The following is a 115343-nucleotide window of genomic DNA, read 5'->3' as shown; positions in this document are numbered from 1 at the left end:
GCCGCCACGGCGTTCGAGTTCCAGCTCGTACGACACCTGGCGGCCGGTGCCTGCGGGCAAGGTCCAGGTCAGCCGGGGGGAGGCGACTCCGATACCGAGTCCGTCCGGCAGGTGTTCGAAGCTGACCGGGGAGGGCTGAGGGGGGAGCAAGGGGCGACCCTTCTTTCACGTGTGGTCACAGTCGGGAGCGTGACGGGTGGGCGCGGCGAACTCCCCGGAGCCGAGGGCCGGGGAGACGGCAGGCCGGGGCGAGGACCGGGTCAGCCCTTCAACGCTCCCGAGGTGAGGCCCTTCATGACCTTCTGGTTGAGGAAGAGGTAGATCAGGAGGGTGCCGAAGACGTTGATGCAGATGGCCGCGAAGAGGGGGCCGTACTGGGTGGCGCCGAAGTCGCCGGTGAAGTTGAGCAGGCCGACCTGGATGGTGCGCAGGTCCTGGTTGTTGGTGAAGGTCAGCGCGATGAGCAGGTCGTTCCAGATGAAGAAGAACTGCACCAGGCCGACGGTGAGCAGGGCGTTGCGCACCAGGGGGAGGCTGATGGTCCAGAAGGCGCGCAGGATGCCGGCGCCGTCGATCGTGGCGGCCTCGAACAGCTCGCGGGGCACGCTGCGGTAGTAGGTGGCCATCATGAAGACGGTCAGGGGCAGGCCCGTGCCGGTGTAGGTGAGGATCAGCGGCCACAGGGTGCCGGACAGGCCAGTCTGGAAGTACACCGTGAACAGGGGCAGCAGGATCATCTGCGGCGGGACCATCATGCCCGCGAGGAAGACCAGCAGCGTGAGGCTGCGGCCCTTCCACACCATGACCTGCAGGGCGAAGCCGGCGGCGGTGCCCAGCAGCAGCATCAGTGCGAGCGCGGGGACGACGGCGAGCAGGCTGTTTTGTACGTAGAGGCCGATGTTGCCGGTCGTCCACGCCTCGGTGTAGTTGCTCCACTCCCAGGTGGTGGGCAGGCTCCAGGTGGAGTTGTTGAGGTAGTCGTCGTTGGACTTCAGGGAGGTGAGGAACATCCAGATCATCGGGTAGACCTCGACGACCAGCAGGAGAGCGACGACGACCTTGACCCAGAGGCGGCTTCCCGGACGGCCGCGCCGGGCCCGCGGGGCACGCACGGGCGCGTGCCCGGAGCCGCCTGCGGAGGTCTTCACGGGTGTGTCGATGGTGGCCATGTCTCTCAGCCCTCCGTGAGGTCGCGCCGCGAGACGCGGTAGACGACCAGGCTCACCAGCAGGCACACGACGGTCAGCAGCAGGGCGATAGTGCTGCCGTAGCCGTAGTCGCTGTAGGTGAACGACGTCTGGAACATGTACAGGGTCAGCGGGGTGGTGCCCGTGCCGGGGCCGCCGTTGGTCAACGCGACGATCGAGTCGAAGACCTTCAGCGTGCCGTTGATGCTGAAGATCAGCGAGGACATCAGGACCGGCAGGGACAGCGGCAGCACGATGTGGCGGACCAGCCTGAGTCCCGTGGCTCCGTCGAGGCGGGCCGATTCCAGGACCTCGTCGGGGATGTCGACGAGACCGGCGAAGAGGAGTACCGCGTAGAAGCCCATGGAGCGCCAGATGTCCATGGCGATCAGGACCCAGAAGGCGCTGCCGGCGCTGCCGAAGAAGTCGATCGAGTCGATGCCGACGGCGTTGAGAAGGGAGTTGACCGGGCCGGTCTGTGGGGCGACCTGGAAGAACTTCTGGAAGAGCAGGCCGACGGCGACGGTGGGCAGCACGACCGGGAAGAACACCAGGGTGCGGACGAGCGCCGAGGCGCGCTTGAGGAAGAAGACGTAGAGGAGCGCCAGGAGATACCCGGCGGCCACCTGCCCGGCGGTGACGACGACGGCGTACTTCAGGGTGAACCACAGGGCGTCGTGGACGGCCGGGTCGTCCAGGAGGCGGGAGAAGTTGGCGACGCCGTTTCCGGTGAAGCCGTTGATCGTGTTGCCCTTGGTGAAGGAGTACCCGAGCGACCACACCATGGGGACGAGCATGATCAGGGAGTAGACGAGGAGGGCGGGACCGAGCAGGAGCGCGATGGCCCTGCGGTCACCGAGTACGCGGTGCATGGGTGGGTGTCCACTTTCTTCGGAGGGACGGGGACGGCCCGCGCGCGGCGGGGCGGGCAGGAGCGTGCGTGCCGTCCCCGGCCGGTCACTGGGCGGCCAGTGCGTCCTGAACGGTCTGCATGAACTGCTCGGGGCTCGTGCTGCCGCTGACCAGACCCGCCGCATTCTGCTGGCTGACGGTGGTGGCCTTGGTGCTGAACAGGGCCTCGAACCACAGCACGTTCTGCTTCGAGGAGCTGATGGTGTCGCGCACCTGGGTGGTGACCTCGTTGGCGTCCTTGACCTCGGTGTTCACCTTGAAGCCGGAGATGGAGCCGTGGTCCTTCAGCGCGGTGGAGCCGTAGTTCTTCGCGATGCAGGACACCCAGTCGCCGGTCTTCTTGTCGAAGGACTTCGAGGCGAAGGTGATGCCCAGGCCGACGTTGGACGGGTACTGGTCGACAGAGCCCTTGCCCCCGGTCACGGCCGGGAAGGGCATGAAGCCGGTGTTCTCCGCGCCGATCTTGTTCTGCTTGTCGTCGGAGATGTTCGCCAGTGCCCAGCTGCCCATGTAGAACATGGCGGCCTTGCCCGTGAGGAACTGGTTCATCGCCGTGTCGTAGTCGATGGAGCCGACGCCCTTGCCGAAGTAGCCCTTCTTGCCGAGGGCGGCGACCTCCTCGGCGGCCTTCACGTACTCCGGGTCGGTCAGCTTCGCCTTGCCGTCCGCCACCTGCTGCAGCGCGTCGGGGCCGAGGCTGCGGTAGAGGTAGCCGCTGATCAGACGGGTGAGCGGCCAGCCCTGCTGACCGGAGGCGGAGAACGGCTGGACGCCCTTCGACTCCAGCTTCGCCGCGGCCGACACCAGCTCCTCCCAGGTGCCCGGCACCTTGATCCCGTTGTCCGCGAAGACCTTCTTGTTGTAGAAGATGCCCTCGATGTTGTACTCGTACGGCAGGACCTGGAGTTCCCCGCCGTACAGGGCCTTGATGGTGGAGACGGCGGCCGGCTCCAGCTGGTCGAGAACGCCCAGCTCCTTGAGCTTGGCCTCCAGGTCGGCGACCTTGCCGGACTTGGCCAGCTGCTGGGTGAGCGCGGGGGCGTTGCCCGCGGCGAACTGCACCGGCAGCGCGTCCTGGCCGGCCAGCAACTGGAGCTTCTGGTCCAGGCTCGCCTGCGGAACGGTCTCCACCTTCAGCGGCAGAGCGTCGTTCGCGGCCTTGCAGGCATCCTTGGACATGGTGGTCAGCGCCGTCTTCACGGTGGTGTTCTCGGTGACGCTCAGGTAGTCGAAGTTCTCGGGGGCGGAGGAGGAGCCGCCGGCCCCGCTGCCGCCGCACGCGGTGGCGAGCAGCGCGAGCGAGGCGGTGCCGGCGGTGAGCAGGCTCAGTCGCGCACGACGGGCGCGGGAGGTACGAAGGGGCACGGAGGACTCCCAAGGATCATGAGGAGCGGGCGAGGTGCGGGAAACAGCGCCAGGGGTGAAGTACGGGGCCCGGCAGCACGCGGGCAGCGACCCGGCAGAGCCGTGTAAAACGTTCTTCACAGCGAGTGGGCAACACCCTGCACCGCTCCCTCGCCACCGTCAAGACACAAGCAGGTAACACCGCGGTGATCAACCAAGGGCTTGACGGATAGCGGGGAGTAGCGTGTAGACCGTTATACCTACGACTACTCACTTCGGGACGTGGACCATGGACGGGGCTTCCGCAGCCAAGCCGAACAAGCGCGTAACCATCACCGATGTCGCCCGGCACGCCGGGGTGTCCACGGCCGCCGTCTCCAAGGTGATGCGCAATGCCTACGGCGTGAGCGAGGCCATGCGGGAGAAGGTCCAGGCGGCCATCGCCGACCTGGGGTACCGTCCGCACGCGGCGGCGCGAGGGATGCGCGGCCGGACCTACACCATCGGTGTACTGCTGGACAACGTCCGCAACGCGTTCTTCGCCGACATCCTCGACGGCATCCGGGACGAACTCCGCCACACCGACTACACGGTGCTGATCGGCGCGGCCGGCTTCGACCCCGATGAACAGGCCAGGACCATCCGTTCCCTGGTGGACCGGCAGATGGACGGGCTGATCCTCATCGCCCCGGGGACGCCGCGCGCGGAGGTGCTGGACACGGCCGCGTCGACGCCGACCGTGGTCATCGGGCACCACGACGCTTCGGACACCTACGACTCGGTCGTCGACGCCGACGACCTCGGCGCCGGTCTGGTGGTGGATCATCTGGTCTCGCTCGGCCACCGTGACATCGCCCTGGTCTCGGCCCCGGGCACCCGGGCCAACAAGTGGAAGCGCACACCGGAGGCCGTGCTGAGCGAGGGCTATCTGCACGCGATGGAACGGCACGGCCTCGACCGGTTCGCGCGGGTCCACCACACCGCCTACTCCGACGACGGCGGCTTCAAGGCGGGCATGACGCTGCTGACGGCCGACCGTCCGCCGACCGCCGTGATGACCGGTGCGGACGTCGCCGCCCTGGGCGTCTACCGCGCCGCGCATGAACTCGGCCTGCGCATCCCCCGGGACCTGTCGCTCGTCGGCTACAACAACACCGCGCTCGCCGCCCTGGCGCCCGTGCAGCTGACCAGCGTGGACCAGGCGGGACACACCATGGGGTCCGCCGCGGCCCGGATGCTCGTCGAGCGCGTCGAAAGCCGAAGGGACAGACCCATGCAGACCACGATGACCCCCCGTCTGGTGGTGCGCTCCACCACCGGCGCTCCGCAGGGACGCTAGGCCGTGGACTGGCGACCGACTGCCACTCCCACAGCTCACCGCGAACGTGGCTCCGGCGGAGCAACGGCGGTGGCCGGACCCGCTGGCCGCACACGTCCCCGGGTCGGCATCAAGGACGTGGCGCGGGAGGCGGGCGTCTCGCTCGGTACCGTCTCCAACGTCCTCAACCGGCCCGAGATCGTGTCCGAGGGAACGCGCTCGCGCGTCCTGGAAGTGATCGACTCCCTCGGCTACGTCCGGGCCGAGGGCGCACGGCAGTTGCGCGGCTGGGCCTCCCGGGTGATCGCCGTCATGGTGCTCGACATGGCGAACCCGTTCTTCACCGCGCTCGCCTCCGGGGTGGAACAGGCCGCCCGTGAGGCGGACCTCGGCGTCATGGTCTGCACGGGCGCCCACGATCCGGCAGAGGCGGCACGTCACCTGTCGCTGATCACTTCGCACCAGGTCCGCGGCGCCGTGCTGACCTCCGGCGAAGGAGTCGGGCGCACCGTCGCGGCTTTCCGCCGCAACGCCGTGCCCTTCGTCGTGGCCGACCAGTACGCGCCCCAGCCCGCAGCCTGTTCCGTCGGAATCGACGACGTGGCGGGCGGCCGGGCCGCGGTACGGCACCTGCTCGAACGGGGCCACCGTTCCCTCACCTACGTCAGCGGCCCCGACCGCCTCCAGCAGGTGCGGGACCGCCGCCGCGGCGCCCTCACCGCGATCGGCGAGTCCGGCCTGCCGTCCACCGCGCTGAGAGAACTGTCCTGCGACGCCCTCACCGTGACGGCCGGCAAGGACGCCGGGCACCGCGTCCTCGGCCTGCCCGAGCGACCCACCGCCGTCTTCTGCGCCAACGACCTGCTCGCCCTCGGTGTCCTGCAGGCCCTGTACGAGGCCGGTCTGAGAGTGCCGGACGACATCGCTGTGGTGGGATACGACGACATCGAATTCGCCGCGTCCGCCGTGGTACCGCTCACCTCGGTACGACGACCGGCATCTGCCATGGGACGGCAGGCCGGCCGACTGCTCATCGAGGACACGGCCCACGGAATCAGGCACACGCACCGCCACGTCGTGCTGCAACCCGAACTGGTCGTACGGCGGTCGACGCTGGCGGCTCCCGCGCGCTGACCGGGTCGGCTCGGGGCCGTGGGGAACGTGTGCGGGACCGATCACGGGTACGGCATGGAAAACGAGCACGGCGAAACTCCGGCCGACGGTACGGGAGGGTCGACCGCGGAGACGATGATCATCTCCGGCTGTCGGAGAGAGACGTCGAGCGAGAGCGCACCGACGGGCCCCGTCCGAGCATGCGTCCTGCCGGGCTGCCCTGCCCACCCCCACCGTCATTCACGTTACGGATGGAGTCCATCCGTAACGCGGATAGGTCCTCCGTTCACGTGCGGGGCCTCGCTCATCCCCCGGGCTCGTCGGTCATCCGCCTGCCGACCCGGGCGGCCGTCTCCCGCAGCCAGATGTGGGCCGCGTCGTGGGTGTGCACCGGGTGCCACCACAATGCCTCGCTCAGGGGCACCGCCTCGTAGGGCGGCTCCACCACGCGTACGGCGGCGAGCGGGACGAGGAGCCGGGCGAGGCGGGCCTGGATGAGGGCGATGCGCCGGGTTCCGCTGACCAGCAGGGGCATGATCTGGAAGCTGTCGACGGAGACCTCGACGCGGGGCTCGATGCCCAGCATGCCGAGCTGGCGGACGGCCGGGGCGTCGTAGGTGCGCTGGTAGGTGACCCAGGGCAGCCGGGCCAGGTCTTCCCGGGTCAGCCGGTCGTCGACGCTCGGGTGGTCCTCGGCGACGAGGAAGACCCAACGGTCCTGGTAGAGGTCGGTGGCGGGGAAGTCGCTGATCACACCGTGCGGCATGAGCAGACCGTCGGTGGTGCTCAGCAGGGTGTCCGTGGCGTCCACCACGGTGGTCGGCGTCTGGGCGAAGCGCAGTCGGATGCCGGGGGCCTCCTGATGCACGACCCGGGCGAGTTCGGCGCCGAAGACGGCGACCGCGTAGTCGGACGCCACGAGCTTGAACTCACGGCTCTCCTTGGCCGGGTCGAAGTCCGCCTGGCTGGCGAAGAGACGTTCCAGCAGGTCGTAGGCGGTGGACGCGCGGTCGAGGAGGACCTGGCCGAGGGCGGTGAGTTCGTAGTGGCCGCCGACACGGGCCAGCAGGTCGTCGTCGAAGTGCCGGCGCAAACGGGAGAGTGCCGCGCTCATCGCCGGCTGGCTGAGGCCGACGCGCTGTCCGGCGCGGGTTACGTTGCGCTCTTCGAGGAGAGCGCGCAGGGCGACGACGAGGTTGAGGTCCAGGCGACTGAGATTCACGGCGACTTTTCTCGTTGTTCGGCGATGACCTGCGGAAATTTGACCCATGGATGACTGTCATCCATGGAATCTATTTCCCTGATCGCAGGGGGCGAGTCCAGATTAGTGCCATCGCAATCAGGAGGACATGTCCGTGAAACCTGAAGCCGCGTCCGCCCTTTTCGCCGGACCCTTCGCCCTCGCCACCCTTTCGGCCCTCGAGGGGGCCGCTTTCCCCGCACTCGTCACCTCCGACGCCCAGGTGATCGACCTGCGGGACGCCCTGGACGACGCCGACTTGAGCGTGCGGGACCTCCTGAACGACTGGGAGGCGGTGCTGCCCCGGTTGACGGCCCTGGCCGGCGACAGCGCGCCACGACACGCGCCCCTGGCGGACTTCCGGGTGCATGCACCGGTCGAGCCGCGCCAGGTGTTCCAGTCCGGCGCCAACTACCGGCAGCACGTCATCGACCTGCACGTCGCGCACCGCGCGCCGGGTGACGAGCGGCCGGAGGCGGAGCGGCGCGCGGAGGCCGCGGAGATCATGGACCGGCGGGCGGCCGAGGACCTGCCGTACGTGTTCATCGGCCTGCCGAGCGCGATCACCGGCCCGTACGACGACGTCGCGCTGCCCGCGTGGGCCGAGAAGCCCGACTGGGAACTGGAACTGGCCGCGGTGATCGGCCGCCCTGCCTACCAGGTGTCCGTCGAGGAAGCCCTGGACCACGTCGCGGGCTACACGATCGCCAACGACCTGACCGACCGGGCCACCGTCTTCCGCCGGGACATGCCGCAGATCGGCACCGACTGGCTGCGCAGCAAGAACGCCCCGGGCTTCACGCCGCTCGGGCCCTGGATCGTGCCCGCCGCCTCGGTCGGGGACACGGGCGACCTGCGTCTGACGCTGAAGCTCAACGGCGAGACCATGCAGGACGAGTCGACCAAGGACATGATCTTCGACGTCGCCCGGATGGTGTCCTACGCCTCGCAGACCGCCCGGCTGCTCCCCGGCGACCTGGTGCTCACCGGCTCCCCGGCCGGCAACGGCATGCACTGGGGCCGGCTGCTGCGCGACGGCGACGTCATGGACGCCTCCATTACCGGGCTCGGCGCCCAGCGCACCCGGTGCGTGGCGGAGGTGGCCCGATGACGCTGGACCGCACGGACCCCGAGGGCTCGATCGCCCAGACCGCGAAGGCATGTTCCAACTGGGGCCGCTGGGGCGCGGACGACGTGCTCGGCACCCTCAACTTCCTCGACGAGGCCAAGCGCCGCGAAGGTGCCGCACTGATCCGGCGGGGCGTCAGCTTCTCCCTCTCGCAGCGGTTCGACATCGACGGCCCGCAGAAGGGCTGGCGGCGGCGCACCAACCCGGTGCACACCATGCTGGACACCGGCACGGACGCGGCCCTCGGCAACCAGGGCCTGCCGCACGGCATCGGCGGCGCCGACGACGTGATCGCGATGCCGCTGCAGTGCTCCACCCAGTGGGACGGGCTCGGCCACATCTTCGACCACGGCAAGGCGTGGAACGGCCGCCCGGCCGAGCAGGTCGTCACCTCCGACGGTGACCTGGTCACCGGCATCGAGCACATGGCCCCGCACGTCGCCGGACGCGGCGTGCTCCTGGACGTCGGCCGGGTCGTCGGCGAGGACGGGCAACTGCCGGACGGCTTCGCGATCACCGAGGAGCACCTGGCCGCGACCGCCGAGGCCCACGGTGTGCGGGTGGGTCGCGGCGACATCGTCCTCGTCCGCACCGGCCAGCTCACCCGGGTGCGCCGCGACGGCTGGGGCGACTACGCCGGCGGGCCCGCGCCCGGGCTGTCGTTCACCACGGCCGGCTGGCTGCACGGCACCGAGATCGCCGCGCTCGCCACCGACACCTGGGGCTTCGAGGTCCGCCCGAACGAGTTCGAGCACGCCTTCCAGCCGCTGCACCAGGTCGCCATCCCCCACATCGGCCTGCTGATCGGCGAGATGTGGGACCTGGACGCCTTGGCCGAGGACTGCGCGGCCGACGGGGAGTACGCGTTCTGGCTCACCGCCGCGCCCCTGCCCATCACCGGGGCCGTCGGCTCACCCGTCAACCCGATCGCCGTCAAGTAACCAGCGGAACGAGGGAGTTCCCCATGAGCGAAGCCCGTAAAGTCCTGGTGATCGGCGGGGGTGCGGCCGGCAATGCCGTCACGATCCTGCTGCGCCGCGCCGGCCTCACCGTGGACCTGGTCGAGGCCAAGGACGACTGGAACGCCACCGCCGGCTCCGGCATCACCCTCCAGGGCAACGCCCTGCGCGTCCTGCGCGAACTCGGCGTCTGGGAGCAGGTGGAGGCGTCCGGCTTCGGCTTCGGCTCGGTCGGCATCACCGCCCCCGACGGCACCGTCCTGCACGCCCAGGACGACCTGCGCACCGGCGGCGACGACCTGCCCGCCACCGTGGGCATGCAGCGCCCCCGGCTCCAGCAGATCCTCATCGACGCCGTGCGCGCCGGCGGCGCCACCGTCCGTCTCGGCACCACCGCCGAGATCCTGGACCAGGACGCCGACGGTGTCTCCGTGCGCCTCTCCGACGGCACCGAGCACCGCTACGATCTCGTGGTCGCCGCCGACGGCCTCGGCTCCCGCACCCGCGCCGCGATCGGCATCACGGACAAGCCGGAACCGACCGGCATGGCCATCTGGCGCATCGCCGCCCCGCGTCCGGCGGGCGTCGTCCGTACCGACCTCGCCTACGGCGGCCCGGCCTACATCGCCGGCTACTGCCCCACCAGCGAGACCACCCTGTACGCGTACGTCGTAGAGGCCAACCGTGACCGCGCGTCGATCCCGCCGGAGTCGTACGCCGACGAGATGCGGCGCCTGACCTCCTCCTACGGCGGCCACTGGCCGGAGATCACCGAGCACATCACCGACCCGGCGAAGGTCAACTACACCTGGTTCGACCGGCTGCTGGTCGAGAACTCCTGGCACCGCGGCCGGGTGGTGCTCGTCGGCGACGCCGCGCACTGCTGCCCGCCCACTCTCGCCCAGGGCGCCGCGCTGTCCCTGGAAGACGCCTGGGTGCTCTCGCAAATGCTGACTGGGGCCGACGAGTGGGACGACGTCCTGTTCCAGGCGTACTACGAGCGGCGGATCGCCCGCGTCCGCCCGGTCGTGGAGGCGTCCGTGCAGATCGGGCAGTGGCAGCTCGACGGGGTTCGCGACGCGGACGTGCCCGGCCTGATGGGCCGCACCATGACCATGCTCCGGGAGCTGCCGTGACCGCCGAGAACGCGCCCGCCGAGAACACGGCTCTCGTGAACGCCACCGCCGCGAACACGCCCACCGTGGACGTGCACGCCCACGTCCTGCTGCCCGAGGTCGAGGCGCTCGTCGCCGGCCTGCCCGGCCACGCCGAGGCCAAGGAGCTGGACGCCCGCCGCAACGGCCCCGCCGCCCTCGCCGTCAGCGGCCCCATGGTCCGCGAGCGCATCCCCCGCCTGACCGACCCCGCCGTGCGCCTGGCCGCGATGGACGCCCAGGGCGTGGACGTCCAACTGGTCAGCCCCTCCCCCTCGCACTACCACTACTGGGCCGACGAGCACACCGCCGAGAAGCTGTACCGGCTCGCCAACGAGGCCACGGCCGCGCACTGTGCGGCCGCCCCGGACCGGCTGCGCGGGCTCGGGCTCGTACCGCTCCAGCATCCGGAGCACACGGTGCCCGCGCTCGACCACGCCCTGGGGCAGGGGCTGGCCGGAGTGGAGATCTCCAGCCACGCTCCGGGCCGTGAACTGTCCGATCCGGCCTACGAACCCTTCTGGAGCCGGGCGGAGGAGACCGGCGCGCTCGTCTTCCTGCATCCCTTCGGGTGCACGCTGGACGAGCGGCTGGACCAGTGGTACCTGTCCAACACGGTCGGCCAGCCCACCGAGAACGCCGTCGCCCTGTCGCACCTCATCTTCTCCGGGGTCCTGGACCGGCACCCCGGGCTGAAGCTGATCGCCGCGCACGGCGGCGGCTACCTGCCCACCCACATCGGCCGTTCCGACCACGCCTGGTCGGCCCGCTCCGACGCGGGCGCCGGCTGCGCCCACCTGCCCAGCAGCTACCTCAGGCGGCTGTACTTCGACTCGCTCGTCCACGACCCGCACGTGCTGCGCGAGCTGATCCGGGTCGCCGGGGCCGACCGGGTGCTCCTCGGCTCGGACTTCCCCTTCGACATGGGCACCGAGGACCCGGTCGGCGCCCTGCGCGCCGCGCGCCTGTCCGACGCCGACTTCCACGCCGTCCGGGGCGGCAACGCCGCCGCCCTCCTCCGGAAGGACTGACCATCATGCGCCTGCTCACCCATCTGCGGCACGTCGACCTCGCCGTGCCCGACTACGACAAGCAGCTCGACTTCTACTCCGGCGTCTGGGGCCTGACCAAGGTCGCCGAGGACTCCGGCATCTCCTTCCTGGCCGCCGAGGGCTCCCCCGAGCAGTACGTCGTACGGCTGCGCAAGGCCGACGAGAAGCGCCTCGACCTCGTCTCCTACGGCGCCGCGAGCGCGGCCGACGTCGACACCCTCGCCGAGCGACTGCTGGCCGGCGGCGTGCAGTTGATCTCCCGGCCGGGGAAGGTCGACACCCCCGGCGGCGGCTACGGCTTCCGCTTCTTCGACGTCGACGGCCGCACCATCGAGGTCTTGGCCGACGTCGAGGTCAGGCAGCACCGCAAGATCGAGGAGAAGGAGTCCATCCCGGTCAAGCTCTCCCACGTCGTGCTCAACTCCCCCGACCTGAACCGCACCCGCGAGTGGTACGAGCGTCACCTCGGCTTCGCGCTGTCGGACACGCTCAGCTCGCCGCACATGGGCGAGGTCATGCACTTCATGCGGATCAGCAGCCAGCACCACTCCATGGCCCTCGCGAAGGGCCCGCACACCGCGCTGCACCACATCTCCTTCGAGATGCGCGGCATCGACGAGTACATGCGCGGCTCCGGGCGCGTCATCCGCGCGGGCTTCAAGAAGATTTGGGGCCCGGGCCGGCACATGGCGGGCGACAACACCTTCACGTACTTCCTCGACCCGCACGGCAACACCGTCGAGTACACCACCGAGCTGGAGAACCTGGACGAGGACACCTGGCACCCTCACGTCTACGACTTCTCCCAGCCCGAGGTCACCGACCAGTGGGGCACCGCCAACCCCATGAACGAACTCGTCGCCAAGGAGTCCTTCAACGACCCCGACCGCGGCGTGTTCGTCGCCCCGCCGGTCTGATCCGCTCCCCGTACGCCGGGGACGCGGCAGCGGCGTCCACGCCCTGACTCGCGCCGCCGCGTCCCCGGCCCCGCTCGCCCCCCTTCCTTACCCCCCACGGCTCCCGCATCAACGACGATCGAAGGAACCGCCCCGATGAGCCCTCGCACGACCCCGCTGTCCCGTCGCGGCCTGCTGGCCGGCGGCGCGGCCGCCACCGCTCTCGCCGTCACCCCGCAGGCCGCCGCCGCGCCCCGCGCCGAGCCGCGGGACAAGTCCCGGCCGGGAAAGGGCACGGTCGTGCACCTGCTGGGCACGGCGGGCGGCCCCCCGCCGTACGGCGAGCGCATGGGCATCGCCTCCGCCGTGACCGTCGGCACCGACACCTACCTGGTGGACTGCGGCCGGGGCGCCGTGACCCAGTACCTGCGGGCGGGACTGTCGATGCCGTCGCTCAAGGGGATCTTCCTCACTCACCTGCACGCCGACCACATCGTCGACTACTTCGACTTCCCGCTGCTGTGCGCCGGCGTCATGCCGCCCCAGCCCGGACTCGGCGGCATCGTGCGCGTATGGGGGCCGGGGCCGAGCGACACGGTCACCGCGGGTCCCGTCACCCCCGAACAGCCCGCGCCCGGCATCGTCGAGACCACCCGGCGCGCGAACGCCACCTTCGCCGCCTCCACCAACGCCTTCGTCGCCGAGGGCTTCGGCATCGACCCCGTCTCCATGCTCGACGTGACCGAGCTGTCGGCGCGGCCCGGCACGGTTGTGACCGTCCTCGAGACGGCCACCGTGAAGGTGACGGCGACCAGGGTCCCGCACGGCAACATGTCCCCCGCGTACGCCTACCGGTTCGACACCGCGGACGGCTCCGTCGTCTTCTCCGGCGACACCAGCCGCAGTGACGACCTCATCGCCCTGGCCCGCGGCTGCGACCTGCTGGTCCACGAGGCCGTCGACGCCGCGTGGTTCGAGGAGACCGGCCTGCCCGCCACCGTCGTCGAGCACATGCGCGAGGTCCACACCGACATCGCAGAGGTGGGCGGGATCGCCGCCGCCGCGGGGGCGCGCCAAGTAGTCCTCAGCCACCTCGCGCCGGCCGACCCGACCCAGTTCCCCGACCGCGAGTGGGCCGCGGCGGCCCGCGCCTCCGCCCGGGCGGCCGGTTACCGGGGCCGCGTCACCGTGGGCCACGACCTCATGCGCATCCCACTCTCCTGATCACACTCCGATGGAGCCGCACCATGCGTTTCGCCGCATACGAACACCGACACCACCACCGGGTGGCGGTCGTGGAAGAGGACGGCACCCTCTTCCCCCTGCCGGGCGTCACCTCGCTCACCGCACTGATCCAGCAGACCGACGGGCTCCCCGGGTTGCTCGCCGCCGGCGCCGCGGCCCTGGACGTCCCCCCGGGCCCGCATGTCTCCCAGGTCCGGTTGCTGCCTCCGCTGCAGCCCGCGTCTGTGCGGGACTTCGTGACCTTCGAGGAGCACGTGGAAGGGGTGCGCCGGTCCGTGGAGGGCACCGGCGGCGTCCCCGAGCAGTGGTACGCGGCCCCGACCTTCTACTTCACCAATCCGCACGCGATCTACGGCCCCGGGGACGGCATCCCCGTACCCCCCGGTTCGGCCGTGCTCGACTTCGAACTCGAAGTGGGCGCCGTGGTCGGCCGGGAGGGCCGCGACCTCACCGCCGAACAGGCCCGCGACCACATCCTCGGCTACACCGTCTTCAACGACTGGTCCGCGCGGGACCTCCAGGGCGCGGAGATGAAGGTGGGCCTCGGCCCGTGCAAGGGCAAGGACACCGCCACCACCCTCGGCCCGTACCTGGTCACCGCGGACGAGCTGGAGCCGTACCGTGACGTCGAAAACTTCCTGCGCCTGGCCCTGACCGCCGAGGTCAACGGCGAGAAGGTCGGCGAGGACCTGCTGTCCAACATGAGCTGGACGTTCGAGGAGATGACCGCCTACGCCTCCCGCGGCACCCGCGTCGTCCCCGGCGACGTCCTCGGCTCCGGAACCTGCGGCAACGGCGGCTGCCTCGCCGAACTCTGGGGCCGGCGCGGCGAGCAGACCCCGCCGCCGCTGAAGCCCGGCGACACCGTCACCCTCACCGTCGAGGGCCTCGGCACCCTCACCAACACCGTCGTCCCCGGCGCCGAGCCCGTCCCCCTCCCCACAGGCCGGCGCCGCTCCCGGGAGCGGCCGTGAGTGACCTGCACCCCAAGAGGCTGCTCGGCAAGGTCGTCGTCGTCACCGGCGCCGCACGCGGACAGGGCGCCGCCGAGGCCGAGGCCCTCACCCGGGAGGGCGCCCGCGTCATCGCCACCGACGCCACCGAAGCGCCGGGCTGCCGGCGCCTGGACGTCACCCGCGAGCAGGACTGGGCCGAACTCGCCGCCGAGCTGCGGGAGGCATACGGGCACGTGCACGGCCTGGTCAACAACGCCGGCATCACCTGGCGGGCCCGCCTCGGCGACGTGCGCCCCGAGGATATGGCCCACGTCCACGCGGTCAATGTCACCGGTCCGCTCCTCGGCATCCAACACCTGGCTCCCCTCATGCCACCGGGCTCCTCGGTCGTCAACGTCGGCTCCTCGGCGGCCCTCACCGCGCACTACCCGGTCGCCTACACGACCAGCAAGTGGGCGCTGCGCGGCCTGTCGAAGACCGCCGCCCTGGAGCTGGGCCCGCGCGGCATCCGCGTCAACACGATCCACCCCGGCTACATCGAGACGGAGATGACCGCCTCCGCCGCGCCCGCCTTCCGCGAGGCCAACATCAAGGAGACGCCGCTCGGTCGCACCGGCTCCGTCGGCGAGGTGGCGCCCCTGGTCGTGTTCCTGCTGTCCGACGACGCGTCGTTCATCAGCGGCGCGGAGATCCCGGTGGACGGCGGCATGACCGCGCACGGCGGCGTCAAGTCCGTCTCCGACGCCCTGCGGGAGGGGGCGCCGTGAAGCGACTGGAAGGCAAGGTGGCGCTGATCTCGGGGACCGCGCGCGGCCAGGGCCGGGCCGCCGCGCTGCGGTTCGCCGCCGAGGGCGCCCTCGTGGTCGGCGGTGACCTGCTGCACGAGGAGGCCGTGGAGACCCAGCGGCTCATCGCCCGCGAGGGCGGCACCGCTCTCACCCCCGGCCCGCTCGACGTCACCGACGAGGAGGCCGTCCGTGCCTGGGTGGAGGAGGCGGTGGACGCGTTCGGCGGCATCGACATCGTGTACGCGGCCGCGGGCGCCGTGCGGTTCGGCGCGATCGACAGCCGGCCGTACGAGGACTTCGCGTTCACGATGCGGGCCGAGCTGGACTCGGTGTGGCTGACCGTGCGGGCGGCCTGGCCGCACCTTCTGCGCAGCCGCGGCTGCGTCCTGACCGTCGGCTCGACCGCGGGACCGGCCGGTTCCCTCACCGACCACCGGACGGCGCATTCGGAGTCGGACGGCGCCGTCATCGCGCTCACCCGCCGACTGGCCGCCGAAGGAGCACCGCACGGCGTCCGGGTGAACTGCGTGAGCCCCGGGGTGATCGACACCGAGGGCTCGCGCGGCAACCTGCTCGCCGACGACCACCCGACGAACGACATCCGCGGTCACATCCCGCTCGGGCGGCTGGGCCACCCCGACGACGTCGTCGACGCGGCCGTCTTCCTGGCCTCCGACGAGGCCGCACACATCACCGGCGCCCACCTCGTCGTGGACGGCGGCTGGTCCGCCGTCCTGCCCGGCGCCCCGAACCGAAAGGCAGTCCGCACGTGAACAAGGTCCGCGCCGGCGCCGCCGAAGCGGTCGCCGACATCCCCGACGGCGCCTCGCTCGCCGTCGGCGGCTTCGGCCTCAGCGGCGTCCCCGAAGTCCTGATCCGCGCCCTGTACGAACGGGGCACGAACGGCCTGAAGGTCGTCTCGAACAACTGCGGCGTCGACGGCCGGGGACTCGGCATCCTGCTCTCCGCGGGCCGCATCGCCCGAGTGACCGGCTCCTACGTCGGCGAGAACAAGGAGTTCGCCCGCCAGTACCTCGGCGGAGAACTGGAAGTGGAACTGACCCCGCAGGGCACCCTCGCCGAGCGGCTGCGCGCCGGCGGCGCGGGCATCCCCGCCTTCTACACCCCGGCCGGCGTCGGCACGCAGGTCGCGAACGGCGGGCTGCCGTGGCGCCACACGCCCGACGGCACCGTGGCCGTCGCCTCCCCGCCAAAGGAGACGCGCGACTTCGCCGGCCGCCCGTACGTCCTGGAGCACGGCATCACCACCGACTTCGCCCTCGTACGGGCCTGGCGCGGCGACCACCACGGCAATCTCGTCTTCCGCCGCGCCGCCGCCAACTTCAACCCGCTCGCCGCCATGGCCGGCCGCATCACCGTCGCCGAGGTCGAGGAGCTCGTCGAACCGGGCGCGCTCCGGCCCGATGAGATCCACGTGCCCGGGGTCTACGTTCAGCGGGTGGTGGCGCTCACTGCGGGCCAGGCCGCCGACAAGCCCATAGAGAAGAGGACCGTACGCCCATGAGCTGGACCCGCGAGCAGATGGCCGCCCGCGCCGCCGCCGAACTCACCGACGGCTCCTACGTCAACCTGGGCATCGGCCTGCCCACCCTGATCCCCGGACACCTCCCGCGCGGCGTCCACGTCGTCCTGCACTCCGAGAACGGCATCCTCGGCACCGGCCCCTACCCGTACGAGGACGAAGTCGACCCCGACCTGATCAACGCCGGCAAGGAAACGGTCACCGTCCTGCCCGGCGCCTCCTTCTTCGACTCCGCGCTCTCCTTCGGCATGATCCGCGGCGGCCACATCGACACCGCGGTCCTCGGCGCCATGCAGGTCTCCGCCCGCGGCGACCTCGCCAACTGGATGATCCCCGGCAAGATGGTCAAGGGCATGGGCGGGGCGATGGACCTGGTCCACGGTGCCCGCCGCGTCATCGTCCTCATGGAGCACACTGCCAAGGACGGCACTCCCAAGATCGTCGACGAGTGCACCCTCCCCCTCACCGGCGAGCAGTGCGTGCACCGGATCATCACCGACCTCGGCGTCCTCGACGTCACCCCCGACGGCCTCGCCCTGGTCGAAACCGCCCCCGGCGTCACCGTCGAGGACATCACCGCCCGCACCGGCACCGCCCTGGAGGTGGACAGCGTCTCCGCCGCGTGCTGACCGGCGGCCGGGAGAGTTTGTCCACGAACCATTGACACGGGGGAAACACTCTCGGAATATAGTCCGTACGCCAATGATTGGTGTACGGACCATCGGAGGCCAGGTCTGACCGCCTCCGCTCCCGATGTCCTCCCGAGCTGACTTTTGGAGGCCAGATGCCCGTCCTCACCTCTCCACTCCACATCGCCGTAGTCGGAGGCGGTATCGGCGGACTGGCCGCCGCGCTGGCGACTGCCCGCGCCGGCCATCGCGTGACGCTCGTGGAGCGGGCCGCCCGCTTCGGCGAGATCGGGGCCGGCCTGCAGCTCGCCCCGAACGCCTCCCTCGCCCTCGACGAACTCGGCGTACTGCCGGCCGTCCGGGCATCCGCGGTAGCCCCGCCCCGGCTGGTCATGATGGACGCCCTGACCGGCGACGAGGTCACCTCCCTCGATCTGCGCAGCTCGGCCTACACCGACCGCTTCGCACACCCTTACCTGGTCACCCACCGCACCGACCTGCACGCCGCACTCCTGACCGCCTGCCAGGAACACCCCGCCGTCACGCTGCGCACGGGACACACCGTCACCGAGGCAGACCAGGACGGATCCGGGGTACACCTGCGCTTCGCGGAGGGCCACGCCCCGCTGACCGCCGACGCGGTCGTCGCGGCGGACGGACTGCACTCCCGGCTGCGCCAGGTACTGGTCGGTGACGGCGAACCGGTCTGCTCGCGCTACGTCGCCTTCCGCGGCGCCCTGCCCACCGGGAAGATGACCGGCCGGATGTCCCAGCACGCCGCCTCGGAAGCGGTCATGGTGTGGGCCGGGCCGCGCATGCACCTGGTGCAGTACCCCGTACGTCGCGGCGAGCTGTACAACCAGGTCGCCGTGTTCGAGAGCGACCACTACACGCCGGATTCCGACGACTGGGGCACCGAAACCGAGCTGGAGGAACGCTTCGCCGGCGCCTGCCAGGCCGTGCGCGACGCGCTGCCGCTCGTCTCCCGCGACCGTCGCTGGCCGCTGTACGACCGCGCCCCGATCAGCACCTGGGTGCACGGGCGGATCGCGCTTCTCGGAGACGCCGCCCACCCCATGCTCCAGTACCTCGCGCAGGGCGCCTGCCAGGCGCTGGAGGACGCCGTGGCGCTCGGCCAGGCTCTCGGCCAGCGCGCGGACCCCGCCGAAGCCTTCGCCGCATACGCGGACCGGCGTCGGGAACGGGCGACTCTCATCCAGACCAACGCCCGCCGCTTCGGCGAGATCTGCCACCTCGAAGGTATGGGAGCCACCCTGCGCAACATGCTCCTCTCGTCTCGCGGCCCCGAGGCGTTCGACGACATCTCCTGGGTGTGGACCCCCACCCCCGCACCTGCTCCCGCCCTGTGATCCGGCTCGCGTAGGAGGACACCATGACAACCGACGAACTCGCCTACAAGGCCCTGGAGGGCCTGGGAGCCGCCCCGCTGTGGCGCTTCTACGGCAACCTGTTCCCCGCCCAGCCCAAGAGCCGCGCCGTCCCCTACCGCTGGGACTGGCGCGAACTCCGCCCGCATCTGCTGCACTTCTCCAAGACTCTGTCCCTGGAGGAGGCCGAACGACGGGTCCTCATGCTCGTCAACCCCGGCCTCACCGACCCCCCGGCCACGGTCAACACCCTCTACGCGGGCCTCCAGATCATCCTGCCCGGCGAGACCGCACAGGCCCACCGGCACACCTCCAACGCCTTCCGCTTCATCCTCGAGGGCGACGGCGCCTGGACCACCGTCAACGGCGAGCGGGTCTTCATGGCCCCCGGCGACCTCCTGCTCACCCCCGGCTGGCACTGGCACGACCACACCCACGAGGGCGACGCGCCGATGATCTGGCTCGACGCCCTCGACTACCCCCTGGTCAACGCCCTGGAAGCCGGCTTCTACGAGCAGTACCCGCAGCGCCTCCAGCCCGTGACCAAGCCCGACGACGCCGGCAGCCGCCAGTTCCTGCACGGCCGGCTCACCCCCGCCTGGCTCACCCAGGACGGCCCCAACTCCCCCGTCACCCGCTACACCTGGCAGGAGACGGAGCGCGCTCTGGACGCCATCGCCGACACGGCCGACGGCAGCGACGTCGACGGCGTCGTCCTGGAATACACCAACCCCTGGACCGGCGGCCCGGTCATGCCCACCATCGGCTGCCGCGTCCAGCGGCTGCGCCCCGGCTTCGAGGGAGCCGGCCGCCGCCACACGGCCTCGACCATCTTCAACGTCGTCCGCGGCGAAGGCGCCACGATCGTCGACGGCGAACGGCTGGAGTGGTCCGAGCACGACACCTTCGCCGTCCCCGGCTGGGCCTCCTACCGGCACGTCAACACCTCGGCCTCCGCGGACGCCGTCCTGTTCTCCTACAGCGACGAGCCGGTCATGCGCTCCCTCGGCCTCTACCGCACCGAAGACGCCGACCCCGGCGCCTGACCCTCCCACCCGACACCCACAAGGAGGCCAGCATGCGTCTGGCACTGTTCAACAAGGGACGCCTCGGACTCGTCGTCGGTGACGACCTCGTCGACGTGACCGACCAGGTCGCCGGAGCCGACACCGCCGGCCCCGTCGGTGCGCTCCAGCGCTGCATCGAGACGGCTACCGACGAGGGCACCGTCCGCTTCGACCTCGCCGGCCGACCCCGGATCCCGCTGGCCGAAGCCGCCCTGGAGGCCCCGCTCCCCCGCCCCGGGAAGATCATCGGCGCGCCGGTCAACTACCTCGACCACAAGGCCGAGATGGAGTACACCACCTCGGTGGCCGACCTCGGCGTCTTCCTCAAGGCGAACTCCTCCGTCATCGGCCCGGGCCAGGACATCCTCCTCCCCTACTCCGACAAGCGCACCGACCAGGAAGGCGAACTGGGCGTCGTCATCGGCCGCACCGCCTCGCACGTGAGCACGGACGAAGCCCTGGACCACGTCTTCGGCTATACCTGCGTCCTGGACATCACCGTCCGCTCCGGCGAGGACCGCTCCACCCGCAAGTCCTTCGACACGTTCACCCCGCTCGGCCCCTGGATCGTGACCGCCGACGAGATCCCGGACCCGGACGCCCTCGACCTGCGCTGCGACGTCGGCGGCACCACCCGGCAGCGCACCAACACGGCGGACCTCATCTTCGGCGTCCGCGAACTGATCGCGTACACCTCCTCCGTCATGACCCTGCACCCGGGTGACGTGATCGCGACCGGCACCCCGGCCGGAGTGGGACCGCTCAGCCACGGTGACCGGGTGGTCCTGGACATCGAGAAGGTCGGTCGCCTGGAGGTCGGTGTCGACGGCTCCCGTGCCCTTCCCTACGACCAGCGCCCCGGCCGCCGCAGCCGCTGACCACCCGGTCACCGCCGGGGTGGTGCCCGCACTCGTAGACTCCCCACACCGGCCGTCCCCGGCCGGCACCACCCCGGCGACAGACGGACGGAAGACTGTGGCGCACGCACTGGAACTGCACAACTACGTCGGACACCTGATCCGGCGCGCGGAACAGGTGCACACCGCCCTGTGGTACCGGCACGTGTCCAGGGAGATCACCTCCCAGCAGTTCGCCGTCCTCAACACCCTCAGCCGGGACCCCGGCATCGACCAGCGCACCCTCGCGCACTTCACCTCACTGGACCGCTCGACGGTCAACCACATCGTCCGCCGGCTGACCGAGCAGCACTACGTCAGTCAGGTCCGCGACGAGGAGGACCGCAGGCGGACCCTGCTGAGCCTCACCGATCAGGGAGCCCAACTACTCGACTCCCTGATCCGTCCGGCCGAGGCCGTCAACGAGCAACTGCTCGACGCGCTTCCCGGTGACGAACGCAAGCTCGCCGTCGACGTCCTCCGCAAGATCGCGTCGCTGGACGCCGAGGCACTCAGCGACGGCCCGTGAGTCGGTGAAGCGCGGGACGTCCAGGCAGCGAGGAAGGACTCACGCCTTGACCCGTCACGCCCTGCGCAGCGCGCCTCCCTCCGCTCCCCCGCAGGAAGCCGGTACCTCGGCCGCCACCACAACAGGGCCCGTCATCGGCCGGGCTCTGCGCATCCTCGGTGCCTTCAGCGCACAACGTCCTCACCTGTCCCTGAGCGAGCTGGCCCGGCGATCAGGTCTGCCCGTCTCCACCGTGCACCGCATGCTGGGCGACCTGCTCGTGTGGGGCGCTCTGGAACGCGACGCGCAAGGCCGCTACCGCATCGGGCTGCGACTGTGGGAGGTCGCGTCCTTGGCTCCGCGCAGTCAAGGACTGCGCGAGCGTGCACTGCCCTACCTGGAAGACCTCTCCACCCTCGTCCGTGAGAACGTCCAGCTCGCCGTCCGTGACGCAAGCGAGGTGGTCTTCATCGAACGCATCGCGCCGAGCTGTGCCGTGCCCACGCTGACACGAGTCGGAGGACGGCTGGGCATCACCACGACAGCAGCGGGACTGGTGCTGCTCGCCCACGCACCGGCAGCCGTTCAGGAGGAGGCTCTCGCGCGGACGATACCCCGGCACACACCGCTCACGCTCACCGACAGCGGCCGGCTCAGGGCGGTCCTCGCCCAGGCACGCACGTGCGGCTACGCGGTCAGCGACCGGCAACTGTCCACCGACACCCTCTCCGTCGCCGCGCCCGTCACCACCGGCGACGGCGAGGTGACCGCAGCTGTCTCCGTGGTGGTCCGGCACGGGTCCACGTCCGTCGGAGCGCTCGCCGATCTGGTCCGCTCATGCGGCCGCGCCATTTCCCGAACTCTTGATACACCCGACCTCTGAAGGACATCGGCCCGCAACACTTGTTTTCCGGCATCCGGGAAACCACCTGGCCGCGCGAGACCGCCGCTCGCACCATGACTGCTCCCACTGCCGAACCCGAGGCTGCCGCCCACGGCGCGCCGACGAGTCGGTTCGGCCATCCCGCAGTCGACAACGGAGTGCTGCCATGGAGAAGTGCCCCCACCGCCCCACCGCCCCGCAGGCCGTCCGGTGACCGCCCGCCTCACGCAGGCCCTGGACGACGGGCCCATGAGCCGTTTCCAGTGGGGTGTGATTGCTATCTGCGTGCTGCTCAACACCCTTGACGGTTTCGACGTGCTGGTCATGTCCTTCACCGGAAAAACGATCTCCGGCGAGTGGCACCTCGACTCCGGTACCCTCGGGCTGCTGCTGAGCAGCGGGCTGGCGGGCATGGCGTTGGGCGCCTTGCTCATCGCTCCCCAGGCCGACCAGATCGGCCGGCGGCCTGTCATCCTGGCGGGCCTGGCCCTCGCGGCCGTGGGCATGCTGCTGTCCTCGGTCAGTCAGAACTGGCAGCAGTTGGGGGCGCTGCGCCTGCTCACCGGTGTCGGCATCGGCGCCGTTCTCGCCTGCAGCAACGTCATCGCCGGTGAGTTCGCGTCCCGCCGCTGGCGCGGTCTGGCCGTCAGCCTCAACTCCACCGGATACGCCGTGGGCGCGACGATCGGCGGCGTCTCTTCTGTCGCCCTCATCGACCGCTACGGATGGCGCTCGGTGTTCCTGGCCGGCGGACTCGCCACCCTGGCCGTCATTCCCCTTGCCTCCCGTCTTCTGCCGGAATCGCTCGACTTCCTCCTCAGCAGGAGACCCGCCAATGCCCTGAGCCGTGTCAACGAGCTGGCCCGCCGCATGGGACAGCCAGATCTGTCCACGCTCCCGGGCAGGGAGCCGACGACGCTCACCTCCGCAAGCGGTTTCCGCCTTCTCCTGGCGCCGGATCTCCGCCGCCCCACCCTGGTGTTGTGGGGTGCCTTCTTCCTCGTCATGGCGGCCTTCTACTTCGTCACGAGCTGGACGCCGACCCTCCTCGTGGAGGCCGGGATGTCCGCGGCACAGAGCCTGACCGGCGGAACGCTGCTCAACCTGGGCGGCGTCTTCGGCACCGCACTCCTGGGCGCACTGGCCGCGCGGTACGCGCTCGGCAGCGTCCTGCGTACCTACCTCTTCGTGTCGGCAGCACTCGTCGTGGCCTTCGCGTCGTCCACCGACACACTCGTCCTGGCCTTCTGCATCGGCGCCGCCATCGGAGTCGCGGTCAACGGCTGCATCGCCGGCCTCTACGCCCTGACCCCGAGCGTCTACCCGGCACCGCTGCGGGCGACAGGTGTGGGAGCGGCGATCAGTGTCGGCCGCGTGGGTGCCATCATCGCACCCACCACGGCGGGCTGGCTGCTGGACGCGGGCTGGACACCGCTGGCCCTGTACGTCACGACGGGTGCTGTGTTCTGCGCGGCCGGCTTGCTTCTGCTGGCCATGCGAAGGAATCAGCCAGCAGTGAAGGCGGCGCGTGACACCAGGCCAACACCGTCGTCTGCTTAAGCTCCCTGACCGCCCCCCTCGCAACAAGACGGGCCCCAGTAAGTCTGGCGAACCTGAGGTTAGCACCACGCGAAACACTTTGTTCCGTCCCGCCGAACGTCGTCCGTGAACGGGAGACCAGACCGACAGGCACTTGGCGATGACCTGTACGTCGATGTTGGCCTGCGCGATTTCTTCGACGAAGCTGCCCCTGGGAGACGGGCGGCGGGACGGTACCGGCATTAGCACTGCTCAACCGAGAGAACGCGCATGGCAAGCCGGCCAGTGCCTTCGTTGCCGTCAATCAGTGCGTATTTGCGGCCAACAGGATGCAGCGCTCACACCACCTCATCGCGCAGTCTGGGGCCGGCCGTGCCCCTCTCAGCTCGTGGCCCGGTGCCAGAACGTGATGCACGGAGGAACTCCCGACCTTGCCTGTCCGCGATGAGAGCGGGCGGACGATGTCTGCTTCTTCAGGATGTGGCTTCCACCGGTGGGCGCATCATGTCACCGTAGTATCCACAGTCCCCTGAAACCTCACCGAATTCAGGGACATAAATAAATCCCAGCTTGAGCCATACCTCGTACAGCTCCCTGTCCCACGCAGACAACACGATCTCCTGATCGGGCACCCGAGCAAACAACTCATCGACCAAGGCGCGCGCCACTCCCATTCGCCGGAACTCGGGAGGAACGTAAAGCTCATAAAGCCTGACGTAGCCGGGCTCGTCGCCTACCGCGCGCTGCAGACTGGAGTGAAGCCATCCCATACACACGCCTTGGTCGGGATCCTCTGCGATCAGGGCATGCAGCGCCTCCGCCAGGGAGGCGGACCCCTCCTGCTTCTCGACCGTGACCGTCCAGCCCTCGGTGTTTCCGCTCATCCATTTGACGTCGGCTGGACGAGCGTCACGGACTCTGATCTTCATACTTCCTAGCGTACGACCGGCCTTCTGGTGGGTGTCATGGCCGAGTGGGCCTGACCAAGCGGCCGACCTCTCGGGCAAGGCAGCGATTAAGGCATGGGCCTATCTCGCAGATTCCCGATGCGGCGTTCGTAGTAGTTACGGGAGTGCGGATCGACGCCCACACGGACATCCCCCGCGACAGTGACGCAGCCGTGACTTCGCCACAGGCCGGGATCGCCAGTTCAGATGCCGATGGCCAGCTGGTCGATCCTGTCTCCCGTACTCACGCAACCCGGTCCACGCGGAGGGGCACGCACCCTCGCACGGACGGATGAACGCGTGCGATCGCAAATCAGGCATCCGGGAAAGTCACGTCCCTACGAACTGCACGGGCCGCCGACCGCATCGTGCGCGCCAGCGCGTTCGATCTCACAGAGAAGCCGCACCGGACTGCTCCGATGCGGCTTCGCCGTCTCACCGATCCGCACAGAGATCCCGTCACGACGGACCCCGATGGGGCCTCGCCGTATCACCCTCGTGTCACACCGCAATCACCAACTGGGCGGACCGTCGCGGACCAAGACGCTCTGACCTGCAATTTCCTGCCCGCGCTGGACTGCCGTGGAGGTCCCTGGACGGTCTCTACAACCTGTGCCAGGTGGTACCCAGTGAGGGACCGAGGATCAGGACCGGGGCCTCTTCCGGCCCGTCAAAGCGGTATTGCAGGGTGTTCGACGGTGTCTCACTCACGCCCCAGACCCTCTCACGTCTCACGGACGCCCCTATAACGCGGGGGCGCGGGAAACCGGTCTGACCAGGTTGAAGACCTCGCGGGCGGCATACCGCTTGATGCATCTGATGCTCTCACGCCGGGTCTTGCCCTCCCGGGTGCGGCGTTCGTAGTACTCCTGGGCGCGCGGGCCGTGACGCAGGCGGGTGAACACGATGCGGTGCAGGGCAGCGTTGACCTGGCGGTCTCCGCCGTGATTGAGCCGGCGCGTGCTCCGCCGGCCGGAGGAGCACGCGATGGGGCAGGTCCTGCGGACCCAGGTCCTCACCGTCTCTGCTGAACCGATCCCCAGCTTGGCCGCGACCGCCTTCATCGCGGCCCACTCGGGGGCAGTTCGGGCGGATCTCCGCAACCATGCGCACCGCGCGCTCGCGAAGCTCGGGAGGGTAAAGGGACGGACGTGCCATGACTCGATCCTCTCAGGGAATCGAGCCTCCATCAGGCCCGGAGCAGTTCAAGCAGCCGGTTCTTTCGTTTCATGCCCGCTGCCTCCTCTTATCTCTCCGTCAAAGGTCCGTTTACCCGCCCCACCTGCAAGGAGTACTACGCCTGGGTCTTCCTCAACAGCGCCGACGGGACGTCGAGTCCGGGCGGCACCACCTCGCCGCTGGTTGAGGCTGGGCCTACGACCCGTTCGGTACCCGGGTCCTGGGTACCGTCACCGGCGGCGCCCCCGCGAGCCCTCCCTCCTACACCGGCGCCCGCTACGAGACCACCACCGGCAACCTCGACCTCCACGCCCGCCAGTACGACACCGCCACCGGCCGCTTCACCCGGCCCGACCCGGCCACCCGCGCCCGGACGACCCCGCACATATCGCCCTATGCCTACGCCGACAACGTCCCCACCCTCCTGACCGACCCCAGCGGACTGACCCCCGACGACCCCAACAACGACCGCGTCGACAGCCTCGGCGAAGCAGCGGGCATCTTCGGCGACGCGTTCGTCGACGTCTTCAAGTCCCCCTTCGTCTTCCTCGGAGACGCGTACGACGCATTCACCGGCCAGAACGGCGGCGCCGGCGCCTTCGTCGACAAGTACCTCCCCGTCCGCCCCGCCTACCGCCTCTACCGCGCCGAATACATGCTCCGCCAGCAGGGCTGCGACGCCCTCGCCGACCTGTACGCCGAAACCGCCGAAGAACTGACCCAGCAGATCGCCCTCGTCGGAATCGGCGGACTGACGGGATGGCGCAGAGCCGCGGTCGAGCCGGGCGGGGGACGTTACTACGGGGAACCGAGTTCGACGCGGTTCGGACTCCCCTACTACACACCGGAAACCCCGTCGTCCATGAGCCGCATCAACCCGGAGGGCGGCCGAAGGAACTGCGGACTGTGTGCGACCGCCGGCGACGACCTCATGGCCGGCCGGAATCCGAACGGGGTGTCCGGAGCAGACCGCCCGCTGACGCGGGCCGAGGTGTCAGCGATGACGGGGCTACCGTTCCGGAAGGTCGGCGGCCTCAACGTCATCGTGAGCGACATGCTGCGCTGGGGACCTGGTGCTCGGGCGATCATAGGAGCATGGGCCGAGGAAGGGCGTGGGCCACTACTTCAATGTCGCGAACATCGAAGGAAAGGTGGTCTTCCTCGACTTCCGGTCGGGCAAGGCCAATCCGGCGCACAAGAAATACCGCGACTAGAGTCCGTCTTCAAACGGATCTTGCCCAGAGCAGGAGCGACGCGAGACTGACCGCTGCCTCGTATGAGGTGGCGGTCTTGTCGTATCTGGTCGCGATGCCGCGGAAGCCCTTGAGCCGGTTGAAGCAGCGCTCGACGAGGTTGCGCCGGCGGTAAGTCTCCCGGTCGAACCCTGGCGGTCGACCGCCGCGGCTCCCGCGCCGCAGTCGGTGCCGCCGCTGGTCGGCCTTCTCGGGAATGGTGTGCGCGATGCCGCGTCGCCGCAGGTAGGCGCGGAAACCGCGGGAGCTGTAGGCCTTGTCCGCGATGACCTGGTCGGGTCGGCAGCGTGGCCGGCCGAGGCTGCTGCGGGGAACGCGGATGCGTTCGAGCAGGATGCGTGCGCAGACACTGTCATGGCGCTGGCCCGGCGTGACGAGGAGGGCCAGAGGACGGCCCTTGCCGTCGCACGCGAGGTGGACCTTGGTGGTCAGTCCGCCCCGGGATCGGCCGAGGGCGTGATCGTCCGGTTCGTCCGGCCGCTGATTCCCCCTTTTCGGCCGGTGGCGGCGGCGTGCTGGTGGGCGCGGACGATGGTGGAGTCGATCTGGACCAGCCAGTCGATGTCACCGGCGGCGTCGGCCCGGGCCTGGATCTGCTGCAGGGCCCGGGTGAACACCCCGTCGATCGCGTAGCGGCGGAAGCGGGTGTAGACCGTCTGCCAAGGCCCGTAGCGTTCGGGCAGGTCACGCCACGAGATCCCGGTGCGGATCTTGTAGACCATCCCGTTGATGACCTGCCGGTCCGACACCCGGGGCCGGCCCGTCGCGGCCCGCGGTATCAGCGGAGCGAGCAACTCCCACTCCTGGTCAGTGAGTTCATGACGACGTACCACTCCACCATGATCCACCACCTGAATGATCTTTGAAGACGGACCCTAGTACGTGATGAGGACCAACTGACATGCTCGACCCGGAAGAAGCCGAGCGCAGGGCCGCGGAGTTCCTCACGGAGGAAAGCAGAGCATGGGGGCTGTCCTCCAATGCGAGGATCATTCCCGAGTACTGCTTCACGGACAAGGGACGGTTCATCGCTCCCTACGACCATGTCGAGTACCTCGATCACGGACGTCAGGACATGCAGCTCGGCGGGAACCTGCCCGTGGCCGTCGACCTGAATACCGGAGCGTGCTCCTTCGTCACCTGGGAGGAAGCGGATGACCTGATGGAGCGTGACCTGCTCTGAGTCCGAGCAAGCGGGTCAGCCCGGTGAAGTAGCGGATGTGCCGTGCCTTCTGGTCTCAACAGCCGAGTGAGCACCGCTGTAGGACGACTGGAAGGCACGGCAGTCCGCATGCACGAAGTCCGGCCCGGGTGATCGCGACGCTGCCGCGTGCGAGCCCCGGCCGTCGACCATAGGGGAAGCCCTCTTCGATGTCGTGCCCTCCTGGGTGCGGCCTTCGCAGTACGCATGGGTGCGAGTGTTCCCGCTCCAGCTCACCGGCTTCCTTTTCCATGGCCGTGGTGGTGGCCCCGGCCGCGGCGCGAATCCTGTCGCGGGCCGCCAGACCCAAGGCGGCGGCTCCGGCGGAGTACCCGCACGCCAGCGCTGCCGCAGCCCTGCCTTTCGGCAGAACCGACTCGAGTGCCCGCAGCATCGTCTCGTGCGCGGCCAGAGCGCGAGCACCCGCACGTGCCCGTACCTGCGCCGCCAGGCGCCGGCAGCACCGGCTGCCGTGTGGGTGAAGGACGACGTGCAGGGTACGCGGATGCGGCGAGGTGGGCGCACCCGGTGCGCGGACGGCCGCTCGCCGTGCCCACCTCCGCAGAGCCGTCGTGGCCCCCCAGTCACCTCAGGAGGACGCCGATGACCACCCCGCCGCCCGGCCAGGACACCGAACGCCCCGTCGTCGGCTCCTACCCGACCTACGGAGGAGCCCAGCAGGCCGTCGATCTGCTGTCCGACAGCGGCTTTCCCGTCGAGCACACCGCGATCATCGGATGTGACCTGCGGATGGTGGAGACGGTGCTCGGCCGTCTCACCCGCGGGCGGGCCGCGTTGGCCGGCGCGGGGTCCGGAGCGTGGTTCGGTCTGCTCATCGGCCTGCTGTTGTCGATCTTCGCCGCCGGCTCCGGCGGCGCCCTCGTTCTGCTCCTGAGCGGCATCGCCTATGGCGCTGTCTTCGGAGCCGTCTTCGGTTTCGTCGGACACGCACTGACGGGTGGCCGCCGCGACTTCGCCTCCCGGAGCCGGATCGTCGCCGCCCGTTACGACGTAGTGGCCGATCCAAAGGTGGCCGAGGACGCCAGGAAGCTGCTGACCGACGAGCGAGGCCGGCGGGAAAGCCGGTGATCCGACCGGGTACGCCCGGACGGATCCGCCTCGTTTCCGAGATTCCTGCCCGAGTGACCCCAGCCGACAGGAGCGCGCCGTGTTCTTCCTGGACCGCACCCATAGCCCTGCTGTGCCTCTCGCGTCCCCCGTACACCGGAGCCGGACGCGCCGGAGGCGCAGCGGTGTGGCGGCGGGACTGCTCGTGGTGCTGGCGGTGTCCTGCACCAGTGGTCCCGACTCCCCGAAGAGCACAGCAGGCAGTTCCCCGCCGAGCCAGGAGCGTTCGGCGAGCAGCGAACTGCAGAGCGACTACATAGATGTCGTGAACGACGTCCTGCCCTCGGTCGTGGAGATCACGACCGAGGGTGGCCTGGGCTCGGGCGTCGTCTACGACAAACAGGGTCACATCGTCACCAACGCCCACGTCGTCGGCGAGCACCGCCGCTTCACCGTCAACCTCGCCGACCACCAGCAGCCCCTTCAAGCCGAACTGGTAGGCCGCTATCGGGTCAACGACCTTGCCGTCATCCGCCTGGAGGACCCACCGTCCGGACTGCGCCCGGCAACGTTCGCCGACAGCAAGGAGGTCGAGGTCGGACAGATCGTGCTCGCCATGGGCAATCCCCTGGGGCTGTCCAGCAGTGTCACCCAAGGCATCGTCTCCGCCCTCGGCCGGACCGTCTCCACGCCCGCCGACGGCGGCTCGGCACCCGGCACGATCCCCAACATGGTGCAGACGTCGGCCGCCATCAACCCCGGCAACAGCGGTGGTGCGCTGGCCGACCTTTCCAGCCGGGTGATCGGCATCAACACCCTGGGCGCCGTCGACGAGCGACTCGGCGGCGCCGCTCCCGGCATCGGCTTCGCCATCCCCAGCTCCGCCGTCACCCGCATCGCGGACCAGCTGATCGAGGACGGCAGGGTGACCAGCAGCGGACGCGCCGCGCTCGGGGTCACGGTCCGTACCGTCCTGGAAACCGACTCCGCTCCGGCGGGCGCGGCCATCGTCACCGTCGCGGAAGCCGGCGCCGCGGACGAGGCCGATCTGCGGCCCGGCGACATCATCACGGGCCTCGGCGACGCGCGGATCTCCTCCGTGCAGACGCTCGCCGAGGCACTGGCCGCCCACAGTCCCGGCGACAGGGTCTCCATGACCTACTACCGGGCGGGAAGCTCTCACACCGTGCAGTTGACTCTCGACACTCTCAGGAGCCCCTGATCATCACGGGCCGTCGAGGCGTTTCCCCCCTTGCCGGGGTGGCACCCACGCTCTTGTTGTGGACAGCACGCCACCAACTCCGCACCGAGGGTTCTTCTGACATGTCACTCACTTGTGGCTCGACGTGTCGCTCATCGGGTTCATGGTGGCCTGTTCTCTTGCCCTGTCCTCGGGTGCGGGGCGAGTGGCCCACCAGCTGGCCGCGGTCCACGCCCCGGTCAGGAGCAGTGCGGCCAGCACGTCGCTGGGGTAGTGGGCGCCCGCGTACAGCCACTCCAAGGCCACCGCCGCCGTGATCGCCACCGCCAGGACCACGGAGATCAGGCGCCACCAGGCGTTCCCGGTTGCCCGGAAGACGATGATCGCCGTACAGGTCGTGAGAGCCAGGGTGGCGGTGACATGACCGGACGGGAAGCTCGTCGTGGGCGGCAGGTCACCGGCCAGGTGCGGCACGTCGGGGCGAGTGCGGGCCACCAGTGCCACGGCCCACGCCGGACGACTGGCGGTTGCTCCACGGGGAACTCGCCCATCGTGTCCCTCGTCCGCCCTCGTGTCCTGCGACTGACCGCCGACACGATCCGGATCCTGGAGCTCGGCAGCGTCGCCTACGTGCTCTTCACCTCTCACGATGGGGCCGTCATACTGACGCTGCTGTTCCTTGCGCTGCTCGTGCCCCGCGCCGCCCGGCTTCCCGCCCTGCTGGACGTGCTGCTGTGCGCCGCGCTGACCTGGGCGGCCTGGTCGTCGGTCTTCCACTGGTACCGGGTGGTCGACTGGTACGACACCGCCGTGCACTCCGTGACCCCGGGCGTCGTGGCAGCCGCCTTGCATCTGCTGCTCGCACGCGCGCGCCTGCTGCCCTCACCGCGCGACCGAACCCTGCGCCGCTCCGCCGTCCCCTTGATCACTACGGCTCTGGGCGCCACGGTCGCGTCCTTGTGGGAGATGTACGAATGGCTGGCCACGGACGTCTTCGGAGCACACCTCCGGGTCGGCTACGAGGACACCGTCGCCGACATGGCCGCAGGTGTGGCCGGATCCCTGGCAGCGGGGCTGATCCTCGCCTGGCGAAGCGCCCGCGACGGCGCTCAGGACCCTGGCAAGGGCCTATAAGGTGCTCGCGGATCCCCCGTTCAGCCTGGGTGACACGCCGCTGGATGCGCAGAACCTGCCGCGTACGCGGCCCTAGCGATGCGCTCGCCCGGCCGGCTCGACGTCGCCCTGCAGGCATGTGAGAGCGCAAGCCACGTACACGATCGCATCGGTCGTCGTTCTCCGCCCAGCGCACCCAGCCGAGGCGCACGAGAACTCGGCGCGAGCGAGTCGGGCCTGGGCACCGCCCGAACCAGGCAGCGGCAGAGCCGTTTCGCGTCCGAGTGGTGATTGTGCTGCTGGCGCACGTCACCGGTGGCAGTCCGTTCTCACGGAGGCGCCGCCCCTGCCGGGGCGTGTCCTGTCGGCAGAGGTGGCGAAGCCTCCGACCGAGGCTTCGGCGCGACGACTGCCATCATCTGCCCGCAGCGGACTTCTGGCGTTTGCCCAGTACGTCGCGGTTTGTAATATGATCTTGTGTTGATTCCGAAATGCTCCGCCCTTTTCCTTGCGCCGGTGACCGCCTCGGCTCTGGCCGGACTCTGGACCCGCATTGCTCGCGCGGATGCGTGACACGCTCCGGGTCCAGTTGTGGCCGCTTCCGACGCTGGGTGTCACACTCGCCGTCGTCGCGGGTGTGGGACTGCCTCGGCTGGACGGTCGGATCCGGCACGACATGCCGCCCTGGCTGGCCGACTACTTGTTCGGCGGTAGCGCCGACGCCGCACGCTCGGTTCTGGGGGCGATCGCCGGTTCCCTGGTCACGGTCACGGCGCTGACCTTCTCGCTCACCGTGGTGACGCTACAACTGGCGAGCAGTCAGTTCTCCCCACGGCTGCTGCGGACTTTCAGCGCGGACCGGTACGTTCAGACGACCCTGGCCCTCTTTCTCGCGACGTTCACCTACGCCCTGACCGTGCTGCGCACCGTACGCACCGGCGAGGACGGGCGGACCGGTTTCGTCCCACAGGTGTCGGTCAGCGTGGCCTTCCTGCTCACCCTGGCGAGCGTGTTCGCGCTGGTTCTGTTCCTGTCGCATCTGGCGCGTGAGATCCGGATCGAGACGATGATGAGCAGCGTCCACTCCGCCGCCGACCGCACCCTTCACCGGCTCCTCGCGAAGAGGCAGGACACCGCTGACGGGGACACCTCTGCCGAAGATCCTCCTGCCGCGCTGCCGGACCCGCCCGCGAACGCGCTGACCCTGACCGCCGGCGCCTCCGGCTTCCTCACCTCCGTGGACGAGGAGGCCCTGGTGAAGGCAGCCGTCGAAGCCGACGCGCTGGTGCTCATCGATCGCCTCCCCGGAAGCTCGCTGATCGCCGGCACACCCATGGGAGCCGCCTGGCCGCGCACCGAAGAGCCCCTCTCCCCCGCCGCACGGACGCACCTGGCCGAAGCGGTCTCCGAGGCGGTACGGACCGGCCCCGAGCGCACCGACCTCCAGGACGTCGCCTTCGGGCTCCGGCAGCTCACCGACATCGCCGCCAAAGCACTCTCCCCCGGAATCAACGACCCCACCACCGCCGTACACGCCCTGTCCCACTCCGCCGCCCTGCTGTGCGAGCTGGCGCGCCGGGACCTCGGCCCTCGGCTGCTGCGGGACGACGACGAGCAGGTGAGGGCCGTGCTGCGGCGCCCGGACCTGGGGGACCTGCTGGATCTGGCGGTGTCCCAGCCTCTGCGCTACGGCGCCGCCGAGCCCGCCGTCCTCACACGCATCGCCATGCTGCTGCGCGAGCTCTCCTGGTGCAGCGCACCCGACCAGCACCCGCCCATCGCCACCGCACTCGCCCGGCTCCGTTCCACCATCGACACCCAGAACTTCCAGGCCACCGAGCACATGCGGCTCACCGAGCTGATCGCGCTCGTCGACGAAGCCCTGGCCGGGCGATGGGCTCACGGCCACACGCGCTGACCGCACGGCCTGGCGGCGGCCGGTCACAAACATGCTTCGAGGACCGGCCGTGACTCCTCCTCCGTGGTGTTGAGGCCGCCATAGGAGCCGAGTACTTCGATACGCGGCGCCCGTGTGCCCGTCGCGGGCGTCGTGTGTTCATGAGGAGTCGATCCCTGCCGGGGCACCCCGGCTGGCCGGCGGTCGTCATCGGACGGGAGCCTTTTGACGGGGCTGGGCCGGCGGCGCTCCACCCGGTCAGGACTTGTTGCCCGGTTCGTTGCGGCGAGTCTCGAACTCCTTGTGTCCGTTCGGGCAGGAGGGGATCTTGTCCCCTTCTCGACATGGACTTTCTCGCTGCAACCGGCGCAGTGGAAGTCACCCGTCTTCTGCGCCTTCTCACCTGCCTTTGCCGTCACGGCCGGTCGCCTCCGCCTTCATGATTCATCTCCACCCGGCTCTGCGTGCCCGCTGTGGTCGCCGCCCCGGTTCCCGCCGCCTCACCGAGACCGGGTGCGACGGAGCCGTCATCCGCGACGCCGAGGGCCACCTTTGTCCAGCCGGACTCGCGCCGGTCGAAAGTCCGGTACGCGTCCAGTGCGTCCTCGGTTCCGACCCAGCGGGTGATCAGCGGCGTGGGGTCGAGACGGCCGGCGGCGACCATCGACACCAGATCGGGCACATAGCGGCGGTGGTTGCAGTTGCCCATCTTGACGGTGAGGTTCTTCATGAACGCCTCACCGAACGGGTAATGCTGCACCTGCGGCGGATAGACCCCCACGGTGCCGATCGTGCCGGCCTTCGCCACCATCTGCACCGCCCAGCGGGCCGCCAGCGACGGCGCGTCGCCAGGCACCCACGTGTCTCCGTCCGGGTTCCGCTCCGGAGCCGCCTCGTCCCGTTCGTGGTCGAACTGCTCGCCCTGACTGCGCAGGGCTTCTGCCGCCGGCCCGTGGGACGGGCGCTGGGCGTCCACGCCCACGGCGTCGATCACCCGGTCCGCGCCGATGCCGCCGGTCAGCTGCACCACGGCCTCGACCGGATCCTCGGCGTTGAAGTCGATCGTCTCGGCGTGCTGGTCGCGGGCCAGCTCCAGCCGGTCACCCACACCGTCGACGACGATGACGCGCCCGGCGCCCTGGAGACGGGCGCAGGCGATGGCGGCCTGCCCGACCGGTCCGGCCCCGACGATCGCCACGGTGTCCCCGGCGCCGATCTCAGCGAGCCGCGCCCCGAACCAGGCGGTGGGATAGATGTCGGAGAGCAGGACGGCCTGGGCGTCGTCGACGGTGTCAGGCAGCGGGACGAGGCCGACGTGGGCATACGGGATCCGGGCGTACTCGGCCTGGAGCCCGTCCAGGCCCCCGGCGGCCTGTGGACCGCCGAAGAAGACGGTACCGGCCCGCGGTCCGCCGGGGTTGGCGTTGTCGCACTGCGCGTAGTAGCCGGCGCGGCAGTAGCTGCACGTTCCGCACGCGACGGTGGACGGCACCACCACACGGTCCCCTGGCCGGAGGTTGCGCACTTGCGGCCCGACCTCCTCCACGACGCCGACCGCCTCGTGGCCGAGGATCCGGCCCTCCTGCATGCCGGGCATGGTGCCGCGGATGAAGTGGAGGTCCGTGCCGCAGATCGCGGACGCGGTGATGCGCACGATCGCGTCGTGGGCGTCTTCGATCTTCGGCTCCGGCACGTCGTCCAAGCGGATGTCTCCCAGCCCGTGCCACACGACAGCCTTCATGCGTGCCCTCCGTCCATCACGTCCGCGGCCGGCCGGCCGACGGATGGTGGTTCCACACCCGGCCACAGGGGCCGATATAGGCGATTGCTCCCGGAGTTTCCTTCCTGCCCGGCTCGAAACGGTGCCCGGCACCGGGCCACGTGGCCCCGTGGCGGAGCGCCCCGCCCGCTGCATCGAGGAGTGCGTCGCCTGCGCCCAGGCGTGTACCGCGTGCGCGGACGCCTGTCTGTCGGCACGCCTGACCGACCGCATCCTGGACGCCACCAGGTCGCGCCGCGTCCATCCCGACGGTCACTGGCAGCGTGCCGACGACGACGCCGGTCCGGAGGCGGCCCCGGACGGCCCCACGACCAGCGTCGTCCTCCGCGTCCACCAAGCATGCCGGGACCTGGGCATACTCCTCTCCGTGGCCAGCACCAGCGCGCCCGTCCGGCGGCTGCTCGAGGCCCATGCCGACACAGCCGGCACTCATCTCGTCATTCACGCTCGCGCCGATACCGCTGTCACCGCAGCCGCCCGATATGGGGATCTCTCGGAATCGCGACGTCCACGACCGGGGTGAAGAAGTCGGCGGTCGACACCACGGCCTGGGCCGGGGCGCGGACCTGGACATCTTCATCACCTACGCACGCCGCCCGGACCTGCGCGACCAGGACGGCCGGCCGCCGGCAGAGTGGCAGGACTTCTCGCACCGGCTGCGTGAGGCGGGGCATCAGCCGTATTTGTCGGAGGCGCTGATGTGCCCCGGGTGGCGGCCGGTCCGCTCGCTCGGTTGACCCAACAGAGGGAACCAGGCGGCTTGCGGGCGTGAGCGGTGGCTGGAAAGCACCGATGCCGAACAGACTGGGAGCCACGTCTGCGCTCGTCGCCCGAGAACGGGGTACCCCGGCGGCGCCAGTCCCCTTCGGCCTCTGGAGGCCCCGCCATGACGTTCAATCCGCTGGAGCAGCGGGGTATCCCGCTGGACCGCCAGTTGCGCAACTGGCGTGAGCTGAACGTGGATCCGATCGACCCGGACCACTGCGACCCGTACACCCGCTGCCGGATCATCACGATGAACGGGATCGAGGTGGAGGCGATCCTCTTCAGCCACCAGCTCGCCCGGCACACGGTCGATCCGGAGGTCAAGCGGCAGCTGGCGCGGGTGCGCTACATCGAGGCGCAGCAGCAGAAGGTGGTGAACTGGTTGCTCCCGGGCGTCTCCTCCGTGCTGGAGACGACGATCGCGTACGAGCAGGTCGCGGTGGACCTGACGGCGTGGGTGGCTCGGATGGAGCCGGACCCGTACCTGAAGCAGGCGTACCAGTTCGGCGTGCTGGAGGACTTCGACCACCTGTACCGGTACGCGAACCTGTACGAGATGATCGAGCACCGCAAGGCGGAGTCGATCGTCGACGGCCTGACCGAGGTCATGCCCGGCAGGCCCACCAGGCTCCACCACCGCAATCCGGTCGACAACGTCCGCGACCCGTACGCCAAGGACGAGACGAACCCGCTGTCGAAGCTCCACGCGCTGACGATCATGTCGGCGGAGCAGCAGACCATGAACTTCTACATGAACACCGGCCCCACCTACATGGAGCCGATCGCCCGCCAGCTCTACCAGGAGATCGGGCTGATCGAGGAGGAGCACGTCACCCACTACGAGTCCCTCGTGGACCCGGGCGAGACGTGGTGGGAGCAGCTCGTCAACCACGAGTACAACGAGTGCTACCTCTACCACTCCTTCATGGAGCAGGAGAGCGACCCCAGGGTGAAGGCGATCTGGGAGCTGCACCTGAACATGGAGCTGGAACACCTGCATGTCGCGTGCGACCTGATGCGCCGCCACGACGGCCGCGACCCCGCCTCCGTGCTCGCCCCCGAGCTGCCCAACGTGCTCACCTTCGAGCCGAACAAGGGCTATCTGCGCGAGCTGCTCGACACCCAGATGGACCTCACGACACTGGGCGCCGGCTACGTGCGTGAGGCGCACGAACGGTTCGAGCAGATGCAGGAGCAGATCCACGGCGGTGAGGCACCGCCGAGCGACCGGGTCATGACCGAGCACGACGAGATGTTCGGCCGCGAGTACCGCGTCCAGACCGAGGGCGAGCACCCCGACCCCACGCAGCGCGAGAAGTGAGGAGGCCGGGGTGTCCGAGCTGAAGACCCCGCACGCCGGGCAGGACCAGGCCAAGGACGACGACGTCGTCGCCCTTCTGATGCGCCAGCACGGCGACATCCGCAATCTCTTCGACGAGGTCGAGGCGGCCAAGGGCGAGGAGCGCCGCGATGCCTTCCGGCGCCTGGTACGCCTGTTGGCCGTACACGAGACCGCCGAGGAAGAGGTCGTCCACCCCTTCGCACGCAAGGGGTTCCCCGGCGGCGAGCAGGTCGTGAAGGACCGCCTCGCCGAGGAGAAGGCGGCCAAGGAGACCCTGTCCGCCCTCGACGAGCTGGACACCGACGACCCGAAGTTCATGCCCCAGCTGCTCAAGCTGCGCAAGGACGTCCAGGAACACGCGCGGGCCGAGGAACGCTACGAGTTCACCCACATCCGCCGCAGCACCGACGCCGCGAACCTCGCCGCGATGGCCAAGGCGATCAAGGCCGCCGAAGCCATGGCACCCACTCGGCCCCACCCGGGCGTCGAGTCTGGGGCCAAGAACATGGCCCTCGGTCCGGTCGCCGCCCTCATGGACCGCACCAAGGACGCCGTCCGCAAAGCCATGGGCAAGTAGGCCCGGAACAGCCACGTCCCGGGCCGGGCTCATGGGCCCGGGACGCGTGGTCCGCGGCCGGCACCGACAAGGGGAGAGCGTATGAAGATCGACGAGGCCCTGGTCAGGGGGCTGCTGGACGCTCCGTCGGACGACACCGTCCTGGTGCTCCTGGAGGGCCGTGCGCAGGTGGTCGAGCAGGCTGCCCTCAACAGTGAGCAGTACCACGGAGCAGCCGTACTCATCTCCCGCGCAGAGCTCGTGGAGCGGCTTGGCACACAGTCACCCGCCGAGGGGGACGTCACACGCCTGTCGGCGTCTTTGCAGAACGCCGTCGACAAACTCGGCGCCTGACTCCACCCCGGGCCACCGCGACACACGTGCACCGCCCCGGGGGGGGACGGGCGCCTGGGCCGGCCTGACGGGTGCTGGGAGTTGTCGTCACATGTCACGCCCACATCAGCGGGGCTGCGGGGGTGTGCTTGTTGAAGGCCGGCGGACGTCCGCCACGGCTGCCGCGCCGGGACCTGTCGCGGACCTGGTCGGACCGTTCCAGGAGGTGTGCCGGATGTTGCGCCGCCGCAGCCAGCCGCGTACGGCTTTGTCCTGTAACCCTCGTCGCCGATGACGTGGTCCGGGCGGACCCGGGGCCGTCCCGGCCCCGGCCGGGGCACCCGGATCGCCTGCATCACGGCGGTGAACTGCGTGCAGCCGTTGGCGTTCCCGCCGGTGACGGCGAAGGCGAGCGGTCGCCCCACAGCGTCGCAGGGCAGATGGATTCTGCTGGTCAGGCCGCCTCTGGACCGGCCGAGTCCCGGGGCGCGGAGCCTTCCTTCCGCGCTCCGGCTGCCTGCTGGTGGGCATCGCGGCCCACTCGGTTGGGTAGTTGGGGCGGACCTCCGCGACCATGCGCACCGCACGCTCACGAAGCTCGGCAGGGTAAGGGGACGGAGGGGCCGTGACTCGATCCTCTCAGGGAAGTCCGTCGCCGGCCGCAGGTCACTTCCTGGCCCCTCGCCATGCATGCGGGCACCCAGGGAGTCAAACGGGCGTCACGGCCGACAGTCCGCCCTTTCAACCCGGTCGCTCCAGCCTTCGCCAACACCCTGCTCGACGCGACCGGCACCCTCCTCGGCCAACTCCCGCTCGAGCGCGACCGGGTGCGGCTGGTCGTGGGAGACGCGGGCCTGACGGATCGGCAGGTGGGCGACTCGTGGTGGAACGCTCCCTGTCAGCCGACCTGCTGCACCTGGATCGCGTTGCTCACCCGACCGGTCCCGGCTGCAAGGACGTCCAGGTGGACACCGAGCACGATGCCGGAACCCGCCAAGAGTTCGTGGACGGAAGAAGTACGCGTCAACTGGCCCGAAGACCGACCGCCAGCGTCAGTTCAAGGACCCGGTGTGGCGATGCGAGATCCGGAAACAGCTCCCGCAGCTGCGCCATCCGGTACCGGACGGTCTGGGGATGGACGAACAACGCCGCCGCCACCTCGTCCCGCCTGCCCTGGTGCAGCAGCCACTCCCGCAACGTCTCCTCCAGCCGCCGTGCGGTCGCGACAGGCAAGGTCCTGAGCGGTGCGAGGGCTCGGGCACGCAGGTCTGCGTACGCGTCCACGTCGGCGCTCAGCACCAGCTCGGGCAGGTGGTCCTCCGTGTCGCGGATATCGGAGGAGAGGGAGCGCGCGCGTACGGCTCGTGCGTACGAGGCGGACGCACGGGTCCATGGCCGGGCCGGGCCGACCACGGCGGTGCGGTCGGTCAGCTGCCGCAGGAGATGTGATCGGTCGGCATCGGGGACGAGCAGCACACCGGTGGCGTCCGGCAGATCGTCGAGGACGAGGGTGCCCGGGTCGAGCGTGCGGTAGGCAGGCCGGGCCTGGGCTGCGGGCAGCAGGACCGCGGTCAGCGAAACCGGAGGCTGCCACCCGGCACGCTGAGCAGAGGCCAGCAGTACGTCCGGGCTCGCGCCGGCGAGAAGGTCGCGGGCCAGGTGTTCCAGGTGGAGCTCGTGGGCCCTGCCCCGGGCAGCCAGTTCGTCGGCGTGGCCCGCGGCGCTCGCGGCGGAGAGCTCGTCGATGTAGGCGAAGGTCAGCTCGGCGAACTTGGCGACCTCCGCGGCGGGCAGACCTGCGGGTACGGCACCCGCTGCCAGGCATCGCCAGGCCACGCGGGCGCCGACGCGGTAGGCGCTGAGCAGGGCGTCCATGGAACGGCCGTCGCGCACCTCGCCGCGGCCCAGCTCGTAGGCCGCGTCACCGCCGTCGCCGCCCGTGGCGTTCCCGCTCGCGAGGTCCAGGTAGTGCCCCAGGGCGGTGCGGACGGCCCGGCGGATGGTGGCGCCCATATGGCCCGACAGAGCGTTGGCATAGGGAGGGACCTCGTCGATGATCGCCTGAACGACCTCGTCGGCGGTGGTCTTCAGCGCGGCCCTCAGTGCGGTGACCGTCGCCTCGTCCAGGGCCAGTTCGCTGGCCCTCCTGATTGCATAGCTCATACTTTTGTTCCCTGCGAACAAATCAGCCGACCAGATTCACGTCCTGCGGTCAGGACTTTACGCCTCGCGGCGCAGCAAGCTGGAACCATGACGAGTGCAGCCCTCCGCAGCAGGGCGTGGAAACTGCTGGAGATGGTCACGACGCCGCTGCTGCCGTCGGACTACCTCGACCTGGTCAGCCCCCTACGTGCGGGCGCTGACCTGCGTGGGCGCATCGAGGCCGTGCGCCCCGAGACGGGTGACGCCGCGACCCTCGTGATCAGGCCGGGACGTGGCTGGCGCGGCCACACGGCCGGTCAGTACGTGCGGATCGGGGTCGACGTCGACGGCGTGCGCCTGTGGCGTGCCTACTCCCTCACCTCGCCGACGAACCGTCAGGACGGCCGCGTCACGATCACCGTGAAGGCGATCCCGGACGGCAAGGTCAGCAACCACCTGGTCCGCAGGGTGCAACCGGGCACGTTGATCCAGCTCGACCAGGCGACCGGTGATTTCGTGCTGCCGCGGGCCAAGCCCGCCAAGGTGCTCTACCTGACGGCGGGAAGCGGCATCACACCCGTGATGGGCATGCTGCGCGACACCGAGTTCGACGACGTCGTCATGGTCCATTGCGCGCCACAGCCGCAAGACGTGATCTTCCGCAAAGAACTGCACGACCTGGTCGCGGCCAAGAAGCTGCGGCTCACCGAGGTGCACACCGCCACGGACGGCATGCTCGACATCGCCCGTCTCGACGAACTCGTGCCCGACTGGGCCGAGCGCGAGACCTGGGCTTGCGGGCCCGCGGGCCTGCTCGACGCCGCCGAAGAGCACTGGACCGGGCACGGCGTCCAAGAGCGCCTGCACACCGAACGCTTCCGCCCCGGCATCGTCGTCGCCGGCGACGGCGGCGAGGTCACGTTCAGCGCCACCGGCAAGACCGTCGACGCGGACGGCGCCACTCCGTTGCTGGACGTAGGCGAGGAGGCCGGCGTGCTCATGCCCTCCGGGTGCCGCATGGGCATCTGCTTCGGCTGCGTCTCGCCGCTCAAGACGGGTGCCGTCCGCGACCTGCGCACCGGCGAGGTCACCGAGGCCGAGCCGGGCGTCCTCATCCAGACCTGCGTGTCCGCCGCGGCGGGCCCCTGCGACATCGAACGATAGGAACACCTTGAACGCAATCGACCCCACCGCCCACCTGACCGCGGAGCAGATCGAGGAACTCGGCCGCGAGCTGGACGCGATCCGCGACGAGGTGATCGCCGGCCGTGGCGAGAAGGACGCCGCCTACATCCGTAAGGTCATCGCCGCCCAGCGCAAGCTGGAGCTGGTCAGCAGGGGCGTGCTGCTGTTCTCGATGTTCCCGCCCGCGTGGCTGATCGGCACCGCCGGTCTGTCCGTGGCGAAGATCATGGACAACATGGAGATCGGCCACAACATCCTGCACGGCCAGTGGGACTGGATGCGGGACCCGAAGATCCACTCCACCACCTGGGAGTGGGACCACGTCTCACCGGCCGACCAGTGGAAGCACTCGCACAACGAGCTGCACCACACGTACACCAACGTGATCGGCAAGGACAACGACCTCGGCTACGGCATCATGCGCGTCGACGAGGACCAGAAGTGGCACCCGTTCCACCTGGGCCAGCCCCTGTGGAACTTCATCAACGCCTGCTTCTTCGAGTACGGCATCGCGGCGTACGACCTGGAGCTCGGCAAGAACCTGCACAAGCGCCGCCGCAAGAACCCGGAGTTCCGCGCGCGGGCCAAGGCCGTGGGCCGCAAGATCCGCAAGCAGGTGCTCAAGGACTACGTGATCCACCCGCTGCTGTCGGGCCCGTCGTTCCTCCCCACGCTCGCCGCCACGTTCACCGCGAACCTGGTCCGCAACATCTGGTCCCACTCGGTGATCATGTGCGGACACTTCCCGGAGGGCGTACAGGTCTTCGAGCGCCGGTCGATCAAGGACGAGACGCGCGGCCAGTGGTACCTGCGCCAGATGATGGGCTCGGCGAACATCAGCGGCAGCAAGGCCATGCACTTCATGACCGGCAACCTGTCGCACCAGATCGAGCACCACCTGTTCCCCGACCTGCCGAGCAACCGGTACGCCGAGGTCGCGGTGAAGGTGCGCGCCCTGTTCGAGAAGTACGAGCTGGAGTACGTCACAGGGCCACTGCCCAAGCAGGTGTTCTCCGCGTGGCGCAAGGTCTTCCGGCTCTCGCTGCCGAACAGGAAGCCCGAGGTCGGAGCGCCGGACCGCGAGCAGGAGCTCGTCGCCGCCTGATTGTCACGAGCGCCTGGCTCACGGCCCCGAGGTCGGGTTGCTCAGGCGTCGATGATGACGGGGATGATGAGGGGCTTGCGGCGATGGGTGCGGAACGCCCAGTTCGCCACGGCGCGGGCCACGAGCTGTTCGAGCTGACGCGCGTCCCCGACTCCTTCCTCGGCAGCGGTGGCCAGCGTCTTCTCGATGACGGGGATGACCGGCTCGAAGGTAGCGTCGTCGTGGACGAAGCCCCGGGCCAGGAAGTCGGGGGCCTCGGCGAGGGCGCCGGTGTCCGCGTCGACGATCGCCACCACCGTGACCACGCCTTCGGCGGCGAGGGTGAGACGGTCCTTGAGGGACGCCTCGGTGGCACCGCCGACCTCCATGCCGTCCACGTAGACGTTGCCTGCGGGAACCTTGCCGGTGACGGACGCGCGCCCGTCGACCAGGTCGACGACGACGCCGTCCTCGGCGATGACCACCCGGTCGGGGTCCACACCGGTGCGGATGGCGAGGTCGCCGTTGGCCCGCAGGTGACGCCATTCACCGTGCACGGGCATGACGTTGCGGGGCTTGACGATGTTGTAGCAGTAGACGAGTTCGCCGGCGCTGGCATGCCCGGAGACGTGCACCTTGGCGTTGCCCTTGTGGACCACGTGGGCACCCCACCGGGTGAGTCCGTTGATCACCCGGTAGATGGCGTTCTCGTTGCCGGGGATGAGGGAGCTCGCGAGCAGGACGGTGTCGTCCTTGCCGATGCGGATCATGTGGTCCCGGTTGGCCATCCGGGACAGCGCGGCCATCGGTTCGCCCTGGGAGCCGGTGCACACCAGAGCGATCTTGTGATCCGGGAGCTTCTCCAGCTCCTTCGTGCTCACGACCAGACCGGAGGGGACCTTCAGATAGCCGAGGTCACGGGCGATGCCCATGTTGCGGACCATCGACCGGCCGACGAAGGCGACCTTGCGGCCGTGCTGGTGGGCGGCGTCCAGGACCTGCTGGATGCGGTGCACATGGCTGGCGAAACTGGAGACGATGACCCGGCGCGGCGCGGTGCGCATCACCTGCTCGATCGCCGGGTTCAACTCACGCTCGGAAGTGGTGAAGCCGGGCACCTCGGCGTTGGTGGAGTCGGTGAGGAACAGGTCCACGCCCTCCTCGCCGAGACGGGCGAAGGCACGCAGATCGGTGATGCGGTCGTCGAGAGGGAACTGGTCCATCTTGAAGTCGCCGGTGTGCAGCACCATCCCGGCCCGGGTACGGATCGCGACCGCGAGGCTGTCGGGGATGGAGTGGTTGACCGCCACGAACTCGCAGTCGAAGGGCCCGAAGCCGCGCCGGTCGCTCTCCCGCACCCGCACCGTGCGCGGCCGGATGCCGTGCTCCTTGAGCTTGGCCTCCAGGAACGCCAGCGTCAGCTTGGAGCCGACGACCGGGATGTCCCGCCGCTCGCGCAGCAGGTACGGCACGCCGCCGATGTGGTCCTCGTGGCCATGGGTGAGGACCACGGCCACGATGTCGTCCAGCCGGTCCCGGATCGAGGTGAAGTCCGGCAGGATCACGTCCACGCCGGGCTGGGTCTCCTCGGGGAACAGCACCCCGCAGTCGACGATGAGCAGCTTGCCCGCGTGCTCGAAGACGGTCATGTTGCGGCCGATCTCACCCAGGCCGCCCAGGGCGACGACCCGCAGCCCTCCTTCGGGAAGGGGTGGGGCGGCTTTCAGTTCGGGGTGTGGATGACTCATACCCTGACGGTACCCGGAGAGCGGGAAAGGTGATCCATTACCTCCTCCCGACAGGGTCGGGGCACCACAACGGGTGTCCGGGGACGATGGTGGGCTCCAGTCGGTGGCGGGCCGGGAGCGTCGTCCGTGTCTTCGTGCCGGCGTCCGGTCAGGCTGAGGTCCTCGACTGCGGCTCGGGGCCTTGTGTGCGCATTTGCTCGTTGATGCGCTGTGCTTCTTCGAGTTGGTCTTCGAGGACGATGATGCGGCAGGCAGCTTCGATGGGGGTGCCCTGGTCAACGAGTTCGCGGGCACGGGCAGCGATGCGCAACTGGTAGCGGGAGTAGCGGCGGTGGCCGCCTTCGGAGCGCAAGGGGGTGATCAGGCGGTGGTCGCCGAGGGCGCGGAGGAAGGCGGGGGTGGTGCCGAGCATGTCGGCGGCCCGGCCCATGGTGTAGGCGGGGTAGTCGTCGTCGTCGAGAGGGGTGACGGCGCGGGAACTGCCAGGGGGCATAGACCTCTTCTTTCGGGGGACGCGTCGGGGGGTCCGGGCGCCGTACCGGCACCCGGACCCCGAGCTTTCAACACCATCTACCGGCGCACTGCGCCGGCCTTGTATGTCCGCAGGGGCCGCCCGGGAGGGCGGGGCTGCGGGGATCGCGGATGCGTGACCGGGGACCACCTTCCAATCCGGGGCCTGCGGTACCCGGGCGGACTGCTTCCTCGCCCGGGCGATCCTGATGGCGTCTCGCTCCTTACCTTCGGCTACTCGGTGATACTGCTGGATACCGCGGGTACTGCTCACGACCCTCCTGGGCCGTGTCCTGCTCGACCTGCCGGCACGGCAGTTCGTGTCCGCCGTGCCCACTTCGACTTTTTGGGTACGACAAGACAGTAACCCTGCGACGAGCCAATGTCTACTGTCGTCACGACAGGTTTTCTCCATCGTCAGCGTCTGGAGTTCTTCCGCGAGGACACTCGGAAGAGTGCTGTCCCGGGTTGCTTCCCGGCTCGGCGACCGCGTGCCGGGCCTGGAGGCACACGCCCGATCCGGGTGGGGTGACGGCGCATGACCGCCATGCGGACCGGCCTCTACATAGGTGCAGCCGTTGGCGCTGATTGATCATGGCCCTGAGTTGAGGGCTGCCGCCGCCCCCGGGCCGCCGAGGTCCGCGCAGACACCTGCGGCAGGTTCCGGCGCCCGGGGACGCTCACAGCAGGCGGCCGACCGGATCTCCGCCCGGGCCGTCGGCCAGCACGATGGCGGCCCTGACTCGCTCGCCCACCGGCTCGCGGCGCACCTCGAAGCTCTGGCACACGGCCATGACGATCCCCAGGCCGTGCTGCCCGACCCGGCCCGGACCCACGGGGCAGGCCGCGGGCTGTACAACCCGGCAAGATCGCTGCCCGGAGCCCCAGGCTGCGGGACTTCCTCCAGGACCACGTGACCCGACGGCGGGGCCCGGAGCAGATCTGCCACGCTCCACGGGCACGCCTCTCTGACCAGCCGGAGATGCACGTGGTCGACGAGACGGTCTACCAGGCACTTCACGACCAAGGCAGCGGGGAACTGCGGCGCGAGCCGACCCGGACCCTGCGGACCGGACGCGCCACCGAACTCAGCAGCCACCCACGCGGAACGCTCGACTGGGAGACCCCAGCCGAGCGTCCGTCCACACTGCTCGCGGCTTGATCAACTCACCGCAGTGTTGCTACGACCCCTGGAATTCACCCACGCCGGTGGGGCGTCCTGCTCTGTTCGGCTCACACCTGTCCATACGTCAGGCGGACAGGGGAGCGCCGAGCGTTGCGGAAGCCGGCCCGTACGGGTCGGCCGGGGGCGCGGATGCGGCGGCAGGGCGGGGGCGACAGGTGAAGCCGAGTTGGGTCATGGCCCTGAGGACTTCGCCGGTGCTGAAATCACGCCGGTCCTGGCGGGTGACGACCTGGCCGACCTGCTTGGCGGGGTAGTGGCGTCGTCCGATGATGACGGACTCACCGGTGACCGGCTCAGGTGTGACGCCCTTCATCGATTCCAACACGCCGCTCTTGGTCAGGTCGAACGGGAAGCGGGCGATGACACAGCGCATGATGCCTCCAGGGAGAAGAGAAGACGGGCCCGGGTGGGGTGACGGCGGTTCAGCGAGAGAGGGCGAGGACACCCAGAGCGTTGCCGTGTCCGTAGGCCACGGGCGGGGCCCCGAGCCGGCGGCGGCGCACCGCACGCTCGGCTTCGGCCCTCGCGGGCGGCGGCGAGGCGAAGGGCCCGATGACGTCGGCGATGTCACGCAGGCGGATCCGGTCCGTGTATCCGGAGCCGTCACGAACGGCCGTGAGCCCGGCCCGGGTGACCAGGCCGGTGCGCATACCGTCCTCGTCGCAGACGAGCAGCTGACCTGTACGGGCGGCGGCCATCACGGACAGTGCCACCTCCACGGTCATGTCCTCCCAGACCTGCGGTCCGGCTGCGTCCGCAGGATCGGCCGCCGTCTGCACGGCGTCGGTACGTGTTGAGCGGAACTGCGTCCGGTCCAGCGTCAAAGGGTGCCTCCTGCGAAGTTGGGCGGGCTTCATGACACGACAGTTCTATGCAGCCGCACCGGCGGTGGACTGCCCTACGGGCCGGCGGCGGGCCGCCGAGACGGGGCGGCGTCGCCCGCGTGGGGTGGCACCGCGCTTCTTCGGGCGTTCGACCACCGGTGCGGTGACGACGATCGGGATGCCGGAGGGGGCCTGGGCGCCGGTGATGCGGTGCAGGGCCTCTTCGCCGACGCGGACCTGGGTGGTCTGCGGGACGATGCCGGCCGCTGCCATGAGGCGGGTCATGCCGCGGCGCTGGTCGGGGGTGACCAGGGTGACGACGCTGCCGGACTCTCCTGCGCGGGCGGTACGGCCGCCGCGGTGGAGGTAGTCCTTGTGGTCGGTCGGCGGGTCGACGTTGACGACGAGGTCGAGGTTGTCGACGTGGATGCCGCGCGCCGCGACGTTGGTCGCTACCAGCACGTTGACGTGTCCGGTCTTGAACTGTGCCAGCGTGCGGGTGCGCTGTGGCTGTGACTTCCCGCCGTGCAGGGCGGCGGCCCGGACCCCGCTGTTCAGAAGGTGTTCGGTGAGGCCGTCGACGGCGTGCTTGGTGTCGAGGAACATGATCACGCGGCCGTCGCGTGCGGCGATGTGGGTGGTTGCCGTGTGCTTGTCGGCGCCGTGAATGTGGAGCACGTGGTGCTCCATCGTCGTGACCGCGCCGGCCGAGGGGTCGACGGAGTGCACGACCGGGTCGCTGAGGTAGCGGCGCACGAGCAGGTCGACGTTGCGGTCGAGAGTGGCGGAGAACAGCATGCGCTGGCCTTCGGGGCGGACCTGGTCGAGGAGGGCGGTGACCTGCGGCATGAAACCCATGTCGGCCATCTGGTCGGCCTCGTCGAGGACGGTGACGGAGACCTGGTTCAGTCGGCAGTCACCGCGGTCGATGAGGTCTTTGAGACGTCCCGGCGTGGCGACGACGATCTCGGCGCCGGCGCGCAGCGCGCTCGCCTGTCGGCCGATCGGCATTCCGCCCACCACCGTGGCCAGCCGCAGCCTCACGGAGCGGGCGTACGGGGCGAGGGCGTCGGTGACCTGCTGCGCCAGCTCACGCGTCGGTACGAGGATCAGCCCCAGCGGCTGCCTGGCCTCGGCGCGCCGCCCGGCCGTACGGGCCAGCAGCGCCAGCCCGAAGGCGAGGGTCTTGCCGGAGCCGGTGCGGCCACGGCCCAGTACGTCGCGGCCGGCGAGGGAATTCGGCAGGGTCGCGGCCTGGATCGGGAAGGGTACGGTCACGCCTTGCGAGGTGAGCGCGCCCAGCAGTGCCCCGGGCATGCCGAGATCGGCGAAGCCCTCCACGGCGGGGAGCGCGGGAGTGATCGTCCTCGGCAGCGCGAACTCCCCCTGGGCCGCGGCGGGCCGGCGGCTGTAACCGCCGGAGCGGCTCGGCCCGCCGGAGCGGCTCCTGGCCGACGAACCGGATCGGCTGCCGCCCCTTCCGGATTCGGCACTGCCGTTACGGCTCCGGGTGAAACGGTCGTTCGTGCGTGTGCGGTTCATGCGGTACCTTCCTCGATGCGGCACATATCAAGGAATTCCGGCAGCGATCAGCAGCACAGAGAATTGCAAGACTGGACCGGTGGAATGCGTAAGCGAATCTGGCCGACGAAAACTCTGTGCGGGCAACAGGCGCTGGAACGAGTGATGCAAAGCGGACGCAATGTCCGGGCGTCCGCCGCGATGAAGTCATGAAGGGGTTCGTGCACCCCTGAAGGATGCCCCGTATGCGGTGAGCCTACGGGTTTCCTGGTTGTCGTCCGCAGGCGAGACCACTGCGGGAAAATGCGAGTAGCTGGGGCCCGCACCCCGAAGGACGCGGGCCCCAGCTACGACTACGCGACAGTCAGCGTCAGGCGACGACGATGTTCTCGGCCGTCGGGCCCTTCTGGCCCTGCGCGATGTCGAAGGTCACCTTCTGGCCCTCCAGCAGCTCGCGGAAGCCCTGGGCGGCAATGTTCGAGTAGTGGGCGAACACATCAGCGCCGCCACCGTCCTGCTCGATGAATCCGAAGCCCTTTTCCGCGTTGAACCACTTCACAGTACCAGCAGCCATGTCATTTCTCCTTTGGGGCAGTGCATCGGGATCCGCACTGCGCGGACCCCATGTCGCCGCGATGATCACCCCGCCGGGAAAAGACCCGATAACAAAAGTGCTTCCAGTGGCACAGGCGCCGCCCGGAGGGCACTTGAAGTTCTGGGAACCACAACTGCAACTGAGATCGACAGTAGCACGCCGAAGCGGCCTGCGTACGATGAAGAATCCACCCCCCACTTAATGCGGCAGAGAATCTGTCTGCGTGTCCCGTTGAAACCTCAGCTCGCGGGCACAGATTTTGACCCAGCCGGAGCGCAACGTTTCGGGAAGTGCTGGGGGCACGCCCAGCGTAAGGCTGCCCCCCTGATCAGCCTCGAACAAGCAGCAGGGTTCGCCCAGAAATTCGTGGACGAGGATCCACTCAACTCTCAGGTGGACCTGATCCCGTTCGAAGGGGAGGTGGCCGTGGTTGGTGGCGCCGCGTGCTTCGGCTGCCTGACACATGGCCTCTCGGTCGCCGCCGTGGTGGAGCCGGCGTGTGGTTCGACGGCCAGAGGAGCATTCGGTGGGGCTGACTCCGCAAAGAGCGGCGGAGGGAACGGAGGGGTCTCCTTGATTACAGCCGCCACGCCGACCGGCGGACGGCTTCTTGAGCTGCCCCGAGTTTCGTGGAGTCCGAACTCGATTGGTTCAGGCGGACTGCGCCGGCGAGCGCCGCCTCCAGCGCCACGGCCGGCGACCGGCGACCGGCGACCGGCGAGCCACGGTGACGGGCACGGCGTCCTGGGCCGGGACCGTGCCCGCCCGGAGAACTCCCGAGCGGGCACGGTGCTCAGCCGCCGGCGGTGCCGTGCGGGGTGCGAGTGCTGGGCGGGAGGGTGGTGCCGGTGTGGGGGGCCGGCCTGGACACCGATGGACCCACGCCCAGGGGCCCGCCGCAGCCGGAACCGGGCGGATCGAGGGCGGCCGTGCCGGCGGATGCGGCAGCTGTGCGGGAGGCCGCGGCCGCGGTGTTGTCGCTCCGGCCCTGACCCGGCGCCGTGGCGCTCACACGCGGGTCCACCTCTGATTCGCCTGGCCGTTGCAGGTCCACAGCACCAGCGGGGTTCCGTTGGCGGTGCCGGCCCCGTTGGCGTCGAGACACAGCCCGGAGTGGACGTTGCGGATCGAGCCGTCGGAACCGACGGTCCACTTCTGGTTGTTCTGGCCGTTGCAGGGCCAGGTGATGACACGGGTGCCGTTGGCGGTGCCCTGGTCGTAGGCGTCCAGGCACTTGTCGCCGTAGACGCGGATCTCGCCGCCCGCCCATGAGGTCCACAGCTGGTTGGCAGCCGTGTGGCAGTCCCAGAGCAGAGTCGCGGCACCGGCGGCCGTGGACGCCTGGTCCACGTCCACGCAGCGGCCGGAGGCGCTGCCCCGCAGGCGCGAGGTGGTGGCGGCCAGCGGGCTGCCGCCGCTCACCCGGTACACGGCGACGCCGTGCGCGGGGACGCTCGCCGAGATCTGCCCCGACGTGCCCGACGTGCCACCGGTCCACAGGTCGGTGAGGGTGAACGGCCCTCCGCCCAGACCGATCTGGGCGGCCGTCGTGGTGACCGTCGCCGCACTCCCGCCCCGGTTGAACAGCCCCACCGCGACCGAACCGTCCGCCAGGGGCTTGGCGAACACCTCGGTGTTCCCGTCGTCGCGCACCCTGCGTCCGCCCGCGCCGAGTGGATCCTGGTTCACCGCCAGCAGGCGCGGGTTGCGCAGGATCGCGCTGACGTCGGCGGACATCGTGCGGATGTCGTTGCCGGCCATCAGCGGGGCGCTCATCAGCGCCCACAGGGCGAAGTGGGAGCGGGACTCGGTCAGCGAGAGGCCGGGGCGGCCGACGACCAGCATGTCGGGGTCGTTCCAGTGCCCCGGACCGGACTGTGCGGCCAGCGGAGCATTGACGTCCAGGACGTTGCCGACGCCCATCGGGTAGCTGTTGGTGTTGCCGTTCTGCCAGATGTCGAGCAGGTCCTCGGTCGTCCGCCACAGGTCGGCGACCTCGCCCCAGTTGTACGTGGACCCGGTGATGGCGTGGAAGCTGTTGGGGTTGATGCTGTAGACGATCGGCCGGCCGGTGGCACGGAGGGCATCACGCATCAGCGTGAAGCGCGCGACCTGCTCGTCACGCGTGCCGCTCGAGGAACACCAGTCGTACTTGAGGTAGTCGACCCCCCACGAGGCGAACGTGCGGGCGTCCTGGACCTCGTGGCCCCTGCTGCCCGTGGAGCCGGGATAAGTGCCCACCGTCTGCGCGCAGGTGCGCTCGCCCGGCACCTGGTAGATGCCGAACTTCAGGCCCTTGCTGTGGATGTAGTCCCCGAGGGCCTTCATCCCGCTCGGGAACTTCGTCGGGTTGGCCCGCAGGTTGCCCTGCGCGTCGCGCTGCGGGTCGAACCAGCAGTCGTCGACCACCACGTACCGGTAGCCGGCGTCCCGCATGCCCGAGGACACCATGGCGTCGGCGGCCTGGCGGACCTGGGCCTCGGTGATCCCGCACCCGAAGCTGTTCCAGCTGTTCCACCCCAGCGGCGGGGTGAGCGCCGGACTGCCCGGCGCGGCCGTGGCGGTGGACTGGGCCGAGGCCGTCACGGACGCGGTCACCGTCAGCGCGGCGGCCGTGAGGAGGCGGAACAGTCGTCCGCGTAATCGTCTGGGCACCAGGACTCCTTCGACGGGAGGGGGAAGGAATGGTTCGAAATTTCGATCGCCGTTCGGAACTTTCGGACGCTCCACGGATACTAGAGAGACGGCCGCGACTGTCAACACCTCCCTGAGAAGCAGGAGGTGTCGCCTCTGCACCAGCCGCTTCGAACTTTTCGAAGCGGCGCACGACTCGTGCGAGAAGGGTTGACGGTGCGGGTCACCCTCCTATCATCCAGAACGCTCGACACCTCGCACCACGTTCGATATATCGAATACGTCAGGGCCACTCCGACCGATGAACTCGAGGTGAACACGTCCATGGACCTGTCATGGTCACATCACGCTCTTACCCGACGCCGCACGCTCGCGGCCGCCACCGGCCTGGCCGCCGGCGCCCTCCTCCCCACCGGGCCGGCCTTCGCGGCCGCGGCGCAGTACACGAACCCGGTGATCTGGCAGGACTTCGCGGACATCGACGTCATGCGCGTCGGCGACACCTACTACGCCTCGGCCTCGACGATGCACTACTCGCCGGGCGCGCCCGTTCTGCGGTCGTACGACCTGGTGAACTGGGAGATCGCCGGCCACGCGGTACCCGCCCTCGACTTCGGCGCCAAGTACGACCTGAACGGCGCCCGTGGCTACGTCAGGGGAATCTGGGCATCGTCACTGGCCTACCGGCCCAGCAACAGGACCTTCTACTGGCTCGGCCAGATCGACTTCGCCCGGACGTACCTCTACACCGCCACCGCGGTGGAGGGGCCGTGGAGCAGGCTGACGACGATCAGCACCCCCTACTACGACGCCGGCCTGCTCGTCGACACCGACGACACCCTCTACGTGGCGTACGGCAACACCACCATCAGCGTGGCCCAGCTCTCGCCCGACGGCCGCACCCAGGTCCGCACGCAGGAGGTGTTCAGGACACCGTCCAGCGTCGGCACCTTGGAAGGCGCCCGCTTCTACAAGATCAACGGGCAGTACTACATCTTCCTGACCCGCCCCGCGAACGGCCAGTACATCCTCAAGTCCTCGAGCGGCCCCTTCGGCCCGTACACGATGCGGCAGGTCCTCCTCGACCTGCGCGGACCGATCCCCGGCGGCGGCGTCCCCCACCAGGGCGGGCTGGTGCGGACGCAGAGCGGCGCCTGGTACTACATGGCCTTCGTCGACGCCTACCCCGGCGGCCGCATGCCCGCCCTGGCGCCGGTCACCTGGACCGCGGACGGCTGGCCCGTCGTACAGCTCGTCGACGGCGCGTGGGGCACCACGTATCCCCTTCCGGCCGTGCCCGCTCCGCCCCGTCAGGTCGCCCCCATGACCGGCGTCGACACCTTCGACGGTACGAGCCTGAAACCGCGATGGGAGTGGAATCACAACCCCGACAACACCAGGTGGTCGGTCGGCGACGGCCTGACGCTGCGAACCGCGACCGTCACCCACGACCTCTACTGGGCCCGCAACACCCTCACGCACCGCATCCAGGGCCCCACCTCCACCGCCACGGTCCAGCTCGACCACTCCGCGATGCGGGACGGCGACCGGGCCGGGCTCGCGCTGCTGCGTGACTCCTCCGCCTGGATCGGCCTCAAGCGCGACGGCGGTGCGACACGGGTGGTGACGGTCACCGGGCTGACCATGGACGGCAACTGGAACACCACCGGCACCGGCACCGAGGTCGCGAGCGCGCCCGTCTCCGGCGGCCGCGTCTGGCTGCGCGCGAACGCGGACATCCGTCCCGGCGCACCGCGCCCCGGGACCTTCTCGTACAGCACCGACGGCATCACGTTCACCCGTCTCGGACCCGCCTTCTCCATGGGCAACGACTGGCGGTTCTTCATGGGCTACCGCTTCGCCCTCTTCAACCACGCCACTCAGGCCCTCGGCGGCGCGGTCCGCGTCACGCGGTTCGAGGTGTCCACGCCCTGAACCGATCCGTCGACCGCACCGCCCGGCGCTCGCCTCGACCAGGAGAACCATGAGCCCGCCGGAACGGCTCGGTCTTCGCCGGGCATCCGTCCCCGAGCGCGCCGCCCGCGGCCGTCCTGATGACCCGGCACCGCGACCGGAGCCGGCGGACGGAGGGGCAGGCCGCGCCCGTACCCGAGCCGTCGGGCCCAACGGCGGTCGCCGCTTCCGCTGCTGGACCCCGACCGGCTCCCCGGACGCCCGGCGCCGCGTCCAGGAGCGACTCGTCCGGACCCGGGGGCCCGCCCTTCCGGACGGTGTGGAGTCAGGCGCTGGCCCGGACAGCCAGGCGAGTGGGGAGGACCAGCGGGGTGGGGTCCTGCCCGTTGACGAGCGCGACGAGCATCCGCGCCATCTCCCGTCCGAGGGCCTCCACAGGCTGATGGACGGTGGTGAGCGGCGGATCGGCGATCTGGGCGGCCATCAGGTCGTCGAAGCCGACCACGGCGACGTCGGCGGGGACCCGTCGGCCGGCCTGCCGCACGGTGCGCAGCGCTCCCGCCGCCATGTTGTCGTTGGCTGCGAACACTCCGTCCACGTCCGGGTGTCCGGCCAGCAGCGCGGCCATGGCGGCGGCTCCGCTGCGCTCCGTGAAGTCCCCCTCCAGCGGCGGGTACGGATCGAGACCGGCGCCCAGCATGGCGTCCCGGTAGCCGCGGTACCGTGCGCGCCCGGCCTCGGTGTCCAGACGCCCGCAGATCACGGCCACGCGCCTCCGGCCGAGGGAGATCAGATGCTCGGTCGCCTCGCGCGCTCCGCCGACGTTGTCCACGTCCACGTACCACCGGGGGGCCGAACCGACCGGGCGCCCGCCGAACACGACGGGCATCTGCACCTCGTCGGCCATCCGGGTCAGCGGATCGTCCTCGCGCAGCGCCATCAGCATCACACCGTCCGCGCCCCTGGACCGCATGAGCTCCTCGACCCGCTTGCGGCCCCGGTCGGAAGCGGCCAGGCACAGCATCAGATGCAGGTCGGCCTCGTCCAGGGCGGCCGACGCCCCCACGATCACCCGGGCGAAGAACGGATCGGCGAAGATCGACGGATCCTCTCCCGAGACGACCAGGGCGGCCGCTCCCGTCTGGCGGGTGGCCAGCGCGCGGGCGGTCGGATTGGGTACGTAGCCGAGTTGCCGCACGGCCCGTTCGACAGCTTCGCGCTTGGCGCGGCTGACGTGCGGGGCGTTGTTGAGGGCGCGGGAGGCCACGGAGCGGGAAACGCCGGCGCGTTCGGCCACCTCGTCGAGCGTCGGATGCCGACGCGGCACTGCTTCTGCCATGGCTCGTGAGTCTTTCACAGGCGGGGGCGCTCACGGACGCGCGAGATGGGACCGCTTCCAGTTCAGCGGCCTACAGAACCGATCTTCCCTCGCCAAGTCGAATGCTGCGCCGACTATTGACAGCCCATCAGCCCGCCCACACGATTGGGACCGCTTCCAGTGGGAGCGCTCCCAAAGCGCCACTCCTCTGAAATCGAGGTACTGTCTTGAGCCGCAGACTCCGCACCCTGATGGCAGCACTCTGTGCCCTGCCGCTCGCGTTCGCCGCCGCACCCTCCGCCCACGCGGCCGACCCCACCACCATGACCAGCGGGTTCTACGTGGACCCCGACTCCAGCGCGAAGAGGTGGGTGGCCGCCAACCCCGGCGACGGCCGGGCCGCCGCGATCAACGCCTCCATCGCCAACACCCCGATGGCCCGCTGGTTCGGCTCCTGGAGCGGAACCATCGGCACCGCCACAGGCGCCTACGTCGGGGCGGCGGACCAGCGGGACAAGCTCCCCCTCCTCGTCGCCTACAACATCTACAACCGCGACTACTGCGGAGGTCACTCCGCCGGCGGAGCCGCCTCGCCGTCCGCCTACGCCAACTGGATCGCCCAGTTCGCCGGCGGGATCGCGGGCCGCCCGGCCATCGTCATCCTCGAACCGGACTCCCTCGGGGACTACGGCTGCATGACCCAGGCCCAGATCGACGAACGCGAGGCCATGCTCACCGGTGCCCTCACCGAGTTCAACCGCCAGGCCCCCAACACCTGGGTCTACATGGACGCCGGCAACCCGCGCTGGGCCGACGCGGCGACCATGGCCCGGCGCCTCCACGAAGCCGGCCTCCGGCAGGCCCACGGCTTCTCGCTCAACGTCTCCAACTACATCACCACCGCCGAGAACACCGCCTACGGCAACGCCGTCAACAACGAACTCGCCGCCCGCTACGGCTACACCAAGCCGTTCGTCGTGGACACCAGCCGCAACGGCAACGGCACCAACGGCCAGTGGTGCAACCCCTCCGGCCGCCGCATCGGTACGCCCACCCAGAAGGGCGGAGGCGCCGAGATGCTCCTGTGGATCAAGACGCCGGGCGAGTCCGACGGCAACTGCGGTGTCGGAACCGGCTCCACGGCCGGCCAGTTCCTCCCCGAGGTCGCCTACAAGATGATCTACGGCTACTGATGCGGGAGTCCCGCCGCCCGCGCAGGCGACCGGCGGTCAGCCGGGGCGGCGGGCCACTCCTCATGCCGGAGTCGTTTCGTAGGTCCAGCGCAGCAGGGCGCCCAGGCCGCCTGTAGGAATGTCCGTGGCGTCCGCACCGTCGTCGTCCGCCGGGGGGACGACCAGGACGTCGGCGGCGGTGACGGCGGCTGCGCGCAGCAGCGCGTCGTCCGCGCGTACCACCGTCGGATCGCTCTCCCCCAGGGTCCGGGCGTCGCTCCGGCGCGCCGCTATCTGGTCGGGTCGGGCGCCCACCCATGTGTCGCGGTCCAGTTCCGGTCCGTCGGGCCGGACGAGCAGCGTGTCGATGCGGTGTTCCCGGGCCGCCTCCACCAGCGCCGGGATGCCTTCCACCGCTTCCGTGGGCCGGTCGGTGCCCACGCGGCCGGCGCGGAAACGGTCGAGCGCCTCCTCGACGCGGTGACGCATGTGCCGTCGCCGGGCCTGCTCGATGGCCTCCTCCAGAGCGGGGGAGGCGGACCCGGCGGCGCGGCCGCCGTGTTCGGTCTCCGTCGTGACCCCGCGGACCGCTTCGGAGAGCTTCTCGTGCACGGCCGGCCGCTCGCGGGGGTCACCGGCCAGGACGACCAGGTCGGCACCGGATTCCTCGTAGGCCGCGTTCAGCGCTTCGGCGATCTCACCGGCGTTGTGCTCCCAGGTGTTCTCGACCTTGAGCTGGAAGTGCCGCTCGGACCAGTCGGACGAAGCCGTACGGTGCACGGGGTGCTGCTCCCCCTCGACCTGTCCCGCGGACCGCGGACCGGCCGCCCCGCCGCGCAGCTCGAAGTCGGCGCCCGTCCGGTCGATGTACGCCACGAGGCAGACGGGGTCCTGACCCGCCAGTTCCAGCAGCGGCGTCAGCCGGGGCAGCGGGGCCCAGCAGCTGATCTGCCGCTGCGGGGGGCGGGAGAGCCGGTGGCTGAGCACCACTTCGCCCCCGGTCGCGAAGACCACACGGCCCGCCGGGTCCTCCGCGGGCCCGATCCGCAGGAGCGCGTCACGCACCGCTTCCGTGGTGGCGGCGTCGGCACCCTCCTCCTCGAGCGTCCGGCACGCTTCGCGCACGGACAGCTCACGCCGCTTGGCCCCCGACTCGTCGCTCTGGAGGGGGCCGAAGTACACGGTGGCCCACGGGCCCGGGCGGTCGAAGAGCGGTTGCAGGAAAGACAGCTGCACTTTTCCTCCTTGGGTCTCTTGCCCGCCGGGTGCCCGGAGCAGGGCGAGAGACACACGGGAACCCTGTGACGACCGTGTCCTGGACGCACCGTTGCGTGCCGGCTCCCGTCCAGGGCCGCACCTGGTGGCCAGGAGTGCCGCCCGGACGTCCCGACGGCGTGGTCCCGTGGTCACGACAGCTCGGTGGTGTCCGGCGACGGCTGACGCCGTTCACGAACCGCCGAGTGCTCCGTCAGCAGCGGGCGCTGCGTGCGGTTCAAGACCTGATGCGACGGAACAGCGCGTACCCCGTCCCGGCGAGGCCGGCCGCGGTCGCGGCGCGCCCGATGCGGTGGCGGCTCGCCCACGCCTGCGGGCTGCGAGCGTGCGCCTGGTCGTCGAAGACGCCGTGCGCGCCGTAGTCCTCCGTGTCGTCGGCCGGCGCGAAGAGGTTGCCGGGTCCCTCGGGCACCGGACGGGCGTCCGTCTGCTGCGCGTCGAAGGCGGTCCGGGCCAGATAGCGGTCCAGCAGCCCGGGGGCCACGGCGTTGGCCAGCAGGGTCGCCACCGTGGAGGCGCCGACCCAGTACTCGCGCCGCTGGGGACGGTCGGCGGCGCGCAGTACGGCGCGGGCGGCGACCTCCGGCTGGTAGATCGGGGGGACCGGCTGCGCGTGCCGGGACAGGTGCGTGCGCAACCAGGTGAACTGCGGGGTGTTGACCGCGGGCATCTGCACCATCGTGATCCGCACACGGGACCGGTCGTGCAGCAGCTCGCAGCGCACCGACTCGGTGAAGCCCTGGATGGCGTGCTTGGCGCCGCAGTAGGCGCTCTGCAGCGGGATGCCGCGGTAGGCGAGTGCGGAACCTACCTGCACGATGGTGCCGCGGTCACGCGGCAGCATGCGGGCCAGGGCGGCACGGGTGCCGTGCACATAGCCCAGGTACGTCGATCGGGTCGTCTGGAGGAACTCTTCCGGGGACAGGTCCATGAAGCTGCCGAACGCGGAGGTGAAGGCGTTGTTCACCCAGACGTCGATGGGGCCCGACTCCTCCTCCGCGCGCTGGGCCGCCGCTTCCACCTGGTCGTGGTCGGACATGTCGGTGACGATGGGCAGCGCCTGCCCACCTGCCTGTCGGACCTCGGCCGCGGCGGCTTCCAGTCCCGCCCGGCCCCGGGCGAGCAGCACCACCCGGGCGCCCCGTGCGGCGAACATCCTGGCCGCCGCCCGGCCGATACCGCCGCTGGCTCCCGTCACCACGACCGTCTCCCGCTTTCCCTGCATGAGCACTCCTCGTTGCGCTGGGCCGGTCAGGTACCGCGTTCGCGGCACCGGGAAACAAGCCGGGAGGACGGGTACGGCGACGTGGACGGTTCGGCGCGAGCCCGCTCCCCCACCGGCTGACGGGCTCCGAGCGGACGGGCGGGAGCGGGGCGGAGTGCGGTGACGAGCCAGCGGGACGAGGTGTGGTCAGCGGCTCCGAGGCGGGGGCGAGGATGCCGTACCGACGACGCGCGTGGCGGCCCATGCCCGTGACCCGTTCGGCGCCCGTGGCGTCGCCATGGGATCAACGTTCCGCGTCGTCGTCCCGCTGGGGCCGGTCGTGCCCGGGGAGAGGGATACCGTCACGTACGAGGCGGTCCGCGAGTTCGTCGCGGAGGAGCAGGTCACGGTCGAGGCCGGCGGTGCGGTAGGCGGTACGGCCGATGATCTGGCTGCTGATCGGGGCGGTGAACAGCTGGAACAGGGCCACGAGCAGCAGGACCGGGGCGTGGCGCCCGGGCATCTGCGCGGCCGCTCCGACGAGGACGAGCAGCAGGCCGAGGGTCTGTGCCTTGGCGGCGGCGTGGAGACGACTGGTGGTGTCCGGGAAGCGGAGCAGGCCCAGGGCACCGAGCAGGCAGAAGGCCGCACCCGCCGGAAACAGGACGGCGGTGACCGCGTTCAGCACGGTGGTCATCGCATGCCCTCCCGCTTCTCGACCAGGTGGGCCGCCGTCACCGATCCGATGAAGGCCAGCAGGGCGAGGACGACGAGCACGGGGATGGCGGTGGTGTCGTCGCGTGCCACGGCGCCCACCGCCGTCGCGGCGATGGTCATGGTCACGAGGACGTCGAGCGCCATGATGCGGTCGAGGGCGAGGGGACCGCGTACGAGACGCAGCAGTGTGAGCAGGCCCGCCGCCGCGATCACGGCCAGCGTGGCGCCGTACAGGATGGTCATGATTCCCTTCCTCGGGACTGACGTCGGGTGTCGTCCGGCCGGGTGGGGCCCGGCCCGGGTTTCTCGGCGCCGCGGTGGTGGCCGGCCGCTCGCGCGACCCGGCGCTCCACGGCCTGTACGTCACTCCGGCGACGTGCGATGTCGCGCTGGTCCCGGACCGGCAGCGCGTGCACGTACAGGCGTTTGCGGCGCCGGTCGATCTCGATCACGACGGTGCCGGGCGTCATGGTGGTGAGCCGGGCCACGGCTGCGATCAGCAGGTCGCTGTCGACGCTCAAGGGGACCTCGACGATCGCGGAGGGGGTTTCCCTGCCGTGGCGGACGGCCTGCCAGGCGACGGTGCATCCCGACTTGACCAGGTCGGTGAGCAGATCGACCAGCAGTCGCCCGGCCCGCAGCGGTCTGGGTACGCCGCCCGGCAGCACCGCGGGCAGCGGAAAGAGCAGGACGACGCCGACGGCGACGAGCAGGCCGCCGACGAGGACCACCGCGCTGGTGGCTCCCCACAGCAGGACCCACAGCAGCCACAGCCAGACGATCATCGGCACCTGGCGCAGTCCTTGCGAGAACCGGTCGGAGTGGCTCGGGCGACGGTTCACCGCTGACTCCCCTCCAGCACGGCGGAGCGGTACTCACGCGGGTGCAGCAGATCCTCGGCGGCCCGCTCGCCGAGGCCGGCGAGCGGGCCCGCGCACACGGCGACCGCCACTCCGGTCGTCGTCATGCCGGCCGCGGCTGCGAGCATGAGCCGCGTTCCGCCCCGACGGTCGCGCCCGGTGCCGGAGGGCTCCCCCGGACGTTCCTCGGGGCGGCCAGGTGGTCGTCCCATGAACGCGGCCATCCAGACACGGGTCATGGCGGAGAGGGTCAGCAGGCTGGTGAGCAGGGCGGTTCCGGCGAGTACGTAGGCGGCCGGTGTGCCCTGCGCGACGCCGGCCCGCAGCAGGGCCAGCTTGGCCACGAAGCCGGAGAGCGGCGGGATGCCGGACAGACTCAGGGCCGGGACGACGAACAGTGTGACGGCCAACGGGCCGGGCCTCGGCCGCGTCGCCATGCGGTGCAGCGCGGCGGTCCCCGTGCGGCGCACGGTCAGGCCGACGACGAGGAACAGCGCTGCCTGGACGACGATGTGGTGGACGACGTAGAGGATCGTGCCGGTCAGGCCCTGTACGTCGAACAGGGCGATCCCGAACAGCATGAAACCGATGTGGCTGACGAGAGTGAAGGACAGAAGACGGTTGAGGTCGTCCTGGGCGAGGGCGCCGAGGATTCCCACGATCATGGTGAGGGCCGCCGCGCAGGCCAGCACCATCCACACTCCCGTGCGGGGGAAGAGCAGCGTCTGGGTGCGGAGCAGGGCGTACACGCCGACCTTCGTCAACAGCGCCGCGAAGACGGCGGTGATCGGCGCGGGAGCGGTGGGGTAGCTGTCCGGGAGCCAGAAGTGGAGGGGGACGATCGCCGCCTTGATGCCGAGGACGGACAGGAGCAGCAGGGCGAGCGCCGAGCGCAGGCCGTCCGGCAGCTCGGCGAGCCGCGGTCCGAGCTGTGCCAGGGTGACGGTGCCGGTCGCCGCGTACACCAGGGCGACCAGGGAGAGGAACAGCAGCGACGACGTCAGGCTGACGATCGTGTACGTCATGCCGGCGCGGGTGCGGTTCTCGTCCGCGTCCAGGGTGATCAGGACGTAGGAGGCGGCGAGCATCACCTCGAAGGCGACGAAGAGGTTGAACAGGTCACCGGTGAGGTACGCCAGGCTCACGCCGGTGACGAGTACCAGGTAGGCGGGGTGGAAGACCACGGCCGAGCTGCGGCGGTCCTCCGCCGTGCCCTGGCCGACGGCGAAGAGCAGTACGGCCAGGGCCACCAGTGCCGACACGGTCAGCAGCAGGGACGACAGCCGGTCGGCCACGAGGGTGATCCCGAGGGGAGCGGGCCAGCCTCCGACGTGCAGGGCCTGTGGTCCGTGCCGGTCGGCGAGGACCAGGAGTGCCGTGCCGCAGGCGACGACTGCCGTGAGCACGCCGATGCTGAGTCCGCGCATCACCGGGCGGGGCAGCCGGAGCAGGGACATACCGGCGCCGAGGGCCGGCAACAGGACGGGCAGGGCCGGCAGTGCCCCCGTCATCGGGCTTCTCCCGGCGCGGTTCCGCCGTCGTCCCTGTCCGGCGCGGGCCCGGCCTCGTCCCGGCCCGACTCGGGCCCGGCGTCGGCGCGTTCCCGGGCGGTCCCGATGAGTCGGTCCTCCACGTCGTCGTGCACCTCGTCGTGGCCGGACAGGCGCCAGGACCGGTAGGCCAGAGCCATCAGGAAGGCCGTGAGGCCGAAGGTGATCACGATGGCCGTCAGCGCCATGGCCTGGGGCAGCGGGTCGGCGGTCCGCGCGGAGGCGTCGGTCGTCCCGGCTGGCACGGGAGGCCGGCCGGGTGTGCCTCCGGCGACCAGGAGCAGCAGGTTGGTGCCGTGACCCAGGAGGATGAAGCCGAGGACGATCCTCATCAGTGACCGCTGCAGCATGAGGTAGAAGCCGATGGCGAAGAGACCGCCGACCACGAGGGCCATGGTCCCGTCGATCATGTTCACCGCGGACCTCCTTGCTTCGCGTCGTCGGCCGTGGCCATCTCCTGACCGAGTGAGACGCCCACCGCCGACAACAGCTCGAGGACGACGCCGACGACGAGCAGGTAGACGCCGACGTCGAAGAACAGACTGGTCGCGAACTTCACCGTGCCCACCACCGGCGGATGAAGCGTCACCACCGCACTCTCCAGGGGCGTACCGCCGAGGACGAGCGGGAACAGCCCCACGGCGGCGGCGAGCAGCAGCCCCACGCCCGCGACCACGCCTGCCGGCACCCGTACGGCGGCTCCGAGATCGGCGCGTCCGCCCACCAGGTACCGCAGGACGAACGCCTGGGCCGCCACCAGGCCGCCGGCGAACCCGCCGCCGGGACGGTAGTGCCCGGAGAACAGCAGGAACAGCGAGAACACCAGGATGGAGGGGAACAGCAGCCGGGTGGCCACCTCCAGCAGGACCGACCGCTCGCCGCCCGGCCGCTCGTGCGCGCCGGGCAGCCAGGTGCGCGCAGGCTCGTCCCAGTGCGCCGTGGGGAACAGGCCGCCCTGTCCTGCGTCGGACGGGTTCGCCCGCCGGCGACCGTCCACCCGGACCAGGCTGACGACACCGGCCGCGGCCACCAGCAGCACCGAGATCTCCCCCAGCGTGTCGAGCGCGCGGAAGTCGACGATGATCGCGTTGACGATGTTCTCGGCGCCGGCCTCCTCCATGTGGCGCGCGTATCCCGACGAGATCGCCGGGGCCGTGCGCGCGGCCGACGCCACCAACGCGAAGCCGGTGACGAAGACACCCACGGCACCGGCCACCGCGGCGCGTATCAGGCGCACCCGCGGTCTCGTCCGGCCGGGGCTGAACCGGGCCGGCATCCGGCGCAGCACCAGGACCACCACGACCAGCGTCATGGTCTCCACGAGGAACTGTGTCAGTGCCAGATCCGGCGCGCCTCGCACCAGGAACACCCCGGCCACGCCGTAACCGACGGCGCCGGCCAACAGGATTCCGGTCAGCCGGTGCCGTGTGCCCACCGCCGCGGCGGACGCCACCAGCACCACCACGGCCAGGAACGGTTCCGCGGGGGACCACCACGGCAGCGGGGAGCCCAGCGGAGGCGCCCCGGCCACCAGCGCCGCGCCGGGCACCACCACCACGGTCGTCAGCAGCACCGCCAGGTAGAGCGGCAACGAGCCGACCTGCGTACGCCGGGTCACGGCCGAGGCCAGCCCGCCGACCCCCACGACCGTACGGTCGAACACGCGCTGCACATCGGGCAGACGGGGCAGGGCAGGCAACGAACGTCTGCCCAGGTGCACCAGCCCGCCCAGCGTCAGTGTGAGTGCCGACAGGCCCAGCACCGGCGTGAAGCCGTGCCACAGGGACAGCTTGTACGGCCCGTCAGGCCCCGGGGGGTAGACGTCGGCGTAGGCGGTCGCGAGGGCTGCCGTCCCCGGGTAGCCCACGCCCAGGGCCAGGCCCGCGCCCGCCAGTACGGCCACCGGGGCGACGAATCCGGGCTCCGGACGCTCCGCCCGGTGCGCCGCCTCTCCGGGGTGCCCGCCGAAGGCCCCCTGCACGAACCGTGCGGCGTACGCCACGGTCAGCGCGGAGCCGATCACGAGCACCACCGTCAGCTGTTCATGCCCGCCGAGCCGGGTGCCGTGCAGGAAGGCCTCGAAGTACGCCTCCTTGCCGAGGTACCCGACCAGGGGCGGGATGCCGGCCATCGAGGCGGCGGCGAGCACCGTGACCGCGAAGAGCGCGGGCATGCGGCGCCCCAGGCCCGACAGTTCCCGGATGTCCCGCGTCCCCGCCCGGTGGTCCAGGATCCCGACCGACAGGAACAGCGCCGACTTGAACGCGGCGTGCGCGAGCAGCATCACCACCCCGGCCAGAGCGGCGGTCCGCGTCCCGGTCCCCAAGAGGGTGACGAGCAGGCCCAGTTCACTGATGGTGCCGTAGGCCAGCAGCAGTTTCAGGTCGGTCGCGCGCAGCGCGCGCCACGCGGCCAGCACCATCGTGGTCAGACCCACCGCGAGCACCATCGGCCGCCATGGCGCCACCTCCGCCAGTGCGGGCGCCAGCCGGGCGACCAGGTACACCCCGGCCTTGACCATCGCGGCCGCGTGCAGATAGGCGCTCACCGGCGTGGGCGCCACCATGGCCGCGGGCAGCCAGCCGTGCAGCGGCATCTGCGCGGACTTGGCGAACACCCCGATCAGGACGAGCACCACGGCGGCGGACACCGCGCCGCCCCGCGGCGGGTCCGCGAGGATCGCGGAGATCCGGTACGTCCCGGCCGTCTGCCCGAGCACGACCAGACCGAGCAGCATGACCAGGCCGCCGGCCGCGGTCACCAGCAGTGCCTGCCGGGCGGCGCGCCGCTCCTCTTCGCCCTCCCCACGCCCCGCGACGAGCAGGAAGGAGGCGACCGTCGTCAGTTCCCAGAACACGTACAGCACGAAGACGTTGTCGGCCAGGACCAGGCCGGTCATCGCTCCGGCGAAGGCCAGCAGCAGCGCGGCCTGACGGGCGGCGTCCTGCTCGACGTAGTACCGGCAGTACAGCAGGACCATGACGCCGACGCCGGCGACGATCCACAGCATGAGCAGGGCCAGCGGGTCGAGCCGCAGGTCGACCGTCAGTCCCAGCGACGGGGCCCACGACAGGGTCTCCCGGTACTCCTCGCCGTCCAGGACGCTCGCGGCCCGCGTGCCCGCCCAGACCACCGTCGCCAGCGGCACGAGGGCCGCCACCGCCCACACCGCACGGCCGAGTCTCGGCTGCCACCACGGGACGGCCGCTGCGACCGCCGCGTAAGCGGCCAGCAGGAACAGCACCGCACCAACTCCTCCGCGAACGCTTCGGCCCGCCGATCCATGCTCGGCTCGTCCTCCCAGGTCTCAGGAGCCCTATCCCGGCCGACGGCCGTGGGTACCCGGCGGCGCGGCAATCAATACCTCAGGTGTGGCAGACGGGCGCGTCCCCCGCCCGGGGCCCGGAGGGGGTCGTGTCCGACGGCGGAACCGCCACCGGCTGCGGCAAGCGGATCAGGTCGCGGTGACGGCGGCACGCGCGAGAGCCGCCGTCTCCTGCGGCGTACCGTCGATCGGGACCGCCGAGCCCGTCTCGTCGTCGCCCAGTGGTTCAAAGTCGGCGAGCTGTGTACGGAGCAGCTCGGGCGGCATGAAGTGGCCCCGCCGCGCGGTGATCCGTGCGGCGATCAGCTCGGGCGAGCCGTCGAGGTGGAGGAAGAAGACGCGCGGTGCGGCGGAGGCCAGACGGGCACGGTAGCGGCGCTTGAGCGCCGAGCATGCCACCACGCCTCCGCCGTCCGCATGGCCGGCCAGCCACCGTGCGATCTCGTCCAGCCAGGGGCGGCGGTCCTCGTCGTCGAGCGGGTGGCCCGCTCGCATCTTCGCCACATTGGCCGCGGGGTGGAAATCGTCCCCTTCGGCGTAAGGGACGTCGAGGTGCCGTGCCAGCAGCCGGCCCACCGTGGTCTTCCCCGAACCGGACACGCCCATGACGACGACCAAGGGAGCAGTGTGGTGAGACATCCAGGACCCTTCCTTCGTACCGTGCCGCCTACAGCTCGATGACCACCTTGACGTCGTCAGGTCGCGGTGCGAACGCCTCCTTCGCGCGCTCCAGCGGCACCCGCCGGGTGATCAGGCGCTCGAGCCACGACCTGTCGGCCCGTGCCAGCGCCTCGGCGGCCTGACGGTAGTGGCGCAGGTTGGCGTTGACCGAGCCCACCACCGCGTCGTTCTGCAGGACGATCTCCCGGTTGAGGGCCCCCGCGTCCACCGTCATTCTGCGGCCGGCGGGTGACACACCGGTCAGGCACACCACTCCGTAGGGCGCCGTGCCCGTCAGCGAGGCGAGGACGGGCTCGTTCGCGCCCGTGGCTTCGACGACGACGTCCGGGCGCACGGCGGAGACGACCCGCCCGGCGTCCTCCGCGTGGTAGGTGGCGCCCAATTCCCGGACCAGGGCGGGCTTGAGCCCATCGGTCACCCGGTCGAGAACATGCACCTCCAGTCCGCGCTGTGTCCCCAGGAGGGCGGCGAGCAGCCCGATGGGCCCCGCTCCCGTCACCAGGGCGCGACGGGGCTCGAACCACGAACGGCCACCGACACGCTCGACCTGCTCCCACGCCTTCGCCACCACGGTGGCCGGTTCCATGAGCACACCGACGCGCTCCAGACGCGGGTCCAGCTTGACCGCGTAGCCGGCTTCCACGCGCCACATCTGTGCGCCGTAACCGTCGATCTCCTTGATACCGCGTTCGGTGTAGCGGCCGTTGCGGCACATGTCGAACTCCCCGCGCGCGCAGGCCCCGCACGGTTCGGGGTCCGGTCGGCGCACCACCCCGGCGACGAGGTCACCGGCCGAGAAGCCGCTGTCGGGCGGCGCCTGCCGCACCCTCCCGAGGGACTCGTGCCCCAGCACCAGCCGTTCACGGCCCGGCGGGGCCCAGCCGTACTCGCCCCGGGCGATCTCCCTGTCCGTTCCGCACACCCCCACCGCCAGGCCCCGCACCAGCAGCTCGCCGTCGGCGGGGACGGGGTCGGGCACCTCCCGCACCTCCAGGGAATCCTTCTCGCCGGGTCGCACGGTCAGTGCACGCATCGCCCACCTCGTTCCTCACACCACGCGGCGCCTCGTGCCGAGCGCGCCGCCGTCCGCCGTCCGCCCGGGGCTTCGGTGAACTCCTCCAGATACGGAGACCCCGACTCCCACCCGGGCACCCTTCCCCTGCCGAGGTCCATGTCAGAGTGCCCGCTCCGAGCGCATCATGCTCAACGGTCCACCCGTCACTGTGGGGCTGGACGCGTCACGGGTCCGCTTCGCGAGGTCGACGTTTCCCTCGGGGCGGCACGGTTACCCATGGAAGAGCCTGCCTCGCGCGCCCCTGTGCGCACCCCGGACCGGGGCACCGGGACAGTCGCTCACCGACGGGATCAGAAACGGAGTGTCCATGGCCAGCACGAAGGTGTCCGACTACATTCTCCAGCGGCTGCGCGAGTGGGACGTCGACCACGTGTTCGCCTACGCGGGCGACGGCATCAACGGTCTGCTGGCGGCCTGGGGACGGGCGGACAACAAGCCGAAGTTCGTCCAGGCCCGGCACGAGGAGATGGCGGCCTTCCAGGCCGTCGGGTACGCCAAGTTCTCCGGCAAGGTGGGTGTCTGTGCCGCCACCTCGGGTCCCGGCGCGATCCACCTGCTGAACGGGCTGTACGACGCCAAGCTGGACCACGTGCCCGTGGTGGCGCTGGTGGGGCAGACCAACCGCAGCGCCATGGGCGGCTCCTACCAGCAGGAAATCGACCTCGCGAGTCTCTACAAGGATGTCGCCTCCGACTTCTGCGAGACCGCGACAGTGCCCGAGCAGCTGCCGAACCTCATCGACCGCGCGTTCCGCACCGCCTACGCCAAGCGCACCGTGACGGCGATCATCCTGCCCGGTGACGTGCAGGAGCTGGACTACAGCCCGCCCACGCACGCCTTCAAGATGGTGCCGTCCAGCCTGGGGCTGGGACGGTACGCGCCGGTGCCGTCCGACGAGGACCTGCAGCGGGCCGCCGATGTGCTGAACGCGGGCGAGAAGGTCGCCGTGCTGATCGGGCAGGGCGCCCGCGGCGCCCGCGAGGAGGTCGAGCGGCTGGCCGACGTGCTCGGTGCCGGGGTGGCGAAGGCGCTGCTCGGCAAGGACGCCCTGCCCGACGACCTGCCCTACGTCACCGGCGCCATCGGACTGCTGGGCACCCGCCCCTCCTACGAGCTGATGCAGGAGTGCGACACCCTGCTGATGATCGGCTCCAGCTTCCCGTACACGCAGTTCATGCCGGAGCTGGACCAGGCGCGAGCCGTGCAGATCGACATCGACCCGCACATGATCGGCCTGCGCTACCCCAACGAGGTGAACCTGGTCGGCGACGCCCGGGAGACCCTGCGGCGGCTGCTCCCCCGCCTGCACCGCAAGCAGGACCGGACCTGGCGGGAGCAGGTCGAGAAGAACGTCGCCCGCTGGTGGGAGGTCATGCAGCGCCGCGCCGCCGTCAGCGCCGACCCGATCAACCCCGAGTACGTCGTCCACGCCCTGGACGGCAAGCTGCCCGACGACGTGATCCTCGCCGCCGACTCCGGCTCGTCCGCCAACTGGTACGCCCGGCACCTGCGGTTGCGCGGCCGCATGCGCGGGTCCCTGTCCGGCACCCTGGCCACCATGGGGCCCGGCGTGCCCTACGCCATCGGCGCGAAGTTCGCCCATCCCGACCGGCCCGCCATCGCGCTGGTCGGTGACGGCGCCATGCAGATGAACGGCATGATGGAGATGGTCACCGCCGCGAAGTACTACCGCGAGTGGTCCGACCCCCGGCTGATCGTCGCCGTGCTGAACAACGGCGACCTCAACCAGGTCACCTGGGAGATGCGCGCCATGTCCGGCGCCCCCCAGTTCGAGGAGTCGCAGCACATCCCCGACCTGCCGTACGCGGACATCGCGCAGCGCATCGGCCTGGACGGCGTCCGGGTGGAGAAGCCCAAGCACGTCGAGGACGCCTGGGACCGGGCCCTCGCCGCCGACCGGCCGTTCGTCATCGACTTCCGCACCGACCCGGCCGTCCCGCCCATCCCGCCGCACGCGGAGCTGGATCAGATCGAGGCGGCGGCCACCGCGATCCTCAAGGGCGACAGCGACCGCGGCTCCATGGTGAAACAGGGCCTCAAGGCCAAGGTGCAGGAGATGCTGCCCGGCACCCGCCACCGCGACGACCGGCCCGGTGCCGGACCGCACGACAGCACCGAAGGGAACAAGTGACGCACCCGGCACCGTCGGCACGGCCACTCCACGACGGACCTGCCGTTGAGCACCTGTCCGTCTCCGTGTACCGCGTCCCCACCGACCTTCCGGGCGGGGACGCCACCCTCGCCTGGGACGCCACCACCCTCGTCCTGGTGGAAGTCACCGCGGCCGGCCACACCGGTCTCGGCTGGACCTACGGATCGGCCGCCACCGCACCGGTGGTCCGTGACGAACTGTCCGGCCTCGTCACCGGGCACGAGGCCTTCGACGTCCCCGCCGCGGGCGACCGCATGAGCCGCGCCGTGCGCAACACCGGACGGCCGGGCATCGCCGCCGGCGCGATCTCCGCCGTCGACACCGCCCTGTGGGATCTCAAGGCCCGCCTGCTCGGGCTTCCCCTGGTCAGGCTGCTCGGTGCGGCCCGTACCGAGGTCGCGGTGTACGGCAGCGGCGGCCTCACCCCGTACGACGACACCCAGCTCGAACGGCAACTGCGCGGGTGGACCGAGCAGGGCGTCGACCGAGTGAAGATCAAGATCGGGGAGTCCTGGGGACGCGAGGAGTCCCGCGACCTGCACCGGACCCGCCTGGCCCGCAAGGTCGTGGGCGACGCGGCGGACCTGTACGTCGACGCGAACGGCGGCTACACCCGCAAACAGGCGGTGCGCATGGCCGGGGCCATGGCCGACTCGGGTGTCACCTGGCTGGAGGAGCCCGTCTCCTCGGACGACCTCGCGGGGCTGCGCGTGGTCCGCGACGCGGTCGCCGCCGACGTCACCGCCGGCGAGTACGGCTACGACCTGCCGTACCTGACCAGGATGGCCGCCTCGGGAGCCGTCGACTGCCTCCAGGCCGACGTCACCCGGTGCGGAGGCATCACCGTGTGGCTGCGCGCCGCCGCCGTCGCCGAAGGTCTCGGCCTGCACCTCTCCGGCCACTGTGCTCCGCACCTGCACGCCCACGTCGCCGCAGCCGTGCCCAACACGCGCCACCTGGAGTGGTTCCACGACCACGTCCGCGTCGAGAACCTGCTGTTCCACGGCACCCTCGACCCGGACGGCGGCACCGTCGCCCCCGGCGCCTCTGGCGAACCGGGCCACGGACTCGCGCTGAACCGGACGGCCGCCGAACGCTTCCGCACCGGATGAGCGGCGGCCCCCACCCCGTCGACGCACGGCGGGCGGACAGCCCATGGGTGCTGCGCGACTACGCCCTCGTCGCCGACGGGGAGCGCGGCGCGCTCGTCGATCCGCGCGGCGGGATCGCCTGGCTCTGCGCACCCGCCTGGCACAGCGGTGCCGTCTTCTCCGGCCTCCTGGGCGGGCCCGGCCACTACCGGGTCCGCCCCGCGGACGACTGGAACGTGTGGGGCGGCTACTACGAGGACGGCACTCTCATCCGGGTCAGCCGCTGGGTCACCGCTGACGGCATCGTCTCCTGCCGCGAGGCCCTCGCCGTGCCCGCGGAGACGGAACGCGTCGTGCTGCTCCGCCAGGTCCGTGCCGTCCGCGGTGAGGCCCTCGTCGACATCGGCCTCGACGTACGCGCCGAGTACGGGCGACGGGACATGACCGGCATCCGCCGTGAGGGAGGGCTGTGGCGGGCCCGCAGCGGCGCGCTCCATGTGAGACTCACCGGCGCGGACCATGCCCGGACCGGTCCGGACGGCGAGCTGCACGGGCGGCTGCGGCTGCCCGAAGGTGCTCACCACGACCTGGTGCTGGAGATCGCCACCGAGCGGCGGGACGCACCACTGGACCCGCGGGACCTCTGGGAGACCACCGAACGCTGGTGGAAGAAGGCGGTGCCTGGCTGCGCCGACACCGCGGCACCCCGCGACACCCGCATGGCGTACGCCGTCCTGAACGGCCTGACCAGCTCCCGGGGAGGCATGGTCGCGGCCGCCACCACCTCGCTGCCCGAGCGCGCCGACACCGGACGCGACTACGACTACCGCTACGCCTGGATCCGAGACCAGTGCTACGCCGGGATCGCCGTCGCCGCACACGGCCCCCACCCGTTGCTGGACCGGGCGGTGCGCTTCGTCACCGACCGCATCCTGGAGGACGGCGCCGACCTGCGTCCCGCCTACACCGTCGACGGCCGGCCGCCGCCTGACGAGCACCCGCTGCCGCTCACCGGCTACCCCGGCGGCAGCGACCGCGCCGGGAACCGCGCCGGACGCCAGTTCCAGCTGGACGCGTTCGGGGAGGCGCTGCAGCTGTTCGCCGCCGCCGGTCGTCACGGCATGCTGGACGGGCGGTCCGCCGAAGCCGCTCGCGTCGCCGCCGAGGCGGTGGCCGAGCGCTGGGCGGAGCCGGACGCGGGGCTGTGGGAGCTGGACGAGCGCTGGTGGGCGCACTCCCGCCTGTCCTGTGTCGTGGGCCTGCGCGACCTGGGCCGGTACATCGGCGCAGGGGCGTCAGCCGACTGGTCCGGCCTGGCCGACACCGTTCTGGAAGCAACCCGTGTCCGCTGCCTGCACCCCGAGGGCCACTGGCAGCGGGCCGCCGACGACCCGGGCCCGGAGGCCGCCCTCCTGCTGCCGCTGGCCCGGGGAGCGGTGCCGCCCACCGACCCCAGCCTCCGGCTCACGCACGCGCAGGTGGTGCGCCGCCTGGCCAAGGACGGGTACGTGCACCGCTTCCGTCACGGGGACGAGCCCCTGGGCGACGCCGAGGGGGCGTTCCTGCTGTGCGGTTTCATGGCGGCCCTGTCCGCCCACGCGCAGGGCCGGGTGACGGAGGCGTCGCGATGGTTCGAACGGACCCGGTCGGCCTGCGGTCCCGCGGGCCTGTTCGCCGAGGAGTACGACGTGGCCCAGCGTCAGCTACGGGGGAACCTGCCGCAAGGGTTCGTCCACGCGCTGCTGCTGGAGTGCTCCGCGCGGTTCGGCGGCACTTCGGGAGATGCCGTGCCAGGCGGCTGGTGAAGAACAGACCCGGGACCCGGCCTCGGGGCGGTCACGCGGCCGCACGCCCGGGTCCACGGTTCCGGTCCGTCGGCGCGAGGGGCGATGCCCGGCAGGGTGAGGAGCCGGTGCAGGCCGGGCCGGGCAGCGCTCCGCGGGACGTGGCCGACGGCTAGGACCGACCGCGTGTGAGCGTCCGGACGTATCGCGTTCCGGCCGCGACGGCGAGCAGCGCGGCGCCGCCGGCCGCGAGCGGCAGCAGGGAGCGCGGTCCGGGCGTCTCGGGCCGCTCCGCCACTGCCTCCCTCCCGCGAAGGCCGGCGGCGAGGATCTCCGCCAAGTGCAGCGGGGTACGTCCGGTGCCCGCCTGGTCGACCTGGGTGCGGCAGCTGAATCCGTCCGCGAGGACCAGTGTCGACCCGTCCGCCTCCCGGACGGCAGGCAGCAGACCCTCCTCGGCGCAGGCCATGGACACGTCGTAATGCCCCTTCTCGAAGCCGAAGTTGCCGGCCAGTCCGCAGCAGCCGGCGTCCAGCACGTCGGCATCCACGCCCGCGCGCCGCAGGACCTCGCGGTCGGCGTCGAAACCCATGACGGCGTACTGGTGGCAGTGACGCTGCACGACCGCCCGGGCGTCGACGCGCGGTGGCCGCCAGTCGTCGGCGCGTTCCACCAGGATCTCGGCGAGCGTCCTGGTCTGGGCGCGCAACCGCTCGACGTCCGGATCCTTCGGCAACAGTTCGGGGGCGTCGGCCCGGAAGACGGCCGTGCAGCTCGGTTCGAGTCCGACCACCGGGGTGCCCCGGCGCAGGTCCTCACGGAGCACGTCGAGGGTGTGGCGCAAGACCCGTTCGGCGACGCCCAACTGTCCGGTGGAGATCCACGTCAGCCCGCAGCACACCGCCGCTCCGGGCACCTTGACGCGGAACCCGGCCGACTCCAGGACTTCCACCGCGGCCCGGCCGATCGCGGGGTGGAAGTGGTCGGTGAAGGTGTCGGGCCACACCACGACCTCGCCCCGGTGCCCGTCACCGCGCGGTCCGCCCCGCTCACGCCACCAGTCGGTGAACCGCTGCTCGGCGAAGACCGGTACGTCACGTTCGGGAGCCACACCTCCGAGCGCCTTGGCGGCGCGTGCCACCCACGGCACCGAGACCAGTGCGTTCACGGTGCGCGGCGCGAGGGCGGCCAGCCGGGCCGCGGCCGGCAGCCAGCCCATCGAGTAGTGGGCCAGGGGGCGTGGCCGGCCCTTGTAGTGGTGGTGGAGGAACTCGGCCTTGTAGGTGGCCATGTCGACGTTGACGGGGCAGTCCGTCTTGCAGCCCTTGCAGGCCAGACAGAGGTCGAGGGCGTCGCGCACCTCGTCGGAGCGCCAGCCGTCCGTGACCGGTGAGTCGCCGTCGTTGTTGACCATCTCGAACAGCAGCCGGGCACGGCCCCGGGTGGAGTGCTCCTCCTCGCGGGTGGCCCGGTAGCTCGGGCACATCACGCCGCCCTCCAGGGAGCGGCACTTGCCGACGCCGACGCAGCGGGCGGCGGCACGGCTGAACCTGCCGTCGTCGTGCGGGAAGGAGAAGACGGTCTCCGGCTCCCAGGGCAGGTGGTCCGCTCCCAGGCGCAGGTTCTCGTCCAGCCGGTACGGCAGGACGACCTTGCCCGGGTTCATCCGGTTCCCGGGGTCGAACAGGCCCTTCAGCCGCTCGAATCCCTCGATCAGTTCCGGCCCGAACATCTTCTCCAGCAGTTCGCCCCGGGCCTGACCGTCCCCGTGCTCGCCGGACAGCGATCCGCCGTAGGAGACGACCAGGTCGGCGGCGCGCTCCACAAACGCCCGCATCCGGGCGACTCCCTCCTCGGATTCCAGGTCGAAGGGGATACGGGTGTGGACGCAGCCGTGGCCGAAGTGGCCGTAGACCGAGGGGTGCCCGTAGTCGAACTGCTCGTAGAGGCGTTTCAGGTCGCGCAGGTAGTCGCCGAGGCGGGGCACGGGCACGGCCGAGTCCTCCCAGCCCTCCCAGGTGTCCGGCTTGCCGGGGACGTGCGCGGTCGCACCGAGCCCGGACTCGCGCACCTGCCACAGTTGTCCGATGTGCTCCGGGTCGTCGTACCAGGTGTGGTCGACGTCCTCGGGCTTCGCGTCGATGAGCGCCCTGGCCCGCTCCTCCACCTCCTCACGGCTGTCACCGTTGAGCTGCACCAACAAGTAGGCTCTGCCCTGGGGCAGTTCCTCCAGCGCGTCGGGGTTGAGGTGCTTCTTCTGCTGGAAGTGAACCAGCTGGTGGTCCACCCCCTCCAGTGCCGCGGGCCGGTGCTCCAGGACCGCCGGCACGTGGTCGGCGGCCTGGCAGATGTCCTCGTAGCCCAACACGACCAGCGCGCTGTGCTTCGGCACGGGGACGAGTTCGAGTTCCGCGCGCAGGACCGTGACCAGTGTGGACTCGGAGCCGGTCAGCAGTCCGGCGACGTCGAAGCCCTGTTCGGGCAGGAGCGAGTCGAGGTTGTAGCCGGAGACCCGGCGCGGGATGTCCGGGTAGCGCTCGCGGACGAGTCCGGCATACCGGTCGCGCAGCCCCGCCAGCCCCCGGTACAGCTCCCCCGTGCGCCCGTCGGACGCCATGAGCCGTTCCAGTTCGCCGTCGTCCGTCCGCCCCACCCACATCCGGACGCCGTCGTAGGTGAGGACTTCCAGGCGGCACAGGTTGTCGACGACCTTGCCGTACGCCTGGGCCGTCGATCCGCACGAGTTGTTGCCGACCATCCCGCCGATCGTGCAGTTCGGGTGGGTGGCCGGTTTTGGCCCGTACATGAGGCCGTGCTCGGCGAGCTGTCGGTTCAGGTCGTCCAGAACGATGCCCGGCTCGACGACGCAGCGGCGGTTCTCCGGGTCGACGGAGACCAGCCGGTTGCAGTACTTGCTCCAGTCCAGGACCACGGCGGTGTTGCAGCACTCGCCGGCCAGACTGGTGCCGCCGCCCCGGGACAGCAGCGGTGCACCGTGCTCCTGGCACACCGCCACCGCCTCCTGGGCCGCCTCGACCGTGCGCGGGACGACCACCCCGATGGGCACCTGCCGGTAGTTGGAGGCATCCGTCGAGTAGGCCGCACGGGTACCCGCGTCGAACCGGACCTCGCCGTCGACCCTGGCCCGCAACTCGGCTTCCAGGGCTGGCCCGTCGACCTGGTTCCGGGAACGCCTGACGACGGGGAGGGGGAGATCGACGGGGTCCATCAGCGGCCTTCCGGTGAAGGGGCAGGTACGGCGGCCTCGCGGCCGGACGGCGACGTGCCCGCGCCTCGTTGACCGCAGGGCCCGCGCCGGTGCCCCGACCGTGTATCCGAGGCGCGGTGGACGCAAACCGGACCGATGCGTCCGGCGCACGGCACAGCGGGCGACCGGACGGTCCCGTCGAAGCCACTCCGTTGGACGACGGTCTTCGGGGTACCTCTGTGCCGGACGGTGGGGATCACGACACGACGAAGGGATGGTGCGCATGCCGTTGTCGCGGGGTCAAGGACAACTGGAGGCGAGGGCGGTCCGCTCGGCCGAGCGGACCACGGAGTGGCTCGATCGCCGCCTGCCGCTGCTGGACGCCGCCCGGACGACGCTGCGCAAGGCGTTCCCCGACCACTGGTCGTTCCTGCTGGGGGAGCTGGCCCTGTACAGCTTCGTCGTGCTGCTGGTGACCGGTGTCTGGCTGACGCTCTTCTTCGAACCGAGCATGTCGGAGGTGGTCTACCAGGGCTCGTACGTGCCACTGCGCGGCGTGCGGATGAGTGAGGCGTTCGCGTCCACCCTGCACATCAGCTTCGACGTGCGCGGTGGTCTGCTGATCCGGCAGATCCATCACTGGGCCGCGCTGGTGATGGCCGCCGCCGTCGGCGTGCACATGCTGCGGGTTTTCTTCACCGGCGCGTTCCGCCGCCCCCGTGAGGCCAACTGGCTGATCGGGCTCACCCTGTTCCTGCTGACGATGCTGGAGGGCTTCGCCGGCTACTCGCTCCCCGACGACCTGCTGTCGGGCACGGGCCTGCGGACCGCGCAGGGTTTCGTCCTGTCCGTGCCCGTCGTCGGCACCTACCTGAGCATGTTCCTCTTCGGCGGCGAGTTCCCGGGGCACGACATCGTCTCCCGGCTCTACCCGGTCCACATCCTGCTCCTGCCGGGCGCTCTGCTGGCGGGCGTCGTCCTCCACCTCATCCTGGTGTTCCACCTCAAGCACACCCAGTGGCCCGGTCCCGGCCGGACGAACCGGAACGTGGTGGGCAAGCCGATGTTCCCGCAGTTCGCCGTGCGGTCGGCCGGCCTGCTGGCCATGGTCTTCGGGGTCCTCGCTGTCCTGGGCGCGGTCGCCCAGATCAATCCGGTGTGGAACTACGGCCCCTACCGGCCGGACCACGTCTCCAGCGGCGCCCAGCCCGACTGGTACCTGGGCTTCGTGGAGGGCGCGATGCGTCTCCTGCCGGGTTTCGAGACCAGGCTGTGGGGCCACACCGTCTCCTGGAACCCGTTCCTGCCCGCCGTCGTTTTCCCTCTGCTGTTCTTCCTCGCGCTGTACCTGTATCCCTTCATGGAGCGCTGGGTCACCCGTGACCGGGGCGAGCGGCACCTGTGCGACCGGCCGCGCGACGTGCCCGTCCGCACCGCCCTGGGCGTCGCCGGCATCACCTTCTACGGGCTGCTGCTGCTGGCGGGCGGTCAGGACATCGTCGCGCTCACCTTCGACATCCCGCTGAACGCACTCACCTGGTGCCTACGCGTCGGTGTCCTCGTCGGCCCCCTGGTGGCCTTCTGGCTGACCCGGCGGGTCTGCCTGGCCCTCCAGTGGCACGACCGCTCCCGGCTGTCCGAGGGCGACGAGACAGGAGAGGTCGGGCAGTCGGTGGAGGGCGGCTACCGGGAGCCCCGCAGTCCCGTCACGGCGGAGGAGCGCCACGCTCTCGTCCGCCGTGACCTGCCGCGTCCGCTGCCCCGACCGGAGCCTGGCTCGCCGACGGGTGTGCCGGCGAGGCTCCGGTCGGTACTGAGCGGCTGGTTCCACGGCGACCGGGTGCCGTTTCCCGGCGAGGACACCGCCGACGGCGAACAGCGTGACGACCAGGCTCCGGCCGGGGCGGGAGGGGACGGCCGGAACGCTTGACGGGCCGGTGGCTCAGAACCCGTCACGGCGGAGCAGCGGCGCGTCCCCACGGCGGCCACCGCATCGGCTCGACGGCTCCGGTTCGGCGTGGCGCGCCGGGAAGGGTCCCGGCCAGGGAAGCCGCGGGGTGCCGACGGTCGGCGTCCTGGCCATCGGCGCACAGGTCCCGGTGCTCGCCGCGGTCGCCACGACCGTCTGCCGTGGCGTTCCGCTCATCGGTTCTGCTCGCCGGCCGTGTGCGTGCTTCGGGTATCGCGTGCGCCGTACTGGAAGACGAAGCCCAGGACGCCCGGGGCGAGCACGCCGACGCCGATCAGGAACAGCCACAGCCCGTACACCGCGCCCAGACCGAGCAGCGCCGTACCCGCCGCCGCCAGTACCGGGAAGGCGCTGCGCGGCGGGAAGAAGGCGACGGGCCCTGCCGTGCTGTGCACCGGCGCCTCCTTCTCGTCCTGCGGCAGAGGCCCGTCCTTGCGGTGCCGGTACCAGAGGAAGAAGGCGACCAGGGCCGACATGAGACAGGAGACCGCCAGGACGGCGGTGCCCGCCGGCTCGGCCGAGAACCATCCGTAGGTCGAAGCGCAGACGGCGAAGAAGAGGCTGACGCCCACGAACAGGGCGGTCCCGGCCTTCACGGGCGCTCCCCCCTCTCGTTCTCTCCCCTGCCCGTGCTTCCCGTCCCGCGTCCCTCGGCTCCGCCGCCGGACGGCGAGTGGGAGTGCGCGTGTTTGGCGTACCGGGGACGGTTCAGGTCGAACGTCGGCGACTCGGACCGGATGCGGGGCAGGGCGACGAAGTTGTGCTGCGGGGGTGGACACGAGGTCGCCCATTCGAGGGAGCGGCCGAAGCCCCAGGGGTCGTCGACGGTGACCCGCTCCCCGTATCGCGCCGTCTTCCAGACGTTGTAGAGGAAGGGCAGCGTGGAGGCGCCCAGCAGGAAGGCGCCGAGGGACGAGATCGTGTTGAGGGCGGTGAAGCCGTCGGCGGCGAGGTAGTCGGCGTAACGCCTCGGCATCCCCTGGGCGCCCAGCCAGTGCTGCACGAGGAACGTCAGGTGGAACCCGGGGAACAGCGTCCAGAAGTGGATGCGCCCGAGCCGCTCGTCGAGCATGCGTCCGGTGAACTTCGGCCACCAGAAGTAGAAGCCGGCGAACATGGCGAAGACCACGGTGCCGAAGAGGACGTAATGCATGTGCGCCACGACGAAATACGTGTCCGTGGTGTGGAAGTCCAACGGCGGTGACGCCAGGAGCACCCCCGTCAGCCCGCCGAAGAGGAACGTCGCGAGAAAGCCCAGCGCCCACAGCATGGGTGTCTCGAACGACAGCGAACCACGCCACATGGTGCCGATCCAGTTGAAGAACTTCACTCCCGTGGGCACCGCGATGAGGAACGACGCCAGGGAGAAGAACGGCAGCAGCACCGCTCCCGTGGCGAACATGTGGTGCGCCCAGACGACGGCCGACAGTCCGGTGATCGCGATGGTGGCACCGATCAGGCCGAAGTAGCCGAAGACGGGCTTGCGGCTGAAGACCGGGATCACCTCGGTGACGATGCCGAAGAACGGGAGGGCGACGATGTAGACCTCCGGATGCCCGAAGAACCAGAAGAGGTGTTGCCACAGCAGTGCTCCCCCGTTGGCCGGGTCGAACACGTGGGCGCCGAACCTGCGGTCGGCGAACAGCGCCAGCAGCGCGGCGGTGAGCACGGGGAACGCCAGCAGCACCAGGATCGACGTGAACAGCACGTTCCACGTGAAGATCGGCATCCGGAAGAGCGTCATGCCCGGGGCTCGCAGGCAGATCACGGTGGCGATGAAGTTCACGGCGCCCAGGATGGTGCTCAGGCCGGAGACGGCCAGCCCCATCACCCACAGGTCGCCGCCGACTCCTGGGGAATGCGCGGGCCCGTTGAGCGGAGCGTAGGCGAACCACCCGAAGGAGGCCGCCCCGGTGTCCGTGAGGAAGCCCGACACAACCATCAGGCCACCGAACAGGTACACCCAGTAGGTGTAGGCGTTCAACCGGGGGAAGGCCACGTCGGGAGCGCCGATCTGCAACGGCGTCACCGCGTTGGCGAACCCCACGAAGGTGGGTGTGGCGAACAGCAGCATCATCACCGTGCCGTGGATGGTGAAGAGCTGGTTGTACTGGTCCGCGGAGACGATCTGCAGACCCGGGCGTGCCAGCTCGGCCCGCATCAGCATCGCGAGCACGCCGGCGAACAGGAAGAATCCGAAGGCGGTCGTCAGGTACATCTGGCCGATGACCTTGTGGTCGGTGGTCGTGAGCCACCGCACCACGGCCCTCCCCTGCGTCAGCCGCCGCGCCGTCCCGCCCGACGTCTGCGCACCGCTGTCCACCGCCGCCATGCACGCCCCTTCCCGTCACCCGTCGACCCACGCGGCCCTCTGCCGGAGTGCCCCCCGAGGGGGCGGCGCCGCATCGAACCTCCGACACCGGCGTCTAACCGATGCCACCGCTGCGGAAACCTCGTGAGCCGTCGCGGGGCCGGAGTACCCGGCGAGTGGGCTCCTGCACCTGCCGCTCATGGGCGGGCACGGGCCCGTCTGTCGGCGTCCGGTGGGTCCCCGAGGACACTCAGCCGCCTCGTCGATGCCGCCGGGGTGGTCCGAGTCGGTGAGTTGGTTCAGCTCGCGAGCTGAACCCGGAACACGCTACCGCCCCGTTCATGTGCCTCGGACCGCCTGAGGGTCCCCCGTCCGGCTCAAGAAGTGACGTGGGACCACTGCGGCGTGGCATGCCTGTCGGAGGTGGCCCGTGTGCCGCCGGAACTACGGGAGAGAGGTGGCGCAGGATGCGCAAGAGGCTGACAGCACAGTTGCGAAGGGGGGTGCTCCTCCTCGTGACGGGCTGTCTCGTCGCCGCGGGGGCGGCGGCATGCGGCGATGCCGGGAACGAGCACAACCCGCCGGGCGCCAACGCCCGTGTCGGACCGGTCCTGATCCGCTACGCGCACATCGCCGAACCCCCCGACGGCCCGTGGGAGCCGGGGGACGACGCGCCCTTCTACCTCTGGCTGTTCAACCAGGGGGAGGACACCGACAGACTGCTCGGCGCCGAGACGACGGTCGCGCGGTCCGTGGACATCGTGCGTGCGGACGGCACGGTACGGGGTCCCGTCCACGTACCCACCAGGAAGCTGATCGAACTGGAGAAAGGCCGAACCCACCTGCTGCTCCGCAACCTGAACCGGCAGATCCGCGGCGGTGACTACGTGTGGGTCACCCTGCGTTTCGAGCGAGCCGGCGAGGTCGCCCTGCAGGTGCACTCCCAGGTCCCCACCTACGTCGAGGACGCCACCGACGCGCCGGGACTGACTTCCCCTTCACCGGGCGGATGAGGCCGACGACGGGGTGGTGCCACCGGCCGCCCGGGTCCGTGCCCTCGCCGTGTCACGCCGGACTGCGGTCCAGGACCTCTCCGCTCCTCGCGTCCACCACGTGGACCATCGCCGTCTCATCGGCCACGCCGAGGACGCTGACCCGCCAGACCGGATCGCCGTCACGCTCCTGCAGCTCGACGGCGGTGACGACATCACCCTCCGCCGTCTCGGCCGCTTCACGGGCCGCCTCGTCCGGCAGGATCCGGGCCTCCTCCAGGAGCCGCACCAGTTCCTGGCGCTCCGAATCCGTCAGATCGGGGCCGCTGCTCGTCCCCAGTACCTCGCCCCGGGTGGCATCGAGCCGGACCGTCGTGAGCTGCCCGTCCTGGTCCGCGATCCGGCTCTCCCACTCGGGCGAGTCCGACTCGGGCTCCTTGAGGTCCAGAGCGACCAGTTCACCGGCGGTCACTTCGGCCGCGGAAAGGCGGATGGCACGTTCATAGTCGACCTCGACCATCCCGAACCGCTCAGCGGGCTCGTTCAGCGGATCCTCCCGGCCACAGGCCACGAGTAACGACAGTGCGACGACCGGCACGCACAGGACGACCACGAGTCGCTTCCACAACCGTTCACCCTCGTGCCGAAGAAATCCCATTCCTCTCATACGAGCCGACTTTCCATCTCAAGTGCCGTGAATCACGGACATCTCAGAAATTCACCCCGGGCGTCGGTCCATCCAGCTGTCGCCATTGCCGACGCCGGGGACCGCGCTCGCCCTCGTCGCGGTGCGGGACCGCCCCGGCTGGACCGGCGGTCCAGCACGACCTCCCGCCCTGGCCGAGGGACGCTGCCGAGGTTCGGCTTCCGGCGCCTTTCGCCCTTCCTCCGCACGACTTGGTCCGGCGTCACGTCCGACGGGGGCGTCGCTCGGGCTGATCCAGGTCAGGGATGCGAGCCGGGGCGGACCGCGGACACGTCGAAAGTCTCCCCACACACCTGGAAGGCACGAGCCGGCGTGCTCAGCGCGTAGGTGGAACCCGGCGGGTACGCCTGCACCGACGCGGCGGGCCGTCGGCAGGGTGCGTCCGAGATCCCCTTGTTCAGGGTGTGCAAGGCGGCGTACGCGCTCTCACCCGGCGCCAGGACGACCGCGGGCCGCTTGTCCCCCGAACGCTGTGCCGGAGCGCCGATCCGCTCGCCCGAGGCGTCGAGCAGCGTGACGCCGGGGAAGCCTTCGAGGTGGCAGGCGCTTGTGCCCTCGTTGGTGAAGACCAGGGGGGCGTAGAGGTTGCCCGCGCCCGGCGAGATCCGGCCGAGGGAAAGCGCGAGGCGGTCATGGGTGCAGCGGGGAGCGGCGTCGCCGGGCGGGGCCGGTGACACCGACGGCGTGCTGCGAGCGGGGGAGGGTGCGTCCGGCCCCGGAGTGGCTGCGGCGGAGGGGGAGCCGGTCACCGTGGACGCCTTGTCGCCCGATGCCCCCGGTGGGGAGGACGCCGAGGTGCTGACGCCTTCGCCGCCGCAGGCCGTCAGGGCGGCGAGCGTGATCAAGGCGACGGCGCCGAGCGGGCCTCGGCGTAGCCGGGGGGTGCGGCGGGACGAACCGGACCGCTGCATGAGGAGTCCTTCCTCGAGACCGTGGCGGACACTGGGACGGGCACCGCGTTCCCTTCCGCGGAGGGCTCACACGCTTCCGCCTCCGGTTGGGCGGACATCCCGTCGGCTGCGGCGGTGACGCCACAGAGGCACGCCGGGCACCGGGCGACCTGCGTCGGCGCATACGGTGCCGCGTCGGCCCTGCGGCCGCCGCCCCGGCTTCCGTACCCCCGGCTTCCGTACCCCCGGACGGTCGACGCTCGTACACCGAGCGCCATGCACACCCCGTAGGCCCACAGGCTCGGAACCGGCCGGGGAACGACACCCACGCCCCTATTCGCGCCTGCCGCGTGTCCCGCGCGACACCATGGGCACCCGAGCAGCACCCCTTCCCGTACCTGTGAACGCTCCGTCCGAAGGGATGATCCGGATGTTCATACTCGGACTGCTCCTCCTCGCAGCCACGGGAGCCTTCACCGGCTTGGTGATCGCCGGCAACCTCTCCGGTGGCCCCGAGTACACCGTGTCCGTACTCGGCCAGGACATCGCCACCATGAACACGCTGGCCGTCTTCTGCTCCGGCCTGGCCCTCGCGCTCATCTTCTGCGCGGGCCTGAGCGCGGTGGCGAGCGCAGCGGCCCACCGCCGCCGCGAGCGCCCCCGCACACGCGCGCCTCGCCCCGGTGGCCCCGGCCGGTGAGACGGGGCAGGCACCCGGCACCCGGCTCACGGACATGCGCGGGCCGGGCGGCCAGGGAGGCGGAGCGGCGCGAGACAGGCGCAGCCTTCACCGTCCGCGGTCACCCGACGAGCCGGGGACCGGCTGCTGTCCGACGTCGTGGTGGCGCGTTCGCCGCTCCCGTACGCCGTCCATGGCGCTTCCCGAGCCGTGTTGCGAGCGGGAGATCACGCTGAAACTGCCGTCCGTCTCCAGGACCACCGCGTGTACCAGTTCCAGCGCACCGGTCCCCTGGGCGCGGATCGCCTGACGCACCTCGTCCGGTGTGACTCGTTGGCCCCGCATCGCCTCATGGAGCAAGCGGCCCTCGTGCAGCAGCAAGGTCGGCTCGGCCTTCACCAGCCGGCGGACACCCCGGAAGCGGACCGACGCCCAAGCCGTGACGAACTGCAGCGTCACCAGCGAGCCGAGAGCGACGGCCCCTTCCCAGAGGGCCACCTGCCGGTTGAGCAGGATGGTGGCCAGGGTCGATCCCAGCGCGACCGTGACCACCAGGTCGAAGGCGTTCATCTTCGACAGTGTCCGCTTGCCCGACGCCCGTACCGCGGCGATGAGGATCGGGTAGGCCAGCCCTGCCATGACGAGTACGCGGAAGAATTCATTCCAGGAATCGAAGAACACGAGGCCTCTGGTACCCGGCGCGAGGGCCCCTCCCACAAGGACCAAGGTGCGAAAGCCCGGTCCGTCAGGCCGGCGGCCGTCCCGGCGCCGCCCGAGCCTCGAACGCCGCACCGCGCTCCGGCCCGGCGATGGACGCGTGGGTGGGCCTGTGCGGGTTCACTTCACGGACTCCTCGGTTCCTCCGGTGGCCGCTCGACGGTAAAGGGCCAGGCCGGGAGCTGTGGTGACGCCGTGCACGACGGTGCTGACCGCGATGACCAGTGTCCCGGCCGCCAGGACTTCCGGGTCGGCGCCGAGCCGGTGGGCTTCCATGGTCAGGTAGAACAGGGCCGAGACCCCGATGGGGCCGAACCAGCCCAGGAAGACGGCGTCCCGCCAGGACAGGGACAGGGGGCGCTTGAGGGCGATCAGGACCGGCAGGCGGCGCACCAACAGCACACCGAGAACCAGCAGAATGGCGCGCCACCAGCCCAGCTCGCCCCACTCACGCCAGGGCGTCATGGCTCCGAGCAGTACGAAAAGCGGCAGGACGAGGAAGCGGTTGACCGCTTCGTCGATCTTGTTCTCACTCGTTCGTTCCTGCACCGAACTGACCGCGTTGAAGGCCAGGCCGCTGACGAAGACGGCCAGAACGCCGTCGAAGCGCAGCAGCCCGGACGCGCCCAGCACGAAGAGGGCCAGCAGCAAGGTGTACACCAGCAGCGGGCCGGGCGAGATGCTTCCGCTCCTCTCCGCCACGCGCAGTACTCTCCCGCCCAGCCAGCCCGCTGCCACTCCGAGGACGACCGCACCCCACACCTGCCACAGTGACTCCGTCAGCGCTCGTGTCCCCGTCAGCGGTCCGGCGATCGCCACAGCGGCGAGCACCAGGGGCAGCGCGAGCCCGTCGTTGGCGCCCGACTCCAAGGAGAGCAACTGCCGGGTCCGGGCGGTGATCCCCCTTTCGGCGGGCTCGCCGGTGACGACGCTGGAGGCAAGCACCGGGTCGGTCGGACACAGAGCCGCTCCCAGCAGCGCCGCCGTACCGAGTCCGAGCCCGAGTGCGGCAGCCGACACCACCGTGGTGAGCAGTGCCATCCCGGCCATGGCCACGATCAGCAGGGCCAGCAGCGGTCTCGCCCGTGCTCGCACGTCATGGAACGGATAACGCAGGGCCACGGCCATGACCGAGACCGCCAGGAGCAGACGGGAGACCTCGTGCAGATCTTCGTGTCCCTCCACCACTGTCGGCAGATCAACGGCTCCCAGCGCCTCCGGGCCGAGGACCATTCCTGTCAGCAGGGCCAGGAGCGGCGCGCTCAGCGGAAGGTGCCGAAGCCGCCCGGAGAGCGCCGCCACCACGAGTCCCAGTGCACCGACCACCGTCAGCAGGACGTTCAGCATGCCGGTCTGCTTGCCCGGCCGTGGAAGGAACATGTCCATTCAGCCCGTCAACCCGCCCGATGGACCAGACCCGCTGCAGGCGACCGGCACCGCGTGAGCCACCCAGGGCAGAACCCCAGAAGGCGCGAGAAGTCGATCCAGGGTAGGAAGGGACGAGTCCAGGAACCGACGCCGTGGAGCCCGACATGGCCAATCCCGCGAACAGGGGCACGCCCCCCGGCGCCCAGCCGGCGGGAACCGGCGGGGAGCGGCCCGACAGTGCGCCGGGGGAGGCGAGAGAGCCCTATTCACGCATTGTCGTGCGTCCCTTGGGCAGTCCCCTGCCCTTGGGCTTCGTGGGGCTCTCCGGTGGCACCTTCGTCCTGGCCGGACTGCAGCTCGGCTGGGTTCCGACGGCTCAGACGCACGCGGTCGCGCTGGTGCTGCTGGCCTTCGTCTTTCCGGCGCAGGCGCTGGCGAGCGTGCTGGGATTCCTGTGCCGTGACGCCGTCGCGGCCACAGGTATGGGTGTGCTGGCCGGCACCTGGCTGGCGACGGGTGCGATCATGGCGAGCGGTCCGCCGGGAGCCACCAGCGAAGCTGCCGGGTTGCTGCTCCTGCTGGCCGGGCTCGCGCTGCTGATTCCGGTCACGGCCAGCGGGTCCGACAAACTCGTCGCCTCCGTGGTCCTGGCCACGTCGTCCCTGCGCTTCTTCCTCACCGGCGCCTACCACCTGTCCGGCGGCACGGCGTGGAAGGAGGCGGCCGGCGTCACGGGCCTGGTGCTCACCGCTGTCGCGCTGTACGCCGCGCTGGCTTTCGAAGTCGAGGACGTCAGGCACCGTACGGTGCTGCCGACGTTGCGGCGGGGCTCGGGGGCCAAAGCCTTCGACGGTACCTCCGGGCACCAGTTCGCCGACGTCATCAAGGAAGCCGGAGTGCGCCGGGAGCTGTGACGGCATCGGATGTCCGGCCGAGGAGCTCTTCCTCGCGGGAAATCGTCCCGTCCGGTCCGGGTACCCATCGTCCGTGTCACCGCCGCGCCGGCATGACGCGCACTACGTGTGAAGGGAGATGGTGGCCGTGGGCCGCAGGGACGCGATCGCCGAGCCGTGGGGAAGCCGGACGCCGTACGGGCCGGGCGAGCCCTGGCCGGTACGGGTGGACGCCCATCTGGCGGAGGGCGTGAGCGCCGAGCAGGTGGACCGGTGGGTACCGTCGGCGTCCATCCTGCACTCGAACGGGGATGCGATGGACATCGCGGTGAAGGACGGCCGGATCGTCGGGGTTCGCGGCCGGGCGCACGACCGGGTCAATCACGGCCGGCTGGGTCCGAAGGACCTGTTCGGGTGGCAGGCGAACGCCTCCGCCGACCGGCTGACGCGGCCGCTGGTGCGGGAGAACGGCCGACTGGTGGAGACCGACTGGGACACCGCGATGGACCGCGTCGTGGCACGGACCCGGGAGCTCCTGGACGAGCAGGGACCGAGTGCGATCGGCTTCTACACCACCGGGCAGTTGTTCGCCGAGGAGTACTACACGCTGGGGGTGATCGCCCACGGAGGGCTGGGCACCAACCACGTGGACGGCAACACCCGGTTGTGCACGGCGACCGCGGCGGCGGCGTTGAAGGAGTCGTTCGGCTGTGACGGGCAGCCCGGCTCCTACGCGGACATCGACCACGCCGACGTCATCGCCCTGTTCGGCCACAACATGGCCGAGACGCAGAGCGTGCTGTGGACGCGGGTGCTGGACCGGCTGGCAGGACCCCGTCCGCCCGCCCTGGTCTGCGTCGACCCGCGGATGACACCGGTGGCACGGGCGGCCACCGTGCACCTGGCGCCCCGGCCGGGGACGAACGTGGCGCTGATGAACGGCCTGCTGCACGAGATCATCGCCAACGGCTGGGTCGACCACGACTACATCGACGCCCACGTCGTGGGTTTCGACGAGTTGAGCAAACGGGTCGAGGACTATCCGCCCGAGCACGTGGCGGAGATCTGCGACGTGCCCGCCGACCGGATCCGTGAGGCCGCCCGCGTGCTGGGCACCGCGAAGCGGCTGATGTCCACGGTGCTCCAGGGCTTCTACCAGTCCCACCAGGCCACCGCCGCCGCCGTCCAGGTCAACAACCTGCACCTGGTCCGCGGCATGCTGGGCCGGCCCGGTTGCGGCCTGCTGCAGATGAACGGGCAGCCCTCGGCGGAGAACACCCGCGAGTGCGGCGCGGACGGTGATCTCGCGGGGTTCCGCAACTGGTCCAACGACGCACACGTGGCCGACCTGGCTCGTGTGTGGAACGTCGACCCGATGCAGATTCCGCACTACGCCCCGCCCACCCACGCCATGCGGATGATGCGGTACGCGGAGGAGGGTTCCCTCCGCATGCTGTGGGTCAGCGCCACCAACCCCGCGGTCTCCCTGCCGGAACTGAGCCGCATTCGCTCCGTGCTCTCCCAGGATCGGCTGTTCCTGGTGGTCCAGGACCTCTTCCTGACCGAGACGGCACAGCTGGCGGACGTGGTGCTGCCGGCTGCCACCTGGGGCGAGAAGACCGGTGTCTTCACCAACGCCGACCGTACGGTCCACCTGTCGGAGAAGGCCGTCGACCCTCCCGGCCAGGCACGTGCGGACCTGGACATCTTCATCGACTACGCACGCCGCCTGGACCTGCGCGACAAGGACGACCGGCCGCTGGTGAAATGGCACGACGCGGAATCCGCGTTCGAGGCGTGGAAGGAATGCAGCCGCGGCCGGCCGTGCGACTACACCGGCCTCACCTACGCCAAGCTGCGCGAGCGCGGCGGCATCCAGTGGCCGTGCACCGAGGAGCACCCGGACGGCACCGAACGCCTCTACGCCGACGGCGCGTTCTTCAGCGACCCCGAGTACTGCGAGAGCTACGGCCGGGATCTGCTCACCGGCGCGCCGTTCGAACCCACCGAGTACAAGGCGCTCAACCCCGACGGCAAGGCCATGCTCAAGGCAGCCGGCTTCCTCGAGCCCCACGAGCAGCCCGGCGAGGACTTCCCGTACGTGCTGATCACCGGTCGTACGCTGTACCACTTCCACACCCGCACCAAGACCGCCCGCGCCCCGCAACTGCAGGCCGCCGCCCCGGAGGTGTGGGTGGAGATCTCATCCCATGACGCGAACGCGGAAGGACTGGACGAGGGAGACCTGATGGAGATCAGCACGCCGCGCGGCAGCGTCCGGGCCAGGCTCCGCATCAGCGGCATCCGCGAGGGCGTGCTCTTCCTCCCCTTCCACTACGGCTACTGGGACACGGACGCCGGACACGAGCCCGTCCGCGCGGGCCGGGCGGCCAACGAGCTCACCCTCACCGACTGGGACCCCGCGTCCAAGCAGCCGATCTTCAAGACCGCGGCGGCCACGCTCCGCCGTGTCGCCGGGACCGACGGCCCTTCACCCGCTCCGACCACGACGGCCTCCGCCCCGGTGGCCGCGCACGTCCCCGTGACCGCCGGCGGGGAGCGCGCGGACGCCGAAGAGGATCCGCGTCCGTCGGGCGAAGGAGGCGAGCGGTGAAGATCGGACTGCTGCTGCACGAACTGCACCGGGACGAGAACGACCTTGCACATGCGTTGCTGCGCGTCTCCGAACGCCACAAGGTCGACCATGAGATCCACCACGTCGCCCGGGACCTGGCCCGCTGGTCGCAGGGGCACGTCCGCACCCTCGCGGACCTCGGCGAACGGTTCGGCACCCGGCTCGATCCCGACCCCGTGGACGAGACGAGGACGGCCGAACGCCTGCGGGACAAGGCCGGCGAACTCGTCGGCCGGAAACCGCAGGCGGCCCTGCTCCTGCTGAGGGACCTCCGGGAAATCTATGTCAAGGCAGCCGGGCTCTCGGTGGACTGGGAGATGCTCGCCCAGGCGGCGCAAGGGCTGAAGGACGCCGAGCTGCTCGCGACCGTCCAGTCCTGCCATCCCGACACACTGCGCCAGATGCGGTGGGCGAACGCGAAGCTGAAGGACTCCTCCACCCAAATCCTCGTCAGCTGACCGCAGGGCGGCCGCACATCGGTACGTGAACAGCGCACGGACGGCGCAGCCGTACGGCGGGCGCCGGCCTGCCCGCCTTCGGTCGCTGCCGCACCGGTGCGTGCAGCGGATCAGGGCCGGGCCGCCCCGGTGTTCTGCCGGAGCACGGTGTGTGGTGAGGTGGGACAGTGGTCGAGCACGCACACATGGAGGGCGCTGAGCACGGACCGGCGACGAAACGGGGCCTCGTGGGCATGCTCCTCCAAGGAGGCGCCGGACTGGCCGCGGCGGCACTGCTCGCCAGGTCGCCGGAGGCGGCGATTCCGATCAGTACGGCGGCGGCCGCGACCCAAGAGGGCGGGAACGCCTTCGCCGCCTCGGTCCTGCGCGCCGTCGGCAACGGCGCGATGGCGGCCGCGGTGTGTGTCGTCCAGTTCGCGGTGCTGCTTCTCTGTTTCAGAGGCGTCCGGATCTGCTGGAACCTCGTGCGCGGTCGGCGCTCGGAGCCGCGTCCCGTCTGAGCAAGTGCCCAACCGGCACGCCACGGCACGGACGTTCGTGGGCCGGGTCCGCGCTCGTGCGGTCACCGGCTTCCGGGCACCGCGGATCCGGACAGCGGTGCGCCATGGGCGGGGATTCGGCGGGTACGCGTACCAGGCTCAGGTCATGGCGGGGTGGGCTGCCCCCTGTTCCAGGGCTGATGTCGCAAAGCCAGGTCGACAGCGGGGAGTGTCTCAGGTGGTACTCGTCATCGTCTTCGGAGTGGCGCTGCTGGTGGCTGTGCTGCTGTCCGGGCTGGCCGCCCGGTCGGTGCTCTCCACCTCGCTGCTGTTCCTGGTGGGCGGCGCGCTCGTCAGCGACGGCTTCCTCGGTCTGATCCACATCACCCCGGACAGCGACATCGTCCGGGTCACTGCGGATCTGGCGCTCTTCGCGGTGCTGTTCACCGACGGCATGCACGTCTCCTTCCCCGCTCTGCGCCGGTCCTGGCGCAATCCCGCCCGTGCGCTCGGCCTGGGCATGCCGCTGGCCTTCCTCGGGGTCGCGCTGCTGACGCACTTCCTGGTGGGCCTCGACTGGACGACGTCCTTCCTGGTCGGCGCCGTGCTGGCGCCCACCGACCCGGTGTTCGCCTCGGCCATCGTGGGCCGCGAGGAGGTCCCCGCCCGGTTGCGGCAACTGCTCAACATCGAAAGCGGCGTCAACGACGGCCTCGCGCTGCCGTTCGTCCTCGTCTTCATCGCGGCCGCCGCACCCGCCGGCCACACCGAGGACGTCGGTCTCGCTTCGATCGCCGGTGAACTCCTCCTCGGACTGCTCTTCGGCGTGACCCTGCCGCTGCTCGTGCACTGGCTGGTCCGGTTCCGCCTGCTGGGCGCGGAACCCGCGCTCCAGCCCCTGCTGCCGCTGGCGGTCGGAGTCACGCTGTACGCGGCCTGCCACCTCACCCACGCCAACCCCTATCTCGCCGCCTTCTCCGCCGGCGCGGTGATCGCCGCACTCGCGCCGCAGGCCAAGGACGCCTTCGAGCCGCTGGGAGGAGCCCTGGCGGAGCTGGCCAAGTTCGCGGCGCTGCTGGTCTTCGGCGCGCTGCTCACCCCGCACCTCTTCGGCGACCTGTCGATCGGCGGCTACGCGGTGGCGGTCCTGTGCATCGTCCTCATCCGCCCGGCCTCGCTGCTGCTGTCCCTGCTGGGCACCGACTTCAACCGCAAGGAGAAGGTCACCGCGGCGTGGTTCGGTCCCAAGGGATTCGCCTCGGTGGTCTACGGACTGCTGGTGCTCCAGGCCGGCATCCCGCAGGGCGAAGAGGCGTTCACCCTGATCGCCGTCACGATCGCCTTCTCGATCGTCGCCCACAGCAGCACGGACGTGCCCATCGCACGGATCTTCGACGTCGAAGAACTGGTCGGCCTCCCCGACGACGACGCGAAGCCACGGCAACGGCCGCAGGAGCACGACGGCACGGGAAGCGGCAACCACGACGGCCGGCCCCGTGCGAAGTGAGCGGCCTGCCCGCGAGGATCCGACCCGTCAAGCGCCCAGGGGTGGAAAGCCCGGTGACCACTGCGGACTGCGGACTGCGGACTGGGTGACGAGTACCGGCAGGCCCGTCAGGCGTCGCCGACTGCGGGGAGGTCTGTCGTCCACCCCAGCGGATGAGGGCCCACCGTGTCGTCCCGGACCGGAGCGAGCGGCTCTCCGCCTGCTTCGTTGAACGCGGCCAGCGCCTCGACGAGGGCCGAGCGCTGAGCCGGGCTCAGCCGTTGCACGATCTCGGTGATCGCGGCACGGCGGCGGGCGGTGACGTCGGCGACCGTGCGGCTGCCTTCCTCCGTGAGCTGGAGCAGCGTCTCACGTCGGCTGGTGGGGTTCGGCTGCCGGTCGGCGAGGCCTGCGGCGATCAGGCGGTCGACCATCCGCATGGCGGTGGACGGGGCGACCCGCAGGAGTTCGGCGAGCGTGACCAGCTTGGTCGCACCCCGTTCGGACAGCACGACGAGCATTCTGAACTGCGGCAACGTCACCCGTTCCTCGACCGCGGCGAGGGACCGCGCGGACACCGCGACCAGCAGGCGCGACGCGGTCAGCACCGACCGGGTCACCAGCTCCACGTCGTCCGTCGTCCCCGCAGGGTCCTCACGCTCCGGCATGCGTCCTTTCTACCTCGTGGCAGGTGTTGCTCACTCGCGCGGAGGGGACGGCCTTGCGTCCTCGTCACCGTGGTAGCGCAGCAGAAGCATCGCGGCGTCGTCGTGCGGCGGTCCGGCCGCGTGCCGGGCGAGGTCTTCCCGCAGGGCTGCCAGGGCCCGGCGGGCGTCCGGTTCCTTCAGCAGGTGCGCCCGCTCGCCGAGGGGATAGAAGCGGCCCTCCTCGTCGCGGGCTTCCGTGACGCCGTCGGTGTAGAGCAGGAGCTGCTCACCCGGGGCAAAGCTCAGCCGGTAGGGCGGCGGGCCCTCGCTGCCGTCTCCCGCGAGTCCCAACGGAGGCGCGTAGGCGGGTGGTTGGGGGAAGTCGACCGTTCCGTCCCCGCGTAGGATCATCGGCGCCGGGTGCCCGTAGTTGATGAAGACGACCTCGTGCTCATCGCCGATCTCGGCGAGGACGGCAGTGACGAACTTCTCCCCTTCCAGTTCCCGCGCCGCGCTGCGCTCCAGACGTTCACCGAGTCCGGTCAGGGTGGCCTCGTCGTAGGCCGCCTCACGGAAGGCGCCCAGTACCAGCGCCGCTGTCTCCACCGCCGCCAGGCCCTTGCCCTGGACGTCCCCGACGATGACCCGTACACCGTGCGGGGAGGACACCACCTCGTACAGGTCTCCGCCGATACGCGCCTCGGCGACCGCCGACGTGTAGGACACCACTGCCCGGAGCGGGCCGGCGACCCGCGGAACGGGGCGCAGCAGCACGCGTTGGGCGACTTCCGCGATCGACCGTACGCTGGCCAGTTCCGCCTCCCGGCGCGAGCGCGTCACAGCCGCCGCGACGCCCACGCCCGTGACCCCTGCCACCGAGGCCAGTGCGGTGTACCCGCGGCGTTCGTCGAACAGTCCGTCGTACAGGCCCAGTGCGACGCACAGGACGAGGGCCGCGAGGCCGTAGAGCGCGGTGCGGCGCCATCCGCCGACCAGCCCGGCGAAGGCCGGTCCGAGAGAGACCAGCGGCAGGAATCCGACACTTGGCCCCGCCAGGATGTCCGTCACCGCCACGACTGCCATCACGACCGCTGGAGTAAGGGACAGCAGCGTCCAGCGCGACGGCGGCTTCCGGTCGGTCATGCGGCACTCCTGCGATGTCAGGGCTGTCGAGAGCCACCGGCATCCCCTCGCAGGCGCCCCTCCCGACCTTTAGACTATGCAAAGGTGGCTCCCACGCGACGACCGCGGTTTCCCGTCCTTTACCCGATCGAGTCCGAAAGACGATTTACCCGACATCCGTTAGGCCCTGCCTTGATCAACCAGAATGCGCCGATCGGCCGACCCGGACGGCCCACCGGTTGGCGACGCCGCGTCTTGCGCCTGCCGGTACTCGCCTACCGCGTCGGACTCGGCTCCCTCTTCGGGAAGCGGCTTCTTCTGCTTCACCACACGGGCAGGGTCTCGGGCCGCGACCGCACGACTGTCCTGGAGGTCGTGTCCTTCGATGCGGTCGAGGCGAGCTGGACCGTCGCCTCAGGGTTCGGACCGAAGGCCGACTGGTACCGGAATCTGCGCGCTCAGCCGCAGACCCTCATCCGGTTCGGCAGCCACCCGCACCCTGTCACCGCCCGCTTCCTCCCCGCTGACGACGGCGCGGCCATCATGGCGGACTACGCGCGCCGGCACCCTCGCACCGCTCGCCGCTTGTGCGCCTTCATGGGGCTGCCGGTCGACGGCAGCGACGAGTCGTTCCGTGCGGCAGGACGCGCCATCCCCTTCGTACGCCTCGAGGCGGGCGCCGGGCACAGCCCGGCCGGGAGAAGACACCGGTGATACCGAAGTGACACCCAAGACCACTCGCGGCCGCATTTTGCACTGTGCAAGTATCGAGTTCCCGGGACCGGCCGACGGTGGATCGGCACAGGAGAGCCTCCGGTCGTCGGCCGGTCCTCCACCAGGAAGCGGCGGGCACCGACCAGGCGACCCCCTTCAGGAGGGAGACAGCCGTGACCACCCCGGATCCGACCGGAAGAGGAACACCGCACGACCCGGAGCACACTCCGTCCCACGGGGGTGATGTCTGGCTGAAGGTCCTGGCGGACAACGAGCGCGCCATTCACGATTCCGCTCCCAGGGAGCCCTCGGCTCGGGAACGGACGATCGGCCGGCCACCTCGCCACCCCCGCGCCGACCGGCACGCCCCCCGCGATCCGCGTCCGGGCCAGGAACCGGCGGACGGCCCCGGCAAGACCGTCGGTGACCTGTGGCAGCCCGACAGCCCACAGCCGACCTGGCGGGAACTCGACCGGCCCGCCCGACTCCGTCACGCAGTCCGGCTGATCGCGACGGGTGCGGCCATATGCCTGGCGCTCGCGGCCTGGTCGATGCTGTCCACCACGGCGGGCACACCGGGCCACGACCCGGTCGGCCGTACGACCCAGCAGGTCGAGGACGCACCGGCCGCCGTCCCCGCGTCCGCCCCGGAACGCGCCGATGCCAGGCCGACGCCGACCGCCTCCATCGAGTGAGACGGCCTCGTCCTTCCGCCCCCGCTCGCGGTGCCCGTACGAGCAGCCGTCGGTAGCCGACGGCCCTCGCCGGAGAGGACTTCGCGCCCAGCACCTTCCCCAGCGGGGCACCACAGCGGCGACATGCACCTCTCCGCGCGTGTCCGCGCCCAGCAGGCACGTGGTGACGTGCTGGATGGATGGCACCGGCCCGCTTGGGCGGTCTGAACCGTGACGGCGCCTGGAACTCGTCAAGGCTGCTCGCTCGGAGCACCAGGTCCGTTCGCGTTCTCCGGCCGGACGGACCGCCGAGAGCCGTCACCCGAACCACCCACCGCAGCACGGACGGCAACACGGTCGCGCGGCGGCCTGCGGCGCTGTTACAGCAGGAGGGGCTCGGTGGCCGAGCAGCCGACGGCGGTCAGTCCGCGGGGCGGGACCTCGGGATGCAGAAGCTCGTTGACCACGGTGGCGACGGCCCGGTCCTAGCCCGGCCGTCGGCAACGCCCGCGTCAACAGCCGCCGGCGCGACGACATGTCACGCCGCGGGCACCACCCCGCAGACGGCCCTGACGGGCTCCCTGCACTCCTGCTCCGGCATGCCTGGCGCCCGGCCCAGGTACAGCAGTGAACGCGGCACTCGTCGACGCCCAAGACGGTAATCCGTAGCGGAACGCGGGGCGGATTGGTCCTGAAGCTTTTTCCACCTGATCAGGTCTGGAACCAATCCACCCGGCGGGCAGAACCGGATTCCCCCCGTGAGGAACGAAGCGAAGGACCAGCGAGGACGGCCGAGTTGGCCCGGTGTGCCGCTGGGTGCGCTGAGCGGGGTGCTGGCCGGCTTCGCCGCGCTGGCGGTGGCCGAACTGGTCGCGGCAGCGGTCCGCCCGCAGGCCGGTCCGGTCATCGCGGTGGGCGGCGCGTCCATCGACGCAACGCCCGCTGCGGTCAAGGACTGGGCGATCCGCCGGTTCGGCACCGACGACAAGCTCGTCCTGCAACTCGGCATCCTCGCCGTCCTGACGGTGCTGGCCCTGGTGTTGGGTGCGCTGGCAGTGCGGTTCACGCGGCTCGGCGCCGCCGGAGTCCTTCTCTTCGGAGCCGTCGGGGCGGCCGCCGCTGTCAGCCGGCCGGACTCCACGAGCTTCACCGACGCCGTCCCCTCCGTCGTGGGCGCCGTCGTCGGAGCCCTTCTTCTCCATGTGCTGGTGGGCCGCCTGACCCCGGCGAGGCGGTCACCGGCGTCCGGAGCCGCGACCGGGGAAGCGGGTAACCGTCTGCCTCCGGCCGCAGGCTGGGACCGGCGGGGATTCGTCCTCGCGGCCGCGTCCGCGGCAGCGGCGTCTGCCGCGGTGGGCACGGTCGGCCGCTCCCTGACGGCCTCGCGCGGGCAGGACGCGGTCGCATCCCGGCGAAGGGTCGTGCTGCCCTCTCCCGGGTCACCGGCACAACCGGTCCCCAGGGGTGCCCGGCTTCGGGTCCAGGGGATCAGCCCCTTCATCACCCCCAACGCGGACTTCTACCGGGTGGACACCGCCCTGGTGGTCCCCAAGGTGGATGCCACGGCCTGGCGACTGCGGATCCACGGCGAAGGCGTTCAACGCCCCGGCACCTACACGTTCGACGATTTGCTGCGCAGGGAACTGATCGAGCGGGACATCACCCTGACCTGCGTCTCCAACGAGGTCGGCGGCCCTTATACCGGCAACGCCCGCTGGATCGGCGTGCGGCTGGCCGACCTGCTGGCCGAGTGCGGGGTCGAGCCCCCGTCCCGTGGCGGGCCGGCGGATCAGCTGGTGTCCCGGTCGGTGGACGGCATGACGATCGGCACTCCGGTCGAGGACGTCATGGACGGCCGCGACGCCATGCTGGCCCTGGGCATGAACGGCGAGCCGCTTCCCTTCGACCACGGCTTCCCGGTCCGGATGGTCGTGCCGGGCTTGTACGGCTTCGTCTCGGCCTGCAAGTGGATCAAGGACATCGAGCTCACCTCCTTCGACTCCTACGACCCGTACTGGGTCGAGCGCGGCTGGGCCCGCCAGGCCCCGGTCAAGACCTCCTCGCGTATCGACACCCCCAAGCCGTTCGCCCGTCCGAGGACCGGCACGGTGATGGTCGCCGGGGTGGCCTGGGCCCAGCACCGGGGCATCGACAAGGTCGAGGTCCGCATCGATGACGGCCCCTGGCGACAAGCCGACCTGGGGGCCGAGGACACGCGCGACACCTGGCGGCAGTGGTCGTTCCCCTGGCAGGCCACCACGGGCGGCCACACCCTCACCGTCCGCGCCACCGACCGCACCGGCGCGGTGCAGACCGGCACACGCGCCCGCACCGTCCCCGACGGCGCCAGCGGATGGCACTCCGTCGTCGTGACCGTCGACTGACCACCACCACAAGGGCCCCGTGCCCTTCCCCTGAACCACCTCTCCGCACCATCCGAACGCAGCCGCATCAGGCTGCACCTGCCAACAGGAGATCATGATGAACACCCGTATCCGCCGCAGTGCCGGTCTCTTCGCCGCCGCCGCGGTGCTCCCCCTGGCCCTGACCGCCTGCTCCGGCGACAGCGGTGACTCGGGCAAGTCCGACTCCCCCAGCACGTCGTCGTCCACCAGGAGCAGCGACGACATGAGCGGCGGGTCGAACAGCGCCGCCGGCAGCGCGGACCAGCCGTTCGGCCCGGCCTGTTCCGCCGTGCCGGACAGCGGTGCCGGCTCCTTCGACGGGATGGCCAAGGACCCGGTCGCCACCGCCGCTTCCAACAACCCGGCCCTGTCCACCCTGGTGACAGCGGTGAAGAAGGCCGGTCTGGTCGACACCCTCAACAACGCGCAGGACATCACCGTGTTCGCGCCCACCAACGACGCCTTCGGCAAGATCCCGAAGGCCACCCTGGACAAGGTCCTCAACGACAAGGAGATGCTGACGAAGGTCCTCACCTACCACGTCGTCGGCCAGAAGCTCACCCCCCAGGACCTGGAGAACGGGTCCTTCGACACGCTGGAGAAGTCGAAGGTCATGACCTCCGGCTCGGGCGGGTCCTACACGGTCAACGACTCCGCCAAGGTCGTCTGCGGCAACGTCAAGACCGCCAACGCCAACGTCTACATCATCGACACCGTCCTGATGCCCAAGAGCTGACACCCCCGCGCCGAGGACGCACCCACAGCGTCGCCTTGCCGGGAGCGCATCCGGCGGCGCGCGTCCTTCCACCGGGGCACCCACCGGCAGGGTCTGGCGGGTGCCCCTCGCCAGAGGGCTGGGGCGCGGGCTCCCGGGCCCGCGCCCCAGCCCTCCGAGCGTGCCGTTCACCCGTCCGGGGAGGGAGACAACAACACCATGGAACAATCGTCCGACGCGACGTCCCGCCGCGAGCGGGCAGCCCGCGCGGGGGACCTGCGCCGTACGGCCGTCATCGGCAGCGGAGTGGCGGGGCTGACCGCCGCGTACATATTGGCCCGCGCCCATCACGTCACTCTCTACGAGGCCGACGACCGGCTGGGCGGCCATGCCCACACCCACGACCTGACCGCGCCCGACGGCCGTACCCATCGCGTCGACTCCGGGCCACTGTCCGCCCTCGCCCTGGCCGGCACGGCCGTATGGGCTGTCGGCCTCTTCTTCGAGACGGTCGGCGACGCCCAGCTGGCCCGCTTCAAAGCCGACCGGGCCAACCAAGGCCGGATCATGGACCGGGGCCTGTGGTCGTGGACCCGGCACCCCAATTATTTCGGGGACTTCTGCGTGTGGTGGGGGCTGTTCCTCGTCGCCTGCGACGGCGGATGGCAGGCCGCCGCGGTGTCCGTCGTGTCACCGCTGGTGATGAGTGTGCTGCTGATCAGCGGAAGCGGGAAGCGGCTGCTGGAGCGGCGCATGGCCGGCCGACCCGGCTGGGACGCCTACGCGGCCCGCACCAGCGGCTTCTTCCCCAGGCCGCCACGCCACCGATGAAGTGCGCGGGGAGTCCGCCGACGGGCGGGCTCCCCGCGCAGTCGTCATGCCGGCACACCGAGCAGGGCGACCGGTGCCGAGGTGGGCTGCTCGGATCCACCGGCCGGCTCCACCGTGATGCCGATGCCGGAGGCGCCGTCGACCTCCCCCCGCATCAGCACCGCCTGAGTGCTGCGCTCGGGGTCCATCAGGCCGGCCGAGCGCATCTCCTCGCCGTCGGCGAACCACAGCTGGTACACCTTGCCCCGAGGCGGTGCGGCCATGTGGGAGGCGACGAACACCGCCCGGTCCAGGCCGGCGGAGACCACCAGCGTGCCCGCGCCGCCCGGCACCTTCGCCGAGCGGGACTTGGCGTCGGGCGCCGCCAGCACACCGGCCAGGTCCTCGACGTACCGCTGTGCCTGGGCCGCCTCGTGCGAGGCGTCCTGAGCGCGCTGGAACTGCCACACGGCGGTCCCGCCGAACGCAGTGGCGGCGGCCACACTCGCGGCCAAAGCCAACCGGGCCAGGCGCCGGCCGCGCGGTACGCCGCGGCGTACCCGCTCCAGGGGCGCGGCACCGGGCGGCACCTGCCGCACGGTCGTGATCCGCTGCAGTACCTGCTCCCGCATCACGGGGCGCGCGCGCACCGTGGAAGCCAGAGCCAGGCGCCCGGCGGTGGCGGTGAACTCGGCGACCTCCTGCCGGCAGTCGTCGCACTCGGCCAGGTGACGCTCGAAGACGGCACGTTCCTCACCGTCCAGCGCGTGCACGGCGTAGGCACCGGTCAGCGCATGCAGATCGGTCGTGGTCACGCGGTCACCCCCAGACAGTCGCGGAGCCGGATGAGTCCGTCACGCAGCCGGGTCTTCACCGTCCCCAGCGGAAGTGCCAGCGCCTCGGCGACCTCCCGATAGGTCAGCCCGCGGTAGTAGGCGAGAGTGACCGACTGGCGCTGCAACTCGGTCAGGGTCCGCAGGCAGCGCCTCACCTGCTCCTGCTCCAGCCGGGTCTCGACCTGCTCGGTCACCTCGTCGTAGGCGGGCTGATGCTCCAGCAGCGCGGCCTTGGTGTCGCGGGCCGCCGCGGCTTCCGCGGAGCGGACCCGGTCCACCGCCCGCCGATGGGCGAGGGTGAGGATCCAGTTGATGGCCGTGCCCCGCTCGGGCCGGTAGCGCGGGGCCGTGCGCCACACCTCCACCAACACCTCCTGTGCCACCTCCTCCGACTGCGCCTGATCGCGCAAGACGGCCCGGGCGACCCCGAGGACGGAGCCGGCCACGGCGTCGTAGACCGCGGCGAAAGCCTCCTGATCTCCCAGCGCCACCTCGTGGAGCAGCTGTTGCAGATCAGGTTGGACAGTCGGATCACTACCGATGTACACAGGTTCCTTCACAATATTTCTCCCGTGAGGGCGGCCCCCCGGGGGGGCAGAACGGCCTTGCGTAATCCGAGGCCGCAAGGGCTGGGGATTGGCCCCCCGTGCATAACGGTGCGGTTTCGACCTTGGCGTCCATCAGTCCGGCTCCACGCCGACCGGGCCGGGCCCCGACTGATCCGCGCTGACGCCGTCGGGCAGCCGGGCGGCGCTCTTCCGAGGGCGTGCACCCCGCCTCCCCGAATCCCACTGACCCCACCGGGGCGGAAACTGATCGACCTCTCCCGGTCAGCGACCGGAAACGCGCAGCGGTGGGGGGAGGCCGGCGGCGGAGCTGACCCGCACGGTTCTCAGCGGGTCGCCAGGCCCTCCAGCGCTTGCACCGCGTCCGCCAGGCCATGGGGACGGGCGGTGCCCGGGGCGGGGCGGCCCGACCAGCCGGGGCCGAGGGTGAGGACCAGGGGGCTGCGGCGGGCGCCTCGTACGCCCCATTCCATTGCCGCCACGTGCTGGGCCAGGGGGCGGCTCGCCGTCGTGCGGGACTGCGCCCACAGGGCGACCGCCGCCGGACCCGTCCTGCGGACCGCCGCGATCAGGGACTCCACCGGGAGCGCGCCGCCGAACATCCGCACCGGGATGCCCCGTTCGGCCAGTGCGGCGGACAGCACCTCCAGGGCGAGCGTGTGGTTGTCCCCCGGCACGCACGCCAGGACCACGGACGCGCCGGGGCGGTCGGGGGCCGTGTCCGGCGCGGCGCGGCGGAGGGCGCCGGAGACGTGCCAGGAGAGGAAGTGCTCCACCTCGACGTACCGCTCCCCCGACGACTCCCACTTGCGTCCCACCGCCTGCAGCGTCGGCACGATCACCTCCGTCCAGGCGGCGACGAGGCCGTGTTCCCGTATCGCGTCGAGCAGCATGCGGTCGAGGGCGGCCGCGTCGAGGCGGAGGGCGGCGCGGGCGATGCCCTTGCACTCCTGACGGGCGTCGCCCAGGCGGAGGCCGCTGCCCGCGCGGGAGGCGGGCGCGGCCTCCGGGGCGGGTGCGCGGCGTGGCAGGACGGACAGCGGCGCGGCGGACGCGGATGCCGGCGCCGGCGTCTCGCGGGCCAGGCGTGCCGCCTCCGCCGGCGGAATTCCCGTCGCCGTCAGCGCGCACATCCGCTCCAGGCGGGCCACGTCCGCCGGGGTCCATCGGCGGTGCCGGCCGCCGGTGTGCCGGTCGGGGCCGAGGCCGTAGCGCTGGTCCCAGGTGCGGACCGTGGTGGGGGCGACGCCCAGGCGGCGCGCCACCTCGCCGGTGGTGAGCCCGCCGGGTCCGGCCGGTTCCGCGCTCTCGCTCATGCCTCCACCGTACGCCTTACGACGCACAAACGACGCATGTTGTCTGCGTCGATTTGCCGGGTCGACACTGGGGGCAGTCCCGCAGTGAGCGGTACTCCTTCGAAAGGGATGATCCCGATGCGCTCCCGTTTCCCCGTCGCCATCGCCGCCTCCACCGGTGCCTGCGCCCTCGCGCTCGGCGTCGCCGCACCCGCCATGGCGGCCCCCGCCGCCGAGCAGGACACGGCGATGGTCTCCGTCGTCCACGGCATCCCCGACATGACGGTCGACGTGTACGCCAACGGCGACGAACTGCTCTCCGACTTCGAGCCCGGCACCGTGACCGACCCGCAGTCCCTCAAGGCCGGCACCTACGACATCCAGATCTTCGAGGCGGGCCAGGGTCCCGACGGCACCCCGGTCCTGGAGAAGACGGTCGAGGTCGGCGAGGGCGACACCGCCACGATCGCCGCCCATCTGAGCGCGGACGGCACGCCCCAGCTGACCGCGTTCGCCGACGACGTCTCCAAGGTCGACCCCGGCCAGGGCCGGCTGACCGTCCGCCACATCGCGGCAGCGCCCGCCGTCGACGTGCGCGCCGGCGGTGAGCCCGTCTTCACCGGTCTGACGAACCCGAACGAGGACAGCGCCGTGGTAGACGCGGGCACCGTCGAGGCCGACGTGGTCCTCGCCGGCACCGACACCGTGGCCCTCGGCCCGGCCGAGCTGAACGTGGCGGAGGGCGCCGGCACCGTCGTCTACGCCTGGGGCAGCGCCGAGGACGACAACCTCGCCCTGGCCACGCAGAAGTTCAGCGGCATGGACTCCATGCCGAAGGCCGTCCACGCGGGCGGCGACGGCACCGCCGTGTCCGCCAACTCCACCGACTGGACGCCGGGCTGGGCCGCCGCCGGCGGTGTGGTCGCCGTGGCCGGTGTGCTGGCCGCCCGCCGCTTCGTGGGCAAGCGTGACTGACACCTCGCGGCGGCGCGGGGGACGGGCCGTGGCGGTCGCCGTGCTGGCGGCCGTCACGGCGGTGGTCCTCGGGGTGCTGTGGCTGGCGCAGGGGCGACAACAGGCCGCCCCGCCCGCCGACTTCGGCGCCGTACCGCCGGCGGCCGCCAGTGACACCGGCAGGCCGTCCGGCGCCGCGCCGCCGCCGTCCGTGGCCGAGCGGGCGGCCGTACGGCAGGCCCCGCCCGAGCGCGTTCTCGTGCCCGCCGTCGGGCTCGACGCCCGGGTCGAGGGCGTCGGCGTGACACCGCGCGGGGACATGACCGTGCCGGACGATCCGGCCGTGGCCGGCTGGTACCGGTACGGTCCCGAGCCCGGCAGTGCCGAGGGGTCGGCCGTGCTGGTGGGGCACCTCGACAGCGAGACCGGTGACCTGGGCGAGTTCGCCGCGCTGAGGGACGTACGGCCCGGGGACACCGTGGAGGTGCGGCGGGCGGGGGCCGAGCCCGTCGTCCACCGCGTCACCGCGCGCGCCACCGTCCCGAAGGACGAACTGCCGCCGTCCGCCTTCCGCCGCTCCGGGCCGCCGGTGCTCACGCTCATCACGTGTGCGCCGCCGTTCGAGCCGGAGCGCGGCGGGTACACCGCCAACCTCGTCGTGACGGCGGAGCCGGTGGACGCCCGGCAGGGCCCCTGAGTCACCTGATCGCGTCTGCCGTTGTCCGTTCGTTCGGTGCCGTTTCGAACTGGCCGCGACCAAACAGACGTTCTCCGGTGCAAGCTTTCGATCATCACCGGTCATCCACGAAAACCCCCACACTCCGACATGTTCTGCCCGCCTACCGTTCCAGCGCGGCCAGGGCCGAAGAGCTGTGTTCCCGGAGGCCGCCGCGAGCACGAAACGACTGGAGAGGGAGACACCCGTGGCAACTGTGGAAGTGTCGCTGAAGGACGTCATGACCAGCGTCGAGGGGGCCCTGGGGGCGGCCGTCGTCGACTACTCGAGCGGCATGGCGCTGGGCACGCTGGGCGGGGGCAAGGACCTGGACCTGACCGTCGCGGCAGCCGGCAACACCGACGTGATCCGCGCCAAGGTGCGCACGATGGAACTGCTGGGTCTCTCCGGGCAGATCGAGGACATCCTCATCACCCTGGAGTCCCAGTACCACCTGATCCGGCTGGTCACCGGCCGCAGCGGCAACGGACTGTTCCTGTACCTCGTGCTGGACAAGTCCCGCTCGAACCTGGCGATGGCCCGCCACCAGCTCAAGCGGGTCGAGGAACAGCTGGAAGTGTGAGCCGCCCCGGGGCACGGCCGACGCGCGCCCACGATGTGAAGACTTCTTCAAGTCTCCACATGAACATGGTCCCAAGCCCTGGGCGCGTGTCACACCGAGCCAGAAGGATCGGCGGCGAAGGACGGCACATCGTGCGGTGGCGCCCCCTCAGGGCGCCACCGCGTACCGGATAACATCCCCGACGCGGCAGGGAGCGCGCACCCATGCAAGTCCCCCTCTACCAGGCCAAGGCAGAGTTCTTCCGGATGCTGGGCCACCCGGTGCGCATCCGGGTGCTGGAGCTGCTGCAGCACGGGCCGGTGCCGGTGCGGGACCTGCTGGCCGACATCGACATCGAACCGTCCAGCCTCTCCCAGCAGTTGGCGGTGCTGCGCCGGTCCGGCATCGTCGTCTCCGTACGGGAGGGCTCCACCGTGACGTACGCCCTCGCCGGCGGCGACGTCGCCGAACTGCTCCGCGCGGCCCGTCGGATCCTCACGGAGCTGCTGGCCGGCCAGAGCGAACTCCTCGCCGAGCTGCGGCAGGTGGACGTACCGGTGCCGTCGGCGCCCGGGGGCGGGGAGGGGTAGGCCGGGCGCCGGCGCCTCGCGGGCGGGTCGTGTCAGTCGTGTGCCGTGGGGTCGAAGCCCTCCGGTGCCCGGTCGAGGAAGGCTGCGATCGCGCTGATCCGGCCGTCCTCGGCGAACTCGATCACATCGGTGCCCGTGGCGAAGGACGTCCCGTCGCCGGTGAGGATCTCCCAGCGGAGGCGGGCCCTCCCGTGGTGGACTTCGGGCTCCTCACGGCGGCGGACCGTGGCGGGACCCGCGTGGGACACGAACTGGTCCCGGAAGTCCGCCAGCGCCGCCGCGCCGCGGAGGAGGCCGACGAGGGCGCGGTACTCGACCTCGTCGGTGAAGACCGTGGCGGCCAGGCGGTCCCTGTCGCCGTCGGGGCCGGTGTTCCAGAAGCGTGTGTAGCGCTCCAGCTGGGCGAGCGGGGTCGTCGTCCCGGTCATGGAGTCGGTCATGGCAGGTTCCTTTCGCTCCGCGCGGTGCCGTGCGGCGGACCGCGCTCCTGTCTCCGACTGTGCGCGGGCGAGGGGCGCGGAGTCCATGACCTGCGAGGTCATTGCCGTCGTGCGCCCCACGCGGCAGCCTGGGGCTCATGACGACGACCACCGCACCACCGGTCGGAGTGCTGCTGCGGCGCTGGCGTGAGCGCCGCCGTCGCTCCCAGCTCGACGTGGCGCTCGCGGCCGAGCTGTCCACCCGCCACCTGAGCTGCGTCGAGACCGGACGCGCCCGTCCCAGCCGGGATCTGGTCCGGCGGCTGTGCGACGAGCTGGACGTGCCGCTGCGGGAGCGCAACCCGATCTATCTCGCCGCGGGCTTCGCCCCCGTGCACCGGGAGCGTCCCTTCGACGACCTGGGCGCGGCGCGGGCCGCCGTGGAGGCGGTGCTCACCGGACACGAGCCGAACCCGGCCCTCGCGGTGAACGTACGCTGGGAGCTGCTGGCCGCGAACCGTGCCATGGGGCTGTTCCTCGGCGACGTGCGGCGCGGGCCGTCGGACCCGCCGTTCAACGTGCTGAAGGCGACGCTGGGGCCCGACGGCATGGCGGGGCGCGTCCTCAACCTCGCGCAGTGGCGCGCGCACGTCCTGCGCCGGGTCCGCCGCCAGCTGGAACGGACGGCCGGCGCCGGTCTCGCGGAGCTGCTCGCCGAGCTGGAGAGCTACCCGGTGCCGGATGGGGCGGACGAGCCCGGCCCGGGCGGGGAGGCGCAGGACCTGGTGGTTCCGCTGCGCCTGGCGTCCGAGTACGGGGAACTGGCGTTCCTGTACACGACGACCGTCTTCGGGTCGCCGCGGGACGTCACGCTCGACGAGATCGCCATCGAGACGTTCTTCCCGGCGGACGGGCGCACGGCCGAGCTGATGCGAGGGCTGGCCGGCTGAGGCCGGGGCGCGCGCTGTCCGGCCGGCGCCGGGTGCGGTGCCCTGTCTCAGGCGTCGCCGAGCGTGTCCAGGCCGGTGAGGGCGCCGACCGGGTCGGGGTCGGGCGTGCCGCGCGGCCACCAGTCGTCCTGGCCCGGCTCCGACTCGTACGCGTACCAGAGGTGGTCGCGGCCCAGGCGGAGCTGGACGTGGCCACGCGGGTGCGTGAGGCGGTTGCGCCACGGCCGGAAGGCGGGGAGGTCCGCCGCGAGCAGCAGCGGGCGGGCGCGGTCGAAGCGGCCGGCCGGCGGGTCCCACGGCTCCTCCAGCACGGCCAGTCCGGTCGGGCCGCCCTGCCGCCACGCGGCGACCGCGCGCGCCAGGTCGCCGGGCGTACGGCCGGCCGCCCGCGCCAGTGACGCGTAGAGCGCGCGGGTGCCCGCGGTCAGCCCCGAGCCGGGGCGGGCGGCGGCCAGACGCACCGCGTCGTGCCACAGGGACAGCGGGCCGACCGGGTCACGGCCCGTGGTGAGCAGGGCGTGCGCGCGGGCCGCCGCGTCGGTGGCGAGCTGGTCCAGCGCGAACGGGTCCGGGCCGCCCGGGGACGCCGGGTAGACGGGCGGCTGCTCCGGGTGCGACGGAGGCGGCAACGGCGCGGGCGGCGGCGGGAGTCCGGGACCTCGACGGGACACGGCGTCGGTGGCGCGCATGCCCGGCAGCTGCTCCGGCTCCCGTCCCTGGGCCGCCCGTGCGGCACGGGCCGCGCTGAGGCGGGAGAGCGCGTCGATCACCTCACGCTCGCCGCGCCCGCGCAGCAGGAGCAGCACGAACGGGTCGGCGTCCAGGAGACGGGCGGTCTGGTAGCACAGGGCGGCCGCGTGCTTGCACGGGTGACCCGAGTCGGGGCAGCTGCAGCGGGGGGCGAGGTCGCCCGGGCCGGGCAGCAGGGGGACGCCGCAGTCGGCGAGGGACTGCGGCATCTCCTTGTCCAGCAGGGCGGCGATGTGGCCCGGGCGGTCGGCCGCGGCGTCCAGGAAACGGTCCCAGTCGGCTTCGTCGAACGTCCGCAGGCGTACCTGTACGCGGTACGGGCGCGGGCGGCTGCCCTGCACGTACGCCAGGACCAGTCCCGGCGTGACGGTGATGGCGTCCACGTGCCCCTGCTGGGCGTAGCCGCGTCCGCGTGCGAGGCGGGCGGGGTCGAGCGCGCCGTCCTCCAACGCGGTCACCCACGCCCTCCCCCACCAGGTCTCGGCGAAGGGTTCACCGTCACCGGAGGGGCGGGGCGGGAACGGAGGGAAGGTACGGCGGTGGTCGCCGTCGCGGGCGGGGGCGGCCATGGAACGGGGGGTGGCCGGGTTCGCCGGCGGTGTGGCGGTCGCGGGGCGGACGGGCGCGTCCCGGCGGTCGCCGGCGGCGGCCGAGTCCCGCGGATGGTCGAGGGCCGGTGTCCGGTGGTCGGAGGCGGAGGCCGGTCCTCGGCCGGGTGCGGCGGTGTCGAGGGCGGGGCCCTGGTCGGTGGTGGGGACCTGCGCCGCGTCAGGAGCGGAAGCCGGCTCGGCGGAGGTGTGGGTGTCCGGCGGCTCCGCTGCGGGGCCGTGCCTCGGGTCGTCCGCGGCGGCGGGATGCGCCTCGACGCCGGACGCCCGGTCGTCCGCCACGTCGGGCATGCGGAACGCGTCGGCGAGGGTTTCGCGGATCTCGCGCGGGCGGCGGTCGGCGGCGCGGTCGCCCCGCGTGGTGCGGGGGATGCGCGGCGCGGGATCACGACGGGGACGCTTCGCCGCGTCCACCTGCTCGCGGGCCAGGGCTCGCGCCCGTTCCTCACGGGCGGCGCGCAACGCCTCCCGGGCGATGTCGCCGGGGCGGGACGCCTCGTGCCCGTACGGACCTCGGTCGGCGGGGCCGGGCGCGGCAGCGTCGGGGGCAGCCGGGTCCTCGTCCTCGCGAGTGGCGCCCACGGCGCCGATGGGGCCCTCCCCCGCGCGCGGACGTGCCGCGCTTGGCGCTTCTCCCTCGGCGGCCGAGGGCGCCTCCTGGGAGGGCGCGTCCCCCGCCTGCGGCACCCCGTCGCCACCGGCGGACGGCGCAAGCTCCGCCTGCGACCCGGCGACCGCCTCCGACGCCCCCCGCGCATCACTCGACGCTCCGCGTCGCGCCCGCCGAGCGCGGTGCAACGCCTCCCGCGCCGCATCGGACGGACGGGGCGCGCGGCCGGCCTGCGCGGCCCTCTCCCCCGAGGCCGCCGCACCACGCAACGCCTCCCGCGCGCCGTCAGCCGGGCGCGACACCCGGTCGCCCGGGACCGACACCTCGCCCGGTACGGACCCCTCCCCCAAAGCCCCCGCACCACGCAACGCCTCCCGCGCCCCGTCAGCCGGGCGCGACTCCCCTCCGGACCGGACCGACGGGTCTACCGTGCCGGACTCCCCGGCCGAGAACGCCGCGCGCCCCAACGCCTCCCCCACAGTCGCCGCACCACGCAGCGCCCCCCGCGCCCCCTCGGCCGGGCGCGACACCCGGTCGCCCGGGACCGACACCTCGCCCGGTACGGACCCCTCCCCCAAAGCCCCCGCACCACGCAACGCCTCCCGCGCCCCGTCAGCCGGGCGCGACTCCCCTCCGGACCGGACCGACGGGTCTACCGTGCCGGACTCCCCGGCCGAGAACGCCGCGCGCCCCAACGCCTCCCCCGCCCCCTCAGCCGGACACGACACCCGGTCGCCCGGGACCGACGCGCCACCCCGTACGGACCCCTCCCCCAAAGCCCCCGCACCACGCAACGCCTCCCCAGCCGGCGACTCCGACTCAGGCTGCGTGCCCCCCGCGACCGGAGGGGTCGGCTCCTCGGAAGAGACCGCGTCCCCGGTCGCGACACCCTTCTCGCGCGCCGCGCGCAGCGCCTCCCTCGCCTTGTCCGACGGGCGCGGTGTCATGGCGTCCTCCGCAGGGACACCAGGTCGGACAGCTCGCGGTCGGAGAGTTCCGTCAGGGCCGACTCGCCCGAGCCCAAAATCGCGTCGGCGAGGGCCCGCTTGGACTGGAGCATCTCGGCGATGCGGTCCTCCACCGTGCCCTCGGCGACGAGCCGGTGGACCTGGACGGGCTGGGTCTGGCCGATGCGGTACGCGCGGTCGGTGGCCTGTTCCTCCACCGCCGGGTTCCACCAGCGGTCCACGTGGACGACGTGTCCCGCGCGGGTCAGGTTCAGTCCCGTCCCCGCCGCCTTGAGGGACAGGACGAGCACGGGGACCGCGCCGCTCTGGAAGCGGTCCACCATCCGCTCCCGCTCGGGCACCGGCGTACCGCCGTGCAGCAGGTCGACCGGGACGGCGCGCTCAGCGAGGTGGCGGGTGATCAGGCGGGCCATGCCGACGTACTGGGTGAAGACGAGGGCGGAGCCGTCCTCCGCGAGCACCGTGTCCAGCAGCTCGTCGAGGAGGGCGAGTTTGCCGGAGCGGGCGGCGAGGCGGTCGCCGGCCGGGGCGTGCTCCTCCTTGAGGTACAGCGCGGGGTGGTCGCAGATCTGCTTGAGCGAGGTCAGCAGCTTCAGCACCAGGCCTCGGCGCCCCATCCCCTGCGCGGTCTCGATGGCGATCATCGACTCCCGCACCACCGCCTCGTACAGCGCGGCCTGTTCGCGGGTGAGCGGCACCGGGTGGTCCGTCTCCGTCTTGGGCGGCAGCTCGGGGACGATGCCCGGGTCGGACTTCTTGCGCCGCAGCAGGAAGGGGCGGACCAGGCGGGCCAGCCGCTCGACCGCCTGCTCGTCCTCGCCGGTCTCCACCGCGCGCGCGTGCCGGGCGCGGAAGGACTTGAGCGGGCCGAGAAGGCCGGGGGTGGTCCAGTCGAGGAGGGCCCACAGCTCGGAGAGGTTGTTCTCCACGGGCGTGCCGGTGAGGGCCACCCGGGCGGGCGCCGGGATGGTGCGCAGGGCCTTGGCGGTCGCCGAGTGCGGGTTCTTGACGTGCTGGGCCTCGTCGGCGACGACCATGCCCCACCGCTGTTCCGCGAGGGTGGGGGCGGCGGAGCGCATGGTGCCGTAGGTGGTGAGGACGAAGCCGCCGTCCAGGCCGTCGAGGGTGCGGTCGGGGCCGTGGAAGCGGCGTACGGGCACGCCGGGTGCGAACCGGGTGATCTCCCGCTGCCAGTTGCCGAGCAGGGACGCCGGGCACACCACGAGGGTGGGCTCCGAGCGGGCCCGCTTCAGGTGCAGGGCGATGAGGGTGACGGTCTTGCCGAGGCCCATGTCGTCGGCGAGGCAGCCGCCCAGGCCGAGGGAGGTCATGAGGTCGAGCCAGGCCAGGCCGCGGAGCTGGTAGTCGCGGAGGGTGGCGTCGAGGCCGGGCGGGGGTGCGGCGGGCCGCACGCCCGCGACCAGGCGGTCGCGGAGGGCGGCCAGCGTCCCGGCGGGCACCGCCTCCACCGTCTCGCCGTCGACCTCCGCCTCCCCGGTGAGGGCGACGGACAGCGCGTCGACGGGGTCGAGCAGCCCCAGATCCCGCTTGCGGGCCTTGCGGACGAGCGCGGGGTCGACCAGCACCCACTGGTCGCGGAGCCGGACGACCGGGCGGTGCGCCTCGGCCAGGGCGTCCATCTCGGCCTCGCTGAGCGGGTCGCCGCCCAGGGCGAACTGCCAGCCGAAGCGCAGCAGGTCCTCGCTCTCGAAGAAGCCGGTGCCGTCGGTCGCGGAACCGGGCGCGGAGCGGACGACGGCCGTGGCCGTGAGGTCCTGGGCCAGGTCGCGCGGCCAGTGCACGGCGACCCCGGCCGCGCCGAGCCGGGTGGCCGCCACGCCGAGCAGGTCGCTCAACTCGTCCTCGGACAGGGCGAGGACGTCCGGCACGTCCTGGTCGGCGAGCCGGTCCAGCGGGGGCCAGACGCGGGCCGCGCGCCGCACCGCGAGGGCGGCGTCCACGCGTGCGCGGGGTCCGAAGCCGTGGTCGGCCTCGCCGGACCAGAGGGCAGCCGCGTCGGTCACCAGCGTCGGGTCGGACAGGCTGTGCACCTGCACGATCGCCGCTCCCGCGCCGCGCGCGCCGCTGCCGCCCGAGGTCCCGTGGGCGTCGAAGAGGTCGTGCGCGGACAGGTCCAGGCGGAGCGAGATCCGTACGCCCGCGTCCATGCCGGCGGCGACCTCCGCGGCCCAGTCCCGGGCGTCGGGCAGCCGCTGGGGCCGCCGCGCGGCGAACGGCAGTCCGGAGGCGTAGGGCGCGGCGGGCGTGCGGGGCAGGGTGTCGGCGACCGCGTCGAGGAAGGCGCGGACCAGCGCCTCCGGCTGGGGCAGGCGCAGGGGGCCCGGGCCGGGCAGCGGCGCCGCGTGGCCCTCGTACGGGAGGGCGGCGGCGATCGCGCGCAGGTGGGTCACGTCGTCCGGTTCGAGCGGGCCGGCACGCCAGGCGTCGTACCCGTCGGCGGTGAGGCCGGGCAGCAGGCGGCCCCGGGCGGTGAGGCGCAGGGCGTGCAGGGCGGCGGCGCCCCAGCAGGCGGTGGCCGGGTGGGCCGCCGGATCGTGCCGGGCGCGGACCAGCAGGGGCAGGGCCTCGTCCACGGGCAGGGTCAGCGCGGGCACGGTACGGCGGCGCACGCTCGCGCCGTGCGGGCGTACGACGGTGAGGTCCGTGCGCCGGGCTTCCCCGGCCTCCGGGGGCACGTCCGCGCCGTCCGGGTCGTAGAAGGCGATCCGTCCGTCGCGGGGGAGCGGTGCGGGCAGGAACACGGCCGGCAGCGACGGCGCGACGAGCCCGTCGGCCGTCACGACACCTTCGGCCGTCGCCGTCGCCCCGTCCATACGCCTTGCCACCTCCCCGCCCGTCCGTCGGACCAGTCGTCTTCGACTCTACGGGCGGGGTCCGACAATCGGCTCCGGCGGCCAGGTCGGGCGGCGGGTCACGGCACCGTGCGGGCCACGACGTACACGCGCGGGTAGCCGGGTTTGTCGTGGTTGACGACGACGTCGTGCGTGGGCGCCGGGTTCTTCTGCTCGTGCACCAGGCCGGACCAGGTGCCCGGGCCGTCGAAGGTCCAGCCGGTGACGTCGCGGTCGCGGTCGCCGATGGGGAGGCTGTCCTTCCGCAGGTCCTTCTCCGACATGCCCATGCTGGTGAGGAAGGCGGTCAGACCCGCGTCGCTGGTCTCGAACTCGACGTAGAGGCGGCTGGTCTTCCAGTTGTTCGTCTCGTACGAGGCGACCCACCAGGCCGGGTGCGGCACGGGCACCTGGTAGATGCGGCGCTGGAGCTTGGACGGCCAGCCCTCGGTGAGGCCGGTCGCCGAGTACTTCGCCTCCTTGTCCTTGCCGCTGGCCCGGCTCTGGTTGGCGGAGATCACCAGGTAGCCGGCCGGGACGCCGATGAGCAGGACGATGATCAGCAGGGTGAGGGCGCGGCGGCGGATCATGTGCCGCCGGTCCTCACCGGGGTGCGCCCCGCCCTGCCCGTCGGGGCGGCCGGGGTCGTTCGCCGGCGGGAGAAGCGGGCCCGTCACAGCGACTCCGAGGGGGAACGGCGGGCCTCCGCGAACTTCTCGTAGCGCTCGTACCGCTCGACCCGGCGGCGCTTGGCGCGGCGGAAGCGGCGGGCGACCAGGCGGGCCAGGTCGGCGGCGCCGACCATGCCGGCCTCGGGACCGAGCTGGGCGCGCACGACGCGGGCCTCGGGACGGTAGCCGCGCCCGGTGAGGTGCCGCTTGAAGGCGTCCCGGGCGGGGCCGATGAGCAGGTCGTCGGCCGCGGAGACGCCGCCGCCGATGACGAAGCAGGAGGGGTCGAGGGCGGCGGCCAGGTTGGCGATGCCGACGCCGAGCCACTGGCCGATGTCCTGGAGCAGCTCGATGCACATGGCGTCGCCCTCGCGGGCCAGCTCGGTGATCATCGGGCCGCTGATGTCGCCGATGTTGCCCTTGACGTGCTCGATGATCCCGTAGGCGACCGGGGAGTCGGCGGCGGCCAGCTCGCGCGCCTCGCGCACCAGGGCGTTTCCGGAGCTGTACTGCTCCCAGCAGCCGCGGTTGCCGCAGGGGCAGCGGTGTCCGCCGGGGACGACCTGCATGTGCCCGAACTCGCCGGCGACGCCGTACTTGCCGCGCTTGACCTGGCCGTCCTCGAGGATGGCGCCGCCGATGCCGGTGCCGAGGGTGATCATGACGAGGTTGTCCTCGCCGCGTCCGGCGCCGAAGCGCCATTCGGCCCAGGCGGCGGAGTTGGCGTCGTTGTCGACGAGGACCGGGACGGCGAGGCGTCCCGCGAGGCGGTCGCGCAGGGGTTCGTTGCGCCAGGACAGGTGGGGGGCGAAGAGCACCCGGTTGCGGTCGGCGTCGACCCAGCCGGCCGCGCCGATGCCGACGGCGTGCACGTCGTGCCGGTCGGAGAGGTCCAGGACGAGCTCCACGATGGTGTCCTCGACGACCTTCGGGCTCTTGGACTTGTCGGGAGTCTCGGCGCGGAGCTTCTCCAGGATGTTGCCGTCGGCGTCCACGACGCCCGCCATCACTTTGGTGCCGCCGATGTCGATGCCCACGGTCGGCACCCGGGGCGCCGACAGGTGGGAGCGGCGCTCCCGCGTGCCGACCGTTCTCAGGACGGTCGCGCGCCGGGAGCCGATGGGGGCGGTGAAGTCGCGGTAGGTGCTCATCGGGTGCGATTGTGCCGCACGGGGGCCCCGATCGCGGTACCGGGCAGGTGACGGGGTCCGTCGGATCCGGCACCGGAAGCGGGTGGACGCGCGACGGAGGCGTGCCCTCCGCCGTTCGCGTCCGCACCGGTCGGCGCGCTCCCACCGTACGCCTGTGCATCGCGTCACATTGTCCGGACAATGCGACGACCGGGGCCGCCCGGGGGCCGGCTCAGCTCCGTACGAGCAGCTGGAACTCGAAGGAGTACCGCGAGGGCCGGTAGGTGTGCGTGCCGTACTCCACCGCGCGCCCGGTGTCGTCGAAGGTGACCCGCTGCATGGTGAGCAGCGGGGCGCCGGGCTGTTCACGCAGCCGCTCGGCCTCGACGGCGGTGGCGGCCCGCGCGCCGATGGTCTGGCGGGCGCTGTGCAGGGTGATCCCCGCGGCCCGCATCAGCCGGTACAGGCCGGTGGCCTCGAGCTGGCCGGTGTCCAGGTCGAGCAGGCCGGTCGGGAGGTAGTTGCACAGGTACGCGATGGGCTCGCCGTGCGCGGAGCGCAGCCGCTCGACGCGGTGGACCTCGCCGCCCTCGGTGACCCCGAGCGCGGCGGCGACCTCGGCGGACGCGGCGACCATGGTGTTGACCAGCACGGTGGTGGTGGGACGCTGCCCCGCCGACTCCAGGTCGTCGTAGAGGCTGCTCAGCTCCAGCGGGCGTTTCACCTTGCTGTGCACGACCTGGGTGCCGACGCCGCGGCGGCGCACCAGCAGGCCCTTGTCGACGAGCGACTGGATGGCCTGGCGGACGGTCGGCCGGGACAGGCCGAGGCGCGCGGCCAGCTCGATCTCGTTGCCCAGCAGGGTGCCGGGGGTGAGGGTGCCGTGCTCGATGGCGGACTCCAGCTGCTGGGCCAGCTGGAAGTACAACGGCACGGGGGAGCCGCGGTCCACGCTCAGCTCCAGCTGCACGGTCGGGTCCACTTCTGGTTTCGGCACGAAGCGAGCGTATCGGCGCGGGCTGTTGACGGGAAGTCGTGTAGTTCGGTTGTCCGGACATACGCATTGACAGGGAGCGGTCCGAGCCCCACTTTGTTTCCATGCGCATCGGGGTCATCGGTACGGGCCGTATCGGCACCATTCACGCCCACACACTCAGCAGGCACCGCGAGGTCGGGTCCCTCATTCTCACGGACGTCGATCCGGCGCGGGCCCAGGCCCTCGCCCACCGGCTCGGCGAGACGGCGGCGCCGGGGGTGGACGAGATCTACACCTGGGGGGTCGACGCCGTGGTGATCACCACGGCCACCTCCGCCCACGCGGACCTGATCGCGCGGGCGGCGCGCGCGGGTCTGCCGGTCTTCTGCGAGAAGCCCATAGCCCTGGACATCGCGGGCACGTTACAGGCGATCACGGAGGTGGAGACCGCCGGGACGGTGCTTCAGATGGGCTTCCAGCGGCGGTTCGACCGCGGGTACAGGGGCGCCCGCGAGGCGGTACGGACGGGCAGGCTGGGGCGGCTGCACACGGTACGCGCGATGACCAGCGACGCCGAGCCGCCGGCCCCCTCCCTCCTGGCGCAGTCGGGCGGGCTGTACCGGGACACGCTCATCCACGACTTCGACGTCCTGCGCTGGGTGACCGGCCGGGAGGTCGTCGACGTGTACGCCACCGGGTCGGACGCGGGTCCGCCGATGTTCCGCGAGGCGGGCGACGTCGACACGGGCGCGGTGCTGCTCACCCTCGACGACGGCGCCCTCGCCACGGTCACCGGGACCCGGATGAACGGCGCCGGCTACGACGTGCGCATGGAACTCGCCGGAGAGCGCGACCAGATCGTCGTCGGTCTCGACGACCGTACGCCCATCGCGTCCACCGAGCCGACGGGACCGCCCGCCGCGGACAAGCCGTGGACCGGCTTCCTGGAGCGGTTCGGACCCGCGTACGAGGCGGAACTGGTCGCGTTCGTCGAGGTGGTGCGGGGCGAGCGGCCCAACCCGTGCGACGGCCGTGAGGCCCTGCGGGCGCTGCTGATCGCGGAGGCGTGCGAGAGATCGCGGCGGGAGCGCAGACCGGTGCGGCCGGCGGAGCTGCTGAGCAGCGCGCAGGAGGCGCTGACGTGAGACACGGGGGTGTCGGGCGACACCCCCTCCTTCATGTCGTCGTGCTTCTCGTGCCCTCATGAAGGGCGGGCCGTCACCGGGAGGACCGTCCCCTGCGCCACCGCGCACAGGGTCTCCTCGTCGTCCTCCGTCACCGTGAGGAGGTCGCAGCGGGTGACCGCCTGGCGTCTGCCCGCGTGGACGACGGCGGCGCGGGCGCGGAGGGTGCGGCCGGTGGCCGGACGCAGGTACTGGACGGAGAAGCCGCCGGTCAGCACCGACGGTCCGAGGACCGCGCCGGCGGCGAAGGTGAGCGCGTTGTCGGCGGCGTAGGCGAGGACGCCGCCGTGCAGGAAGCCGTTCTGCTGGTGCAGGTCCTCCCGGATGTCGATCTCCAGGGTGGCCCCGCCGTCGCCGAAGGCGGTGACACGGGCGCCGAGGAGCCTGCTGAACGGCTGGGCGTCCAGCAGCTTCCGTGCGGCGGCGAGGTCGAGTTCGGGCGGCGGGGTCACGGTGCGGGGCTCCTCGGAACGGCCGGTGGACGTCACGGGCTGTCGGTCTCCTCCAGCAGGCCCGCGTCATGGGCGAGCAGCGCGATCTGGACACGGTTGTTGAGGTCGAGCTTGGCCAGGATGCGGGAGACGTGCGTCTTGACCGTGGCCACGCTCATGTACAGCGCGGCGGCGATCTCCGCGTTGGCGAGGCCCCGGCCGACGGCCACGGCGACCTCGCGTTCGCGGTCGTTGAGGGCGGCGACGCGGTCGCGGGCGCGGGAACGGCGGCCGTCACCCGGTCCCGGGTCGCCGGCGGCGTGGGCCATCAGCTGCCGGGTGACCGCGGGCGACAGCACCGGGTCGCCGGCCGCGACGCGGCGTACGGCGGCGACGATCTCGGCGGGCGGGGTGTCCTTCAGCACGAAGCCGGCCGCGCCCGCGCGGAG

103 protein-coding genes and 7 pseudogenes (2 of these 110 cut by a window edge) are annotated in these 115343 nt (G+C 71.3%); 57 read left to right on the top strand and 53 right to left on the bottom strand.

The window, feature by feature from the left end; genetic code table 11:
• From MTR79_RS10980 to MTR79_RS10965, 4 genes are all read right to left on the bottom strand, one after another.
• Window positions 1-150 carry the start of an alpha-L-rhamnosidase gene (locus MTR79_RS10980; protein WP_244789939.1) on the bottom strand. Its footprint begins 2442 nt before the window's first position, so the window shows 150 of its 2592 coding nt (coding positions 1-150); it begins with the start codon at window positions 148-150; the stop codon falls past the left edge of the window.
• A 110-nt stretch (window positions 151-260) separates the two neighbouring features.
• The gene (locus MTR79_RS10975) at window positions 261-1169 is read right to left on the bottom strand and encodes a carbohydrate ABC transporter permease (protein ID WP_210984939.1); all 909 of its coding nucleotides are present in this window, start codon (window positions 1167-1169) and stop codon (window positions 261-263) included.
• A 5-nt stretch (window positions 1170-1174) separates the two neighbouring features.
• A complete protein-coding gene (locus MTR79_RS10970; RefSeq protein ID WP_244789937.1) occupies window positions 1175-2059 on the bottom strand; it encodes a sugar ABC transporter permease in 885 nt (294 codons plus the stop codon).
• A gap of 85 nt (window positions 2060-2144) precedes the next feature.
• Complete coding sequence (locus MTR79_RS10965) at window positions 2145-3464, bottom strand: extracellular solute-binding protein (protein WP_244789935.1); 1320 nt, start codon at window positions 3462-3464, stop codon at window positions 2145-2147.
• A 268-nt stretch (window positions 3465-3732) separates the two neighbouring features.
• Here MTR79_RS10965 and MTR79_RS10960 point away from each other — a divergent pair, with 268 nt between their 5' ends.
• Together MTR79_RS10960 and MTR79_RS10955 are read left to right on the top strand one after the other, a co-directional pair.
• Window positions 3733-4782, top strand: a complete 1050-nt coding sequence (locus MTR79_RS10960; RefSeq protein WP_244789933.1) for a LacI family DNA-binding transcriptional regulator — start codon at window positions 3733-3735, stop codon at window positions 4780-4782.
• 69 nt (window positions 4783-4851) lie between these two features.
• Entirely contained in the window at window positions 4852-5895 is a 1044-nt protein-coding gene (locus MTR79_RS10955) for a LacI family DNA-binding transcriptional regulator (protein ID WP_244789931.1), read from the top strand.
• A 283-nt stretch (window positions 5896-6178) separates the two neighbouring features.
• On the opposite strand, the gene MTR79_RS10950 is transcribed toward MTR79_RS10955, so the two are convergent.
• Window positions 6179-7096 (bottom strand): LysR family transcriptional regulator, encoded by a 918-nt coding sequence (locus MTR79_RS10950; protein WP_244789929.1) that lies wholly within the window; start codon window positions 7094-7096, stop codon window positions 6179-6181.
• A 127-nt stretch (window positions 7097-7223) separates the two neighbouring features.
• Here MTR79_RS10950 and MTR79_RS10945 point away from each other — a divergent pair, with 127 nt between their 5' ends.
• The 17 genes from MTR79_RS10945 to MTR79_RS10865 all read left to right on the top strand — a co-directional run bounded on the left by MTR79_RS10945 (window position 7224) and on the right by MTR79_RS10865 (window position 23767).
• Complete coding sequence (locus MTR79_RS10945) at window positions 7224-8225, top strand: fumarylacetoacetate hydrolase family protein (RefSeq protein ID WP_244789927.1); 1002 nt, start codon at window positions 7224-7226, stop codon at window positions 8223-8225.
• A complete protein-coding gene (locus MTR79_RS10940; protein ID WP_244789925.1) occupies window positions 8222-9184 on the top strand; it encodes a cyclase family protein in 963 nt (320 codons plus the stop codon). The genes MTR79_RS10945 and MTR79_RS10940 overlap by 4 nt, the downstream gene beginning before the upstream one ends.
• A gap of 23 nt (window positions 9185-9207) precedes the next feature.
• The gene (locus MTR79_RS10935; protein ID WP_244789923.1) at window positions 9208-10338 is read left to right on the top strand and encodes an FAD-dependent oxidoreductase; all 1131 of its coding nucleotides are present in this window, start codon (window positions 9208-9210) and stop codon (window positions 10336-10338) included.
• Between the two features lie 35 nt (window positions 10339-10373).
• Entirely contained in the window at window positions 10374-11387 is a 1014-nt protein-coding gene (locus MTR79_RS10930; protein WP_244793119.1) for an amidohydrolase family protein, read from the top strand.
• Window positions 11388-11392: 5 nt separating this feature from the next.
• A complete protein-coding gene (locus MTR79_RS10925) occupies window positions 11393-12325 on the top strand; it encodes a VOC family protein (protein ID WP_244789921.1) in 933 nt (310 codons plus the stop codon).
• Between the two features lie 135 nt (window positions 12326-12460).
• Window positions 12461-13528, top strand: coding sequence for an MBL fold metallo-hydrolase (locus MTR79_RS10920; RefSeq protein ID WP_244789919.1), 1068 nt, complete (start codon window positions 12461-12463; stop codon window positions 13526-13528).
• A 23-nt stretch (window positions 13529-13551) separates the two neighbouring features.
• Window positions 13552-14523: a fumarylacetoacetate hydrolase family protein gene (locus MTR79_RS10915; protein ID WP_244789917.1), complete on the top strand. Its 972-nt coding sequence runs from the start codon at window positions 13552-13554 to the stop codon at window positions 14521-14523.
• Entirely contained in the window at window positions 14520-15272 is a 753-nt protein-coding gene (locus MTR79_RS10910; protein WP_244789915.1) for an SDR family oxidoreductase, read from the top strand. The genes MTR79_RS10915 and MTR79_RS10910 overlap by 4 nt, the downstream gene beginning before the upstream one ends.
• Window positions 15269-16066: an SDR family NAD(P)-dependent oxidoreductase gene (locus MTR79_RS10905; protein ID WP_244789913.1), complete on the top strand. Its 798-nt coding sequence runs from the start codon at window positions 15269-15271 to the stop codon at window positions 16064-16066. Before MTR79_RS10910 ends, MTR79_RS10905 begins: the two co-directional genes overlap by 4 nt.
• Window positions 16063-16818 (top strand): CoA transferase subunit A, encoded by a 756-nt coding sequence (locus tag MTR79_RS10900; protein WP_244789911.1) that lies wholly within the window; start codon window positions 16063-16065, stop codon window positions 16816-16818. Before MTR79_RS10905 ends, MTR79_RS10900 begins: the two co-directional genes overlap by 4 nt.
• On the top strand, window positions 16815-17465 hold the full coding sequence (locus tag MTR79_RS10895; protein WP_244789909.1) for a CoA transferase subunit B: 651 nt from the start codon (window positions 16815-16817) through the stop codon (window positions 17463-17465). The genes MTR79_RS10900 and MTR79_RS10895 overlap by 4 nt, the downstream gene beginning before the upstream one ends.
• Window positions 17466-17620: 155 nt before the next feature.
• The gene (locus MTR79_RS10890; protein ID WP_244789907.1) at window positions 17621-18835 is read left to right on the top strand and encodes an FAD-dependent monooxygenase; all 1215 of its coding nucleotides are present in this window, start codon (window positions 17621-17623) and stop codon (window positions 18833-18835) included.
• Window positions 18836-18858: 23 nt separating this feature from the next.
• Window positions 18859-19899 (top strand): cupin domain-containing protein, encoded by a 1041-nt coding sequence (locus MTR79_RS10885; RefSeq protein WP_244789905.1) that lies wholly within the window; start codon window positions 18859-18861, stop codon window positions 19897-19899.
• A gap of 32 nt (window positions 19900-19931) precedes the next feature.
• The gene (locus MTR79_RS10880; RefSeq protein ID WP_244789903.1) at window positions 19932-20798 is read left to right on the top strand and encodes a fumarylacetoacetate hydrolase family protein; all 867 of its coding nucleotides are present in this window, start codon (window positions 19932-19934) and stop codon (window positions 20796-20798) included.
• Window positions 20799-20895: 97 nt separating this feature from the next.
• On the top strand, window positions 20896-21345 hold the full coding sequence (locus MTR79_RS10875; protein WP_244789901.1) for a MarR family transcriptional regulator: 450 nt from the start codon (window positions 20896-20898) through the stop codon (window positions 21343-21345).
• Window positions 21346-21391: 46 nt separating this feature from the next.
• The gene (locus MTR79_RS10870; RefSeq protein WP_244789899.1) at window positions 21392-22207 is read left to right on the top strand and encodes an IclR family transcriptional regulator; all 816 of its coding nucleotides are present in this window, start codon (window positions 21392-21394) and stop codon (window positions 22205-22207) included.
• A 210-nt stretch (window positions 22208-22417) separates the two neighbouring features.
• Entirely contained in the window at window positions 22418-23767 is a 1350-nt protein-coding gene (locus MTR79_RS10865; protein WP_244789897.1) for an MFS transporter, read from the top strand.
• 452 nt (window positions 23768-24219) lie between these two features.
• On the opposite strand, the gene MTR79_RS10860 is transcribed toward MTR79_RS10865, so the two are convergent.
• The 4 genes and pseudogenes from MTR79_RS10860 to MTR79_RS10845 form a co-directional block, all read right to left on the bottom strand.
• Complete coding sequence (locus tag MTR79_RS10860) at window positions 24220-24675, bottom strand: GNAT family N-acetyltransferase (RefSeq protein ID WP_244789895.1); 456 nt, start codon at window positions 24673-24675, stop codon at window positions 24220-24222.
• Between the two features lie 630 nt (window positions 24676-25305).
• Window positions 25306-25404 (bottom strand): annotated as a pseudogene (locus MTR79_RS10855) (3-oxoadipate enol-lactone hydrolase); the annotation flags it as partial.
• Window positions 25405-25436: 32 nt separating this feature from the next.
• Window positions 25437-25712: an IS110 family transposase gene (locus tag MTR79_RS10850; RefSeq protein ID WP_244793118.1), complete on the bottom strand. Its 276-nt coding sequence runs from the start codon at window positions 25710-25712 to the stop codon at window positions 25437-25439.
• Window positions 25692-25851: pseudogene (locus MTR79_RS10845) on the bottom strand (IS3 family transposase); the annotation flags it as partial. The pseudogene MTR79_RS10845 and the gene MTR79_RS10850, both read right to left, overlap by 21 nt.
• Window positions 25852-26092: 241 nt before the next feature.
• On the opposite strand from MTR79_RS10845, the pseudogene MTR79_RS10840 reads away from it, so the two are divergent.
• A pseudogene (locus MTR79_RS10840) lies at window positions 26093-26257 on the top strand (RHS repeat-associated core domain-containing protein); the annotation flags it as partial.
• An 838-nt stretch (window positions 26258-27095) separates the two neighbouring features.
• On the opposite strand, the gene MTR79_RS10835 reads toward MTR79_RS10840, so the two are convergent.
• Window positions 27096-27958 (bottom strand): IS5 family transposase gene (locus MTR79_RS10835; RefSeq protein ID WP_107115281.1). Its coding sequence is split into 2 segments (ribosomal slippage): window positions 27096-27599 and window positions 27602-27958, totalling 861 coding nucleotides; the frame shifts between segments, so codons are not numbered across the junction.
• Between the two features lie 68 nt (window positions 27959-28026).
• Between MTR79_RS10835 and MTR79_RS10830 the strand changes: the two genes are divergently transcribed.
• The 3 genes from MTR79_RS10830 (at window position 28027) to MTR79_RS10820 (ending at window position 30616) form a co-directional block, all read left to right on the top strand.
• A complete protein-coding gene (locus MTR79_RS10830) occupies window positions 28027-28308 on the top strand; it encodes a hypothetical protein (protein ID WP_244789893.1) in 282 nt (93 codons plus the stop codon).
• A 621-nt stretch (window positions 28309-28929) separates the two neighbouring features.
• Window positions 28930-29415 carry a general stress protein gene (locus MTR79_RS10825; protein ID WP_244789892.1) on the top strand — a complete coding sequence of 162 codons (486 nt, stop codon included), beginning with the start codon at window positions 28930-28932 and terminating at the stop codon, window positions 29413-29415.
• A gap of 166 nt (window positions 29416-29581) precedes the next feature.
• Window positions 29582-30616, top strand: a complete 1035-nt coding sequence (locus tag MTR79_RS10820; RefSeq protein WP_244789890.1) for a trypsin-like peptidase domain-containing protein — start codon at window positions 29582-29584, stop codon at window positions 30614-30616.
• A gap of 108 nt (window positions 30617-30724) precedes the next feature.
• Here the strand turns inward: MTR79_RS10820 and MTR79_RS10815 are convergent, their stop codons facing one another.
• On the bottom strand, window positions 30725-31090 hold the full coding sequence (locus MTR79_RS10815) for a phosphatase PAP2 family protein (protein ID WP_244789888.1): 366 nt from the start codon (window positions 31088-31090) through the stop codon (window positions 30725-30727).
• A gap of 57 nt (window positions 31091-31147) precedes the next feature.
• On the opposite strand from MTR79_RS10815, the gene MTR79_RS10810 reads away from it, so the two are divergent.
• Both MTR79_RS10810 and MTR79_RS10805 read left to right on the top strand, forming a co-directional pair.
• A complete protein-coding gene (locus tag MTR79_RS10810) occupies window positions 31148-31729 on the top strand; it encodes a hypothetical protein (RefSeq protein WP_244789886.1) in 582 nt (193 codons plus the stop codon).
• 544 nt (window positions 31730-32273) lie between these two features.
• Window positions 32274-33626 (top strand): DUF2254 domain-containing protein, encoded by a 1353-nt coding sequence (locus tag MTR79_RS10805; RefSeq protein WP_244789884.1) that lies wholly within the window; start codon window positions 32274-32276, stop codon window positions 33624-33626.
• Between the two features lie 394 nt (window positions 33627-34020).
• On the opposite strand, the gene MTR79_RS10800 is transcribed toward MTR79_RS10805, so the two are convergent.
• Window positions 34021-35346 carry a zinc-dependent alcohol dehydrogenase gene (locus MTR79_RS10800; protein ID WP_244789882.1) on the bottom strand — a complete coding sequence of 442 codons (1326 nt, stop codon included), beginning with the start codon at window positions 35344-35346 and terminating at the stop codon, window positions 34021-34023.
• 449 nt (window positions 35347-35795) lie between these two features.
• On the opposite strand from MTR79_RS10800, the gene MTR79_RS10795 reads away from it, so the two are divergent.
• The 4 genes from MTR79_RS10795 to MTR79_RS10780 all read left to right on the top strand — a co-directional run bounded on the left by MTR79_RS10795 (window position 35796) and on the right by MTR79_RS10780 (window position 38402).
• Window positions 35796-36122, top strand: a complete 327-nt coding sequence (locus MTR79_RS10795; RefSeq protein ID WP_244793378.1) for a hypothetical protein — start codon at window positions 35796-35798, stop codon at window positions 36120-36122.
• 149 nt (window positions 36123-36271) lie between these two features.
• Complete coding sequence (locus tag MTR79_RS10790) at window positions 36272-37471, top strand: hypothetical protein (protein ID WP_086699246.1); 1200 nt, start codon at window positions 36272-36274, stop codon at window positions 37469-37471.
• Window positions 37472-37481: 10 nt separating this feature from the next.
• Entirely contained in the window at window positions 37482-38069 is a 588-nt protein-coding gene (locus MTR79_RS10785; protein ID WP_189363545.1) for a hemerythrin domain-containing protein, read from the top strand.
• 81 nt (window positions 38070-38150) lie between these two features.
• Window positions 38151-38402, top strand: a complete 252-nt coding sequence (locus MTR79_RS10780) for a hypothetical protein (protein ID WP_086699243.1) — start codon at window positions 38151-38153, stop codon at window positions 38400-38402.
• Between the two features lie 347 nt (window positions 38403-38749).
• On the opposite strand, the pseudogene MTR79_RS33695 reads toward MTR79_RS10780, so the two are convergent.
• Together MTR79_RS33695 and MTR79_RS10770 are read right to left on the bottom strand one after the other, a co-directional pair.
• Window positions 38750-38860 (bottom strand): annotated as a pseudogene (locus MTR79_RS33695) (IS5/IS1182 family transposase); the annotation flags it as partial.
• A gap of 544 nt (window positions 38861-39404) precedes the next feature.
• Window positions 39405-40544 carry a PucR family transcriptional regulator gene (locus MTR79_RS10770; protein WP_086699241.1) on the bottom strand — a complete coding sequence of 380 codons (1140 nt, stop codon included), beginning with the start codon at window positions 40542-40544 and terminating at the stop codon, window positions 39405-39407.
• A gap of 132 nt (window positions 40545-40676) precedes the next feature.
• Between MTR79_RS10770 and MTR79_RS10765 the strand changes: the two genes are divergently transcribed.
• Both MTR79_RS10765 and MTR79_RS10760 read left to right on the top strand, forming a co-directional pair.
• Window positions 40677-41687: a ferredoxin reductase gene (locus MTR79_RS10765; protein WP_189363667.1), complete on the top strand. Its 1011-nt coding sequence runs from the start codon at window positions 40677-40679 to the stop codon at window positions 41685-41687.
• 7 nt (window positions 41688-41694) lie between these two features.
• Complete coding sequence (locus MTR79_RS10760) at window positions 41695-42813, top strand: acyl-CoA desaturase (RefSeq protein WP_086699239.1); 1119 nt, start codon at window positions 41695-41697, stop codon at window positions 42811-42813.
• Window positions 42814-42854: 41 nt separating this feature from the next.
• Here MTR79_RS10760 and MTR79_RS10755 read toward each other — a convergent pair whose 3' ends face one another.
• The 3 genes and pseudogenes from MTR79_RS10755 to MTR79_RS10745 form a co-directional block, all read right to left on the bottom strand.
• Complete coding sequence (locus MTR79_RS10755) at window positions 42855-44540, bottom strand: ribonuclease J (RefSeq protein WP_086699237.1); 1686 nt, start codon at window positions 44538-44540, stop codon at window positions 42855-42857.
• Window positions 44541-44688: 148 nt separating this feature from the next.
• Entirely contained in the window at window positions 44689-45033 is a 345-nt protein-coding gene (locus tag MTR79_RS10750; RefSeq protein ID WP_086699236.1) for a MerR family transcriptional regulator, read from the bottom strand.
• Between the two features lie 697 nt (window positions 45034-45730).
• A pseudogene (locus MTR79_RS10745) lies at window positions 45731-45880 on the bottom strand (ATP-binding protein); the annotation flags it as partial.
• 158 nt (window positions 45881-46038) lie between these two features.
• Here MTR79_RS10745 and MTR79_RS10740 point away from each other — a divergent pair.
• Entirely contained in the window at window positions 46039-46212 is a 174-nt protein-coding gene (locus MTR79_RS10740) for a hypothetical protein (RefSeq protein ID WP_244789880.1), read from the top strand.
• 88 nt (window positions 46213-46300) lie between these two features.
• On the opposite strand, the gene MTR79_RS10735 is transcribed toward MTR79_RS10740, so the two are convergent.
• From MTR79_RS10735 to MTR79_RS10715, 5 genes are all read right to left on the bottom strand, one after another.
• The gene (locus MTR79_RS10735; protein WP_086699234.1) at window positions 46301-46609 is read right to left on the bottom strand and encodes an SCO5918 family protein; all 309 of its coding nucleotides are present in this window, start codon (window positions 46607-46609) and stop codon (window positions 46301-46303) included.
• A gap of 49 nt (window positions 46610-46658) precedes the next feature.
• Complete coding sequence (locus MTR79_RS10730; protein WP_086699233.1) at window positions 46659-47060, bottom strand: CBS domain-containing protein; 402 nt, start codon at window positions 47058-47060, stop codon at window positions 46659-46661.
• Between the two features lie 45 nt (window positions 47061-47105).
• Window positions 47106-48602 (bottom strand): DEAD/DEAH box helicase, encoded by a 1497-nt coding sequence (locus MTR79_RS10725; RefSeq protein ID WP_244789878.1) that lies wholly within the window; start codon window positions 48600-48602, stop codon window positions 47106-47108.
• A 349-nt stretch (window positions 48603-48951) separates the two neighbouring features.
• Window positions 48952-49155, bottom strand: coding sequence for a cold-shock protein (locus tag MTR79_RS10720; RefSeq protein WP_086699230.1), 204 nt, complete (start codon window positions 49153-49155; stop codon window positions 48952-48954).
• Between the two features lie 1029 nt (window positions 49156-50184).
• The gene (locus MTR79_RS10715; RefSeq protein ID WP_244793116.1) at window positions 50185-51834 is read right to left on the bottom strand and encodes a ricin-type beta-trefoil lectin domain protein; all 1650 of its coding nucleotides are present in this window, start codon (window positions 51832-51834) and stop codon (window positions 50185-50187) included.
• A 300-nt stretch (window positions 51835-52134) separates the two neighbouring features.
• On the opposite strand from MTR79_RS10715, the gene MTR79_RS10710 reads away from it, so the two are divergent.
• On the top strand, window positions 52135-53745 hold the full coding sequence (locus MTR79_RS10710; protein ID WP_244789876.1) for a glycoside hydrolase 43 family protein: 1611 nt from the start codon (window positions 52135-52137) through the stop codon (window positions 53743-53745).
• A 304-nt stretch (window positions 53746-54049) separates the two neighbouring features.
• Here MTR79_RS10710 and MTR79_RS10705 read toward each other — a convergent pair whose 3' ends face one another.
• Complete coding sequence (locus MTR79_RS10705) at window positions 54050-55063, bottom strand: LacI family DNA-binding transcriptional regulator (RefSeq protein WP_189363534.1); 1014 nt, start codon at window positions 55061-55063, stop codon at window positions 54050-54052.
• Window positions 55064-55269: 206 nt separating this feature from the next.
• Here MTR79_RS10705 and MTR79_RS10700 point away from each other — a divergent pair, with 206 nt between their 5' ends.
• Window positions 55270-56235 (top strand): glycoside hydrolase family 6 protein, encoded by a 966-nt coding sequence (locus MTR79_RS10700; RefSeq protein WP_086699226.1) that lies wholly within the window; start codon window positions 55270-55272, stop codon window positions 56233-56235.
• Between the two features lie 60 nt (window positions 56236-56295).
• Here the strand turns inward: MTR79_RS10700 and MTR79_RS10695 are convergent, their stop codons facing one another.
• From MTR79_RS10695 to MTR79_RS10650, 10 genes are all read right to left on the bottom strand, one after another.
• Entirely contained in the window at window positions 56296-57450 is a 1155-nt protein-coding gene (locus MTR79_RS10695; RefSeq protein WP_244789874.1) for a Vms1/Ankzf1 family peptidyl-tRNA hydrolase, read from the bottom strand.
• A gap of 256 nt (window positions 57451-57706) precedes the next feature.
• Entirely contained in the window at window positions 57707-58714 is a 1008-nt protein-coding gene (locus MTR79_RS10690) for an SDR family oxidoreductase (protein WP_086699225.1), read from the bottom strand.
• Between the two features lie 283 nt (window positions 58715-58997).
• Window positions 58998-59390, bottom strand: coding sequence for a monovalent cation/H(+) antiporter subunit G (mnhG, locus tag MTR79_RS10685; protein ID WP_086699265.1), 393 nt, complete (start codon window positions 59388-59390; stop codon window positions 58998-59000).
• Complete coding sequence (locus MTR79_RS10680) at window positions 59387-59653, bottom strand: monovalent cation/H+ antiporter complex subunit F (protein WP_048455373.1); 267 nt, start codon at window positions 59651-59653, stop codon at window positions 59387-59389. Before MTR79_RS10680 ends, mnhG begins: the two co-directional genes overlap by 4 nt.
• Complete coding sequence (locus MTR79_RS10675; protein WP_244789872.1) at window positions 59650-60252, bottom strand: Na+/H+ antiporter subunit E; 603 nt, start codon at window positions 60250-60252, stop codon at window positions 59650-59652. The genes MTR79_RS10680 and MTR79_RS10675 overlap by 4 nt, the downstream gene beginning before the upstream one ends.
• Window positions 60249-61781 carry a Na+/H+ antiporter subunit D gene (locus MTR79_RS10670; RefSeq protein ID WP_244789870.1) on the bottom strand — a complete coding sequence of 511 codons (1533 nt, stop codon included), beginning with the start codon at window positions 61779-61781 and terminating at the stop codon, window positions 60249-60251. The genes MTR79_RS10675 and MTR79_RS10670 overlap by 4 nt, the downstream gene beginning before the upstream one ends.
• Window positions 61778-62230 (bottom strand): Na(+)/H(+) antiporter subunit C, encoded by a 453-nt coding sequence (locus MTR79_RS10665; protein WP_244793114.1) that lies wholly within the window; start codon window positions 62228-62230, stop codon window positions 61778-61780. Before MTR79_RS10665 ends, MTR79_RS10670 begins: the two co-directional genes overlap by 4 nt.
• Window positions 62231-62232: 2 nt before the next feature.
• Entirely contained in the window at window positions 62233-65064 is a 2832-nt protein-coding gene (locus tag MTR79_RS10660; protein ID WP_244789868.1) for a Na+/H+ antiporter subunit A, read from the bottom strand.
• Between the two features lie 210 nt (window positions 65065-65274).
• The gene (locus tag MTR79_RS10655; RefSeq protein ID WP_102637694.1) at window positions 65275-65784 is read right to left on the bottom strand and encodes a gluconokinase; all 510 of its coding nucleotides are present in this window, start codon (window positions 65782-65784) and stop codon (window positions 65275-65277) included.
• 28 nt (window positions 65785-65812) lie between these two features.
• Entirely contained in the window at window positions 65813-66859 is a 1047-nt protein-coding gene (locus MTR79_RS10650; protein ID WP_086699219.1) for a glucose 1-dehydrogenase, read from the bottom strand.
• Between the two features lie 349 nt (window positions 66860-67208).
• On the opposite strand from MTR79_RS10650, the gene MTR79_RS10645 reads away from it, so the two are divergent.
• The 3 genes from MTR79_RS10645 to MTR79_RS10635 all read left to right on the top strand — a co-directional run bounded on the left by MTR79_RS10645 (window position 67209) and on the right by MTR79_RS10635 (window position 71970).
• Complete coding sequence (locus MTR79_RS10645; protein WP_086699217.1) at window positions 67209-69053, top strand: thiamine pyrophosphate-requiring protein; 1845 nt, start codon at window positions 67209-67211, stop codon at window positions 69051-69053.
• Between the two features lie 65 nt (window positions 69054-69118).
• Window positions 69119-70186, top strand: coding sequence for an enolase C-terminal domain-like protein (locus tag MTR79_RS10640; RefSeq protein WP_244789866.1), 1068 nt, complete (start codon window positions 69119-69121; stop codon window positions 70184-70186).
• Window positions 70183-71970: a glycoside hydrolase family 15 protein gene (locus MTR79_RS10635; protein WP_244789864.1), complete on the top strand. Its 1788-nt coding sequence runs from the start codon at window positions 70183-70185 to the stop codon at window positions 71968-71970. Before MTR79_RS10640 ends, MTR79_RS10635 begins: the two co-directional genes overlap by 4 nt.
• A gap of 151 nt (window positions 71971-72121) precedes the next feature.
• Here the strand turns inward: MTR79_RS10635 and MTR79_RS10630 are convergent, their stop codons facing one another.
• Window positions 72122-75178, bottom strand: a complete 3057-nt coding sequence (locus MTR79_RS10630; RefSeq protein WP_244789862.1) for an FAD-binding and (Fe-S)-binding domain-containing protein — start codon at window positions 75176-75178, stop codon at window positions 72122-72124.
• A gap of 262 nt (window positions 75179-75440) precedes the next feature.
• On the opposite strand from MTR79_RS10630, the gene MTR79_RS10625 reads away from it, so the two are divergent.
• On the top strand, window positions 75441-77087 hold the full coding sequence (locus MTR79_RS10625; RefSeq protein ID WP_244789860.1) for a ubiquinol-cytochrome c reductase cytochrome b subunit: 1647 nt from the start codon (window positions 75441-75443) through the stop codon (window positions 77085-77087).
• Window positions 77088-77299: 212 nt separating this feature from the next.
• Here MTR79_RS10625 and MTR79_RS10620 read toward each other — a convergent pair whose 3' ends face one another.
• Entirely contained in the window at window positions 77300-77722 is a 423-nt protein-coding gene (locus tag MTR79_RS10620) for a cytochrome c oxidase subunit 4 (RefSeq protein WP_086699212.1), read from the bottom strand.
• The gene (ctaD, locus tag MTR79_RS10615; RefSeq protein ID WP_244789858.1) at window positions 77719-79458 is read right to left on the bottom strand and encodes a cytochrome c oxidase subunit I; all 1740 of its coding nucleotides are present in this window, start codon (window positions 79456-79458) and stop codon (window positions 77719-77721) included. The genes MTR79_RS10620 and ctaD overlap by 4 nt, the downstream gene beginning before the upstream one ends.
• Before the next feature lie 446 nt (window positions 79459-79904).
• On the opposite strand from ctaD, the gene MTR79_RS10610 reads away from it, so the two are divergent.
• A complete protein-coding gene (locus MTR79_RS10610) occupies window positions 79905-80450 on the top strand; it encodes a copper chaperone PCu(A)C (protein WP_244789856.1) in 546 nt (181 codons plus the stop codon).
• A gap of 52 nt (window positions 80451-80502) precedes the next feature.
• Here the strand turns inward: MTR79_RS10610 and MTR79_RS10605 are convergent, their stop codons facing one another.
• Complete coding sequence (locus MTR79_RS10605; protein ID WP_189363524.1) at window positions 80503-81057, bottom strand: PepSY domain-containing protein; 555 nt, start codon at window positions 81055-81057, stop codon at window positions 80503-80505.
• A 317-nt stretch (window positions 81058-81374) separates the two neighbouring features.
• Window positions 81375-82046, bottom strand: coding sequence for a DUF4232 domain-containing protein (locus MTR79_RS10600; RefSeq protein ID WP_244789854.1), 672 nt, complete (start codon window positions 82044-82046; stop codon window positions 81375-81377).
• Window positions 82047-82455: 409 nt separating this feature from the next.
• Between MTR79_RS10600 and MTR79_RS10595 the strand changes: the two genes are divergently transcribed.
• Window positions 82456-82725 (top strand): hypothetical protein, encoded by a 270-nt coding sequence (locus MTR79_RS10595; RefSeq protein WP_244789852.1) that lies wholly within the window; start codon window positions 82456-82458, stop codon window positions 82723-82725.
• A gap of 87 nt (window positions 82726-82812) precedes the next feature.
• Here MTR79_RS10595 and MTR79_RS10590 read toward each other — a convergent pair whose 3' ends face one another.
• Together MTR79_RS10590 and MTR79_RS10585 are read right to left on the bottom strand one after the other, a co-directional pair.
• Window positions 82813-83343, bottom strand: coding sequence for a YetF domain-containing protein (locus MTR79_RS10590; protein WP_086699204.1), 531 nt, complete (start codon window positions 83341-83343; stop codon window positions 82813-82815).
• Window positions 83344-83541: 198 nt separating this feature from the next.
• Entirely contained in the window at window positions 83542-84807 is a 1266-nt protein-coding gene (locus tag MTR79_RS10585) for a cation:proton antiporter (protein WP_244789850.1), read from the bottom strand.
• A gap of 146 nt (window positions 84808-84953) precedes the next feature.
• On the opposite strand from MTR79_RS10585, the gene MTR79_RS10580 reads away from it, so the two are divergent.
• The 5 genes from MTR79_RS10580 to MTR79_RS10560 all read left to right on the top strand — a co-directional run bounded on the left by MTR79_RS10580 (window position 84954) and on the right by MTR79_RS10560 (window position 90761).
• Window positions 84954-85703 carry a GPR1/FUN34/YaaH family transporter gene (locus tag MTR79_RS10580; RefSeq protein ID WP_143636895.1) on the top strand — a complete coding sequence of 250 codons (750 nt, stop codon included), beginning with the start codon at window positions 84954-84956 and terminating at the stop codon, window positions 85701-85703.
• A 118-nt stretch (window positions 85704-85821) separates the two neighbouring features.
• Window positions 85822-88296: a nitrate reductase gene (locus MTR79_RS10575; protein ID WP_244789848.1), complete on the top strand. Its 2475-nt coding sequence runs from the start codon at window positions 85822-85824 to the stop codon at window positions 88294-88296.
• Window positions 88293-88775 carry a hypothetical protein gene (locus MTR79_RS10570; protein WP_086699200.1) on the top strand — a complete coding sequence of 161 codons (483 nt, stop codon included), beginning with the start codon at window positions 88293-88295 and terminating at the stop codon, window positions 88773-88775. Before MTR79_RS10575 ends, MTR79_RS10570 begins: the two co-directional genes overlap by 4 nt.
• 167 nt (window positions 88776-88942) lie before the next feature.
• Window positions 88943-89275, top strand: coding sequence for a hypothetical protein (locus tag MTR79_RS10565; RefSeq protein ID WP_244789846.1), 333 nt, complete (start codon window positions 88943-88945; stop codon window positions 89273-89275).
• A gap of 217 nt (window positions 89276-89492) precedes the next feature.
• Entirely contained in the window at window positions 89493-90761 is a 1269-nt protein-coding gene (locus tag MTR79_RS10560) for a cation:proton antiporter (RefSeq protein ID WP_086699197.1), read from the top strand.
• Between the two features lie 107 nt (window positions 90762-90868).
• On the opposite strand, the gene MTR79_RS10555 is transcribed toward MTR79_RS10560, so the two are convergent.
• Both MTR79_RS10555 and MTR79_RS10550 read right to left on the bottom strand, forming a co-directional pair.
• Window positions 90869-91408, bottom strand: coding sequence for a MarR family transcriptional regulator (locus MTR79_RS10555; RefSeq protein ID WP_086699195.1), 540 nt, complete (start codon window positions 91406-91408; stop codon window positions 90869-90871).
• A gap of 30 nt (window positions 91409-91438) precedes the next feature.
• Window positions 91439-92530, bottom strand: a complete 1092-nt coding sequence (locus MTR79_RS10550; protein ID WP_086699194.1) for a PP2C family protein-serine/threonine phosphatase — start codon at window positions 92528-92530, stop codon at window positions 91439-91441.
• Between the two features lie 171 nt (window positions 92531-92701).
• Between MTR79_RS10550 and MTR79_RS10545 the strand changes: the two genes are divergently transcribed.
• The 6 genes and pseudogenes from MTR79_RS10545 to MTR79_RS10520 all read left to right on the top strand — a co-directional run.
• Window positions 92702-93223 (top strand): nitroreductase family deazaflavin-dependent oxidoreductase, encoded by a 522-nt coding sequence (locus tag MTR79_RS10545; protein WP_244793112.1) that lies wholly within the window; start codon window positions 92702-92704, stop codon window positions 93221-93223.
• A gap of 173 nt (window positions 93224-93396) precedes the next feature.
• Window positions 93397-93918, top strand: coding sequence for a hypothetical protein (locus tag MTR79_RS10540; RefSeq protein ID WP_244789844.1), 522 nt, complete (start codon window positions 93397-93399; stop codon window positions 93916-93918).
• A 737-nt stretch (window positions 93919-94655) separates the two neighbouring features.
• Window positions 94656-96281, top strand: coding sequence for a molybdopterin-dependent oxidoreductase (locus tag MTR79_RS10535; RefSeq protein WP_244789842.1), 1626 nt, complete (start codon window positions 94656-94658; stop codon window positions 96279-96281).
• 97 nt (window positions 96282-96378) lie between these two features.
• Window positions 96379-97038 (top strand): fasciclin domain-containing protein, encoded by a 660-nt coding sequence (locus tag MTR79_RS10530; protein ID WP_244789840.1) that lies wholly within the window; start codon window positions 96379-96381, stop codon window positions 97036-97038.
• 198 nt (window positions 97039-97236) lie between these two features.
• A pseudogene (locus MTR79_RS10525) lies at window positions 97237-97464 on the top strand (FAD-dependent oxidoreductase); the annotation flags it as partial.
• A pseudogene (locus MTR79_RS10520) lies at window positions 97462-97848 on the top strand (DUF1295 domain-containing protein); the annotation flags it as partial. The pseudogenes MTR79_RS10525 and MTR79_RS10520, both read left to right, overlap by 3 nt.
• Before the next feature lie 44 nt (window positions 97849-97892).
• Here the strand turns inward: MTR79_RS10520 and MTR79_RS10515 are convergent.
• The 3 genes from MTR79_RS10515 to MTR79_RS10505 form a co-directional block, all read right to left on the bottom strand.
• The gene (locus tag MTR79_RS10515; RefSeq protein ID WP_244789838.1) at window positions 97893-98642 is read right to left on the bottom strand and encodes an anti-sigma factor; all 750 of its coding nucleotides are present in this window, start codon (window positions 98640-98642) and stop codon (window positions 97893-97895) included.
• Window positions 98639-99223 (bottom strand): sigma-70 family RNA polymerase sigma factor, encoded by a 585-nt coding sequence (locus tag MTR79_RS10510; RefSeq protein ID WP_102637678.1) that lies wholly within the window; start codon window positions 99221-99223, stop codon window positions 98639-98641. Before MTR79_RS10510 ends, MTR79_RS10515 begins: the two co-directional genes overlap by 4 nt.
• 332 nt (window positions 99224-99555) lie before the next feature.
• The gene (locus MTR79_RS10505) at window positions 99556-100545 is read right to left on the bottom strand and encodes a MerR family transcriptional regulator (RefSeq protein ID WP_244789836.1); all 990 of its coding nucleotides are present in this window, start codon (window positions 100543-100545) and stop codon (window positions 99556-99558) included.
• A 117-nt stretch (window positions 100546-100662) separates the two neighbouring features.
• Here MTR79_RS10505 and MTR79_RS10500 point away from each other — a divergent pair, with 117 nt between their 5' ends.
• The 4 genes from MTR79_RS10500 to MTR79_RS10485 all read left to right on the top strand — a co-directional run bounded on the left by MTR79_RS10500 (window position 100663) and on the right by MTR79_RS10485 (window position 103345).
• Window positions 100663-101499, top strand: coding sequence for a DUF4397 domain-containing protein (locus MTR79_RS10500; protein ID WP_244789834.1), 837 nt, complete (start codon window positions 100663-100665; stop codon window positions 101497-101499).
• Entirely contained in the window at window positions 101492-102175 is a 684-nt protein-coding gene (locus MTR79_RS10495; protein WP_244789832.1) for a class F sortase, read from the top strand. The genes MTR79_RS10500 and MTR79_RS10495 overlap by 8 nt, the downstream gene beginning before the upstream one ends.
• Window positions 102176-102401: 226 nt before the next feature.
• On the top strand, window positions 102402-102776 hold the full coding sequence (locus MTR79_RS10490; protein ID WP_048455402.1) for a hypothetical protein: 375 nt from the start codon (window positions 102402-102404) through the stop codon (window positions 102774-102776).
• Between the two features lie 203 nt (window positions 102777-102979).
• Complete coding sequence (locus MTR79_RS10485) at window positions 102980-103345, top strand: metalloregulator ArsR/SmtB family transcription factor (protein WP_048455403.1); 366 nt, start codon at window positions 102980-102982, stop codon at window positions 103343-103345.
• Between the two features lie 32 nt (window positions 103346-103377).
• Here MTR79_RS10485 and MTR79_RS10480 read toward each other — a convergent pair whose 3' ends face one another.
• The gene (locus MTR79_RS10480; protein ID WP_086705501.1) at window positions 103378-103785 is read right to left on the bottom strand and encodes a nuclear transport factor 2 family protein; all 408 of its coding nucleotides are present in this window, start codon (window positions 103783-103785) and stop codon (window positions 103378-103380) included.
• 137 nt (window positions 103786-103922) lie between these two features.
• On the opposite strand from MTR79_RS10480, the gene MTR79_RS10475 reads away from it, so the two are divergent.
• Complete coding sequence (locus MTR79_RS10475; protein WP_244789830.1) at window positions 103923-104714, top strand: helix-turn-helix transcriptional regulator; 792 nt, start codon at window positions 103923-103925, stop codon at window positions 104712-104714.
• A 47-nt stretch (window positions 104715-104761) separates the two neighbouring features.
• On the opposite strand, the gene MTR79_RS10470 is transcribed toward MTR79_RS10475, so the two are convergent.
• From MTR79_RS10470 to MTR79_RS10450, 5 genes are all read right to left on the bottom strand, one after another.
• Window positions 104762-107050: an SWIM zinc finger family protein gene (locus MTR79_RS10470; RefSeq protein ID WP_244789828.1), complete on the bottom strand. Its 2289-nt coding sequence runs from the start codon at window positions 107048-107050 to the stop codon at window positions 104762-104764.
• A gap of 575 nt (window positions 107051-107625) precedes the next feature.
• The gene (locus tag MTR79_RS10465; RefSeq protein WP_244789826.1) at window positions 107626-110484 is read right to left on the bottom strand and encodes a DEAD/DEAH box helicase; all 2859 of its coding nucleotides are present in this window, start codon (window positions 110482-110484) and stop codon (window positions 107626-107628) included.
• Between the two features lie 98 nt (window positions 110485-110582).
• On the bottom strand, window positions 110583-111179 hold the full coding sequence (locus MTR79_RS10460; protein WP_086705282.1) for a sugar kinase: 597 nt from the start codon (window positions 111177-111179) through the stop codon (window positions 110583-110585).
• The gene (locus tag MTR79_RS10455; protein WP_048455408.1) at window positions 111176-112324 is read right to left on the bottom strand and encodes an ROK family glucokinase; all 1149 of its coding nucleotides are present in this window, start codon (window positions 112322-112324) and stop codon (window positions 111176-111178) included. The genes MTR79_RS10460 and MTR79_RS10455 overlap by 4 nt, the downstream gene beginning before the upstream one ends.
• A 211-nt stretch (window positions 112325-112535) precedes the next feature.
• On the bottom strand, window positions 112536-113273 hold the full coding sequence (locus MTR79_RS10450) for a GntR family transcriptional regulator (protein ID WP_181383166.1): 738 nt from the start codon (window positions 113271-113273) through the stop codon (window positions 112536-112538).
• Between the two features lie 128 nt (window positions 113274-113401).
• Here MTR79_RS10450 and MTR79_RS10445 point away from each other — a divergent pair, with 128 nt between their 5' ends.
• Window positions 113402-114424, top strand: coding sequence for a Gfo/Idh/MocA family oxidoreductase (locus MTR79_RS10445; RefSeq protein WP_086705284.1), 1023 nt, complete (start codon window positions 113402-113404; stop codon window positions 114422-114424).
• A gap of 56 nt (window positions 114425-114480) precedes the next feature.
• Here MTR79_RS10445 and MTR79_RS10440 read toward each other — a convergent pair whose 3' ends face one another.
• Together MTR79_RS10440 and MTR79_RS10435 are read right to left on the bottom strand one after the other, a co-directional pair.
• Window positions 114481-114915: a PaaI family thioesterase gene (locus tag MTR79_RS10440; protein ID WP_244793110.1), complete on the bottom strand. Its 435-nt coding sequence runs from the start codon at window positions 114913-114915 to the stop codon at window positions 114481-114483.
• Between the two features lie 32 nt (window positions 114916-114947).
• Window positions 114948-115343, bottom strand: partial view of a response regulator transcription factor gene (locus MTR79_RS10435; protein ID WP_244789824.1) — the 3' portion only. 285 nt of this gene lie beyond the right edge of the window; the window shows 396 of its 681 coding nt (coding positions 286-681); its start codon lies off the right edge, out of view; the stop codon is at window positions 114948-114950.

The organism is Streptomyces sp. BJ20 (genome assembly GCF_022869105.1).
Taxonomy (GTDB): Bacteria; Actinomycetota; Actinomycetes; order Streptomycetales; family Streptomycetaceae; genus Streptomyces; species Streptomyces griseoincarnatus.
This window is presented reverse-complemented; position numbering and strand designations above follow the sequence as displayed.

Excerpts from the sequence above, each read along its gene's own strand:
- MTR79_RS10600 (WP_244789854.1), bottom strand. The coding sequence starts at position 82,046 with ATGCAGCGGTCCGGTTCGTCCCGCCGCACCCCCCGGCTACGCCGAGGC.
- mnhG (WP_086699265.1), bottom strand. The coding sequence starts at position 59,390 with ATGACCACCGTGCTGAACGCGGTCACCGCCGTCCTGTTTCCGGCGGGT.
- MTR79_RS10720 (WP_086699230.1), bottom strand. The coding sequence starts at position 49,155 with ATGGCTGCTGGTACTGTGAAGTGGTTCAACGCGGAAAAGGGCTTCGGA.
- MTR79_RS10805 (WP_244789884.1), top strand. The coding sequence starts at position 32,274 with ATGCGTGACACGCTCCGGGTCCAGTTGTGGCCGCTTCCGACGCTGGGT.
- MTR79_RS10595 (WP_244789852.1), top strand. The coding sequence starts at position 82,456 with ATGTTCATACTCGGACTGCTCCTCCTCGCAGCCACGGGAGCCTTCACC.
- MTR79_RS10665 (WP_244793114.1), bottom strand. The coding sequence starts at position 62,230 with ATGATCGACGGGACCATGGCCCTCGTGGTCGGCGGTCTCTTCGCCATC.
- MTR79_RS10455 (WP_048455408.1), bottom strand. The coding sequence starts at position 112,324 with ATGAGCACCTACCGCGACTTCACCGCCCCCATCGGCTCCCGGCGCGCG.
- MTR79_RS10530 (WP_244789840.1), top strand. The coding sequence starts at position 96,379 with ATGAACACCCGTATCCGCCGCAGTGCCGGTCTCTTCGCCGCCGCCGCG.
- MTR79_RS10770 (WP_086699241.1), bottom strand. The coding sequence starts at position 40,544 with ATGAGCTATGCAATCAGGAGGGCCAGCGAACTGGCCCTGGACGAGGCG.
- MTR79_RS10890 (WP_244789907.1), top strand. The coding sequence starts at position 17,621 with ATGCCCGTCCTCACCTCTCCACTCCACATCGCCGTAGTCGGAGGCGGT.
- MTR79_RS10680 (WP_048455373.1), bottom strand. The coding sequence starts at position 59,653 with ATGACCATCCTGTACGGCGCCACGCTGGCCGTGATCGCGGCGGCGGGC.
- MTR79_RS10800 (WP_244789882.1), bottom strand. The coding sequence starts at position 35,346 with ATGAAGGCTGTCGTGTGGCACGGGCTGGGAGACATCCGCTTGGACGAC.
- MTR79_RS10915 (WP_244789917.1), top strand. The coding sequence starts at position 13,552 with ATGCGTTTCGCCGCATACGAACACCGACACCACCACCGGGTGGCGGTC.
- MTR79_RS10735 (WP_086699234.1), bottom strand. The coding sequence starts at position 46,609 with ATGCGCTGTGTCATCGCCCGCTTCCCGTTCGACCTGACCAAGAGCGGC.
- MTR79_RS10750 (WP_086699236.1), bottom strand. The coding sequence starts at position 45,033 with ATGCCCCCTGGCAGTTCCCGCGCCGTCACCCCTCTCGACGACGACGAC.
- MTR79_RS10725 (WP_244789878.1), bottom strand. The coding sequence starts at position 48,602 with ATGAACCGCACACGCACGAACGACCGTTTCACCCGGAGCCGTAACGGC.
- MTR79_RS10575 (WP_244789848.1), top strand. The coding sequence starts at position 85,822 with ATGGTGGCCGTGGGCCGCAGGGACGCGATCGCCGAGCCGTGGGGAAGC.
- MTR79_RS10935 (WP_244789923.1), top strand. The coding sequence starts at position 9,208 with ATGAGCGAAGCCCGTAAAGTCCTGGTGATCGGCGGGGGTGCGGCCGGC.
- MTR79_RS10670 (WP_244789870.1), bottom strand. The coding sequence starts at position 61,781 with ATGACGGGGGCACTGCCGGCCCTGCCCGTCCTGTTGCCGGCCCTCGGC.
- MTR79_RS10655 (WP_102637694.1), bottom strand. The coding sequence starts at position 65,784 with ATGTCTCACCACACTGCTCCCTTGGTCGTCGTCATGGGCGTGTCCGGT.
- MTR79_RS10830 (WP_244789893.1), top strand. The coding sequence starts at position 28,027 with ATGCTCGACCCGGAAGAAGCCGAGCGCAGGGCCGCGGAGTTCCTCACG.
- MTR79_RS10860 (WP_244789895.1), bottom strand. The coding sequence starts at position 24,675 with ATGAAGATCAGAGTCCGTGACGCTCGTCCAGCCGACGTCAAATGGATG.
- MTR79_RS10975 (WP_210984939.1), bottom strand. The coding sequence starts at position 1,169 with ATGGCCACCATCGACACACCCGTGAAGACCTCCGCAGGCGGCTCCGGG.
- MTR79_RS10500 (WP_244789834.1), top strand. The coding sequence starts at position 100,663 with ATGCGCTCCCGTTTCCCCGTCGCCATCGCCGCCTCCACCGGTGCCTGC.
- MTR79_RS10795 (WP_244793378.1), top strand. The coding sequence starts at position 35,796 with ATGCCGACACAGCCGGCACTCATCTCGTCATTCACGCTCGCGCCGATA.
- MTR79_RS10550 (WP_086699194.1), bottom strand. The coding sequence starts at position 92,530 with ATGACCGACCGGAAGCCGCCGTCGCGCTGGACGCTGCTGTCCCTTACT.
- MTR79_RS10710 (WP_244789876.1), top strand. The coding sequence starts at position 52,135 with ATGGACCTGTCATGGTCACATCACGCTCTTACCCGACGCCGCACGCTC.
- MTR79_RS10480 (WP_086705501.1), bottom strand. The coding sequence starts at position 103,785 with ATGACCGACTCCATGACCGGGACGACGACCCCGCTCGCCCAGCTGGAG.
- MTR79_RS10650 (WP_086699219.1), bottom strand. The coding sequence starts at position 66,859 with ATGCGTGCACTGACCGTGCGACCCGGCGAGAAGGATTCCCTGGAGGTG.
- MTR79_RS10780 (WP_086699243.1), top strand. The coding sequence starts at position 38,151 with ATGAAGATCGACGAGGCCCTGGTCAGGGGGCTGCTGGACGCTCCGTCG.
- MTR79_RS10475 (WP_244789830.1), top strand. The coding sequence starts at position 103,923 with ATGACGACGACCACCGCACCACCGGTCGGAGTGCTGCTGCGGCGCTGG.
- MTR79_RS10825 (WP_244789892.1), top strand. The coding sequence starts at position 28,930 with ATGACCACCCCGCCGCCCGGCCAGGACACCGAACGCCCCGTCGTCGGC.
- MTR79_RS10885 (WP_244789905.1), top strand. The coding sequence starts at position 18,859 with ATGACAACCGACGAACTCGCCTACAAGGCCCTGGAGGGCCTGGGAGCC.
- MTR79_RS10945 (WP_244789927.1), top strand. The coding sequence starts at position 7,224 with ATGTCCGTGAAACCTGAAGCCGCGTCCGCCCTTTTCGCCGGACCCTTC.
- MTR79_RS10635 (WP_244789864.1), top strand. The coding sequence starts at position 70,183 with ATGAGCGGCGGCCCCCACCCCGTCGACGCACGGCGGGCGGACAGCCCA.
- MTR79_RS10940 (WP_244789925.1), top strand. The coding sequence starts at position 8,222 with ATGACGCTGGACCGCACGGACCCCGAGGGCTCGATCGCCCAGACCGCG.
- MTR79_RS10920 (WP_244789919.1), top strand. The coding sequence starts at position 12,461 with ATGAGCCCTCGCACGACCCCGCTGTCCCGTCGCGGCCTGCTGGCCGGC.
- MTR79_RS10445 (WP_086705284.1), top strand. The coding sequence starts at position 113,402 with ATGCGCATCGGGGTCATCGGTACGGGCCGTATCGGCACCATTCACGCC.
- MTR79_RS10755 (WP_086699237.1), bottom strand. The coding sequence starts at position 44,540 with ATGAGTCATCCACACCCCGAACTGAAAGCCGCCCCACCCCTTCCCGAA.
- MTR79_RS10590 (WP_086699204.1), bottom strand. The coding sequence starts at position 83,343 with ATGGCAGGGCTGGCCTACCCGATCCTCATCGCCGCGGTACGGGCGTCG.
- MTR79_RS10790 (WP_086699246.1), top strand. The coding sequence starts at position 36,272 with ATGACGTTCAATCCGCTGGAGCAGCGGGGTATCCCGCTGGACCGCCAG.
- MTR79_RS10505 (WP_244789836.1), bottom strand. The coding sequence starts at position 100,545 with ATGAGCGAGAGCGCGGAACCGGCCGGACCCGGCGGGCTCACCACCGGC.
- MTR79_RS10705 (WP_189363534.1), bottom strand. The coding sequence starts at position 55,063 with ATGGCAGAAGCAGTGCCGCGTCGGCATCCGACGCTCGACGAGGTGGCC.
- MTR79_RS10465 (WP_244789826.1), bottom strand. The coding sequence starts at position 110,484 with ATGGACGGGGCGACGGCGACGGCCGAAGGTGTCGTGACGGCCGACGGG.
- MTR79_RS10895 (WP_244789909.1), top strand. The coding sequence starts at position 16,815 with ATGAGCTGGACCCGCGAGCAGATGGCCGCCCGCGCCGCCGCCGAACTC.
- MTR79_RS10580 (WP_143636895.1), top strand. The coding sequence starts at position 84,954 with ATGGCCAATCCCGCGAACAGGGGCACGCCCCCCGGCGCCCAGCCGGCG.
- MTR79_RS10970 (WP_244789937.1), bottom strand. The coding sequence starts at position 2,059 with ATGCACCGCGTACTCGGTGACCGCAGGGCCATCGCGCTCCTGCTCGGT.
- MTR79_RS10645 (WP_086699217.1), top strand. The coding sequence starts at position 67,209 with ATGGCCAGCACGAAGGTGTCCGACTACATTCTCCAGCGGCTGCGCGAG.
- ctaD (WP_244789858.1), bottom strand. The coding sequence starts at position 79,458 with ATGGCGGCGGTGGACAGCGGTGCGCAGACGTCGGGCGGGACGGCGCGG.
- MTR79_RS10625 (WP_244789860.1), top strand. The coding sequence starts at position 75,441 with ATGCCGTTGTCGCGGGGTCAAGGACAACTGGAGGCGAGGGCGGTCCGC.
- MTR79_RS10690 (WP_086699225.1), bottom strand. The coding sequence starts at position 58,714 with ATGCAGGGAAAGCGGGAGACGGTCGTGGTGACGGGAGCCAGCGGCGGT.
- MTR79_RS10485 (WP_048455403.1), top strand. The coding sequence starts at position 102,980 with ATGCAAGTCCCCCTCTACCAGGCCAAGGCAGAGTTCTTCCGGATGCTG.
- MTR79_RS10925 (WP_244789921.1), top strand. The coding sequence starts at position 11,393 with ATGCGCCTGCTCACCCATCTGCGGCACGTCGACCTCGCCGTGCCCGAC.
- MTR79_RS10960 (WP_244789933.1), top strand. The coding sequence starts at position 3,733 with ATGGACGGGGCTTCCGCAGCCAAGCCGAACAAGCGCGTAACCATCACC.
- MTR79_RS10765 (WP_189363667.1), top strand. The coding sequence starts at position 40,677 with ATGGTCACGACGCCGCTGCTGCCGTCGGACTACCTCGACCTGGTCAGC.
- MTR79_RS10585 (WP_244789850.1), bottom strand. The coding sequence starts at position 84,807 with ATGGACATGTTCCTTCCACGGCCGGGCAAGCAGACCGGCATGCTGAAC.
- MTR79_RS10880 (WP_244789903.1), top strand. The coding sequence starts at position 19,932 with ATGCGTCTGGCACTGTTCAACAAGGGACGCCTCGGACTCGTCGTCGGT.
- MTR79_RS10555 (WP_086699195.1), bottom strand. The coding sequence starts at position 91,408 with ATGCCGGAGCGTGAGGACCCTGCGGGGACGACGGACGACGTGGAGCTG.
- MTR79_RS10610 (WP_244789856.1), top strand. The coding sequence starts at position 79,905 with ATGCGCAAGAGGCTGACAGCACAGTTGCGAAGGGGGGTGCTCCTCCTC.
- MTR79_RS10630 (WP_244789862.1), bottom strand. The coding sequence starts at position 75,178 with ATGGACCCCGTCGATCTCCCCCTCCCCGTCGTCAGGCGTTCCCGGAAC.